This is a genomic window from Amycolatopsis sp. A1MSW2902 (assembly GCF_017312175.1).
Lineage (GTDB): Bacteria > Actinomycetota > Actinomycetes > Mycobacteriales > Pseudonocardiaceae > Amycolatopsis > Amycolatopsis nivea.
The window spans coordinates 685,386-798,517 of sequence record NZ_QJPO01000003.1 but is presented as its reverse complement, the minus strand read 5'-3'; the positions used below and the strand labels follow the sequence as shown (position 1 = coordinate 798,517).

Below are 113,132 nucleotides of genomic sequence, written 5' to 3'. Positions count from 1 at the left end.
ACGCGCCGGTGTGGATCGCGGAGATGGTCAAGCGGCAAGCTTGATGGCAACACCAGCTGAACTGCGCAAAGTCAGGCCTCGGCGAGCGCGATGAAGCTCGTCCAATCCGGATCGGACAACCCGAGCTGCGCACCGGCTTCGGCGAGGGCGGAGGCCGCGGAATCGAGGAACCACGACGCGGTCAGCACCATCTTCGCCGCAGCGGCGGGGTCGCGGCGGACGCCCTCGGGAGTGAGGTCCTGCGCCTTGAGCGCGTGGACGGCGGAGTCGAGCAGCCGGGCGACGAGGCTGTACGCGTTGGCCGCTTCGGTGGTGCGAGTCAGCGCCCGGAACCGCGGGCGAGCGGCTTCGACGAGATCAGGGACAAGCAGGGAGCGCAGCCGCGGCCATTCCGCCGCCATGTGCTCGCCCAGCCAGCCGGAAAGCCGTTGATAGCGCACGGCGGCCTGCTCGAAGCGGGACCGTAGGGAGGTGAGTTCCGCCGGTTCGGACTCGCCTTCCATGAAGAGGATTCCGGTCGTCGCGACCACCGCCGGGTCGTTGAGATCGACGCAGCCGACGGCGCCGTGCGCGGGATCGAGCCGGTCGGGAGCCGGACTGTCCGACCACCGGGCGGCCAGCAGTTTCAAGGCGTTGGAATCGCGCCGCCAGGCCGCCGACTCCTCGAGCTTGAGCACCGAGTGGTACCGCTCGTGCTCGCGGTGGTCGCGCGCCACCCGCACGTATCCGGCCAGTTCCGCCGGCGACGGTCCGTCGCTCATGGTCGATGCCCCTTCGCCTGGTCCACCCGAGAGTAAATGTTACACACTCTCTAGATTTAGAGTGAACCTAATTTTTACGGCGAGAGGGTCAGCGGCGACGGCTCCGCAGGCGGGCCGGTTCGGTCCGGTCGTCCGGCGAGACGGCGGGTTGGCGGAACAGGCCGCCGTACCGGTCCTCCTGCGGGCGGACGAGGGCGCCGGGGCGCGGGCTTTCGGCCACGGGATGGCTGAAGAGCGGAGAGCTGACTGGTGCGGTGATGGGTTTACCTTTCGGGGCAAGACGGACCGCGACGGGCCAAGAGGAACCGGGCGGATGGGCCACGTCGCACCACCGCCGTCCGGGAAGGGCGCCACTGGCTGATGCCGCGGGTGCGACCGAAGCGAGGGCAGCTCGGCGGCTGACAGGCCGCGAGGGTGACGGTGGTGTGCCGTGGGCCCGACGACATGACGTGCGTTCGCCCTGGCCGCGATCGGTCGGGACTGTCGGCGCACAAGATGTTCTCGGACACTGCTGACGGTACACCCTCGGCGGCCCGGTGCGCGCCGCCGCGTGCCCGGAACGGGGGATCCGGCAGTGGGCGGAGTCTCGCCGGCACGGCAGAATCCCTTGGTGGGCAAGGGATTACGCGTCTTGGAATGGTCTTGCCATCCGGATAAGGGATTTCTCCGGGTGTAGGCTCGACGGCAGGACCCCGGTCGCGGGCCTCCACTTCTGTCGAACCACTGCGGTCGTCCGGCACGCCACCCGATGCGGAGCGGAAAATGGACAGACCGGCAGACGGCCCGGGACACGGCAGCGAGTACGCGGAGCTCTCGGCGCTGGTGAAAGAGGCGGGCTTGTTCCGCCGCCGCCCGGTGCACTACCTCGTCCGCGCCGCGGCGGCGTTGCTGGCGTTCGGCGGGGCGTGGACGCTGCTCGCGCTCGGCGCGGCGAGCTGGTGGCAGCTCGGCACGGCGGCGCTGCTGGCGGTCGCCTACACCCAGCTCTCGTTCCTCGGCCACGACGCCGGGCACAAGCAGATCTTCCGGACCCGCCGCGCGAACGACGCCGCCGGAACGGCACTGGCCGCGCTGGTCGGGCTGAGCTACGGCTGGTGGGTCGCCAAGCACACCCGGCACCACGCGAACCCGAACGTTGAGGACTCCGATCCGGACATCGACATTCCTGCCCTGGCGTTCACCCGCCGGCAGGGCCGCGCGAAGGCGGGTTTCCTGCGCTGGATGGCGAAATACCAGGCTTTCCTCTTCTTTCCGTTGCTGCTGCTGGAAGGCATCGACCTGCACTGGTCCGGGATCAAGGCGGTGCGCCACGGCGGAACGCGGTCCCCTCGCCTCGACGCGACGCTGCTCGCCGTCCACCTCGCCGCATACCTCGCGGCCGTGTTTCTCTTGCTGCCACCGGGAATCGCCGCGGTCTTCGTCGTCGTGCACCACGCCGCGTGGGGTGTCTACATGGGATGCTCGTTCGCGCCGAACCACAAGGCGATGCCGCACCTGGAACCCGGGCACCGGCTGGATTTCCTCCGCCGCCAGGTGCTGACGTCGCACAACGTCCGCGGCGGCCGCTGGGCGACCTACGCGCTGGGCGGGCTGAACTACCAGATCGAGCACCATCTCTTCCCGAGCATCCCGATGGCGACCCTGCACCGGGCTCAGCCGCTGGTGCGGGACTTCTGCGCCGCCCGGGGGATCAGCTACAGCCAGGGCGGGCTGTTCCGCACCTACGCGGACGTCCTGGCCCATCTGCACCAGGTCGGGGGGCCCCGCTGCGAACCGCGGCGGAACCGGGTCGCTAGGAGCACGGTCTCGAACGCCGGGCCGATTCCGGCGGATTTCCGCGCGAACAATCCCTGAAGGCTGCCCGGCGCGGCTGCCGGATCCGACACATTTTCGCGTCGCGGTTCCGGCGCGAATCCGGACCGGAATGGCAACACCCCCTCAGGGCGTCGCGGATAGCGCGCGGAATCGGAGGCTAGCCGGGGCTTTTTCACGTTCGCACCCCTGCTGACCTGCCCGGGTTCCCCCTATGTGGTGATTCTGGGCCCGCTGCCTCCCCGTCGCGGGGGAGAGCGCGGTACGAATTCTCCTGCCAGGTGTCGATGAACGCGGGTAAGCAGCTCGACAATTCCGTCCTTTGCCGTGGGAGCTTTCGTGATGGCCCGTCGTTCCGGATTCATGCGCTCCCGCGGGAAGCGCGCCGCCGCGGCTCTCGCCGTGGTCTTCGCCCTGAGCCTCGCGAGCGCCGCGCCCGCGATGGGCGCGACTCTGCCGCCCAGCACCAGCCCGGCGAGTCCGTCCGCGGCTCCGGCTTCGGCGCAGGAGAGCCCGGCCGCTCCCGCGCCGACCAGCACCACCCCGGCCACTCCGGCCACCTCGGCACCGCCCGCCGCACCGCAGCCGAGGGCGGTCGAGCCGAGAGGCCTGGGCACGCCGCGCAAAATCGGCCCCGACCCGGCGTTCTCGACGGTCGCCCACGGCGCGATCACGATGGCCTCGAACTCGGTCGTGAGCTGCGGCACCGTGCCCACGTCCTGCGGGGAGACCGCGAACAACTCCACCTACGGCTACTGGGTCAAAAGCGACCCGGCCGCCCCGGGCAACACCGCCTCGAGCGCGAACCTGACCGTCCCGCCCGGCGCGACCGTCCTCTCCGCCCGGCTGTACTGGCAGGTCAACCCGATCTCCTCGAACGCCGACTCCGGCGACGCCTCCCGCGCGAACCAGGTCGCGTTCAAAGCCCCGGGTTCCGCGACCTACCAGCGGCTGACCGCCGACACCTACGACTGGTTCGACGCGCTCGGCAGCGGATCCCCGCAGATCACCGCGCACGCGGGCGTCAAGGACGTCACCGGGCTGGTCAAACAGGCAGGCGGCGGCTCCTATACCGTCGCCGACCTCCAAGCCTGCCGCGGCAACTCGGCCAACTCCGCGAGCAACCTCGGCTGCTGGGGCGGCTGGTCGCTGGTCGTGGCGTACGAACTGGACACCGATCCGCTGCGCTACCTGTAGATCTGGGACGGCTTCGACGTGGTCCGGGGCGGTGCCAGCCCCACCTCCACCACCATCGACCTGAACGGGATCCGGAGCCCGGGCGACCACGCCCCGTCGGCCACCATGGGCGTGGTCGTCGGCGACGGCGACGCCAACATCTCCGGCGACTACCTCGAATTCGGCCGCGACGCCGCGTCGCTGCAGCGGCTGACGCTGCCCGCGCCCGGCGGCACCAGCACGAACAACGCGTTCAGCAGCCGGATCGACCGCGTCGCCGCGAACGGCACCGGCAGCAATGTCACCGATCGCACGCCGAATCCGGCCAACAACTTCGGCTACGACGCGCGCGCGGTCGACGTCACCGGCAAACTGCCCGCCGGCTCGGACCGGGCCCAGCTGAAGGTCGGGACCACCGGCGACGCGCTGTACCCGCAGACCGTCTGGCTGATGACCGAGGCCAACGAGCCCAACCTGCAGATCGTCAAGTCCAACGACCCCGAGGGCAACCTTCAGGAACGCCCGCCGGGCTGGGTCGGGCAGGGCGGCGAGATCTCTTACGGGCTCGACGTGGCCAACCGGAACCCCGACGGCAGCACCACGAACCTGGACACCGCGACCAGCGTGGTCGTCACCGACACCCTGCCCGCCGGAGTGTCCTATGTGGCCGGTTCGGACCCGCGATGCACGGCGTCCGGCCAGGTCGTCACCTGCCAGCTGCCGGACCTCGCTCCAGGACAGAGCACGCACCTCGGGTTCCGCGTCACCGTTTCGCCGACGGTCGCTCCCGGCACCCGCCTCGACAACACCGCGTCGGTGGCCTTCCAGGGCAAGCAGACCGGCCGCGAGCAGACGCGGACCAGCAACACCGTCCGCAACGTCGTCGCGGCGCCGGAGTACACGCTGGCGAAGGTCGTGGACAAGGCGACCGCGCTGCCCGGCGACCAGCTGACCTACACCGTCACGCTGGCCAACACCGGCCCCATCGCGGTGCCGCCCACCACCGTCACCGACACGCTCCCGCCCGGCACGACCTTCGTCAGCGCGGACACCACGAGCGGCACCGTCACGGGGACCGGCCCGGTGCAATGGCACGCCGCGGCGATCCCTCCGGGCGGCCAGGTCACGCTGACCGTGCACGTCCGGATCGACGACGCGACCATCGGCGCCACGCTGATCAACCGTGCGAAGGTGACCGAGGGCCCGCCGCCGACCGTCCCGCCGGAACGGCAGTGCAAGGACGACGCCACTGCTTCTTGTGCGGAGACGGTGGTGCCCGGCACGAAAATCGAGATCGCCAAGACCGCTGACAAGGCGTCGGCGAACCCCGGCGACACCGTGACCTACACCGTGGTCGTCCGCAACACCGGCCAGGTCGCCGCGCGCGGCGCGACGTTCACCGACGACCTGTCGAAGGTCCTCGACGACGCCGTCTACAACAACGACGCCGCTCCCGCCGCGCAAACCTCTTACACCGCACCGAAACTGACCTGGACCGGCGACCTCCCGGTAGGCGGTTCGGCGACGATCACCTACAGCGTCACCGTGAAGAGTCCCGTGACCGGCGACCACAAGCTGGTCAACACGGTCACGTCGACCACGCCAGGCAGCAACTGCGCGGCCGGGTCCACTGATCCTCGGTGCGGCACCACGACGCCGGTCTCCGGAATCCGGATCAGCAAGACCGCCGATCCCGCCAGCGCCAAGCCCGGCGACACCGTGAAGTACACCGTGACCGTCGCGAACACCGGCCAGACTCCATTGTCCAGCGCGACTTTCACCGACGATCTGTCCAAAGTGCTGGATGATGCTTCGTACGCCGGTGATGCGTCGGCTTCTTCCGGTTCGGTGAGTTATGCGGCCCCGCTGCTGACGTGGACCGGCGATCTGCCGGTCGGCGGGACCGTGACGGTGACGTACTCGGTGAAGGTCAACAACCCCGACACCGCCGATCGCAAGCTGGTCAACGTCGTCACGTCCACGACGCCGGGCAACAACTGCGTCGCGGGTTCGACCGATCCGGCGTGCTCGACGACGACTCCGGTGTCCGGAATGCGGATCGAGAAGAAGGCCGACAAGCAATCCGCGAACCCCGGCGACCAGGTGACCTACACCGTCGTCGTCGCGAACACCGGCCAGACTTCGTTGCCAGGCGCGGCTTTCACGGACGATCTGTCCAAAGTGCTCGATGACGCCTCTTACGACGGCGATGCCTCGGCTTCGGTGGGTTCGGTGTCTTACGCCGCGCCTAAGCTGACCTGGACAGGAGACCTCGCGGTCGGCGCTTCGGCGACGATCACCTACAGCGTCACCGTGAAGAATCCTGTTGCTGGCGACCACAAACTGGTCAACACGATCACCTCCACGACCCCCGGCAACAACTGTGCCGCGGGTTCGACCGATCCGGCGTGTTCGACCACGACGCCGGTGTCCGGGATCGAGTTCGCCAAGACCGTCGACAAGACCAGCGCGAACCCCGGCGACAAGGTCACGTACACGGTGACCGTCCGGAACACCGGCCAAACTCCGTTGTCCGGCGCGACTTTCACCGACGACTTGTCGCAGGTGCTGGACGACGCCGACTACAACAACGACGCCGCCCCAGCCGCGCAAACCTCCTACGCCGCGCCCAGGCTGACCTGGACCGGCGACCTCCCGCTAGGTGGTTCGGCGACGGTGACCTACAGCGTTACCGTGAAGAATCCTGTTAGCGGTGACCATAAACTGATAAACACGATCACCTCCGCCACCCCGGGCAGCAACTGCGCCGCCGGTTCCGCCGATCCCCGGTGCGGCACCACGACACCGGTGTCCGGAATGCGGATCGCCAAGTCCGCCGACCGCGACCAGGTCGTGCCCGGCGACAAGGTGACCTACACGATCACTGTCACCAATACCGGCCAAACCCCGTTGCCCGGCGCGACTTTCACCGACGACCTTTCCCAGGTGCTGGACGACGCCGACTACAACAACGATGCCGCTCCGGCCGCGCAAGTCTCTTACACCGCACCGAAACTGACGTGGACCGGCGACCTGCCCATCGGCGGTTCCGCGACGGTGAAGTACAGCGTCACGGTCAAGAACCCGGATCCGGGGGACAAGAAGCTGCACAACGTCGTCACGTCCTCGACCCCCGGCACCAACTGCCCACCGGGTTCCACCGACCCGTCGTGCTCGACGACGACGCCGGGCAAGGAGCTGACGGTCGCCAAGACTGTCGACAAGCAGACCGCGAACCCGGGCGACAAGGTCACCTATACCGTGAAGGTGACCAACACCGGCCAGGTCCCGATGCCGGACGCGAGCTTCACCGACGACCTGTCGCAGGTGCTGGACGACGCCTCCTACAACGAGGATGCATCTTCGTCGGTGGGCTCGACCGCCTACACCGCACCGCGGCTGACGTGGACGGGCAACCTGCCGGTCGGTGCCTCCGCGACAGTGACCTACAGCGTCACCGTGAAGAATCCTGTTACCGGCGACCACCAGCTGCGCAACACGGTCAGCACGCCCGTGCCAGGCAACTGCGAGCCCGGCTCGACGGACCCGAAGTGCTCGACCCTGACGCCGCTGCCGGGGATGACGATCGAGAAGAAGGTCGACAAGCAGTCCGCGAACCCCGGGGACAAGGTCACGTACACGGTCACCGTGACGAACACCGGCAAGACTCCGTTGCCCGGTGCGACTTTCACCGACGACCTGTCGAAGGTCCTCGACGACGCCGCCTACAACGGTGACGCCGCTTCGTCCGCCGGTTCCGTGTCGTATGCCGCGCCGCGCTTGACCTGGACCGGCGACCTGCCGATCGGCGCCTCGGCGACGGTCACCTATAGCGTCACCGTGAACAACCCCGTCAAGGGTGATTTCAAGCTGGCCAACGTGGTCACGTCGGACACTCCGGGCGGGAACTGCCCGCCGGGGTCGACGGACCCGCGCTGCGGCACCGAGACGCCGGTGTCCGGCATCGCGATCAGCAAGGTCGCGGACAAGCCGTCGGCGAATCCCGGGGACAAGGTCACCTACACCGTGACTGTCACGAACACCGGCCAGACACCCTTGTCCGGCGCGACCTTCACGGACGACCTGTCGAAGGTCCTCGACGACGCTGCCTATGACGGCGACGCGGCCGCTTCTGTCGGTGTGGTCACCTATGCTGCTCCTCGATTGACGTGGACTGGCGATCTTCCGGTGGGCGCTTCGGCGACGGTGACCTACAGCGTCACTGTGGCGAAGCCGGTCAAGGGCGACCACCGGCTGACGAACGTGGTCACGTCCGACACGCCGGGGTCGAACTGCCTGCCGGGATCCACGGATCCGCGCTGTGGGACGACGACGCCGGTGTCTGGGTTGGACATTTCGAAGGTCGTGGACAAGAAGGAGGTGAAGCCAGGGGACAAGGTCACTTACACGGTCACGGTGAAGAACACCGGCCAGACGCCCTTGCCTGGCGCGACTTTCACGGACGACTTGTCGAAGGTGCTGGACGATGCCACCTACGGGAATGATGCTGCGGCTTCGATCGGCTCGGTGAGTTATGCAGCACCGCGGCTGACGTGGACCGGCGACCTCCCGGTGGGCGGTTCGGCGACGGTCACCTACAGCGTCACCGTGAACAACCCGGTCAAGGGTGATCATCGGTTGGCGAACGTGGTCACGTCGGACACCCCGGGCACGAACTGCCCGCCGGAGTCGAAGGACCCGCGCTGCGGGACCACGACGTCGGTCGCGGGACTGATCCTGGAGAAGAAGGCGAGCGTCACCGAGGCGAAGGCGGGAGATCAGGTCACCTACACCGTCACCGCGCGGAACACCGGCCAGACCGACCTGAAGGACGCCACCTTCACCGACGACCTGACCAATGTCCTCACCAACGCGACGTACAACAACGACGCGACCGCCTCGACCGGCTCGACGACCTACACCGCACCCCGCCTGACCTGGACCGGAGACCTGCCGCTGGGTGCGATCGCGACGGTGACCTACAGCGTGAAGGTCAAGGCCCCCGTCGGTGACGGGCAGAGCCTGCGCAACGTCATTACGTCGACCACGCCAGGCACCAACTGCCCCGACCCCTCGACCGACGAGCGATGCAAGACGACCACGCCGCTCACGAAGACGCCGCCCACGCCACCGACCCCGCCGACAGTCCCGCCGACGCCGCCGGTCCAGCCCTCACCGCCGACGCCACCGCTGGCGTCCACCGGCGTGGTGCTGATCCCAGTGGGCATCGCAGCGCTCGCCCTGCTCGCCGGAGGCGGAGCACTGTTGCTGCTCTCGCGCCGCCGCCGCTCCCGGCCCTGACCGGGTGACGGACGGCTGGGCCTGTCGCGGTGGGCAGGCCCAACCACCGTCGGTGCACGCTGCTCCGGGGCACGGTGCCACCGTGCGCCCCGTCGCGAGCGAGGCTGGGTCGACCCCGGGATGGGGCCCGCCGCGTCGCTGCGCGCCCTTCCTGGCGGCGGTTGGGTTCTCCGGCGGGTTGGCAACAGGGCCGTCTGATCGTTCCTGCGCACTGACTGCCTCGGCCGCAAACCTCACGGGTGAACGTCGGGGCGGCGGCACTGGACCGCGCCCCCGCCTGGACTTCACCCCGGCAACGTGAACGTCCGTGAAGGGCTCCTTGAGGGAATCAGATTCCCTCAGGGAGCCCTTCACGGCCTTCTGCCCGGTGCTTGGTATCTCAACGGCCTCGGCCTGCTGTGCGCGGATCGTCCACAGAGGAACGCCGCGAAACAGAGGCACCGGAGCCGCCCAACGACCCCGGTGCCCCGGGCCTCAGCCCTTCAACAACCCCTGCATCTCGGCGATCTCCGCCTGCTGCGCATCGATAATCCGCTGCGCCAGCGCCTTCGCCCCGGCATCCGAGCCCTGCGCGAGTTCCGTCTTCGCCATCTCGACCGCCCCCTGATGGTGCTTGATCATCATGTCCAGCCACGACCGGTCGAAGGCCGGGCCCTTGGCGGCGTCCAGGCTTTTCATGTCGGCGTCGGACATCATGCCGGTCATCGCGTGGTCGCCGGACATCTCGTGGCCGCCCGGCATCGAGTGGCTCGTCGCGGCGACGCCCCAGGTCTTCAGCCAGCCCTGCATCTGCCGGATTTCCGGGTCCTGCGCCCGGTCGATCCGGCCCGCCAGGTCGACGACCTTCGGGTCGCTGCTGCGCGACGGCACCATTTTCGCCATTTCCAGCGCCTGCTGGTGATGCGGGATCATCTGCTGAGCGAACGTGACGTCAGCGGCGTTGTGTCCCGCCTGCGAGCTGGGTGCCGGAGCGGGCGATTCCGGGCCGCTGCAGGCGCCGAGCAGGAGTGACGCGGTCAGCACGGCACCGCTGAAAAAGATTTTGCGCACGAAAAAACCTTCTCTCAAAAGGAAAATTGCGAGGAAAGACCGGAAAGGGAATACCGATCAGGTTCGCAACACACAGAGAGAAGTCAGGACAGTCCGGCCCCGTCTGTCGGGTGGGCGGTCGGCGGCGGGGGAGCCGCGAGTGCCGTCGAAAATGGCCTTCACGACGGGGTAGCGGCGGAAGGCCAGCAGGCCCAGGACGAGCGCGCCCGCCGCGTACAGGACTGCCAGGCAGAGGTGCAGCATCGAGTGTTCGCCGGCGGGCATGCCGGAGTCGGCGGCCGGGGCAGGCAAGGCCGAGTGCGCCTCGACGGAGATCTGGCTGGCCATGGCATGCCCGGCACCGGGGGAAGGCACGTGGTGCATCACGGCGACGCCCACTGCCAGCGCGAACAGCAGCAGCACCCGCTGCACGCTGCCGAGCCGGGACGTCGCCATGGGAGCAACCGTACCTGGCACCGGGGGAACCAGGGCGGGGCGGACGAAACGGTCACGCTCAGTGGTCGGCGAACCGCCCCGTACTGGAAGTTGAACATTCACTCAACCAGGTTCCAGCCCGTGGCGCCGAGGCCGCCCCCGCTCGCCCGGGGTGCGGGTGTGCTACTAGGTTCGAGGGGGCAAGACTTGATGTCGAAGACAGAAGGAGGGCCCCATGGCCCGGTACGAGCTGCCCGAACTCGATTACGACTACGGTGCCCTCGCGCCCTACATTTCGGGCGAGATCAACGAGCTGCACCACAGCAAGCACCACGCGACCTACGTGAAGGGCGCGAACGACACGCTGGACAAGCTCGCCGCCGCGCGGGAGGCGGGCGACTTCGGCTCGATCGTGGGCTTGGAGACGACGCTGGCGTTCAACCTGGCCGGGCACGCCAACCATGTGGTGTGGTGGAAGATCCTCTCGCCCGAGGGCGGGGACAAGCCGACCGGCGAGCTGGCCGCGGCGATCGACGAGGCGTTCGGCTCGTTCGACAAGTTCAAGGCCCAGTTCACCGCGGTGTCGACCACGATCCAGGGCAACGGGTGGGGCGCGCTGTCGTGGGACCCGATCGGCAAGACGCTGATCACCCAGCAGCTGCGCGACCACCACAACAACCTGATCCTGCCGACCGTGCCGATCCTGCTGGTCGACGTGTGGGAGCACGCGTTCTACCTGGACTACAAGAACGTGAAGCCGGACTACGTCAACGCCCTGTGGAACATCTTCAACTGGGCCGAGATCAGCAAGCGCTTCGACAACGCCGTCGCCGGCGGCAACGGCCTCCTGCTCGGCTGAGCCCGACGCACTGAAGGCACCGGAAACGGGGTCCGGCCCACGCGGCCGGGCCCCGTTTCGCGGGTTTCGGCGCAATTAGTCGCCCGGCTGGGGGAAATCGCTGCGACGAATGTCGGGAACCGCTGGTAGTCCGCGCATCCCGGCAGCCGCCTGCACGGCCTGGATCCGGGTGCATCCGGACGTGCACGCTGCACGCCCGCCGAATGCGGATGCCGATTCGCGCGCACCGGTCGTCTGTGCGAGGACCACCTGATTCAGCGAGATTCGCTCGCATTCGGTGGGTTCTTTCCCCTGATCGAACAAGTGCCTGGACAGCGGCGGACCGGCGCGGCACCCTGGAAGCGCAACCATGTCGGGGGGCAGGGGGAGCACATGGCGTTGCGCATTCATTTCACCGACGACGATTTCGGCCGGACGAGGCGGCGCACCGGCCCCGATCCGCTGTGGGAACTGGTGCTGAGCCTCACCGCGCTGCAGAGCCGCCGCCCGGCGGGCGGGCTGCGGGTCTGGTCGGCGCGTGCCCGCAAGCAGCTTCGGCGGGAGGGGCTGCTTCCGCAACCCCGTCCGGCGCCGGCGTTGGAGTTCCGCAACCGTGCGGTGAAGGCGCTGCCCTCAGGTGGCGACGCGACGGTCCGCCGCACGGGAGTGCTGAGACCGGCGGAGCGGCGGCGGGAGATCGGTCCGGTCGCGGGGGACGGCGTCGTGCGCGTGGAGAAAACGAGGCTGCGGGCCGACCTTCAGACGTTCTTCGTGCACGGTGTCGCGCCGTCGTGGGTCGGGGACGTGGCCGACGGGGCGCGCACGCTGCTCACGTCGTACAGCCTCGCGCGGCAGACTCCGGCCGTCCACCCGGAACGGTCCGGTGCCGCGATCCCCTGGGAGGGCCCGGAATTCTTCGGCGAACCTCCTACTGATCGCAGTGTCTACTTCGGAGGCTTGCTCGTGATCCCGGCTTATTTCCGGGTCGTGGAACCGGATCCGGCGACCGGACCAGAACCGCCGGTGGTATTGGCCCGGCCCGCGATCACCGCGGGCGACGCCGTCCAGGACCCGCTGCCGGACCTGCTCGGCCCGACCCGCGCCCGCGCGCTGCACGCGCTGACGATCCCGAGATCCACCGCCGAACTGGCCGGGGAGATCGGCGTGACACCGGTCGCGGCGAGCAAGCACGCGGGCGTCCTGCGCCGCGCGGGATTGGTGGAAAGCCAGCAGGACGGGAAGACCGTCCGGCACGCGGCGACGGCCACCGGACTCGCGTTGCTGAGCGCTTCCGGCGGGGAATGATGGGGCGCGCGGGGGAGAATTCCACGTACTAACGGAAGACCGCGGCAATAAACGACGTGTCAGCACGACCGGCGGCCAGCGCGGAATGGAACGCGTCTCGCCGATCCGGCTGCGGCGGTTGAGTTGCCTCAGTGTGGTGTTACCCACGAATGAGTGAAAAGAACGGGTGAAATCGGACATCGATCCCGGCTCGGATTGCCCGCGGCGGGCCTTTTTTCCTGCGACTTGGGCACATTTGTCCGCGAACCCTGCCGCGTTCCCGGTTTTCGCGGCATTCTCGGATCATGGCTTCTGGTTTCCGCGCGTCCGCGGCGCGCGGGCGCGTGTTCCTCCTTCCGGTCCTGGCCGCGGCGGTCGCGGTCTCGGCGCTGGCCGGGATCTGCCTGGGGCTGTGGATCCACCGGCAGGGCTCGGCGGCGATCGACCGCGCACCGGGCCGGTCCGTCGTCGCCGCCGTGGAGCCCGGATCCGGCGCGCTGCGCGGGAGCGAGGGCGCCGCGATGCCCGACACCCGGCGCGTCACATGGACCGCCCCGGACGGCGGCGCCGAGGAAGCGAACATCCCGCTGCGCTCCGACCCGGCGGCCCGCGGCCTGACCCGCATCCGCATGGACGCGCGCGGCCAGCTCCGGGCCTCGTCGCCGGACCGCCTCGACGTCCTGTCGGTTTCGGTGATCACGACGGTCGCCTGGGAACTGGTCACTGCGATCGCGGGATTCGCGCTGTACCGCCGATTCGCCCGGGGGCGGGTCGCTGGCTGAGGTGTGAGCGCGGGTCGGGTTGCTGCCGGGTTCGGCTGCCAGCATGCGCAGAGCCGGTTCGGCCGTCGCCGAGGCGGGGTTCGCCTTGCCCGCCGGTCCGCCCGGGGCGTGTCGCTGCATGGGGCGTGAGCGAGGGCGCGGCTGGCGTCGTGGATACGGGATTCGCGTCGCACCACAAGCTTCGTACGAGGCCTCAACGCCAATGGCAACGATAAAACCAGATGATCGCGAGCGGAATCGCCGTCGTGAGCACCGCGCCTACCGCGATCGGGGCGGCCGAGCCCATTCCGAAGCCGACCACCAGGGTGACCAGGCCGGTCAGGAACACGCTGAGCACGCCGAGCGCGGCCGCCGCGAAGGTGACCGCGGGCATGGGGCGGAACTTCTCGAACCGGCGGGCAAGGCGCGGATTTTCCTGGGCGAGGCATCGCTCGATCTCGTCCAGCTGGTGTTGTTCGTGGTCGCGCAGCGCCATCGTCCGCTCCGCCCGTCGACCTGGCCGGGACTTCTCCGCTGATTCTGCCACGAAATCCGGCCGGAATCCGGGGTCGAGTTCGATTCGACGCCCCGTGCGGGTGCGTCCGGGAAGCCGCGGAGCGGGGGCGGCCCGCCGCGTCCGGCAGCGGGCCGCCCGTGCGGGTCAGTCGCGGCGGCGGTCGCCCACGATGAGCCGGTAGCCGGTCAGGATGACCAGCGCGCCGAGCACCGCGAGACCCCACGTGCGCAGGTCGAAGAACGTCCCGAGCTGGGTGTGGAACAGCGTTTTGCCGATCCAGCCGCCCACGAACGCGCCTCCGATCCCGAGCAGGATGGTGATGATGCAGCCGCCCGGGTCCTTGCCCGGCATGAGGGCCTTCGCGATCACTCCGGCGATCAGGCCCAGCACGATCCAGCTGACAACGCCCACGTCGGTCCTCTCCTCGGTACGGCGGCGGCCCCTCGGGCCGCCCCTGGCCGGACCAGGATGGCATGGTCCGACCGGGTGGCGCGCGCCAGCGTCGGGGCTACTTTCCGTAGTACCGGCGAGGAGTCAGCGGCGGAGGGCGGTTTCCGTGTCCATGTGCGACAGCTTCGCCGGATTCCGCACCGCGTACAGGCCGGTGATCTTGCCGTCGTCGATGCGCAGCGTGAGCACCGTGTCGACCTCGCCGTCGAGCTTCAGCACCAGCGCCGGATGCCCGTTGACCTGCATCGGGCGCAGCGGCGCGGGGATCTGGGCGCTCCCGGCGGCCAGCAGCCGCGCGACCTTGTCCGCGCCGACGATCGGCCGCGGCACCGCTTGCTTGACGCCGCCGCCGTCGCCGAGGAAGACGACGTCCGGGGCGAGCAGGTCGAGCAAGCCTTGCAGGTCGCCGGTCTCGACGGCCTTCTTGAACGCGTCGAGCGCGCCGCGGGTTTCGGCGGGCGTGACGTCGCCGCGCGGACGGCGGGCCGAGACGTGCGACCGCGCCCGGTGCCCGATCTGCCGTACCGCGGCCGGGGTTTTGCCGACGGCTTCGGCGATTTCGTCATAGGGCACGTCGAAGACCTCGCGCAGCACGAACACCGCGCGCTCGGTCGGCCGCAGCGTTTCGAGCACCAGCAGCATCGCCGTCGAGACGCTGTCGGCCAGTTCGACGTCCTCGGCGACGTCCGGCGCGGTGAGCAGCGGTTCGGGCAGCCAGGTGCCGACGTAGGACTCCTTGCGCCTGCCGAGCGTGCGCAGCCGGGTCAGCGCCTGGCGGGTGGTGATCCGGACCAGGTAGGCGCGGTGCTCGCGGATCTCCTCGAGGTCGACCCCCGCCCACTTCAGCCAGGTTTCCTGCAGCACGTCCTCGGCGTCGGCGGCCGAGCCGAGCATCTCGTAGGCCACGGTGAACAGCAGGTTCCGGTGGGCGAGGAAGGTCTCGGTGGCGAGGTCCGGGCTCGCTTCGCCGGGCGCTGTCATGGATGGCTCCTTCGCGTTCTGGGGTCGATCGCCCATAGGACGCCGGCCGCCGGGAGTTTGTGACACCAGCCCGGCGCGCGGTTCGGCGTCGTAGTCGAAGCGCCCCACGGGATGCGAGGGTAGCCGGGGCAGCGCTCGACCGAGAGGAGTTCGCGACGATGGCGGAACGGGGACCGGACTGGCTGCGGCGGACGTGGGACGAGGCCGCGCCGCGCTACGACCGCGACATCGCGTGGTTCGAGCGGGCGCTGCTCGCCGACGGCCGCGAATGGGTGTGCGGGCAGGCTTCGGGGGAGGTGCTGGAGGTCGCCGTCGGGACCGGCCGGAACCTGCCGTTGTACCCGCCGGACGTGCGGCTGACCGGGATCGACCTCAGCCCGTCGATGCTGGACCTCGCCCGTCGGCGCGCCGCCGAGACCGGCCGCGAGGCGACGCTCACCGAGGCGGACGCGCAGTCCCTTCCGTTCCCGGACAGCACGTTCGACACGGTCGTCTGCACGCTGGGCCTGTGCGGCGTCCCGGACGAACGCGGCGCGATCGCGGAGATGCACCGGGTGCTGCGGCCGGGCGGGCGGTTGCTGCTGCTGGACCACGTCGGCAGTCATCGCCGGTTCGTTCTCGCTGGTCAGCGGCTGCTGGAGAAGCTGACCGTGTCCCGGCTGGGGGATTACCTGACCCGCCGGCCGCTGCCGTTGCTCGCCGCGGCCGGGTTCGCGGTGGAGCGGGCGGAGCGGAGCAAAGCCGGGATCGTCGAGCGGGTGGCGGCGCGGAAAACCGGCTAGTCCTGTACGGTCGTATTGTACGTTCGTATAGGAGGGGTGCGATGAACGGCAAACTGGGGCAGATCGCGGTCGGCGTGCTGATGGTGGTCGTCGGCGCGGTGCTGTACTTCGTGTTCCACGACGTCGAGACGCCGGTGGTCGGGCTGCGGCAGGTCGGGGTGGTCGTGGGAGTGATCGGGGTGCTTGAACTGGTAGCGGTCGCGTGGCGGGCATCCCGGCAGTGAAGCGTGCGACCCATGTGCTCGACGCGGTGCTGAATGTGTTGGCGGAGCAAGGAATCGGCGCATTAAGTGTGCGGACGGTCGCCGCCGCGGCGGGCGTTTCCCCGGCTCAGGTGCAGTACTACTACCGGACGAAGAGCGACCTTGTGCGCGCCGGTTTCGCGTACGCGGGCGAACAGTTCCTGGCCGAAATCGAAGCGACGCAACCGAAATCGGTCGCCGACTTCGTCGAGCTGTGGCTGCCGCTGGACGAACCGCGCGCCCGGCGGGCCCGGGTGTGGCTCGCGTACGCGGCGGCGGCCGTCGTGGATCCGTTGCTGCAGAAGGAAAACGCGAACCTCGATCGCGAGCTGCGGCAGTGGTATGTCAACGCCGGGTTGTCCGAGGACGTCGCGGCGCAGGTGTTCGCCATGATCGACGGCGTGACGCTGCAGTGTCTCTCGCTGCCGATGGCGGACCGTCGGGCGCTGACGGACCGGACAGTCGGCGCGTTCCTCGCGGCGCTACCTGGATGAATGTAACACGTGATACATTCATCGCTGTGGCAGAGGGCAAGTGGCTGGTGCTGGTGGTTCGGGTGCCGTCTGGACCGTCGCGGCATCGGGTCGCCGTGTGGCGTGAGCTGCGGCGGGTAGGCGCGTTGTCGCTCGGGCAGGGCGCCTGGGCGGTGCCGGACGTGCCCGGGTTCGCCGGCGGCGTCGAGCGGGCCGTCGAGCTGGCCGAACGCGGCGACGGCGAGGTGATCACGCTCGACGCCGCGGAACGGGACGGTTCGCGCCTGGTGGAGCTGTTCACTGCCGAGCGGGAAGAGGAGTGGACGGAGTTCCTGGCCGACTGCGGGAAGTTCGACGCCGAGATCGACAAGGAAATCCGGATCGGCAAGTTCACGATGGCCGAACTGGAAGAGGAAGAGCAGAGCCTCGAGCGGTTGCGGCGCTGGCATCGGGACCTGAAGGCGCGGGACGTGTTCGGCGCGCCCTCGGCGAGGGAGTCCGAGCAGCGGCTGAAGCAATGCGCCGAGCGGCTCGCGGACTACACCGAGCAGGTTTTCCAAGCCCTGCACCAGATGTGAGGGTTTCCGATGCGTTCTGTTGAGCTGCGTCCGCTGTACGCCGCCGGGTTCGTCACCGCGTTCGGCGCGCACAGCATCGCCGCCAGCCTCGGCGCGTACACGCACGGCGATTCCTTGCTGACCCTCGGATTGCTGCTCGCGGTCTACGACGGGGCCGAGGTCGTGCTGAAGCCGGTGTTCGGCTCGCTGGCCGACCGGATCGGGCCGCGGCCGGTCCTGCTCGGCGGGTTGCTGGCGTTCGCGCTCGCGTCGGCGGCCTTTGTCGTCGCGGGAAACCCGGCGGCGGTCGGGCTGGCGCGATTCGGTCAAGGCGCGGCCGCGGCGGCCTTCTCGCCCGCGGCCGGGGCGCTCGTCGCACGGTTGTCGCCGGCGAAACGGCAGGGGCGGGCGTTCGGCGGTTACGGCGCGTGGAAGAGCGTCGGGTACACGCTGGGCCCGTTGCTTGGCGGCGTGCTGATCACGCTGGGCGGATTCTCCTTGCTGTTCGGCACCCTGGCGGTGCTGGCTTTCGTTGTCGCCGGATGGGCCGCGCTGGTGGTGCCCGCGCCGGAACCGTTGCCGCGGCAGCGACAGACCGTTGTCGACCTTGCCCGCCGGCTCGCTGAACCTGGCTTCCTGCGGCCGACCGCGGTGCTCGCCGGAACGACCGGGGCGCTCGCGGTGGGGATCGGATTCCTGCCGGTCACCGGGGCGGCGAGCGGACTCGGCACGGTGGCGACCGGCGCGGTGGTGTCGGTGCTGGCGTTGTGCTCCGCGCTGGTGCAGCCGTGGGCGGGCCGGCTCCGGGACGCTGGGCGGATCCCGGACGGATGGGGGATGGCGGGCGGGTTGCTGCTGACCGCTGCCGGGCTGGCGTTGGGCGCGTTCGTGCCGGGTGTCGTGGGAGTGGTGGTCGCGGCGGTGGCGATCGGCGTCGGGGTCGGGGTGGCGACGCCGATCGGGTTCGCGCATCTGGCCGGTTCCGCGCCGAAGGAACGGCTCGGGCAGACGATGGGGGCAGCCGAGGTCGGCCGGGAACTGGGCGACGCGGGCGGTCCGCTGCTGGTCGGCGCGATCGCGTCGGCGGCGACGCTGGGGGCGGGGTTCGGCGGGCTGGCTGTGGTGCTGGCGGTGATCGGGCTGGTGGTGGCTGGCTGCCGTAAGTCGTGAGGGGAACCCTGCGGGAATCAGGGTGGATTCGAGGGGTTGTTGCAACGCGGGTGGTTCAACTGGTTTCGGCGAGGAGTGTAGCGAGGCGTTCGGCTGGGGTGTCCCAGTTGAGTGTTTTGCGGGGTCGGCGGTTGAGTTGTGCGGCGACGGCGGCGAGGTGTTCGGGGGTGTGGACTGAGAGGTCGGTGCTTTTGGGGAAGTACTGGCGCAGCAGGCCGTTGGTGTTTTCGTTGCTGCCGCGTTGCCAGGGGCTGTGGGGGTCGCAGAAGTAGACGGGGATGCCGGTGGCGACGGTGAATTCGTGGTGGCGGCCCATTTCGCTGCCCTGGTCCCAGGTCAGGGATCGTCGCAGGTGTGCGGGCAGGGTCGCGGCGACGGCGGCGAGGGCGTCGCGGACGGCGTCGGCGCCGCGGCCGTCGGGCAGCGCGACGAGCAGGGTGTAGCGGGTGGAGCGGTCGACGAGGGTGGCGATGGCGGAAGCGTTGTCCTTGCCGATGATCAGGTCGCCTTCCCAATGGCCGGGGACGGCGCGGTCGGCGGCTTCGGCGGGCCGGTCGCTGATCATGACCATGGGTTCGGCGAAGCGGGGCCGGCGTTGTTCGCTGCTGGCGCGGGGTTTGCGCATGGTGCGGCCGGTGCGCAGGGCGCGGGCCAGCTCGCGGCGCAGTTCGCCGCGGCCTTGGACGTAGAGGGCCTGGTAGATCGTTTCGTGGGTCACGTGCAGCTCCGGCCGGTCGGGGTGGTCGCGGCGCAGCCGGGCGGCGATCTGCTCCGGGCTGAATTTGTCGGTCAGCATCGCCTGCACCCGGTCCCGCAGTTCGGGGCAGGCCGCGATCTTGCCTGTTTTCGGTCGCGGACGCCGTGCCCGGGCGAGGTCGTGGGCGGCGTGGGGCCGGTATTCGCCGCAGGGGCGGGCGTTGCGGGCGATCTCCCGGCTGATCGTGGACGGGCTGCGGCCCAGCTCGGCCGCGATCGCCCGCCGCGAGCGGCCCGCCGCCAGCCCGTCCGCGATCGCGATCCGCTCGCCCGCGCTCAGGAACCGGCCCGAGTCCGGCCCGGGCCGCGCGGCCGGGCGCGCGGTCGCGCCCGCCCGGCTCGGTCGCCCGTGCCGCCAATAGTGCCCGGTCCTGCGGTCGACCCCGACCCTGCGGCACGCCTCGACCGTGCCCACGCCCTCCGCCACAAGATCAAAATAGCGGCGGCGTTCCGCCGCCAGCCTCACCCGGCCCCGCGGAGCCCGACCACGCCCGACCACGACCACTGCAACCCCTGCCCAACTCAGGCGTTGCAACCACCACTAGAACCCAAGCTGATTCCCTCAGGGTTCCCCTCACGGACGATTAGCTGGTCGCGATAGCCGGGTCGCTTGTGGACGCCTGGCCGGTCTCCGCGTGGCCAGCGAAACGCCGGACGTACTTTCCGTCGTGATCCGCCTTGACCGTGATGTCGTACCAGCCATTGGCGACGCCCCACTTCGGCACCGCGCGCGAGGTGCCCGGGGCGAGCGTGTACCGGTAAGCCTCCGAAGGCGCGTATGCGTCCACGCCGGTGAAGGTGACCGTCCGGCTAGTCGGGTTCTTGAACGTCACCGTCACATAGCCCGCGTCGTGCCGTGCGGTGACTTCCGGGCCCAAGCCGCCGATCGTCCCGGCTTGTTCGCGGAGCCAGCCGTTGGGGCCGAAAACCGAGTACTGGTACCAATCTCCCGCGCCGCTCGGCAGATGCCAGCTGTCGGTGACCGACTTGCGGCCTTCCACGGTGTACGGCCACGGCCCGTCCGAACGCATCCGGGACGTCACGTGGAATCCGGCTCCGGCGTCGCCGAGGTTGGCGAAGGTGAAGTACATCCGGCCGTCGCGGGCTTCGGTGTCCGCAGCCAGGTCGTACGGCAGCGCGCGGGCTTTGCGAGTGCCGGGTTCCTGCTTCGGCAGCGAACCGTTCGACGGCGGCACCGGGTGGTAGGTCGGCGGGGTGCTGTGGTCGGCGGGCGGCTGGTAGTCGCCGGTGCCGGGCAGGGACGGGACGCCGCTGTTGGCTCCGGTGAAATCGAACGCCGACGTGAGGTCCCCGCACACCGCGCGGCGCCACGGCGAAATGTTCGGATTGTGCACGCCGAAACGCTTTTCCACGAACTGGATCAGCGACGTGTGGTCGAAAGTCTGCGAACAGACCCAGCCGCCGGTGCTCCACGGCGAAACGGCCAGCAGCGGCACGCGCGGCCCGAGTCCGTAAGGCATTGCTTTGGTGTACGACGCGGCCGCGCCGCCTTCGTACCATTCCCCGGCGACGCTCGCCGTCGATTTGCCCCAGTTCGCGTCGCGCGGCGGGTACGGCGGGACGACGTGGTCGAAGAATCCGTCGTTCTCGTCGTACGTGATGAGCAGGACGGTTTTGCTCCACACGTCCGGATTCGACGTGAGCGCGTCGAGCACGCCGGAGACATACCAGGCGCCGTAGTTGGCGGGCCACGCCGGATGTTCGCAGTACGCTTCGGGGGCCACGACCCAGGAAACCTGCGGCAGGCGGTTCGCCTTGACGTCCGCGGCGAGGTGGTCGAAGAAACCGTCGCCCGCGCTGGCCTTCGTGCCGGTGCGCGCCTTGTCGTAGAGCGGCGTGCCCTGCGTGGATTTCTGGTACTGGGTCAGGTAAAGCAGCGAATTGTCGCCGTAATTGCCGATGTACGCGTCATCGGTCCAGCCCCACTTGTGCTCCTTGTCGAGACCGTTGCCGACGTCCTGGTAGATCTTCCACGAAACCCCGGCCTTTTCCAGGATTTCCGGGAAACTGGTCCAGCCGTACCCGGATTCTTCATTGCCCAGCACCGGCCCGTTTCCGGAACCGTCGTTCCCGGTCCAGCCGGTGTACATGTAATACCGGTTGGGGTCGGTCGAGGACAGCATCGAGCAGTGGTAGGCGTCGCACACGGTGAACGCGTCGGCGAGCGCGTAGTGGAACGGGATGTCCTTGCGCGTCAGATACGCCATCGTGGTGCGGGTTTTCGCGGGGATCCACTTGTCCCACCGGCCGGTGCTCCACGCGGTGTGCGTGCCGTTCCAGTCGTGGTTGAGGTCCTCGATGAACGTGAGCCCCAGGTTGTCCTCGGCGGGCCGGAACGGCAGCGTCTCGGCACCGGCGGAGTCGGCCTGGTGCCACACCGGTTTCCCGCTCGGCAGCGAGACCGGGCGCGGGTCGCCGAAGCCGCGGACGCCGTTGAGGGTGCCGAAATAGTGGTCGAACGACCGGTTTTCCTGCATCAGCACGACAACGTGCTCGACGTCAGCGAGGGTGCCGGTGCGCACGGCGGCCGGCACCGAAGCCGCCCGCGCGATGCTCGCGGGCAAAGCCGTGCCGGCCGCGGTGGCCGCGGCGAGGTGCATGAATCTGCGACGGCTGACCGATGACATCGATGTCTCCTCGAAAAGTCGGGGACAGTTTCGCGGACGCGTTCGGGAATTTCCCACCGGGAAAGGCCGAACGCATCATCGACGGGTGATCCGCGCGCTGTCAACCGCCGACCGGGATGGCGCCCGTTCGTACTGCGTCACCGCCGGTTCGCTGCCTGTTTCACCGTCTTGATCACCGGTGCCGTTTCCACGTGGGTGACCGCGGGGAGCGCGGCGACGCTGGTGGTGAGGTAGCGGTACAGCTCTTGGTGGCTCGCGCACACCACCGTCGCGTACAGGTTGGTCGGGCCGGTGGTCGCGGCGGCGTACGCGACTTCCGGGTGCGCGGCGAGCGCGATGCCGGTTTCCTCCAGGGCCGCCGGGGCGACCGAAAGCCACAGCAGTGTCCGGATTCCCTTGCCGTACAACCGCCAGTCGAGGTCAAGGTCGAAGTACAGCACGTCCCGTTCGCGCAGTTCCGCCATGCGGCGGCGGACGGTGGTCGGGGACCAGCCGGTCGCGGCGGCGAGCTGTTCGAATCCGACGCGGCCGTCGTCGGAGAGGGCGGCGAGGAGCTTGCGGTCGCCGTCGTCGAGTGTCGCCGGGCCAGGCCGGCGGGGGAGCGGCGGAGGACGCAACCGGGCGACGGCGGCGTCGTCCAGCGTGCCGATTTTGGCGACTACGCTGTCGGAGCCGCCGTAGAACGCGTGCAGTACCGAATGCGCGGTGACGCCTTCGACGCGTGGCGTGCGGGGCAGTTTGGCCAGCAGCAACGCTTCGCTGTCGGCTGCGTTTTCGAGGCGGACCGTGCAGGTGATTTCGGTTCCGCCGGACGTCAGGCTCACCCACGCGGTGTCCGGCCGCCGCGCGAGGGCCTCGGCTACCGCGCCCGCCGCGGTGGGCGCGCACCGGATGCGCAGGAACCATTGCACCGCACCGGAAGCCGCTTCGTTGACGCCGCCGATGACCCGGACCGCTCCGGTCGACCGGAGCCGGGCGTAGCGGCGAGCGACGGTGCGATCCGACACGCCGAGTGCCTCGGCGATCGCGCTGAACGGAGCCCTGGGGTCGATCTGCAGGGCGTGCACGAGCTGCCGGTCGAGATCGTCGTAGTCGGAATCCACCTTGTTAAGGGTACTCGTGTCGGAATCCGCCGCTATCCGGTCGCTTTGTGGCTTGCGGGCTCCTGGCGGGCCGAGAGTCGGTTCCGAACACCGACCCACGAGGGAGAGATCATGACTGCCGAGGTGCTTGTCGTCGGCGCCGGTCCGACCGGGATGACGATGGCGAACGAACTCCAGCTCGCCGGCGTGTCCTGTGTGCTGGCGGACCGGCTGCCGCGGGCCAGCGAACTGTCCAAGGCCGGCGGGCTGCAGTCCCGCACGCAGGAGGCGTTCGACCAGCGCGGCCTGCTCGAACCGCTGCTCGCCACCGGCGACTATCCGGTCACTACCGCGCATTTCGCGGGCAATTTGCTGCCGCTGGTCCGCGAGCGGCACCGGTTCCCGTGGCGGTCGGTCCCGCAGGTGGCGATCGAGGGATTCCTGGAGAAACACCTTGCGGCGCAAGGAATCCTGATCCGGAGAAACCACGAGCTGGTCGGTCTGGCCCAGGACGCGGACGGCGTCACCGCGACCTTCGCCGACGGTGCGGTGATCCGGGCCCAGTACCTGGTCGCCGCCGACGGCGGGCGCAGCACGGTCCGGAAGCTGCTGGGCGCGGAGTTCTCCGGCCGTCCGGGGACGGCGACCACGGTGGCCGCCGACGTGCGGCTGAGCGCCGAGGTCCCGATGCACACGATCACCCCGGAGGGCTACCGCGCACAGGTGTTCCCGCTCGGCGTCGACGCCGAGGGACGGCCGCTGCGCCGGCTCACGCTCGGCGGACCCGGCTGGTCGCTGGAACGGGACGTCCCGGTCACCGAGGACGAACTCCGCACCGGGCTCAAGACAGTCTTCGGCGACCGGGTGGAGCTGGTCGAACTCCGTTACGCGCGCCGGATCACGAACGCCGCGCTGCAAGCCGCGCAGTACTGCCACGGCCGCGTTTTCCTCGCCGGCGACGCCGCGCATGTGCATCTTCCCCTTGGCGCGCAAGGGATGAACACCGGGATCCAGGATGCGATGAACCTCGGCTGGAAGCTCGCCGCGGCGGTGCGTGGCACGGCCCCGGAGGGGCTGCTCGACAGCTACCACGCGGAACGGCATCCGGTCGGCGCGGCGGTGCTGCGCAACGTCCAAGCGCAGTCGCTGCTCCTGGACGACGGCCCCGACTCGGCCGCGGCCCGGTCGTTGTTCACGGACCTGGTGGGGCTGCCTGAGGTTCAGTATCTGCTGGACGACCTGTTGTCCGGCATGGGAATCCGCTACGCCGTCCCGGGCAGCGAGGAGCATCCGCTGGTGGGGCTGCCCGCGCCCGGCCTCGGCCCGGAACTGCGAACCGGACGCGGCGTTCTCGCCGACCCGGACGGACAATTCGGCGATCTCGCGACGCGGTGGGCGGACCGGGTGAACCGCGTTGCGACGGGTGCCGAAGCGATGCTGGTCCGTCCGGACGGATACGTGGCGTGGGCCGGTGATCCGGACGGCCTGGAGCCCGCGATTCGCCAGTGGTTCGGCGCGCCGGTGGGCTAGCGTGGCCGTCGTGCAGACCTGGCTGACCGACACCCGGACCTCGTACGACACCGTCGCCGCCAGCTACGCCGACCGGTTGCGCGACTCGATCGCCCGGAGCCCGTCGCTGCGCATGACGTTGGGATTGTTCGCCTCGCTGGTGCGGGAAACCGGTCCGGTGGCGGATGTCGGCTGCGGCACCGGGCACGTCACCGCGCACCTGAACGGTCTTGGGCTGGACGCGTTCGGCCTCGACCTGTCGCCCGGCATGATCGAGGTGGCGCGGCGGGACCACCCCGGGCTGCGGTTCGCGGTAGGTTCGATGACCGCGCTTCCGCTGCCCGACACTTCGATGGCCGGGCTGTTGTCGTGGTGGTCGCTGATCCACGTCCCGGACGACGAGGTGCCCACGGCCCTCGCGCAGTTCCACCGCGTGCTGCGGCCCGGAGCGCCGGTCGCGATCGGCTTTCACGTCGGCGACGTGGCGCGGCTGAAGACGCAGGGGTACGGCGGGCATCCGATGCAGGTGCACGTCTATCGCCGCCGTCCCGCGCAGGTGTCGGAGTGGTTGCGCGAGGCCGGGTTCACCGTCGAGGCGGAGTGGGTGGAGGAGCTGGACAGCGAAGTGCCGCAAGCGGTTGTCTACGCTCGCCGCTGAGTTCAGCCGAGGTCCAGTTTCGCCAGCCGCGGCAGCACGCCGTCGCGCCAGCCCTGGCCCATCCGCTCGCACGCGTCCGCCTGGCGTTTGTCGTCGAGGTCGAAGCCGGAGTGGTTCAGCAGGAGCCGGGTGCCCTGGCCCTCGGCGACGAGCGTCCACGTGAGGGTCCAGTCGCCGTTGAAGGTGTAGACGAACCTCGACAGCGGCTCGGATTGGAGGACCCGGCAAGGGATCGAGCCGAATCCGGGCATGTCCAGGTGGAACTCGTGTCCGACGTCCGGGCCGATGTCGCCCGGTGCCCACCACTTGGCGTGCAGTTCGGGATCGGTGAGCGCGCGCCAGACCTTTTCCGGCGCGGCGGCGATGAACTGGTCGACCGAGATGCTGCCGATCCGGGCGTACGTCACGGGGTTTCCTCCTCGTCTTCCAGCAGGTCGGCCATGCTGCGCAGGCGGCCGCGCCAGAACCGTTCGAACGGGTGCAGCCATTCGCCGACCTGCTCGAGCGGGTCGCTTTCCAGGTGGTAGAAACGTTGCCGCCCAACGGGTTCGTCGCGGACCAGCGAGGCGTCCCGCAACACCTTGAGATGCTCGGCGACCGCGGGACGGCTCAGCTCGAACCGCGCCGCGAGGTCGCCGGCCGTGCACGGGCCGTCCGCGAGGATCTCCAGCAGCCGCCGCCGGACGGGACTGGCGAGAGCGAGGAAGACGTCGTCGGGCATGACGCTACGTTATGTCGGGAGTTTCCGACATGTCAACCAACGGGAGCGCAAACCTCGGGCGATCAGGTCCGCGACCCCGGGGAACTCGTCGAGAAAGCCCAAGTCCCAGTTCGGTCCGGGGCCGACTGCCCGGGCGAGCTCCTCGAACCGGCGGAACTCCTCGTCGGCGGACGTCATGGGCGGGTCACCTTCGCGGCCGAGAGTCTGATGAGCGACCAACGTAGGAGAATCCGCGCGCCCGCTGCAAAGGTTTTCCGGTTCCGACCCGATCGGGTAACCGGGCAACCCCTCGCCAGCCGACGCGTCTTGCTGGTGTCACCGCAAAGCTGCCGAAAGGACGTCCTCCCCATGCACCTCCGCCGATGGGCCGTTCTGGCCTCCGCCGCCGCCCTGATCGCCGTCGCGGCAGCGGCTCCGGCAGCGGCGGTGATCGGCGGTTCGGTCAGCCATTACGGACCATGGGCGGTGCGGATGCTGGTCGACGGCAAGCCCGAATGCACCGGTACCGCGATCAGCCGGGAGTGGATCATCAGCGCCGACCACTGCTTCGCCGAGGCCGCGCAGCCCATCGCCGATTCGCGCATCGAGTTTCGCGTCGGCAATCTCGACCAGCGGCTCGGCACCGTGGTCAAGCCGGTCCCGGGGAGCCGCAACAACCACACGCTCGCCGACCTCTTGCTGATCAAGGTCACCCCGATGGACGTCACCCCGGCGAAGCTGCCGGCAGGCGGACCGGTGCGGCCGGGCGAGACGGTTCGGCAGCTCGGCTGGGGCGCGACCTGCACGGGCGACGAGAACAGCTGCCAATCCAACGTGCTCAAGCAGGTGGACGCGAAGGTCATCGACCCCGACGACCCGCGCTGCGAGGGCATGACCGTCTCCGGCGGCACTGATTTCTGCGCGCTGACCACCACCGGCGTCACGGCGGGCGGCGACTCCGGCGGTCCGGTCATGTCCACCGCCGATCGCGACACGCTGGTGGGGGTCACCAGCAAATCCGACCGCAGCAGCCTCGCGGCCGACGGCGACGTCTTCGGTCAGCTGGACTGGATCAAGAAGACCATCAAGGGCTGACCGTCAAAACGGCGCTCCGCAGGGCGCGCACCGCCTCGTCGCGCGCGCCGGTCAGCGCGGGGGAGTCCGTGGCGCGCGGGGCGCGGAGCGGGACATGGCGCGGCAGTTGTGCGAAGCGGTCTGACACCGCGTCGAGCACGTCGGGGCCCCATGGACCGCCCAGCACGATGAGTTCCGGGTCGGACACCGTCACCAGAGCGAGCAGCACGCCGCAGATCGCCTCGGCGAGGGTGTCGAGGACGTCGTCGGATTTGATCGCGGTTCGCAGGGCGGCGACGTCGATCGTGGTCGAATCCGGTTGGCGGACACCGAGATCCGCGAAGACGTCGATGAACGTCGTCGCCTGGCCGTCGGCGCCGCGCGTGAGGACATGCGCGATCTCTCCGGCGAGACCGGCGTGCCCCCGCCGCACTTCGCCATCGGCGACGACCGCGCAGCCGAGACCTTCGCCGAGGAAGAGGTAGGCGAAATCGCCGGCGGCCTGTTCGGTGCGGGCGGCCCAGTTGACGTCGTTGTCCACGGTGACCGGGCCCGCCACCGCCGGCGCGAGGACGTCGGCGGGGGAGAGTTCCCCGAGCAGGAACGGGGAATCGGGCAAATGGACGAGTTTTCCGGTGGCCCGGTCGACCGGATCGGCGGCGCTGACGACCGCGAGCCGGAGCTGTCCCGCGTCGGCGGCGACCCGGGCGGCGGCCTTGCGCAGCGCCTGGGCGACCTTCCGCGGACGCACTGGGCGGCCGAGGTCTTCGACGTGCCGGGCGAGCACCTCGCCGAAAACGTCCACGGCTTCGGCGACCGCGCCGTCGTGGCCGATGCTCACGACCAGGGCCGTGCCGAGGTCGTCGGCCAGTGCGTAGTAGGTGCCCACGCGGCCGCGGCCGGTGGTGCGTTCGCCGGTGTCGCGCAGCAGGCCGGCCTCGGCGAGCCGGGCGACGCTGTCGCCGACCGCGGGCTTGGAAATGCCGGTGCGGGCGGCGATTTGCGCGCGCGTCAGCTGCCGTTCGGCGAGCAGCGCCCGCAGGACGTGCTCGTCGGTCAGCGACCGGAGCAGGTCGAGGGTGGGCTTGGCCGGGGTCATCGGCGCGAGTCTAGCCGATTTAGTCAGGACTGTTGCCTGAATCCGCGCGGGCGCCTTACCGTCGAATCAGTAAGGAGCCCTTCCTGAATGGAGCGAGCGTTATGCAGCTTCCCCCGTTGCCGCACTGGGAGACCGCGCCGGACGACCTCCCGGCCGCGATTCGCGAGACCAAAACCGCGCTGCGGGCGCGGATCGAGGCGTCCGGGCGCACCGTGGAAGAGGTGTTCGCGGTGATCGAGGCTCGCGTCGCCGCCGCGGTCGAGGAGATCGAGGCGGCGAAAGCATGCGGCGAAGAGATCTGGCCGGTGCTGGAGTACGCCGACATCGAAACGGGCCGGGTCTCCGAAGACGACCTGCACCGGATCCGGAAGCGCGGCTGCCTGATCGTGCGCGGGCACTTCCCGCGCGAGCAGGCGCTGGCGTGGGACAAGGGGATCGTCGACTACGTCGAGGGCAACCGGTTCTTCGAGAACTACCGCGGTCCCGGCGACAACTTCTTCGGCAGCCTCGTCTCCCGGGCCGGGATCTACCCGATCTACTGGTCGCCGGCGCAGATGGAGGCGCGGCAAAGCGACCGGATGGCACGCGTGCAGGCGTTCCTCAACGCGCGGTGGAAGTCGGAATCCGACGGCGTCCGGTGGTTCGACCCCGGCCGGGATTCGCTGTACCCGGACCGCATCCGCCGCCGTCCGCCGGGCGCGGATTCCGGCGGTCTCGGCTCGCATCTCGACCCGGGCACGCTCGACCTGTGGATGACCGAGGCGTACCAGCGGGCGTTCCGGCATCTGTTCGACGGCACCGTCGAGTCCTACGATCCGTGGGACGCCGCGCACCGCACGGCCGGGCCGCAGTTCGAGGGTTCGACGATGTGCTCGGTTTTCCGCACTTTCCAGGGCTGGACCGCGCTGTCGGACATGAAACACGACCAGGGCGTGCTGCACGCGGTGCCGATTCCGAAGGCGATGGGCTATCTGATGCTGCGCCCGCTGCTGGCCGACGTGCCCGAGGACGACATGTGCGGCGTCCTGGTGAACCACGTGTTCGCGGCCAGCGAGGAATGGCATTCCTTGCTGCTGCGGGCTTCCAGCGGAATTCCGGACGTGCAGGCCGGGGATTCCGTGTGGTGGCACTGCGATCTGATCCACAGTGTCGCGCCGGTGAAGAACCAGCAGGGCTGGGGCAACGTCATGTACATCCCGGCCGCGCCGTGGTGCCCGCGGAACGAGGCGTACGCCGGGGCGGTGCGGGAGGCGTTCGAGACCGGTTCCAGCCCGTCGGACTTTCCTCCCGAGCACTACGAGCGCTCCTGGCCGGACCGGTTCGCCCCGGAACAGCTGAACGCGACCGGACGGCGCGGCCTCGGGATCGGGTGAAAGCGGTCTAGTCCATTCGGAGGCATCAGGGACGTTCAGGGCAAGACGCGCCGATGCTGGCGGTCCCGCCTGTGGCGATGTCCAGAAACGCTTGCGTCGCCGCGGTAATCGGCCCGGACCGGTAGATCAGCCACTGCGGGAGCGTCTCCGGCGGCGAGAACCGGAGCACCTCCGCGCCAGCCCGCCGCGCCAGCTCCGCCCAGCCGTCCGGCATCAGGCTCGCGCCGATCCCGCGCAGCACCATTGGCAGCACCACGCTCCGGTCGCCCACCTCGGCCGCGATCGACAGGTCCGGCACGGTCGCCGCCAGCCGGTCGAAGAAGCCGCGCACCGCGGTCGGCGACGTGGTGACCACGAACTGCATCCCGCTGAGCTCAGCCCGCTCCACGGTCCCGTCCGAGCCAATTTCCGTACCGGGCGGGGCGACCAGCAGCAGTTCCTCGTCCCGCAGGTGGTGCGCGATCAGACCCGGCCCGACCGGGCGTTCCGCGCTCCCGCACACCCCGGCCTCGCACCGGCCCTGCACCACCATCGCGACCACCTCGGCCGCCGACAACGCCGCCGACGTGCTCACCAGCACGCCCGGATACCGCGTGCGCATCTCGGCGACGATGCTGATCACCGGCTCCAGCGCGGATGACGACGTGGCCGCGACGTCGATCCGCCCGGCCGGTCCGTCGCCCGCCATCCGCGCGGCAGCGCGCAGGGCGTCCAGGTCGCGCAGCACCAGCCGGGCGCGTTCGGCGAGGAGTTCGCCGGCGTTCGACAGCACCGCGTTGCGGCCGACCCGGTGGAACAGCTCGACGCCCAGGTCCTGTTCCAGCTTCGCGATCGCCCGCGACAACGACGGCTGCGCCACCCGCAACGCCCTCGCCGCGTGCGTGAACCCGCCGTGCTCGGCGATCGCGACGAAGTACTCCAGCTGGCGGCGTTCCATAGCGATACGCTATCGGACTGGTGTCTCAGATGTCTTTGACGTACCGGCAGCCCGCGCGCGACGATAGGGCCCATGGTCCAGACGCGCCCGACGTTGCAGGGCACCTTCGGCATGGTGTCGTCCACCCACTGGCTCGCCTCGGCGGCCGCGATGGCGGTTCTCGAGGACGGCGGCAACGCCTACGACGCGGCGGTCGCGGGCGCGTTCGTGCTGCACGTCGTCGAACCGCACCTCAACGGGCCGGGCGGCGAGGTGCCGATGATCCTCGCCCCGGCAGGCGGCGCGCCGAAGGTGCTGTGCGGGCAGGGTCCCGCGCCGGCCGGAGCGACGATCGAGCACTACACCTCGCTCGGCCTGGACCTCGTCCCCGGCACCGGCCCGCTCGCCGCCGCGGTGCCCGGCGCGGTCGAGGCGTGGCTGCTCCTGCTGCACGACCACGGCACGAAGTCGTTGCGCGAGGTCCTCAAGTACGCCATTCACTACGCGGCGGACGGCCATCCGGCAGTCGAGCGCGTCGGCGCGACGGTGGAGACCGTTCGCGAACTGTTCGAGAACGAATGGACGACGTCGGCCGAGCTGTACTTGCCCGGCGGGGTCGCGCCGAAACCCGGTGGGCTGCTGAAGAATCCCGCGCTCGCCGAGACCTGGCGACGGCTGATCGCCGAAGCGGAGGCGGCCGGGAGCGACCGGGAAGCGCAGATCGAGGCGGCGCGGAAGGCGTGGCGCGAGGGGTTTGTCGCGGAAGCGCTCGCCGCCTTCGCCGCGAAACCGGCGATGGACTCGTCCGGCGAACGGCACGCGGGCACCCTCACCGCCGACGACATCGCCGCGTTCCGGCCGACGTACGAGGACCCGGTCACCTGCACCTGGAACGGCTGGACCGTCGCGAAAGCCGGGCTGTGGAGCCAAGGTCCGTCCTTCCTGCAGCAGCTCGCGCTCCTGCCGGACGAGCTGGACTACGCGACGCCGGAGTACTACCACCGGCTCATCGAGGGCACGAAGCTCGCGATGGCCGACCGCGAGGCCTGGTACGGCGACAGCGCGGAAGTGTCCGTGGAGGCGCTGCTTTCCCCGGAGTACACCGAGGCCCGGCGCAAGCTGATCGGCGAGCGCGCGTCCTTCGACCTGCGGCCGGGAAGCCCGGAAGGCCGCACGCCCCGGCTGAGCCGGCACGTGCACTACGTCGCGGGCGGCGGGGTCACCGCGTCGGCGATCGGGGCGGGGGAGCCGACCGTCGCGAAGGACGGCCTGACCCGCGGCGACACCTGCCACCTCGACGTCGTCGACCGCTGGGGCAACATGATCGCCGCGACCCCGAGCGGCGGCTGGCTGCAGTCCAACCCGGTGGTGCCGGAGCTGGGTTTCCCGCTCGGCACCCGGTTGCAGATGGCGTGGCTCGACCCGGGCCTGCCGAACTCGCTCGCCCCGGGCAAACGGCCGCGCACCACGCTTTCGCCGTCGCTCGCCCTGCGCGACGGCGTCCCGGTGATGGCGTTCGGCACTCCCGGCGGCGACCAGCAGGACCAGTGGAACTTCCACTTCTTCCTCGGCGCCGCGCTGCGCGACAAGGTCCGCGGCGGGCTCGACCTGCAAGGCGCGATCGACGCGCCGAACTGGCACACCGACAGCTTCCCGAGCTCGTTCTACCCGCGCGGCATGGCGGCGGGCAGCGTGACGGTGGAGTCGCGGATCGGCGCGGAGGTGATCGCCGCGCTGGAAAGCCGGGGGCACGACGTGACGGTCGGCGAGCCTTGGTCGGAGGGCCGGCTGTGCGCGGTGGCGAAGGACCCGGAAACCGGGGTCCTGTCGGCGGCCGCGAACTCGCGCGGGGCGCAGGGGTACGCCGCGGGGCGGTAGCGGGAATTGACAAGCGCTGTCCCGAAAAGGACAGCGTTTGTCAGTGCTTTCGGCAGATTTACAACGTTGTATCGCGGTGCCACACTGAGGTCGCTCGGTTTCTTCTTTCCCGTGTCCGGTAGCCGACCGAAAGAAGCTGTCGATGTCCTCCTCCGCATCTCCCCGCGAAGTCAGCCGCCGCGCCGCCCTGCGCTGGGCGGGCACCGGCGCGGCCGCCGCGGTCGCGCTCCGGTGCCTTCCGGAACTGGTCCAGTCCACCGCCGCCGCGGCTCCGGCGGGCACGCTGCGCCCGCCCGCGACGCCGCTCGTGGTGCGCTCGCCGTATCTCTCGACCTGGCAGGCCGCGGACACCCTGCCCGGCACCTGGTCGACGTTCTGGAACGGGCACATCACCGCGCTGTGCGGCATCGCCCGGATCGACGGCACCGCGTACGTGTTCGCCGGTGCGCCGCAGCTGCCGTCCGGTCCGAGCCTGACCCCGATGACGCAGAACTCCTTGCAGGTCACCGCGACCCGCTCGATCTACGAACTCACCGGCGGCGGCGTGACCCTCACCGTCACCTTCTTCTCGCCGGTCGACCCCGGCAACCTCCAACGGCAATGCGTGCCGTTCGGCTACGTCACCGTCGCCGCCGCGAGCGCCGACGGCCGGGCCCATAGCGTTTCGCTGCATTTCGACTCGTCGGCCGAGTGGCTGCAGTGGGATTCAGCCACGCCGGTCGGCTGGCAGCACCAGGAATCCGGCGGCATCACCTCGCTCAGCGTCCAGGCCGCTTCGCCGACTGCGCTCGCCGAGGACGGGCACGACCAGCCGCGCTGGGGTTCGCTCGTGGTCGCGGCGCCCTCGGCGAGGGTGACCTGGCAGATCGGGCAGGACACGGTCGTGCGCGCGGCGTCGGCGAACGGGGGAGCGCTGCCCGGGACGAGCGATCCGGACCAGCCAAGAGCGATCAACGACCGCTGGCCGGTTCTTGCGTTCGCCAAAGACCTGGGCACGATCCAGCCGGGTGCGGCAGCCGATCCGCTGGTGGTGGCGATCGGGCACGTCCGGACGCCCGCGGTCAGCTACCTCGGTGCGCAGCTGGCGCCGTGGTGGACGCATTACTGGTCCTCCTGGCAGGACATGGTCGCGTGGTTCCACGCCGACTACCCGGCCGCGCTCGCCGCCGGGATCGCGCTGGACCAGCGGATCGACAGCGAAGCGTCCGCCGCGGCCGGCGACCATTACGCGGCGATCTGCGCGCTCGCCCTGCGCCAGGCGTTCGGCGGCACCGAACTGGTCGACCGGAACGGCTCGCCGTGGGCGTTCCTGAAGGAGATCTCGTCCAGCGGCAACGTGTCCACAGTGGACGTGATTTATCCGGCGCTGCCCGGCTACCTCCATCTCTCGCCGGACTTCGTCCGGTTGCTGCTGGAACCGGTGCTGGATTACGCGGAGCACGGCGGCTGGCCGATGACGTTCTCGGAACACGACATCGGCGCGTCCTATCCGAACGCGGCCGGGCACAACGACGGCAACGAGGAAAGCATGCCGGTCGAGGAATCGGCGAACATGCTCATCATGTCCGCCGCGGTGGTGCAGCGACTGGATTCCGCGGCGGCGAAGGCGTTCGTCAGCGCTCACTACGGAATTCTGCGGCAGTGGGCCGAATACCTGGTCGGCAACACTCTCGATCCGGGCAACCAGAACCAGACCGACGACTTCACCGGCTGGATCGCGCACAGCGCCAACCTCGCGTTGAAAGGCATCATCGGCGTCGGCGCGATGGCCGTTCTCGCCGATGTCACCGGAAATTCCGCCGATGCCCTGCGGTACCGCTCGATCTCGCGGTCGTACATCAGCCAATGGACAACCTTGGCCGACGACGGCTCGCACCTGCGGATGGCGTACGACCAGCCGGGCACTTGGAGCCTGAAGTACAACGGTTTCGCGGACCGGCTGCTGGGCCTCGACCTGGTGCCGCTCGGCACTGCCGCCCGGGAAGCCGCCTGGTATCAGTCGAAACGCGGCGCGTACGGCGTCCCGCTGGACCTCCGCCATGACTACACCAAAGCCGACTGGGAACTGTGGACGGCCGCTTGGCTGACTGACCACACCGACATCCGCACGACGCTTGTCGAAGGCGTCTACAGTTTCGCCAACACCACTGGTTCGCGGGTTCCGTTCTCAGACTGGTACTTCGTCGCCGACGCCCGGCAATCCGGCTTCCAAGCACGCCCGGTCGCCGCTGGATACTTGACCTTGCTGCCGCGCCCAGCCGCCTCGACGACGTCGTGGCGGCGAATCCAGAACCAGCGTTCCGGGAAACTGCTGGCGGTGCAGGACATGTCGCTTTCGGACACTGCCGACGTGACGCAATGGCAGGACAACGGCACGGTCGATCACGTGTGGACAGTCGTGGACAGCGGCGACGGAACGGTGCGGATCATGAACCGCAACAGCGGCAAGGTGCTCGCGGTGCACGACCAGAGCCTGGACAACGGTGCGCACGTGCAGCAGTTCCAGGACAACGGAACGCCGGATCACCTGTGGCGCATCGTGGACGCGGGCGGCGGCTGGTGGAAGCTCGTGAACGTCCACAGTGGAAAGGTGATGGCGGTCGATCAGCAGTTCACTGTGGACGGTGCACAAGTGACTCAGTGGGACGACAACGGGACGCCGGATCACCTGTGGCGGTTCATCTGAGCCGGGTTACCGGGAGACGGAAGCGGCGGAATCCGTGTATCGCGCGCGAAGTTCTCGCTTGAGCAGCTTCCCGGTGGCATTGCGCGGAAGCTCTTCCACCACCTCGACCCGGCGGGGACACTTGAAAGCGGCGATCCTTTCGCGGCAATAAGCGATCACCGCGTCCCCGTCGAGGGAGTCTCCGGCGGGAACCACCACCGCGATCACGGTTTCGCCCCACTGCGGATCCGGCGCGCCGATCACCGCGACGTCGGCGATGTCCGGATGCCGGTGCAGCACCTGCTCGACCTCGATCGGGTAAACGTTCTCGCCGCCGGAAATGATCATGTCCTTTTTGCGGTCCACCAGCGTCACGAAACCGTCGGCGTCGCTGCGGGCCAGGTCGCCGGAGTGGAACCAGCCGCCGCGCAGGGTTTCGGCGCTCGCTTCGGGCAGGCCCCAGTAGCCGGCGAAGACGTTCGGGCCGCGCAGCACCAGTTCGCCGACCGTCCCGATGGGAACGTCGTCGTCGCGTTCGTCCACGATGCGCGCCTCGACGTGCAGGAAGGGCCGTCCGACGGACCCGGCGTGCGAGCGCACGAACGCCGATTCCAGCACCAGTGCGGCGGGGGAGAGCTCGGTCATCCCGAAACCCTCCACAAAGGTCAGTCCTTTGCCCTCGTAGAACTCGATCACCGGCAGCGGACACGGCGCGCCGCCGCACAGCAGATACCGCAGCCGCGACAGGTCGTAGGAATCGAAATCCGGGACCTGCGTCATCGCCGCCCACATCGCGGGCACCATGAAGTGGACGGTGACCTTCTCCCGCTCGATCAGCGCGAGTGTCTCTTGTGGATCGAACTTGCCCGCGACCACCACGGTGCCGCCCGCGTACAGCAACGGCAGGGTGAACAGCGCCAGCCCGCCGATGTGGAAAAGCGGGGCGACCGTCAGCGTGATGTCCGAGGGGAGGATGCCTTCCCCGGAGGTGAGCACGTTGATCGCGTTCGCCTCGAGGTTGCCGTGCGTGAGCATGGCACCCTTGGGCCGCCCGGTGGTGCCGGAGGTGTACATCAGCACCGCGACGTCGTCCGGCCCGGTCGGTTCGGGCGCGACACGCCCCTCCTGGGCGAGTTCGCTGTTGTTGACCAGCGTCCGAGCGCCGGAGGCCTCCTTCGCGAGCGCGGCGAAGGTGTCGTCGTGCACCACGACCACCGGCCGGGCGTCGTCGAGCAGATACTCGACTTCGGCCGCCGCGAGCCGGAAGTTGATCGGCAGCGTGATCGCGCCGAGCCATGCCACCGCGAAAAGCGTTTCGAGGTAGCCGGTGGAATTCAATCCGAGCAAGGCCACCCGGTCGCCCTTGCGCACGCCCAGTTCGCGCAGCGCCGCCGCTCGCCCCGCGACCCGGCGTTCGAGATCGGCGTACGTGATCCGCTCGCCGGTCTCGGCGGCCACGAGCGCGACCGACTCGGGGGTGACGGTGCTGCGCCGGGCAATCCACTGCGCCAAGCTCGATGCCATGCCGAGACTCCTTCGTCGCCGGGGACCACGACGAAGGTAACCGTACGGACGGTCAGTGGTCAAACCTTCGGTTACAGTGGGCCGATGCCACCCAAAGGCCGCGCCGGGGACATCCTGGCGACGTTCACCCGCTACGTCGCCGAGCGCGGGTACGACGCCACGAACTTCTCCGACATCGCCGGCGAACTGGGGCTGTCGAAGGGCACGATCGTGCACCACTTCGGCACGAAGGACCGGCTGCTCGCCGCGCTGCACGAGTCGTACATGTGCCGCAGGCTCGCCGAGGCCGCGCTGATCCGCGACCGCCTCCCGACCCCGACCCGGCAACTGGCCGGGCTGCTGTACGCGTTCGTGCTGTACCAAGTGGTGGACCGGGAGGCGACCGTCGCGTTCCAGCGCGAGGTCGTCCGGCTGGCCGACCACGAAGCGATGGCCGAGGGCCGCCGGATGCGCGCGGAATACCTGGACCTGGTGCGGGCGGTGCTGTCCGCGGGCGTCGAGTCGGGGGAGTTCCGCGCGTGCGACGTCGAGGTGCAGAGCCTGCTGATCTTCGGCTCGGCGCAATGGGCATGGACGTGGTTCGACCCGACCGGCCCGGTATCGGCGGAGCAGGTGGGCGCGCAGCTGGTCGAGCTGGTCCTGGGCGGACTGTTGATGCGCCGCGCCCGGCTGAACGGGCTGACCGAGGCGGACGGCAAGGTGGTTCAGGTGGTGCGTCAGTCCATTGCGGCGGCGAAGGCTTGACCGGTGTCGGCGATCGAACTTGCCGAGTCCGTTCCGTTGAATTCGTAGTAATGCCGGATTCCTGCCCCTGAAATCGCAATTGACAAGCGAATCATTGCGGTTCGGCGAGTTGGAATATTCCACGGAATAGCCGCCGGAAAAGCAGATGATCGTCGCGGGTACAGTCGCGTCCGGGCGAGGGAACGAGGGGGTCTTGGTGGGCGACGGCGCTCGCGCGGCGGAAATCGTGCGATTCTGGCGGATGGTCGAAATGTTCACTCCGCAGGACGTGCCGAAGAAACCGAACACCCGGCCGGGCGCCGACAGCGATCAGGTGGTGTTCGACCTTTCTCCGCGCGGCCTGGTGCCCTGGGAAGAAGGCCACCCGGTGTGGCGCCTTCCGGTGCGACCCCGGACGACCTGGCAGTTCACCGTGTACGGCGGGTTGTACGAACTGTCGGCGGTCCGGGACGAGCTCGTGCGGGCTCTGGGCCGCGACGCCAAGGAACCGGACGGGCGGCTCGACGGGAACACCGCGCTGCTGGCGTTCACCGTGGACGACAAGGGCTGCCTGGTGGAGAACTCCGCGACCTTGTCCGCCTGCGCATGGGCCGTCGGCCGCACGCGCTCGCCGGGGCCGGGCGCCCGGAACTGGCTGGACGGATTCGAGGCGGAGGAACGCGAGTTCGCCAGGCAGCTGGACCGGTTGGTCCCGCCGTCGGCGAAGACCGCTCCGCCGGAGGACGACGACCGCGCCGAACCGGGCGGATCGATGATGGGCAAGGTCGCGCGGGCCGCCGGGGACCACGTCAAGAACGCCGCGGCCGAAGCGTGGAAGACGGGAGCGAAATCGACCGGGACCGCGGTGACGACGGTGGCTGCCGCAGCGGTGAGTTCGGTCGCCGGCCCCGTCATCGGCGGGATCGCCGGCAGCGTCGCGGGCGCGTTCGCGGAGAAGCTGCTGACCCCGCGCACGCGAGAGAAGGCAGCGGAGAAGCAGCCGTCCGGCTCCGCGGCGGAGGAGCCGGCCCCGGAAGAGGAAGAGGGCTGGCCGCGGCTCACCGCGGCCGATGTGCACCGGCTGGTGTCTTCGCTGGCAGGAGAGCTCGGTCTCGCCGCGTTACGGCCGTCCGGCGTCCGCGTGAAGTGCGTCCGGGTGCCGGTCCGGGAGTCGGCCGAGGCGGGCGAGCAGAACTTCCTCAACAGCTTCATCGCGAAGGACCTGGGCAGGATCGAGCAAGAGCTGCGGAGCGGGAACGCGGGCCCAGGTCTCCTGCGGTACCTGACCGCGCCGCACGCCCTTCCCGTCGCCGACCGGGTCGACGTGCGGGCAAGCCCGGACGCGGTCGTAGCGGGCGTGACCCCCGGCAGCATTCCGCCCGGCCGGTGGCCGACCGACGTCGGAAAGCCCCTAGTGCTGAGCCAGCAGTTCGCGGTCGACCGGATTTTCGCCGAACTCGCCGACAGCAGCGGGCTGTTCGCGGTGAACGGCCCGCCGGGGACCGGGAAGACGACGATGCTGCGCGACGTGCTCGCGGGCATCGTCGTCCGCAGGGCCGAACGGCTCGCCGCGCTGCACCACCCGGTCGACGCCTTCGCCGGGCAGGTCGGCAGCGTCGCCCTGAATGCGAAGCACACTGCTTACGTGTACCGCCCGCGGCCCGAACTGACCGGGTTCGAGGTGGTGCTCGCCACCGCGAACAACGGCGCGGCGGAGAACGTCACTGCCGAAATTCCCGGGGTCAAGGCTGTGGGCGGAGCCGCGGCCGAAGCACTGGACGCGGACTACTTCACCGACCTCGCGTCGCACGTCCTCGACGCCCCGGCGTGGGGACTGATGGCCGCGACGCTCGGCAGCATGAAGAACCGGAACCGGTTCGCCAGCCGGTTCTGGTGGGGAGACGGCCAGAGCCGGCCGGAACCTGCCGGGCAGAACGGCTCGCCGGAGCAGGCGAAGAAGAAGCTCTCCGGAATGCTGCACATCCTCCAGCAGGCGCAACGGAAACCCGAAACGGCCGCGGACTGGGCCCGCGCGGTCAAGCGGTTCAAGGACGCTCTGGCCGACGTTCGGCGGCTCGCTGCGGAACGACAGGCAGTCGCCGACGCCGTGGCCGCGCATCCCGGATGCCGGGCCGCCCGCGACGCGGCGGCGGACCAGGTCGTCGCGGCGGCTCGCCGGGGCGAGCACGCGCGAGGTCAGGTCACCGCGGCGGAACGGGCGCTGGAGCAGGCCCGGAAGGTGTTCGCGGACGAGGACGAGGAGTCCAAGCACCACGCGCTCAGCCGGCCCGGCTTCTGGATCCAGCTGTCCACCTGGTTCAGAGCGGGCCGCGAGTGGGCGAGCCTCGCCGACGAGCTTCGGCGCCGTCGCGCGGCAGCGAAACAGGGGTGCGAACAGGCGTACCGGATCGCGGCCGGCTGGCAAGCGGAGGTGGCTGCCGCCACCGCGGCCTGGCAGCAGGCGGTGCAGGTGAGGGACGCGGCCGAGCGGACGTTCGCCGATGTGTGCGCGCGCATCGAGCAAGGCCGCCGGCGCTGGCCGGGGAACGTGCCGTTCCCGCTGGATTTCGACAGCGACGACGAGTTCCAGGGCTGCGCGCCCTGGGCCGACGCCGAGTTCACCGCGGCGCGCAGCCGCCTGTTTCTCGAAGCGTTGCGGCTGCACAAAAGGTTCGTGCTCGGAGCCGAACCGCGACTGCGCGACAACCTGGCCGCGATCGAGGCGTACCTGAAGGGGCGGGTCAAGCCCGAGCCGGCCGTTCTGCTCGCGGCGTGGCAGGCGTTGTTCATGGTCGTGCCGGTAGTGTCGACCACCTTCTCGTCCCTGCCGCGGCTGTTCGCGGGACTCGGCCGGGAATCGCTGGGCTGGCTGTTCATCGACGAGGCGGGACAGGCGACGCAGCAGGAAGTCGTCGGCGGGATCTGGCGGGCCCGGCGGTCGGTGATCGTGGGCGATCCGCGGCAGCTCGAGCCGATCGTGTCGCTGCCGTCGTCAGCGCAGGAGGTCCTTCGCCGGCATTGCCAGGTGGACGAGCAGTGGTTGCCGGACGCCGCGTCGGCGCAGCAGATCGCCGACCGGATGGCACGGTACGGCACCGCGCTCGCGGACTCGGACGGCAGCGGCGCCGCCTGGGTGGGCGCGCCGCTGCGAGTGCATCGCCGGTGCGACCGGCCGATGTTCGAGATTTCCAACGACATCGCCTACGGCGGGACCCTCATGGTGTACGGGACACGTCACGAAGGAGAGTTCCCAGGGCGGAACGGGTGGATCCACGTGCAGTCCGGCGCGTCGGAAGAGCACTGGCTGCCCGCCGAAGGCGCGGCGCTCGCCGACCTGCTCCGGCGGCTCCGGCGGGAGGGCGTCCAGGCTCAGGACATCCGGGTGGCCAGCCCGTTCCGAGCGGTCGTGCGCGGTTCGCGCGGAATCGGCCGCGACGTGCTGGGCGAGGAGTTCGCCAAGACGAACGTCGGCACCGTGCACACCATGCAGGGCAAGGAATCCGACGTGGTGATTCTCGTGCTCGGCACCCCGGACCACCGGGAGCGAGCGCGAGCATGGGCCGCGGAGAGACCGAACCTGCTCAACGTCGCCGTTTCGCGGGCGAAGCGCCGGCTGTATGTGATCGGCAACCGTGAGAACTGGCGGAGCCAGCCGTACTTCAGCGTGCTCGCCGACCGGATACCGGTTCTCGAAGAATGACCGGCTACCGGATCCTGAGCCGCCGCATCATCTTCAGTCCGGACAGCATTCCTTCCACGTACTTCTCGTATTTCTGTCCCGGCCGAGGGCTCATCACCGGCTTCTTCAACACCGCCAGGTTCTGCACGTCGGTGTACTTCAACAGCCCCTGGTCCCCGTGCCGGGCGCCGACTCCGGACGTCTTCACGCCGCCGGACGGAGTCCCCTTGGCGGCGTACGCCGTCGCCAGGCTGTCGTTCACGTTGACGTTGCCCGTCTCCAACCGGGCCGCCACCGCGGAAGCTGCGCGAAGGTCCTTGCCCCACACCGAAGCATTCAGCCCGTAATCGGTGTCGTTGGCCAATTCGACGGCCTCGTCCACCGTCCGGTACCGATGCAAGGCCACCACCGGGCCGAATGTTTCGGTGACGCCGCACAGCATGTCCTTCGTGACGCCTTCCAGGATGGTCGGCTCGAAGAACGCGGGGCCGAGATCCGGCCGGGGACGGCCGCCGCACAGGACGGTGGCTCCCTTTTCGACCGCATCGTCCACATGGGACTTGACCCGGTTCATGTGGTCCACCGAAACCAGCGAACCCATTTCCGGGCCGAAGTCGTACGCGGCCCGTACGTCGAGCGAAGAAGCCTTGGCCACAAAGGCTTCCTTGAATTCCTCGTAACGCGACTCCGGCAGGTAGATCCGCTCGATGTGCATGCAGATCTGCCCGGTGTTCCCGAACGCGCCGAACACCGCACCCGGAACCGCGTCCGCGAAATCGGCGTCCGGGAGCACGATCATCGGGTTCTTGCCGCCGAGTTCGAGACAGCAGCCGATGAGGTTCCGGCCTGCCTGCTCGCCGATCACCTTCCCGGTGGCGGTGGAGCCGGTGAACATGACGTAGTTCGCCTGGCCGATGAGCGTCGGACCGACGTCCGGGCCCTCGCCGCACACGACCTGGAACAGGCCCCGCGGCAGCCCGGCTTCTTCGAGCAGTTGCACGCCGTACAGCGGCGAAAGCGCGGTCTTGTTGTCCGGCTTCAAGACCACCGCGTTGCCCGCCATCAGCGCTGGGATGGCGTCGGAAATGCCGGTAGCGAAAGGGAAATTCCACGGCGCGATGATCCCGACCACGCCCTTGGGCGCCCGGATCTCGGTCGAGGACGACACGAGCGGCACCGGTCCGCCGCGCCGTGTCGGGGCGAGAAGTTTGGGCGCGCGCCGCAGATAATGGCTCATGATCATCGGCGGATCGCACGTTTCCTCGATCGCCATCCGCCGGTTCTTGCCGCTTTCGACCTGGATCAAGTCGGCGATCGTGCGTGCGCGGTCGATGAACAGCGCATGCGCGCGCCGGAACACCGCGAGCCGTTGTTTGAGCGGCGTCGCGGCCCATTTCTTCTGCGCCGTCCGCGCGGCGGCGAACGCCTGCTCGATGTCCGAGGGCGTCGATTGCGGCAGGTCCACCAGGACGTCGCCGGTGTAGACCTCGGTGAGCGGCCACACCGCGCCGCCCGAACCCGGCACGCGCGCGACGAGCCCGCGGAGGAATTCGTCAGTCGCCGAAGCCGGGCGGGTGGGCCGGGCCGGGGTGAGGGTCATGGGTCTCGCGCTCCCGTCAGTTGCCGGAAAGGACCAGCTGCGCGCCCATTTCGCCGATCATGATGCAGGGCGCGTTGGTGTTGCCGCCGGTGATCGACGGCATGATCGAGGCGTCGCAGACCCGCAGCCCGTCGACCCCGCGCACCTTGAGGTCGGGCCCGACGACGGCCAGGTCGTCCACGCCCATCCGGCAGGTGCCGACGCCGTGGTAGACCGACGTCGCGCGGTTGAGGATCGCGTCGCGCAGTTCCTGGCCGCGCAGCTGCTTGCCGGGGTGGATCTCCTCGTTGACCGAGCCCTTGAACGCCTTCGACGCGAAGATCTCGCGCACCATCTCGGATCCCTCGCCGAGCACCTCGAGGTCGGCCGGGTCGGAGAGGTACTGCGGGTCGATCAGCGGCGCTGCGGCCGGATCCGCCGAGGCGAGCCGGATCGTGCCGCGGCTCTTCGGGTAGATCAGCGTGGTGAGCACGGTCAGCGCCGGCCGCTTGTCGACCGGATGCCGGACCGGCGCGTCCTGGTTCGGCGACACGTACGCCCACGGCAGCAGGTGCAGCTGCAGGTCCGGGACGTCCGCGGCCTGCGACGTCTTGAGGAACGCGAGCGCCTCGAACACCGAGTTCGCCAGGAACGTCGAACCCGGCTTGAGCAGCTCGCGGGCCATCCCGCGGGCGAAATACGGTGCGGTGCCCTTGTTCTTGCACGAGGACACCTGGAACGTCAGCGCGTGGAACATGTGGTCGTGCAGGTTGTCGCCGACCGGCAGATCGGCGAGCACGTCGATGCCGTGCTCCTTGAGGTGCTCGGCGTGCCCGATCCCGGACAGCATCAGCAGCTGCGGCGACCCGACGAACCCGGCGGCGAGGATGACCTCCTTGCCCGCCCGGACCGTGCGGCGGGTGCCGTTGGCGTCGGTCACCTCGACGCCGGTCGCGCGGCCGTTCTCGATCACCACTTTCCGCACGAACACCCGGGACTGGATCTCGAGCGTCCGGGGCGCGAGATGGTGCAGGTAGCCGCGCGAGGCACTGTAGCGCAGGCCGTCGGCAGCGTTCTGCTGCATCCGGCTGACGCCCTCCTGGGATTCGCCGTTGTAGTCGTCGATGATGTCGCAGCCGATCGCGTCGGCCGTCGCGTCGAGGAACTGCAGCGTGCCTTCCTGCGGGATCTTGTTGCGGGTGATCTTGATCGGCCCGCCCGCGCCGCGGAAGGCGTTCTCGCCGTCCTCGAAGTCCTCCATGCGCTTGTACGCGGCGTTGACGCTGTCGGCGTCCCAGCCGGTGTTGCCCTCGGCCGCCCAGGAGTCGAAATTCGCCCGGTTGCCGCGGACGTAGACCATCCCGTTGACCGAACTGGAGCCGCCGAGCACCTTCCCGCGCGGCACCGGCATGCGCCGATCGAGAACATGTTTCTGCGGCACCGAGTAGAAGCCCCAGTCGCTCATTTTCTTCAGCTGGGGCACCGCGTGCAACGGGGCGACCAACCCCGGCTTGCGCAACAGCAGCTGCTCGTCGCTCTTGCCCGCTTCGAGCACGATCACGCTGGCCCCGGACTCCGCGAGCCGCCCGGCGACGGCAGCCCCCGAGCTGCCCGACCCGACGACCACGTAGTCGGCTTCGCTCTTCCGGGCCACCCTGGCTGCCATGTCCGCTCCTCGTCCCGCGCCCCGCCGAAACTATAACCTGTTCTAGTTCAGGCACGGTATAGCTTTCCCGCCGACCGCGCAACGCCTCGCACGCGGACCTGATTGACTTGCCCCCATGGGGACCGAGGAAGCGAACCGCCGCATCGACGCCGCGCTCGCCGCCGGGGAGACGACGCTGGATTGCCGCTGACGGAAGTTCCCGCGGCGGGTGGCGGACATCGGCGGTCTCGAGAAGCCGGAGGCCGACCGGGACCGGCTCGTCGAGCTGCCGTGCTCGCTGGCCGGTCTCGGGCTCGCCGAATTGTTCGCCGACGGCAGCCGGCTGGCGGGGCTGCCTGCCTCGCCGGCGCGATGCCCGGACCCCGCGTGAGCGGCCTTGCTCCGTTCGGTGCGACCCTGCGCACACTGGCTGCGCAAACCAGGCGATAGCGGACACCCCGGACGCTCGGGCGATTGACGACCGGCCGGACACCGCCGTACGGTGCTGCTCGCGCGACGGCTTCCCGAAGCCGGTGAGATTCCGGCACGGTCGCGCCACTGTGTGCCCATCCCGGGCGAGTCAGGTCGAGGAGCCGTCGTCAGGTCCACCCGCAAGGGACGCGTCATCCCGAAGGAGAGCCATGGCCACCATTCCGGCCGACCGGTCCACCCCGGTCGTTCTGCCCGTGTCGAAAGCCGCGCTGCTGCTCGGCGCCACCATCGTCGGCGCGCTGCTGCTGTACTACTTCGTCGGCGTCGACCAGGGCGCGGTCTCGATCTTCGGCAGCGACACGCACGTGCACGAGTTCGTCCACGACGCGCGGCACTTCCTCGGCTTCCCCTGCCACTGACGCGCCCGGAACGGACAACCGAACAATGCAGAACAAGCTGATTCTGCGCGGCCTCCTCGCCGGAGCGCTGGGCGGATTGCTGGCGTTCGTCTTCGCCCGGATCTTCGCCGAACCGCTGACCCAGGCGGCCATCGACTACGAATCCGGCCGCGACGAGGCGCAGATGGCGCTCGACAAGGCCGCCGGGATGCCGACCGAGCACGAGGGGCACGAGATTTTCAGCCGTGCCGTGCAGGGCAACCTCGGCATCGGGCTCGGCATGGTGCTCTTCGGGGTCGCGATGGGCCTGCTGTTCGCGGTGACGTACACCGTGCTGCTGGGCCGTGTCGGCCGGATCCGCGCGCGGGTGCTGGCGGTGCTCGTCGCCGGGGCCGGATTCCTGTCGCTGTACCTCGTGCCGTTCCTGAAATACCCGGCCAACCCGCCGGCGATCGGGCACGAAGCGACCATCGGCGCGCGCACCGGGCTGTACCTGACGATGGTCGTGGCGTCGGTGATCTTCCTGGTCGTGGCCGTCGTCGCGGGCAAGCGGCTCGCGCCGAAGCTGGGCAACTGGAACGCGACGCTCGTCGCGGGCGCCGGGTTCGTGGCGCTGTGCGCGCTGCTGATGGCACTGCTGCCCTCGCTGGGTTCGCTGGCGAGCAACGTCGCCGAGTACGGCCCGCAGACCAGCGAAACCCCGCTGCCGCTCAAGGGGCCCGACGGCCAGATCGTGTATCCCGGATTCCCCGCCGACACGCTCGTCGGGTTCCGGCTCTACTCGGTGCTGGCGCAGGTCATCCTGTGGGGCACCATCGCGCTCGTGTTCGGCCCGCTCGCCGAACGCGTGCTCGACCGCGGGCGCGCGGTTACCGTCGAGGCGTGAACCCGCTGACCGGACTGGGCCCGTTCTTCGCCGTCGACACGCATTCGGCCGAGGAACCGGCGGAGCCGTGGCGTCCGTTGTCCGAGGTCCTGGACGACGGCCCGGTGCTGCGCGAACGCGTCGCGCAGAACCGGGCCGTGCTTGGCGGCGATTTCGTGGAACTGCGGGTCGCGGCGTCGATCGCGCATCTCGGGCTGGCGGCTCGGATCATCTCGCCCGCGCTGGGTCTCGCGGTCGGGGCGGGAGCGGTGCCGGATTACTCGACGGCGTGGTGGCAGCCGAAGCTCGGTGGTGCCTTTCCGTTGTCGTTGAAGGAAAACCCGCCGGTTGAGTCCGATGTGGTCAGTGCCTTCGCGTCGCGGGTCTTGCGCGGTCCGTTGGCACGGTTGGACGAGGTGATGGCGCAGTTCTCGCTGGCGCGGAACGTCCGGCGGGGGAACGTGGCGTCGGCGCTGAACGGGGCGGTGACGGTGCTGCGGTCCGAGCGTCCGGAGTGGACTGACCGGGTTGCCGGAATTGTCGCCGCGCTGGAGGAATTGCCGGAACTTTCCGGTACCGCGACCCGGGAGAACGGCCGATTCCGTCGCCGCAGCTGCTGTCTTTTCTATCGGGCGGCCCCGGACCGCGACGGCCCGAAATGCGGGGATTGCGTGCTGGTCTGAACTGCGCCGAATGCCGAAAACCTCCCGGTGACCCTGCAATCGAGACCTGCGCGAGGAACACTCGGGGAGGAGAGCATCGGGAGGCAGCCATGCGCAGGTATCGCAACTACTGGACCTACAGCGTCGGGCTGCTCGTCGCGTGGGGGCTCGTCTTCCTGCTCACCGGCCTGCTCCGCGGCGGACACGAGGTGCAGCTCGTGCTGCCGGTGTTCGGCGGCTTCTGCATCGGCTGGGTCAGCACGACCATCGCGCGGTACGTCTACCCGCCGCCGAAGCAGTGGCTGAGCTGACCTGTCTCCCGGTCTCCGGGACGAGTGCCGCCGCTGTGCCGTCGTGGTCCATAAGCTCGGCCCGGTGTTCTTCTCCTTCATCGCACTGACCGGCCGTTCGAGGAAACGCGGATGATCCCCGTGGCGGAGTGGATCGCGCTGCACGATCTCGTGCACCGTTACGCCGCGCGCGTCGACGAGCGGGATTTCGCGGGCGTCGCCCAACTGTTCGGCGACGACGGAGTGCTCGTGCTGCCGAATCCGCCGCGCGACTTCGGTCCGGTCCGGGAACATCGCGGTCCCGAAGGCGTGGTTGCCGCCCTGTCCGTCCTTGAGGAGGTGTCCCTGACCGCGCACAGCATCACCGGCGTCGTCTTCGACCCCGGCGACCACCCCGCCGCCGCGCGCGGACGGGTCACCTGCGTCGCCCATCACGTCAGCCCGCGCGACGGCCGATTCTCCGACGCGGTGTGGCACCTCCACTACCTCGACCGCTACGCGAAAACCGGCGGCGAATGGCGGTTCGCCCGCCGCGAGGTGCACCTCGATCTGATCGGAACCCGGGAGGTCCGCGCGACCCGCCTCGGCCGGTGAGCTGCGCCGAGTCACCCGAACGGGCGGACCCGCCAGGGGCGGCGACGTGACGGTTTTGCCCGGAAACTGCGTAAGGTCGAAGCCATGCCAGGGGACGACGGCCTGCTCACGCAGGACAGCACGCGCGGGCTCACCGCGGCCGAGGTGGCCGAGCGGGTCGCCGAGGGACGGACCAACGACGTGCCCTCGCGCACGAGCCGCAGCGCGTGGGAGATCGTCCGGTCGAATGTCTTCACCCGGATCAACGCGATCTTCGCGGTGCTCGCGGTCATCATCTTCTCCACCGGCTACCTGCTGGACGGGCTGTTCGCCGGGGTGATCGTGGCGAACAGCGTCGTCGGCATCGTGCAGGAGCTGCGCGCCAAGCGGACGCTGGACCGGCTCGCGATCGTCGGCCAGGTGCGCCCGCGCGTGCGCCGCGACGGGGTCAGCGGCGAGCTGGCCCCGGAGGAGGTCGTGGCCGACGACGTGATCGAGGTCGGCGCGGGCGACCAGGTCGTGGTCGACGGCGAGGTGCTGTCCGCGGACGCGCTCGAGGTCGACGAATCGCTGCTCACCGGCGAGTCGGACCCGGTGGTGAAGCGCGCGGGCGACCCGGTCATGTCCGGCAGTTTCGTGGTGGCCGGGAACGGCGCGTACCGGGCGACGAAGGTCGGCTCGGAGGCGTACGCGGCGAAGCTCGCCGAGGAGGCGGGCCGGTTCACCCTGGTCGATTCGGAGCTGCGGAACGGGATCAACAAGATCCTGAAGGTCATCACGTACCTGCTGGTCCCGGCGGGCGCCCTGTCGATCTACAACCAGCTCTCCGGTTCGCAGCAGCTGCCCGACGCGCTGCGCGGGATGGTCGCGGCGCTCGTCCCGATGGTGCCCGAGGGGCTGATCCTGCTGACGTCGGTCGCGTTCGCGGTCGGCGTGATCCGGCTGGGGCGGCGGCAGTGCCTGGTCAACGAGCTGCCCGCGATCGAGGGCCTGGCCCGCGTGGACGTCGTCTGCGCGGACAAGACCGGCACGCTCACCGAGAACACGATGCGGCTGTCCGAACTGCGGAGGCTGCAGGAAGCGGGCGAAGCTCCGGAGACGGTGCTGGCCGCGCTCGCCGCCGCCGACCCGCGGCCGAACGCCAGCCTGCTCGCGATCGCCGAGGGCTGCCCGTCCGCGCCGGACTGGACGCCGACCGCCGTGGTGCCGTTCTCGTCGGCGCGGAAATGGAGCGGCGCGGCGTTCGGCGAGCACGGCGACTGGGTGCTCGGCGCGCCGGACGTGCTGCTGCCGGCCGAGTCGGAGGAACGCGCGGAAGCGGAACGGATCGGCGCGCAGGGCCTGCGGGTGCTGCTGCTCGGCAGGGCCGCGAACGCCGTCGACGCGCCGGACGGGCCGGGCAAGGTCACGCCGGTGGCGCTGGCCGTGCTGGAACAGAAGATCCGCGGCGACGCTCGCGAGACGCTGGACTACTTCGCCGCCCAAGGCGTTGCGGTGAAACTGATTTCGGGCGACAACGCGGTGTCGGTCGGCGGCGTGGCCCGCGCGCTGGCCCTGCCTGGCGGCGAGGCTCCCGTCGACGCGCGGACGCTGTCCGAAGACCCCGGGAAGTTGGCTTCGCAGCTCGAAGAGACCGCGGTGTTCGGCCGCGCGACCCCGGCACAGAAGCGGTCGATGGTCGCCGCGTTGCAGGCTCGCGGGCATACCGTCGCGATGACCGGCGACGGGGTCAACGACGTGCTCGCTTTGAAGGACGCCGACGTCGGCGTCGCGATGGGCGCGGGCAGCCCGGCGACGCGGTCCGTTGCGCAGATTGTCTTGCTGGACAACGCTTTCGCGACCTTGCCGCATGTCGTCGGCGAGGGTCGCCGGGTGATCGGGAACATCGAACGCGTCGCGAATCTGTTCCTCACCAAGACGGTGTACTCGGTGCTGCTGGCGTTGATCGTCGGCGTGCCCGGGCTGATCGGGCAGGACGCGATGCCGTATCCGTTCCTGCCCCGGCATGTCACGATCGTCGGCTGGTTCACGATCGGGCTGCCCGCGTTCGTGTTGTCGCTGGCTCCCAACAACGACCGCGCGCGCCCCGGCTTCGTCGGCCGCGTGCTGCGAATGGCGATTCCAGCCGGGGTGGTGATCGGGGCGGCGTCGTTCGTGTCGTACATCCTGGTTCATCCGGGGCATGCGACCACTAACGCCGCGCAGGTGCAGGCGAGCACTACGGCGTTGATGACGCTGATGGCGCTGGCATTGTGGGTGCTGGCAGTGGTCGCGCGGCCGTACACGTGGTGGAAGGCGGCGCTGGTCGCGACCATGGCGGTGGTTTCGGCGTTGATGTTCCTGTTGCCGTGGACCCGGGAGATTTTCCAGCTGGATCCGAGCAACACCAGGTACACGCTGACAGCAGTGGGCTGCGCGGCAGTGGGGCTGGTGTTGATCGAGGTCGGGCGGTGGATCGGGAACCGGGTGGGGAAATAGCATCAGCGCGGGGGAGAGTCGGTCTTCGGGAGCCGGAGGTCGATCTGAAATCCGCGGTCGCCGCTGGTGATGAACGCTTCGCACCGCGGGACGCCAGTGACGAGGTGCCGATAGCGAGCGCTCATCGCCGCGGTCAGTTCGCCGACGCGCTGACCGTCGAGCCGCACCTCGATCGCGTAGGAACCCTCGTGCTTGCCACTGGACACAGTGGACGGTGCGAGCTCGGCGGCGACGATCGTGCGCAGCACGCCGGAATGGTAGTGCCGCAAGGTTTTCTGATGGTTTTCCTCCTTGGTGACGGTGACCGTCCGCTCCGGCGCGAGAAGATCGGCCTCGGCGAGCAGATTGGTGATCTCCAGCGCGTCCGGGCCCGCGAGGTGCAGGTACATCCCGTAGCGGCGGCCGTTTCCGCCGCCGGTGATCCGCGCCGGGCAGGTGCCGGCATAGCCGCTTTTGCCGAGCGCACGGAGAGCGGGCTGGTAACTGCGGGCGTCCGAACGGGACAGATAGCCGACGGTTTCCGTTCCTCCGGGGTGGATCGCGTCGACGCGGACGGCGTGGAGATCGTGCGGGTTCTGCGGTTCCGGCACGAGAAGCGCGACGACCGGGAGGTGCTGGTCGAAGCCTTCACCGGCAGCGATCCCCCTCGCCGCCCGCTGCAGCGCGGGCTGGTAATGCGCTTCGCCGATGATCGCGATTCGTCCGTCCGCCGACAGCCGCCGCCGGATCAGCGGGGCGGCCGGCGCGTCCTGGATCCGGTCCGGTTTGGGCCGTGCCGCAGGCGGTGCGACCACCACCGGCGGTGCGACGGGCGCGGTCATCGCCCGCAACGATCGCGCCAGCGCCGAGCTGGCTCGCGGCGTCGAGAAGTCGAAGGTCGCGCGATAGCCGTTCGGCCCGGAAAGCCGCACCGATCCGTATTCGAGGACGGGGAGCCGCCGGTTGTTCTTGTAGCGCCGGTCCGGCCCGCCCTTGACGTTGACGTACTGCCAGGTGTGCCCGACGACGCGGGCATCGCCGGGCACCGAACCGCTCTCGATGAACCGCTGGACGTCCGCCTCGATCCGCAGCTCTCCGTACTGGACGTCGGCGTACTGCTTGCCTTCGCGCAGCAGAACCCGGTCGGGCAGGAAATAGACCGCCCGATGGCTCGTGGCGAGCGAGGGGACGGCGATGTTAGCGGACAGCTGCGGCGGGCCGCCGATGCCGCGGTCCAGCGAGTGCCGCTTGACCAGCGCGGACGCTCCGGCGTTGACCTTGTGCTGACGCGTTGTCGACAACGCCCCCGACGCGACGACGTGCCAAGCCCGCCGCGCCTCCCGCACCGGTCCGAAGGCGTCGACCAGTCCCTGGAACCGCTGCGCTTCCTCGGCGTCCTGCACGTCGTAGAACACCACAACGGTCCGCCGGATCCGGTCCTTGAAGAAAACCCACACCGTGAGCGGCACCCCGGCCAGCAGCGTCCACGGCGACGCGCCCGCCAGCGCGAGTGCGAGCACCAGGACCCACGGCCACCATCGCATCGACCGTGCCGCGGCATTGAGCTGGCCGACGAACTCGCTCGAATCGGCGGCCGCCATTTCGAGGGTGGTCGCGCCGGTGATGTCGGCCATGACGACGTCGCTCGCGGGCAGCAGCGGCGGTGCGCTCGGAGCCGTTGACCGGGTCGTCGTCCGATAACTGACCAGCCCGCCGCCGAGCGTGACGTAAGCACCGCGCGGACCGGTGCCGACGCGGAACCCGGGCACGCCGACGGACGCGCCGAGCCCGGCCCGCGACATGCTTACCCGCAGCGGACCGACCTTGACCCTCGTACGCAGATAGAACGACATAGGCGACCTTCGACGGACGGCATTTGCCCGCTCTGGATCGCCGTGCGTGCGCCGGTTGTTACGCGCCGCTCGGGAGATGGTGCTGCAAGGCGCCCAGCCCCTCGACCCGCTCCCGGGCCTGTTCGTCCTGGGCAGCCATCTCCGCGTCGGTCAGCACGATCGCGTCCGGTCCCGGGAAGACCGTCGATTCGTGGTCCGCGCCCTGCCAGCGGACGGTGAACGGCGGCCCTCCGTCCGGCGAGCCCACCGCTACGATGCGGCCCCGGTGCTCCGGCACGTCCACGTGGATTCCCTTCACGACCAGCCAGTCTCCGCGCTGTGCGTGCATGGTTCCTCCTCAGAACGACGTCGTCGTCCGCAGCGATACCTCGTCGCGCCGGGCGTGAAACCTCGAAGTAGTCCGATCAGGGGTAAGCAAGTGACTCGCGGGGGCCGGTTCGGCTCAGGCGCTTGAGGAATTCCGGCGTCACGCTCGCCGCTGCACGTCCTTGGTCTGCATCAACTTCGTCAGCAGCCCGACCAGTTGACCCCGCTCCTCAGCCGTCAGCGTTGCCGCCCAATGCTGCTCTCCCGCGTTGTAGGCCGCGAAGCAGCGGGCGAACGTTTTCTGCCCCTCCGGGGTCAGGTGCAACAGCACCGTCCGCCGGTCTTCCCGCGACGGTTCCTTCCCGACCAGGCCGTTCGAGGCGAGGTTCTCCACCGCGGCTGACACGGCCGCGCGGCTCATGCCCGACAGGGCCGCCACCCGGCGCAGTTCAAGCGGGCCGGACGCCGACAGAACCAGCAGCAGCCGCAGACCGGTGCTGCTCAGCTGCGCCGATTCGTTCAGCTTGATCTCGCCGAGCCGGGCGTGCAGGTCGTAAGACAGCAGGTCGGTGGCCCGGTGCAGGGTCATCACCAGGCGCATCGCGTCCGGGTCGACGTCGGGCAGGGTTTCGCTCACCGAGCGGACCGCGTGGTCGACGAAGGTCCAGTAATCCGGTTCGGCGGCTTCGGGCTCCCTCACGCCTCTCGATCATGCCAGGTTCCCCGAGATTGTCAAAGGTTGAACGTCAAAGCCTTGACAATGTTCCGGAGCGGCTTCTAGCGTTCCCGGCGTCCGAGAGAGCAATGGAGGTCTCGATGCGACACCGAACCCGAGGGCGCGTCGCCGCCGCCGCGTGCGCGGCACTCGTGGCGTTGAGCGGGTGTGCCGCTCCGCAGGAGCCCGCACCGGAAGGCGCGCAGAAGAAAGGGGCCGGCGCGGAGGCCGCGGTCCAGGTCGACGCCGGTCTCAGCGCGCTGGTGCCGCAGCGGTACCGGGACAAGAAGACGATCACCGTCGCGACCAGCGCGAGCGTTCCGCCGCTCGCTTTCGTCGACAGCAAGAACAACAACGAGATCACCGGCGTGGTGGTCGACCTGACGAAGGCGTGGACGAAGCTGCTCGGACTGGACGTGCAGGTCGTGCGGACCGAGGGCGGCAACGTGATGCCGGGAGTCCTTTCCGGACGGTTCGACGCCGTGATGTCGGTGGGGGACTTCAAATCCCGGCAGGGCACGATGGATTTCGTCGACTTCCTGCGCGGCGGCACCGCGCTCATGGTCCGTTCCGGAAACCCGCACGGCGTCAAGGGAATCGACGATCTGTGCGGCCGGTCGCTGGCCATCGGGCGCGGGTCGATCGAGGAGACCGACGCGCAGCGGGTCAGCAAGGAGTGCGTCGGCAAGGGCAAGCCCGCGGTGAACATCAACGCCTTCGCCGACGGGCAGGCGATGGTGCTGGCCCTGCAGAGCGACCGCGTCGAAACGGCGTGGAACGACATCGCGCCGGCGAACTACCTGATCAAACAGAATCCCGGCCAGTTCGAGCTGACCGGCGACGGCGTGCACTGGCTCGCGCCGTACGCGGCCGGGTTCCGCAAGGACGACCAGCAGTTGCGCGACGCAGCGCAGCGTGCGCTGCAGAAGCTCGTCGAGGACGGCACCTACCGCAAGATCCTCGACGAATGGGGGCAGGGCTCGATCGCCGTCGACCGGATCGCGGTCAACGGTTCCCAGTTCTGAGCCGCCCGGTCCACCGAAGAAGGAGAAACGCATGGATTACCGCCGCATCGGCCGCGAGGGACCCGAGGTTTCCGCGCTGTCGCTCGGGTCGTGGAACACCTACAGCCGGATGACGTTCGAGGCGGGCGTCGCGCTCGTCCGGCGCGCGTTCGACCTCGGCATCGATTTCCTCGACGTCGCCTATTACCGCGACAAACCGCATACCGAGGTGCTGCTCGGCCGGATCCTCGACGTCGTCGGGAAACCGCGCGAGGACTACGCGATCGCCGAAAAGGTGTGGTACTTCGACTATCCGCGCCAGCCGCTGGCCGAACAGCTCGACGAGTCCCTGGTCCGGCTCGGCACCGAGTACGTCGACGTCATCATCACCGAGCACCCCCGGCCGGGGATGGACGTCCCGGCGATCGCCGAGGAACTCGCCGGGCTGGTCACCAGCGGCCGGGCCCGCAGCTGGGGCGCGCTGAACTGGTCGGCCGCCGATCTTCGCACCGCCTACGACCACGCCGCGGCGAAGGGGATTCCGACGCCTCAGCTGGTCCAGCTCAAGTACAGCGTCGCCCGGCGGTCCGTCGTGGACAGCGCGGAGTACCAGAAGCTGTTCGCCGACACCGGGATCTCGCTGCACGCCTCCGACACGATGGAGGGCGGGATCCTCGCCGGGAACCTCGACCCCGGCCGCAAGATCGGCATCGACACCGGCGGCATCCGCGAGCGGATCAAGGAACTCGTGCCGCGGCTGCGGGAGATCGCGGCCTCGTTCGACGCGAGCCCGTCGCAGCTCGCGCTCGCGTTCTGCCTGGCGCAGCCGGCGACGGCGTCGGTGCTGTTCGGGTCCACCCGGATCGCGCAGATCGAGGACAACGTCCGCGCGGTCGAGCTGGCGGGCGAACGCGGCGCGGAGATCGTGGCCGCGCTGGCCGGGCTCGGCGTCGCGGGGCACGAGAACGACGCGCCCTATCCGCACACCGAACGGACGCTCGGCGAGTTCGTCACTGTCTGACCCCTCGGCGGCCGTCCCCGCGACGGCCGCCGCCCGGGCTGTCCCGAAGGAGTCCTCATGTCGATCCCCACCTCCACCCGCGCGCCGGTCGAGGCCCCGGCGGGCGTCCGGTTCGCCCGGCGGCGGCAGCCCGCGCGCTGGCTCACCGCGGGCGTCGCGCTCGTGCTGGCCGCGATGTTCGCGCATTTCCTGATCACCAACCCGCGCTGGGACTGGCGGCTCGTCGGGGGCTACCTGTTCTCGGCCGACATCCTGCGCGGCCTGCTGAACACGGTGCTGCTGACCCTGATCAGCAGCGCGGCCGGGCTGGTCGTGGGCGTCGTCGTCGCGCTGATGCGGCTGTCCGGAGACCCGGTCCTGCGCTGGGTCGCGACCGCCTACATCTGGTTCATCCGCGCCATCCCGGCGCTGGTGCTGCTCCTGCTGATCTTCTTCCTCGGCGCGCTGCTGCCGAAACTGTCGCTGGGCATCCCGTTCGGCCCGGAGTTCCTCAGCGTGCCGACGAACCGGCTGATCTCGCAGTTCTCCGCGGCGGTCGTCGGGCTCGCGCTGGTGCTCGGGGCGTACAGCGCGGAGATCTTCCGCGCCGGGATCCTGTCCGTGCCGGCGGGACAACTGGAAGCCGCGACCGCACTCGCGATGACCGGGCGGCAGCGACTGCGGAGAGTCGTTCTGCCGCAAGCGATCCGCGTGATCATCCCGCCGCTGAGCAACGAACTCGTCACCATGTTCAAGAACACCTCGCTGGTGTCGGTGGTCGGCTACACCGAACTGCTCACCACCGTGCAGCTCATCTACGGCCGCACCTACCAGACGATTCCGCTGCTGCTGGTCGCCTGCCTGTGGTACCTCGTGCTGACCAGCCTCGCGATGATCGGCCAGCGCTACCTCGAACGCCGTTTCGGCCGCGGGTTCACCGCGGGCCGCCCGGGCAAGGAGAACTCGCGATGACGTTCCTGCGGCTGTCCGGCGTGCGCAAGAGCTTCGGTCCGCTCGAGGTGCTGCGCGGCGTGGACCTCGATGTCGGCCAGGGCGAGGTGGTGTGCCTGATCGGCCCGTCCGGCTCGGGCAAGAGCACGCTGCTGCGCTGCGTCAACCACCTGGAGACGGTGGACGGCGGCGAGATCCGGCTCGAAGACGAGCTGATCGGCTACACGCGCAAAGGCGACACGTACTACCCGCTCAGCGACCGTGCCGCCGCTCGCCAGCGCCGTCGGTTCGGGATGGTGTTCCAGGGCTTTCACCTGTTCCCGCACCTGACCGTGCTGGAGAACATCCTGGAAGCGCCCACCCGGGTCCTGCGCCGGCCGCGCAGTGCGTGCACCGAGCAGGCGCACGAGCTGCTGGCGTCGGTCGGATTGGCGGAGAAGCACGCGGCGTATCCGCGCGAGTTGTCCGGCGGGCAGCAGCAGCGCGTCGCGATCGCGCGGGCGCTGGCGATGGAGCCGGACGTGATGCTGTTCGACGAGCCGACGTCCGCGCTCGATCCGGAGCTGGTCGGCGAAGTCCTCGGCGTCATGCGGCGGCTCGCGGAACGGACGATGACGATGATCGTGGTGACCCACGAGATCGGCTTCGCCCGGCAGGTGTCGGACCGCGTGGCGGTGATGGACGGCGGGACGATAGTCGAACTCGGCACACCGGAGGAGGTTTTGGGAGCGCCGAAACACCGGACGACGCAGGCGTTCGTGCGGTCGCTGGGGGAGCGGGCCTGAGGGAGGGCCGGGCCGGCCCTCCCTCGTCTCAACGGCTCAGGTGAGCCAGGAACTCGTCGTTGAACCGTTGCCCGATCCGCTGCACCGCGTGCGGGCTGCCGGGGAACAGCACCCGCTTCGCGGGCAATGCTTCCGCCAGGGCGTCGGCGACTGCCTCGAATCCCGGAGTGCCGCCGCCGGTCACCACCAGTTTCGGGAACGACGCGCGGGCCAGCGCCTCCGCGGGGACACCCGTTTCCCAAGGCCGTTCCGTCATCAGATTGCGGGCGGCCTCCAGCAACGGGGGCGGAAGCGGCGACGGCAACGGCAGATCGACGTTCAACACCCGCAGGAACCGGGCCACGAACGTCGCCGGCTCGCTGTCTTCGGCAGCCGCCCAGCAGTTTCGAAGGGCGTCGGCGAGCAGGTCGGCGGCGGGGCGGCCGGCACCGTTCGGCAGGGCGGGCGGTTCGACCACGGTCAGCGACCAGACTTTGCCCGGCGCGAGCGCGGCGGCCCGCATGGCCACCACTCCGCCCATCGACGTGCCGAGCAGATGCGCTCCGTCGCCCAAGAGTTCGGCGACGTCGGCGGCGTCGCGGTCCGGGTCGATCCGGTCGGTCGGCGGGCTGGGCCGGTATCCCCGGCGGTACGGCGCGATGATCCGGAACCGGTCGGCAAGCACCTTTTGCTCGCTGAACGCGGCGGCGGCCGAATTCAGGCTGCCGTGCACCATCACGATCGGCGGGCCGGATTCTCCCCACCGTTCGACAGCCAAGCCGGTCATCGCGCGGCCGCCTCGGCCCGGGCGAAGACGCCGCGGTCGATGTCGAGGCGGCGGGATTCGAAACGCCAGCCGTCGGCGGTGCGGACCACGACATCCTGGTAGACGCCGGTGGCGATGACGAACGGCGGTGCTTCGACCTGCAGTTTGGTGACCAGGCAGGTGACGGTCGCGCGGTCGGCTTCGCCGGTCACGACGTAGTTCGTCAGCAGGTGGCGGGCACCGTCCTCCTTGCCCGCCGCGATGTGGCCCTCGATGAACTCGACCCGCTCGGCGCGGCCGGTGAAGGTGCCGTAGGTGGAAACGAACTGCCCGTCCGGGATCCAGGCATCGACCCACCCGTCGACGTCGTGGTTGTCGAGGGCGCGCATCTGGGCGTTCGAGAGCTCGACGATCGCGAGCTTGTCCTCAGTGGATAGTGGCATGACGGCGTTCTCCTTTGGCAGCGCGGACTTGCGTTGCGCAGAGTCTGCGCGGCCCGCCGTGCCAGGACTATCGCCTGCGCGAACTGCCGTCGTCGGTTTCGCGCAATACGGCGGACGGCGATTCGCCGAACCGGCGTTTGAACTGGGCGGCGAAATCACCGAGATGCACGAAGCCGCAAGCGAGCGCGGTCGCGGTCACCGTGGCGCCGGCGGGATCCGCCGCGGCCAGCAGCGCGCGGGCGCGGTCGAGACGCTGTTCGCGGAGCCATTCGCTGAGGGTCCGGCCGGTTTCGCGGCGGAAGCCGATCTGCAGGCTGCGTAGGGACACTCCGCAATGCCGGGCCACTTCGGCCATCGAAAACGACTCCGGCAGGTGCGCCAGCAGGTAGTCCATCGCGCGCCGGACCCGCGCCGACGAGGGAGCTTTCGTCTCGGCGGCAAGGGTTTCGCTGAGGGTGTTCGGGTGGCCGAGCAACAGGGCCTCGGCCAGCAGCGCCTCGAGATGCCCGGGCCGCGCGCCCTCGGCGGAAAGGTGGATCGCCGCTTCGACCAGCGCCAGCACGCCGGGGGAGACAGTGTCCGCCCGGAGGTCGAACTGCACCGCGACCGTGCCGGGCGTCCCGGCGAGCAGGGCGGCGGTCCGCTCGACCAGCGGCCGGTCGAGGCGCAGCACGACCTGGTCGAACGCGTCGTCGAAGTCGAGCTGGAACGAGCGGTACGGATTCACCACCGACGCCGCCCCCGGCCGCAGCACCGCGCTCGTGGTGCCGTAAGCGAACCGCGCCCGGCCGCTCACCGGCAGCGAAAGCAGGAATTCGTCCTGTTCGGGAGCCAGTTCCGAGATGCGCACAGCCGCGCCGTACCGCAGCCGGTTCACCGAAACCGAGCCGGCGGCGAGGTGATCGAGCCGCGCGGACAGCCTGCGATCGCGCACCAGCAACGCGTGCGGACGCAGGGCGATGCTGCACGCGCCGACGACCTCGTCCACGTCGTCGGCGGCGCTCACCATCGGTCGCCCGCGCATCCGCACGAGTCCGGCGATCCCGGCCACCCGGCTCATCCGCGGGATCGTACGCCGTCAGACGAGCTTGGCGGTAACCACCGGACGCTCCGTAGGTCCACTGTTCACATTGGTCCGACGGTGCCACCGCAACTGACCGTCACCGAACTCGATGGTGATCGTGTCGTGGAACGGTGATTCCACGAAGTACCACTCCAGCGCCAGTACCCCCGGGGAACTCCACTGCGCGGCAGCGAGGACACGCGTCGATTCGGCCTGATACGAGTGGTGCAGTTGCCAGGTGGTAACTCCGGTATCTGACTCGACCCACGTGGACAGTCCACAACGGACGGAGTGGCGACCGCGATCGTCGTCCAAAGTCACCACAAGGACATCACCGTCCACAGTGAACGTGATAGCGGATAGTCCGTCATCATTGGACTCGCATTCGTACCGCTGGCCGTCCAATTCGACGGTGGTCGGCGAAAGCGCGGGAGCAGCAACAGCGAGTTCGGCAGCCAACGAAGCATCAGCCGCCGGGGAAGGAGTGCCGGTAAAGGCGGGCACCAGCAGGTCATGCACCAGACCGGACAACAGGCGGTGCTTGCCGTGCGTGATGCTGCCTGTCGTGGCGACAACGGCGTCGTATTGGGGGAGTACGAAGACGTCCTGGCCGAACATTCCGGAGGCCCGGTATCCGCCGTCGGCGTCGAGCCACAGTTGGTATCCGTAACCCTCCGGGCGTTCGTCTCCGGCGGAGGCGGACGGGACGAATTCGGTGCCGTTCCAGCTTCCGGCGTCGGCGTTCTGCACGTGCCACGCGGTGGCCTCGCGCACCCATCCGGCGGGCAGGATCCGGTCGCCTTGCCAGAGGCCGTCGTGCAGGTGCAGGACGCCCCATTTCAGGAAGTCGATGCTGCGCAGGCTCAAGCCGTTTCCGCCGGAGCAGATGCCTTCCGGGTCGGTGTCCCAGGTGTGTCCGGTGAAACCGAGCGGCTCGAACAGTCGTGGCTGCAGGTAGTCGTAGACGGACAATCCTGATGCCCGTTGCACGATGGCGGACAGCATGTGCGACGTCGCGCTGGAGTAGGTGAACGTCTTGCCCGGCGGCAGATCCACGGGGGTGCGCAGGTATTCCCGCACCCAGCTGGTTTTCAGCAGCCGCCAGGTTTTGCCGGACAGGCCGACGCGGTGGCCGGTTCGCATGGTCAGCAGGTCTTCGACGGTGATGGCGCGCAGGTGCTCCGACGCGTCGGGCGGGACGAGTTCCGGGAAGAACGTAGCCAGACGGTCGTCCAGGCGCAGCAAGCCTTCGTCCAGGGCTAGGCCGATTGCGGTGCCGACAAAGGACTTCGTCGCCGAGTGTGTCGTGTGTGGACGGTCGCTGCGGTAGGGCCACCAGTAGTGTTCGAAGGCCAGCTTGCCCGAGCGGTAGACGAGCAGGCTGTCGAGCGAGATCCCGTCGGCGGTCAGCCGGTGCAGGAAGCCGCGCACGCGCTGGGCGTCGAGGCCCGCGTCGGACGGGGCGGCGGAGGGGAAGGTCACGAAGGCTCCTGGACGAGTGTTTTCTTGCGGTTCGCGAGCCGTTCGGCGACGCGCGAGAGGGCGATGTTGACGACGATGTAGAGCAGCCCGGCCCCGACGTAGGCCTGGATGAAGTCGCCGCTGAACTCGCCGAGCACCTTGCCGTTGTTGAGCAGTTCGGCGATGCCGACGACGTAGCCGAGGCTGGATTCCTTGATCACCCGCACGGTCTGGCTGATCAGCGCGGGCGCGAGCGCGCGGGCCGCCTGCGGGAGCACGACGAACGTCATGACCTCCCAGTGCCGCAGGCCGATCGCGTGCCCGGCCTCGCTCTGGCCGCGGCCCACGGCGAGGATCCCGGCCCGCACGATCTCGGCGAAGATCGCCCCGGCGTGCGCGACGATCGCCAGCACCAGCTGCCAGAAGATCGGCACCCGGACGCCGAGGATCGGCAGCCCGAACATGAAGAAGAACAGGATCAGCAGCAGCGGCATCGCGCGGAAGAACTCGATGACCGCGGCGGACGGCCAGCTCAGCCACCGCTTCCGGCTCAGCCTGCCGAGCGCGAGCAGCACGCCGACCGCGACCGACAGCACCGTGGACACCAGGCCGACCAGCAGCGTCATCGCCAAGCCCTGCACCAGGAACCGCAGCATCGCGCCGTCGACGAGGATCGCCCAGCGGGCCGGGTCGAGCTGGCCGGAGGCACCGAGTTTGACGAGGACGAGGGCCAGCAGTCCGAGCAGCACGAGTCCACAAAGGATGGACACGGTTCGCAACCGGGCCTTGGCTTTCGGGCCGAGTGCGTCGAAGAGGATGTCGTCGTTCACCGGAGCACCCGGACCTTTCGCTCGACGAGCCGCACGACCCCGCTGACCGCCAGGTTGATCACGAGATAACCGCAGGCCGCGACGGCGAAGGCCAGGATCGGTTCGGCGGTCTCGAGGTTGAAGGAGCGGGTTTCGAGGGTCAGTTCGTCCACGCCGACGGCCGCGCCGAGCGCCGACCCGAGCGCGACGTTGATCAGGATCGTGCCCAGCGGCTGCACCATCGCGCGGAACGCTTGCGGCAGCAGGACATCGAGCACGACCCGGCGGAACGGCAGCCCGATCGCCCTGGCCGCCTCGACCTGCCCGCGATCCACCGCGCGGATGCCCGAACGGACGGTTTCGCAGACGTACGCGCCGAAGTAGACGCCCAGCGCGAGCACGAGGCACCAGAACAACGGAATCAGCACACCGGCGTCGGGCAGCCCGAAGATGAGCAGCACGGCGATCAGCAGCAGCGGCGAATTGCGGACGAGGTCGACATACAGCCGGCCGGCGGCGCGCAGCGGCCGGACCGGGCTGATCCGGCAGATCGCGACAACGCAGCCGAGGACGAGCGCGAGCGGGAAGGCGCACGCGGTGAGCAGCAAAGTGGTGGTGAAACCGCCGAGGATTTCCCCGGCGTGACCGGAAAGCACGGGTGATCTCCCTTCAGGAGCCGGGGACGGAGCCGGGCACGGGCGGCTCGGGGGCGGGACCGGACACGAGCGGGCCGACGGTCTGCTCCCACAGCCGCCGCCAGCTCCCGTCGGCGGCGATGCGCCGCAGGAACCCGACGACGATCTCCTTGAACGCCGGATCGTCCTTCGGCAGCCCGATGCCGAACGGGCTGCTGCCGTACGTCGCGGGCGTCATCCGCAGCCGCGCGTCGACCGCCGCTTTGCCCAGCAGGATCGCGGTGTTCGCCGACCACGCTTGGACCCGGCCCTGCCGGACCGCGGCGGCGCACTGGCTCGACTCCTCGAACACCACCGCACGCGCCTGCGGACACGCCTTTCGCAGCGCTTCCTGCGCCGCGCCGGGCTGTACCGCGACGTCTTTCCCAGCCAGCTCGCGCACGGCCGTGACCTGCGGACCGTCCGCGGCGGTGACGATGCCGGAGCGCGCGAGGTAGTACGGCCCGGCGAACGAGACGAGCCGCGCCCGGCTTTTGCTGATCGTGTAAGTACAGACGGCGACGTCGACGGATCGGTTCTGCAGGATCGCTTCGCGTGTGTCGGCGCCGCCGGTGATGCTGTCCACCTCGGGCGTGCCGAGCAGGTATTTGGCCAGCAGCTGGGCGATTCCGATGTCGAAGCCGGTGATCTTGCCGGTCGCCGGGTTCATCATGCCGAACCCGGGGGTGGTCACCGAAGCGGACTGCCGCAGGACGCCTTGGTCGCGGATCCGGCGCAGCGTCGGCGTTTCCGGCAGGTCGACGCCGACCGGACCGCGCGCGACGGCGTCGGCCTGGTCGAGCGTGGCGTACGCAGGATTGCCTGCTGTGCGGGTGGTTCCGCCGCTGCACGAGGCGAGCAACGGGACGGTGCCGGCGGCGAGCAGCGCGGCCCGGCGGGTGAGGGGAGCGGACACGGGGGCCTCCAGGCTCAGTGGCTGAGCACGCGGGCGAGGAAATCGCGGGCGCGTTCGGTCTGCGGCGAGCCGAAGAAGACGTCCGGCGCGGCGGATTCGGCGATCCGGCCGTCGGCCATGAAGACGACGCGGTCGGCGGCCTTGCGGGCGAAACCCATCTCGTGGGTGACCACGATCATCGTCATGCCGTCGGCGGCGAGCGCGGTCATCACGTCGAGCACCTCGTGGATCATCTCCGGGTCGAGCGCGCTGGTCGGTTCGTCGAACAGCAGCACGCGCGGCTCCATCGCCAGCGCGCGGGCGATCGCGACCCGCTGCTGCTGACCGCCGGACAACTGCGCCGGGTACTTGTCGCCGTGCGCGCCGACGCCCACCCGCTCCAGCAGCTCGTCGGCCCGTTTCCGCGCGTCGTCGCGGCTGAGCCCGCGCACGCGGACCGGGCCGAGCATCACGTTGTCCCGCACGGTTTTGTGCGCGAAGAGATTGAAGGACTGGAACACCATGCCGACGTCGGCGCGCAGGCGGGCGAGGTCCGCGCCCTCGGCGGGCAGCGGGCGGCCGTCGATCTCGATCGAGCCCTCGTCCGCGGTCTCCAGCCGGTTGACGCAGCGGCACAGCGTCGATTTCCCGGACCCGGACGGGCCGATGACCACGACGACCTCGCCGCGCCGGACGTCGAGGTCGATCCCGGTCAGCACCCGGGCCGATCCGAACGACTTGCCGACGCCGCGCAGCCGTACCAGGGGCTGATCTGTGCTCATGAGTGCTCCTCGTCGAGCCGGCGGGTAGGGTTCACTACACAACGGAGAACCCTCCGGCATCTTGTAGTAGCCACTACGTCCAGTCAAGGGTGTCATGTCCACTACCTATCTCGGCGGCGACCACTTCGACGACCACGTCCGCGCCCGGCTCGACGACCTCAAGCCGGCGGAACGCCAGGTCGCCCGGTTCATGCTGGCCAATCCGAACGAGGTGCTGTTCTCGTCGGCGGGCGACCTCGGCGCGGCGGCCGGGACCAGCGACGCGACCGTGGTCCGCACCGCGAAGGCGCTCGGCTATTCGGGGCTGCCGGAGCTGAAACGCCACCTCGGCCAGACGTTCACCGCGCGCACCGAGCCGACCGTCCGGCTGAGCGCGGCGATGGAGAACCTCGGGTCGACCGGTTCGCGCCAGATCGACCGGGTGATGGCCGACAGCGCCGAGCGGCTGCAGGAAATGCAGCGCCAGCTCGCGCCGGAAGCGGTCGAGGAGGCGGCGCGGCTGCTGCTCGCCGCCAGGATGGTGTTCACCTGGGGGCTCGGGCTCTCGTCGGTCTGCGCCGAGTACGCCGCGTTCCGGCTCGCCCGCCGCGGGCTGGTCACGCGGCACTGCGACGACACCGGCTTCCGGCTCGCGGACGCGATGCTCCCGCTGAGCGCCGACGACGCGGTGCTGGTGTACGTCCCGGCCCGGCAGAACCGCGACGTCGAGCTGATCCTGCGCTACGCGGAGGAGGTCGGCGCGCCGGTAGTGCTCGTGACGAGCCAGCTGTCCGCGGACCTCGAATCCCGGGTCCGCGTCGTGCTGCCGGCGCCGGATTCCCCGACGAAGTTCACCGGCGAGACCCTGACTGCCTCGATCGTGACCGACATCCTCGCGCACACCATCGCGGGCCGGGAGCCGGACCGCGCGAAGACGGCCGCGGACCTGCTGACCCGGCTCCGCGCGGACCTCGGCGAGCGGAAGTAGCGCTCGCCGGGCGGCGATCGCGGTTCTCTCCGCGATCGCCCCTCACGAGGTCGGCCGACCGGCCGTTGCCCGCCCGCCTCACGAGGTCGTGGTGCTCTGGGGCTTCGGGTTGTGCGGTCTTGCGCCCCAATGTGGCATTGGGTGCGTCAGATGCACCCAATGCCGCATTGGGGCGCTCGCCACCGTAGCCAGCCAGCCCGGTGTCCGCTCTAACCGGCATAACCCTCACGACCCCTGGCCAGCCGCGGCAAGCTCCGCCCCGCCGCCCGCCGCCCGCTGCCCGCCGCCCGCCGCCCGCCGCCCGCCGTGTCGCCCGGCGGCAGCGAGTCCTGACCTGCTAAAACGCACTATTCTGCGGTGGTATACACGGTGCGTATACCGGTGTTGTATAGTGATCTTCACCCCCGGGATTCCGGGGTCAAGGGAGGAACAGGGGAATGTCGGTTTCACATACCTTGCTCGGGTTGCTCGAGTCGGGGCCGAGACACGGGTACGACCTGAAACGGGCGTACGACGAGCAGTTCGGGCAGGACCGCCCGCTCGCGTACGGCCAGGTCTACTCGACGCTGTCGCGCTTGCTGCGCAACGGCATGGTCGAGGTCGCGGGGGTCGAGAGCGGCGACGGGCCGGAACGGAAGCGCTACACGATCACCGACGCCGGGATCACCGACGTCGAGCAGTGGCTGAGCACTCCGGAGAGCCCGGAGCCGTACCTGCAGAACACGCTGTACACGAAAGTGGTCCTGGCGCTGCTGTCCGGGCGCGACGCCACCGACGTGCTCGACGTCCAGCGCAGCGAGCACCTCAAGGTGATGCGCTCGCTCACGAAACGCAAGTACGAGGGCGACCTCGCCGATCAGCTGATCTGCGACCACGCGCTCTTCCACCTCGAGGCGGATCTGCGGTGGCTCGAGCTCACCGCGGCCCGGCTCGGCGAACTCGAGAAAGCGGTGCGCTGATGACCAGGCCGGGAACCGCGCTGCTCGCGGGCAGCGGGCTGCACAAATCGTTCGGCCAGACGCGGGCGCTCGACGGGGCGGCGCTGGCCGTCGCGGCGGGGGAAGTGCTCGCGATCATGGGCGCGTCGGGGTCGGGGAAATCGACGCTGCTGCACTGTCTCGCCGGGATCGTCCGGCCGGATGCGGGGACCATCCACTACGGCGGCCAGGACCTCGTCGCGATGGACGACAAGGGCCGGAGCGCGTTGCGGCGCACCGAATTCGGCTTCGTGTTCCAGTTCGGCCAGCTTGTTCCCGAGCTGACCTGCCTGGAGAACGTCGCGCTTCCGCTGCGGCTGACCGGGGCGAAGCGGGGGCCCGCCGAGGCGAAGGCGAAGGAATGGCTGGCCCGGCTCGAGGTCGACAACCTGGCGAAGCGGCGTCCGGGCGACGTGTCCGGCGGGCAGGCGCAGCGGGTCGCGGTGGCGCGGGCGCTGGTGACCGGGCCGAAGGTCGTCTTCGCCGACGAGCCGACCGGTGCGCTCGACTCGCTCAACGGCGAGAAGGTCATGCAGATGCTCACCCAGGCGGCGCGGGAAACGCACGCCGCGGTGGTGCTGGTGACGCACGAACCGCGGGTCGCGGCGTACTCCGACCGCGAGATCGTGGTCCGGGACGGGCGCACGGTCGACCGGGAGCTGGTCGCATGATGCGGGATCTGCTGCTGGGACTCCGGCTGGCCGTCGGGGGCGGCCGGATGTCCGGCTCGGCGCTCCTGCGGCTCGCGATGACCGCGTTCGGGATTGCGCTCGCGGTCGCCGTGCTCCTGCCCGCCGCCTCGGTGAGCCACCTGGTGAACGCGCGGGCGGACCGGGCGGCGGCGATCAAGCAGGACACGACGCCGCGCGAGGGGATCGCGCCGCTGGCGACCTACCGCTGGTACCCGTCGGTCGGCGAGGACTTCCTCCAGCTGACCGCGGTCGCGGCGACCGGGGAGAATTCGCCGGTGCCGCCGGGGCTTTCCCGGCTGCCCGCGCCGGGCGAGGTGATCGTGTCGCCCGCGCTGGCGGAGAAGCTGAACTCGGCTGAAGGCGCGTCGATCAAGGCGCGGCTGCCGGGGAACGTGGCCGGCCAGATCGGGGAACCGGGCGTCAGCGACGCGGCCGACCTGACGGCGTACTACGGGTCGACCGCCGCGGAGATCAAGGCGGAAGGGGAAAACGCCACCAGCGTCTACTCCTACGGCAAGCCTCCGGAAGGGTTCACCCTGCCGTTGGTGATGTGGATGGTCATCGCGCCGATCGCCGCGGTGCTGCTGCTGCCGTTGCTGATCTTCGTGACCACCGCGTCGCGGATGGGCGCGGCGCAACGGGAACGGCGGCTCGCCGCGCTGCGGCTGATCGGGGTGGACGCCCGGCAGATCAAACGGGTCGCGGCGGCGGAATCGCTGGTCGGCGCGGTGATCGGGCTCGTGGCGGGCGGTGCGCTGTTCTACGCGCTGCGGCCGTTCATCGGGGACTGGCTCCCGTTCGGCCTCCGCGTCTTCGCGGACGATTTCACGCCGTCGTGGGTGGCGCTGCTGGTGATCGTGCTGCTGGTGCCCGGTCTCGCGGTCGGCTCGGCGCTGTTCGGGCTGCGCCGGACGATCGTCGAACCGCTCGGCGTGGTCCGGCAGGGCAAACCGGTGCGACGCCGGATGTGGTGGCGCTGGACGATCACCGGGATCGGCGTGGTGTTCCTGCTCGGGACGCTCGTCGTCTCGCCGGGGTCGGGTGACCAGGCCGCGGCGATGGCGCTCGCGGTGGGCAGCGTGTTCCTGCTCGTCGGCGTCGCGGCGCTGCTGCCGTGGCTGGTGGAGCGGATCGTGGAACGGCTGCAGGGCGGCCCGCCGTCGTGGCAGCTCGCGGTGCGCAGGCTGCAGCTCGACAGCGGCACCGCGAGCCGGGTGGTGTCCGGGCTCGTCGTCGTGCTCGCCGGGACGATCCTGATCCAGGGCGTGCTCACGTCGATGACCAGCCGCAACTCGCGGTCGTACGAGACGCCGGCCGGCGTCGCGGCCGCGCCGGTGCGGGTGGACACGACGAGTGCGCACGAGGCGGAGGTCCGGCAGCGGCTGTCCGGGGCGCCCGGGGTGACCGGCGTGCACAGCGCCCGCTCCCTGCAGCTGCAGGGATCCGGCGAGAACCAGGTCTACGGCACTGTCGGGGACTGCGTCGCGCTGAAAACGCAGGCGAACATCGGAGACTGCGCCGACGGGGACGCTTTCTATGTGACCGGTTCGTCGGCCCAGCCCGTGCCCAAGGGGGAGTACCGGCTGACCGGCTACCGCAACGGCAACAAGGTCGAGGGTCCGATGTGGACAGTCCCGGGCAACGTCCGGGTGGTGCCCGCGAGCAACACCGCGAAGGCGTCGGCCAGCGAGCTGCTGGTCACGCCCGGCGCGTTCGGCGACGTCCAGCTGCCGGTCGAGCGGACGGAACTGTTCGTGTCGGGCGCCGGCGGCGTCGACGCCCTGATCGACCAGGTCGCGACCGCGGTGCGCCCGCTGGCGTGGAAGGCCGAGGTCGGCAAGACGGACTTCATGTCCGACTACGCCGGCCGCGACGAGCGGATGGTCGCGAGTTTCCGCGCGGTGCTGCTGACCGCGTCGCTGTTCGTGCTGGCGGTGGCGGCGATGAGCCTGCTGATGCTGTCGATCGAGCAGATCAGCGAACGCCGCCGCCCGCTCGCGGCGCTGTCCGCGGCGGGCGTGCCGATCGGGGTGCTGGCCAGGGGGTCCCTGTGGCAGACCGCGGTTCCGGTGGTCGTCGGGGTGGTGCTGGCCGTCGGAGCCGGGCTCGGCCTGACCGCGCCGATCCTGCGGCTGGCGAAAATGCCGATGATGGTGGACGGCGGGGTCCTGGCCGGACTGGCCGGAGCCGCGGTCGCCGCGGTGCTGCTGGTGACGGCGTTGACGCTGCCGCTGCTGCGCCAGGTGACGAGGCTGGACACGCTCCGCTCGGAATAACCCCGGGGGTGTGGGGTGGTCCGTGAAGGGCTCCTTGAGGGAATCCGATTCCGTCAAGGAGCCCTTCACGGCTATTGCCGCACCAGCCCCAGTTCCGCGCATCCGTCCCGGAGCGGTTCCAGCCCGAACGCGTCCACCGGGCCCACCACACCGGGCGTCGCCGGGCCGTCGGTGCTCAACCGGATCGCCGCCCAGGCCAGCAGATCCCCGGTGAGCGTGTACGCATTCGGTCCTTCAAGCCGCACCTCGACCTGGGAATCGGCGACTGCGACCACTTCCGCGCCGGTTTTCGCGCGTGCGGTCGCGTCCGGTCCTCCGGGCGGGCCCACCATCGGCCCGCTCATCGCCCGCAGCAGCGGACCGGCCACCGAGGCCAGTGCGGACACCACGGGCATCGCCCGGCTCAACGCGGGGAACCATCCATTGTAGACAGTCACCTCGTCGAGCGACGGGAAATTCCCCGGCAGGAACAGCACTTCGGTCCCGGAAACCAGGAAAGCCGACTTGGACCGGCCGCGGACCGGGAACGCGCGCACCCGGCTGCCGGTGCGTTCCTCGACCAGTCGGCGGCCCCGCCAGCGCAGCGAGGGCAGGGTCATCCCGTCCCGCATGGTCGTCCGGGTGCCTTGGCTCAAGCCTCGATAAAGCGGCCCGGTCGCGAAGTAGCCGATCTCCAGCGAACGCACGTCATCGCCCGCCTCTTGCGCGGCAAGGGCGCCGGCGAGGATGCCGGGGACGTAGTCGTAACCGAAGGCCGGGACCATCGCCGCACCGGTTTCGACTGCTCGCTCATGGTGTCGGGCACGCACATCACGGACGAAACCGACCTCGCCGGTCGAGTCCAGGTAGTGCGCTCCGGCATCGGCGGCGGCTTGCGCGGCCGCGTGTCCGATCCGGTCGAACGGGCCGACGGTCGCGATCAGCACGTCGCCGGGCCCGGCCAGCGAGCGGAGGCTCGCCGGGTCGCTGACGTCCGCGACCGCGATCTCCAAGTCGCCGTGGTCCGCGGCCAGTGCATCCAACGCAGCACGATTCCGTCCGGCCAGGACGGGCCGCACTCCGCGCCGTACCAGTGACTCCAGGACCAGGCCGCCGGTGTAGCCGGTCGCCCCGAACACCACGATCCGCCCGGTCATGCCGTCACCGGGACGTGCCGACGGAGGAAATCGACCTGGTCCGCGACCACCCGCTCGAACGGATCGCCTTGGTAGACGGCGAAATGCCCGTCCGGATAAGTCCGTACCTCACCGCGCGGCGCACGGGCGGCGTACCGCAGCGTCGGCCCGGACGGGGCGACGGAATCCTTCTCGCACACCGCGAACAACGTGGGCACCTCGATCCGGCCGACGCCGCGGCCCGGCCGGTACCGCAGGATGTCGAACACCGCCCGCGCCGCGACCTCGTTGCGGAAATCGCTGCCCGGCGGCACCAGCGCAAGATACCCCGGCTCGGCGTCCGGCGCAGTCATCAGCGCGGTGCCTCGTTCCGGACCGGCGGTGGCGATCAGCCGCGGCGGCCGTCCGAGCCAGTGCCCGGCCGCGTCCCGGGCCGCGACGACGGTCGCCTTGACCGAACTGGCCGGATGCATGGCGAGCGCGGACGCGATGCCGTCGGTGAACGGGCATTGCGCGATCGCGGCGACGAGCCCGGCCGGGCGGTTCGCGGCGGTGCTGAGCACGTGACCGCCGCCGAACGAGGTGCCCCAGGCGATGACCCGGTCGCCGTCGACCTGGGGGAGCGTGCGCGCGTAGGCGATCGCGGCGGTCCAGTCGGCGAGTTGCTTCCGCAGGGACAGCAGGTGGCGCGGAGTGCCTTCGCTGTCGCCGAAATGCCGGTAGTCGAACACCAGACACGCGTATCCGGCGGCGGTGAAGCGTTCGGCGTAGGCGGCGAGACCCATTTCGCGGACTGCGCCGAGACCGTGCGCCATCACGATGATCGGCGGGTTTTCGTTTGCTGGCAGGTAAAGCGTGGCTGCGCACTGGTCGCTGCCGACCGGGAAGGACACGTTCACGCTGGGATCTCCTCTCGAGCGCTGGCGACCGGCCGGTCAACGGGGGTGCGGCCGGCCGGACGGCGTGCCCCGCGCCGGCGTTCGAGCCGAAGGTCGCGCATGTAGTCGTCGTAGTCAACCTGGATGGTGTGCCGTTTGGACGCGACGTAACGCCGCGCGATCCGTCGCCGGTGCGTGTCGATTTCGCGCGCCATCTCGGCCGCGCCGGGCAGGCGGTAGCGGCCTTGCAGGTGGTCGGCGATCAGCAGTGCCTGCCGTTCCGCGATCGGCATGATCGCGCCGAGCGGCTGCACCAGCCCGACGAAATACAATCCGGGCACGCCAGGGTGGAAAACCCGCCGGTACAACCGGATCTCGTTGTCGCCGGAGGGATCAAGGAAATCCCGGTCGAAGAACGGGAAACTGATCTTGTACCCGGTGCAGAACACCACCAGGTCGGCGGCGACCCGGCGCCCGTCGGCGAACACGACGTCGCCGCCGTCGAATCGTTCGATGTTCGGCACCGGCGTGATCGCCCCGTGGGCGAGCCGGTCGAGGACGCGGCTGGACATCGTCGGATGCGCCTGCGCGAACTTGTGGTCCGGCTCCGGCAGGCCGTACCGCGTCATCGGCCCGGTCGCGGCGGCCATCAACCGGCGCGCGAGCGGCCAGCGCAGTGCCGAGGGCAGCCATTCCTTCCCGGCGATCTGGTCGTACGGCCTGCCCCACACGTATTTCGGGATCACGTGCACCCCGCGCCGCGCGGACAGGTGCGTTTCCGCGGCGTGGTACGAGGCGTCGACGGCGATGTCCATCGCGGAATTGCCCATGCCGACCACCACGACGCGCCGTCCGGCCAGTTGCGCTTCCTCGGTGTAGGAATGCGAATGCATGATCTCGCCGCGGAATCCTTCGGCGCCGGGAAACATCGGCTCCGGCAGGCGCGGATCCCAATGGTGGCCGTTGGCGACGAGCACGGCGTCGTACCGCTCGGTGTCTCCTGTGGACAGTGTGACCGCGAAGCTGCCGTCCGGCCGAGGCTCGACGTGGGTCACCCCGGTGCCGAACCGGATGCGGTCGCCGAAGCCGAAATGCGCCACATACGCCGCGAAGTAGCCGGCGATCTGGTCGTGCCGGGCGAAGTCGGGCAGGTGCCGGGGCATCGGGAAGTCGCTGTACTCCATCCGCTGCCGCGAGGTGTTGATGTGCAGGGACCGGTAGGCGGCGGAGACCCCGTTGCGGTTGCCCCACACCCAGTTGCCGCCGACCCGGTCGGACAGTTCGTAGCAGTCCACGTCGATGCCGCGTTCGGCGAGCACCTTGACCGCGGCGATCCCGGACGAGCCCGCGCCGACGACGCAGACCCGGAAGCTGTTCGCGGACATGCGTTCTCCTCCTTGTGACCAGTGGTCATATGACCAGCGGTCATAGAGTACGATCGCAGCACGGGGAGAGTCAAGAAGAGGAGGTCGGCGGTGCCGACGGGAACGTGGGAGCGGCTGCCGGAGAAGCGGCGGGCGGCGGTGCTGGCGGCGGCCGAGGCGGAGTTCGCGGCGCGCGGGTTCAGCGGCGGCAGCCTCAACACGATCTGCCGCGAGGCCGGGGTGTCGAAGGGCAGCCTGTTCCAGTACTTCACCGACAAGGCCGACATGTACGTCCACCTCGCCGAGCTGGCGAGCGTGCGGATCCGCGCGGCCATGGAGGCCGAGATCGAGAAGCTCCCGTGGGACAAGGATTTCGCCGGCGCGCTCGACCGGCTGCTCGAGGCGTGGGTGCGGTATTTCTACGACCATCCGCTCGAGCGCGCGATGACCGCGGCGGCCAACCTCGAGCCCGATCCGGTCGCCCGCACGCCGGTGCGCGAGGCGGTCAACCGCCACTATCTGGCGGTGCTGCGGCCGCTGGTCGAGCGGGCGGTGGCGGCGGGGCAGCTCCGGGCGGACACCGACGTCGAGATCGTGTTGTCGTTGCTGCTGCTGGTCTTGCCGCATCTGGCGCTGGCCCCGCACGTCGAGGGGCTGGACCCGCTGCTCGGCCTCGTCGAAGGCGATTCCGCGCACGCGGCGGCGACCGCGCGCAGGCTGACCGGGGCGATGCTGAAGCCGTATCTCCGCTGAGCGATACCGGAAATGCGGTGTCCCCGCCGGAAATCCGGAGTGGTATAGACTGGCGCGGCCCACGTGATTACCGATCCGCCGCCCGCGCACCGACAGGGGTCGACCGATGACCAGCAAGCAGAACGCCACGCCGGCCGGGGAAAAAGGCGGCAATCGGCGGCTGGCGGAAAAGGTGTCCGAGCAGATCGAAAAAGACATCATCGACGGCGGCTGGCGCGTCGGATCGGTGCTGGGCTCGGAAACGGAGCTGATCGAGCGGTACGGGGTCAGCCGGGCCGTCTTCCGCGAGGCGGTGCGGCTGGTCGAGCACCAGCAGATGGCGGCGATGCGGCGCGGTCCCGGCGGCGGACTCGTGGTGACGGAACCGGATCCGGGCGTCGTGCGCAACGCGGCGCGGGTGTACCTGCGCCACGCCGAGGTGAGCAGGCAGCAGCTGATGGAGGCGCGGACCGCGCTCGAGGTCGCGGGCATCGCGCTGGCCGCGGAAAACCTCACGGAATCGGGAATCGTGCGGCTGAAAGAAGCGCTCGAATCCGAACGCGAACTCATCGAACAGGGATTCACCCGGGGACACGCGCGCAATCTGCACCGCGTTATCGCCGAACTCGCCGGAAATCCGGCGATCACATTGTTCGTGGAAGTCCTCGCGCAACTCGACCAGGACATCGTGCAGCGGGAATGGGACGCGGAATCCTCCGGCGGCGAACACCGCGACGCCGCCCGCGAATCGCACGAGGCGCACGAAGCGATCGTGGCGGCCCTCGTCGCCGGGGACGCGCCGCTGGGCCAGCACCGGATGCGCAGGCACCTGCAGGCCATCGCCGCGTTGCTGCGCCCCGAAGCCTGACCTGTCGCGCAGAGTACACTCTTTTCAGCTTGTCGGCGCGGTACCGAGCGACGCCGGACTCATTGATAACGCAAGTTCTGGTATCAGGTGCGGTAAAAGAGTATACTGTATTGATGCTGACCACGATGGGTTTTGAAACCGGAAGCTGTGTCCTGGTCACCGGCGCGGGCAGCGGGATCGGCCGCGCGGTCGCGCTCGGGGCAGCCGAGCTGGGGGTGGCCGTGGCCGCGTGGGATCTCGACCCGGCGGCGGTGTCCCGTCTCGCCGAGGAATCCGGCGGAGAAGTGCTGCCCGTCGAAGCCGACGCCGCCGACCCAGCCTCGGTGCAGGCAGCGCTCGACCGCACGCTGGCCTGGCGCACGCCGGGCATGCTGGTGAACAACGCCGGTCCGTCGAGCCAGCGGCCGAGGCCGTTCGCGGACGGGGTGGTCGGCGTGCTCGGGCTCGTCGAGCTGGTCACGACATCGTGGCTGGACCGGGTGCGGGAGCGGGCGGAAGCCGTCGTGAACGTCGCGTCCATCGCGGGCACGGTGATCGGCGGCGGCGTGAGCTGGTATTCCGCGGCGAAAGCGGGCGTGCTCGGCTACACCCGGTACCTCGCCGCCGAAGCGCCGTTCGGCGTGCGGGTGAACGCGATCGCGCCCGGCCTGGTGGAAACGCCGCGGATGAAGGAGTTCTTGCCCTCGGAGACGGGCAGGCGCATGGTGGGCCGCACGCCGCGCGGACGGGCCGTGCAGCCCGCCGAGGTCGCCGCGGCGGTGCTGTTCCTGGCTTCCCCGCTGGCCGCGGGGATCACCGGCGCGGTCGTCCCGGTGGACGCCGGGCTGTCCGTCACCGTTTGACCCTGTTCCCACCGAACCCGAGGAAGTGTTCATGAGCTCCCGCAGCACCCCGCCCGACGCCGACCTCGTGCGCAGCCTCGGCCTGCCCGCGACCGGCTCCGTGTACGACCTGTCGACCGGCTGGTGGCGGCACATGCCGACGTTCGCGGGCAACCCGCAGCTGGAAGTCGTCACGTACAACTCCCCGCAGGGCCAGCGCGCTGAAGGCCGGTTCCCGTTCGACTCGCCCGGCACGAACGACGTCGAATTCGGCTACGTGTCCGAACTGGTCTCCGGCAGTCTCCACACCGGAACACACATCGACGCGCTGTGCCACGTCACGTGCGGCAGCGAGGACGAATGGCACGGCGGCACCTCGGCGAACAGCGCGCTCGGCGACTACGGCGCGCTGCGCGGCGACGCGTCCGAATTCGGGCCGATCATCGGCCGCGGCGTGCTGCTGGACATCCCGAAGGTGCTCGGACTCGACGTCCTGCCACCGCATTTCGCCGTCGGCGAGGACCATCTCCGGCAGGCGGCCGAAGCGGGCGGCGTCACGATCACCGGGTCGGACATCGTGCTCGTGCGGACCGGGCAGATGAAGTTCTGGCCGGACACCGCACGGATCGCCGAGCGCAGCGGCGGCAGCGGCGTGGGCGTGGACGGGGTGGAGTGGCTGGTGTCGAAGGGCGTGCGGTACGTCGGCGCGGACACCATGTCGTTTGAGGTCCGGCCGTCGACGGTGCCGGGGAATCCGCTGCCGGTACACGTGCTTTTGCTGCAGCGGCACGGAGTGCACATCATGGAGTGGGTGAACTGCGAGGACCTGGCGGCGGACGGCGTCGTCACGTTCCTCTTCGTCGCGCTGCCGCTGACGCTGCGGGGCGGGACCGGTTCGCCGCTGCGCCCGATCGCTGTCGTGTGAAGGGAACCGGGATGGAATTCGCGAACGACGTGCCGCTCAGCCCGCTGAGTTTCCTGCGGCGCACCGCCGACCTCGACGGCGACGGGATCGGCGTGGTCACCGACGCCGGGGAACGGCTGTCGTGGGCGCGGCTCGCGGACCGGGCGGAGCGGCTGGCCGGACGTCTCCGCGAACTGGGGCTCGGCGAAGGCGACCGGGTCGCGGTGCTGGCGCCCAACGGCGTGCCGCTGCTGGAGGCGCATTACGGCGTTCCTGGAGCCGGATGTGCTTTGGTCGCCCTGAATACGCGTCTCTCCAAGGACGAATACGCGCAGCTGCTGCGGCTTTCCGGCGCGAAGGTGCTCATCGTCGACCAGTCGCTGGTCGCCCAGGTTCCCGAGCGAACGCCGGAGCTGCGGGAAGTCCTGGTGATCGGCGACGGTTACGAGGATTGGCTGCGGACCGCGGATCCGGTGCCCTTGCGCTTGCCCGGCGACGAGCGGCAGCCGCTGGCGATCAACTTCACCTCCGGCACCACGGCTGGCCCGAAAGGCGTGGTCTACACGCATCGCGGCGCGTACCTCAACGCGCTCGGCCAGGTCGTTTCCACTGGCCTGCAAGCAAGTTCGCGCTATCTGTGGACGCTGCCGATGTTCCACTGCAACGGCTGGTGCTTCACCTGGGCGGTCACTGCGGCGGGCGCGCGGCACGTCACGCTGCGGAAGGTGGACGCGGTGCGGGCGTTCGGGCTCATCGAGCAGGAAGGGGTGACGCATCTCAGCGGTGCTCCGGTCGTGCTCGACATGCTGGTGCAGGCGAGCGGCGGCGCGCGGTTCGCGCAACGGGTGCAGTTCGCGGTCGGGGGAGCACCGCCGTCGCCTGCCGCGATCGCGGCGCTGGCGGGCATCGGGATCGAGGTGACGCATCTGTACGGGATGACCGAGACGTACGGGCCTTCGCTGATGTGCGTCCCGCGGCCGGAATGGCAGGACCTCGCACCGGCGGAGCGGGCGAAAATGATGGCACGGCAAGGGGTTCGGACGCTCAATGTCGAGTCGGCGCGCGTGGTGACTCCGGAGTTCGACGACGTTCCCGCGGACGGGGAGACCCTGGGCGAGTTGGTGATCCGCTCGAACACAGTCATGGCGGAGTACCTCGACAATCCGGAGGCGACCGAAGCGGCGTTCGCCGGCGGCTGGCTGCATACCGGGGACGTGGCGGTGCGGCATCCGGACGGGTATGTCGAGGTCCGGGACCGGCTCAAGGACGTGATCATCAGCGGCGGGGAGAACATCGCGTCGATCGAGGTCGAGAACGCGCTGCTGGACCATGAGGCGGTCGCTGAGGCGGCGGTGGTCGCGAAGGCGGATCCGAAATGGGGCGAGGTGCCGGTCGCGTTCGTGCGGTTGCGTGAGGGGGCTGAGGTGTCCGATGTGGACTTGATTGGCTGGTTGCGGGAGCGGTTGGCGGGTTTCAAGGTGCCGAGGGATATCCGGTTCGCGGAGTTGCCGAAGACGTCGACTGGGAAGATCCGCAAGGCGGAGTTGCGCAAGCTGGCGGAGTAAGTCAGCGCTGTCCGGGAGCCTTGCGGGTGCGGCATCCGGACGGGGGAGAACGTCGCGTCCATTGAGGTCGAGAACGCGCTGCTGGACCACGAGGCGGTCGCTGAGGCGGCGGTGGTCGCGAAGGCGGATCCGAGGTGGGGTGAGGTGCCGGTCGCGTTCATGCGGCTTCGCGACGGGGCTGAGGTGCCCGATGTGGACTTGGTCGGCGGAGTAGCTCAGCGCTGTCCGAGAGCGTCGGCACGAGCCTGGCGGCGGTCCGGTTTGTTGTTCGCGGTCAGCGGCACCGCGGCGATCAACCGGACCGTCTTCGGGATCTTGTAGCCCGCCAGTTCCGCGCGGCAATACTCCCGCAGCGCGGCCGGTTCCACCGTCCGTCCCGCCACCGCGACGACGCTCGCTTCCACCCGTTCTCCCCAGTGCTCGTCCGGCATCCCGTACACGATCGCGTCGGCGACGTCCGGATGCCGGAGCACGACCTCCTCCACCTCGCGCGGATAGACGTTCTCCCCGCCGCTGATGATCATTTCCTTGCGGCGGCCCGCGATCGTCACCCAGCCGTCCTCGCTCCGCGATGCGAGGTCTCCGATGTGGACACCGTCCGCCTGGTATGTCAGGGCTGTCTCGGCATCGAGGCCGTAGTAGCCGTGGGTCTGCCAGGGACACGACACGACCAGGTCGCCGACGACCCCCGGGGCGGCCTCGCGACCGTCGGTGTCGAGGATGCGCACCGTTGCGCCCGGCAGCGGCCTGCCGACCCCGGCGAACCGGCCTGCCAGCAGGTCGTCGTGGTCGAATCCCATCACCGACCCGAATTCGGTCGCGCCGAAACCGGCGCGGATGCGGGCGTTCGGGAAGTCGCGCAGCAGGTCCTGCACGAAATCGCCGGTGGACGGCGCGGAGCCGAACCGGATCGCGGTGACGTTCTCGCGCCGCGTCGTCGCGTACTCGGGGCGGGCGCGCAGGGCGGCGAACATCGTCGGCGCGCCCATGAGCCTGCTCGCGCCCTGGTCGATCGCGGCGAGCGCGGCCGCGGGGTCGAACCGCCGGTGGATCCAGACCTCGCCGCCGGCGAACAGCGGCGTCAGCAGGTTCGTGCCGAGCGTGATGTGGAAGAACGGCGAGAAGAACAACTCGACATCCGACGGGACCCGCGGATTGCCGTGTGCGCAGGTGTTCAGCCACAACCACAGGCTGCGATGGGTGTGCACCGCGCCCTTCGGACTGCCGGTGGTGCCGCCAGTGCCGAAGATGATCGCGAACTCGTCCTCGTCCGGTGCGGTGAGGTCGCCGCCGGGGCGATACAGCGGGGCCAGGCGTTCGGCGATCGGCGCGGGCTGGTTCGCCGCGGGGAACTCGATGACCCGGTAGCCGGTCTCCCGGGCGAGCGGCGCGTACGTGGGGTCGGCCAGCAACATCGCGGGTTCGAGCGCGCTCAGGTACGCGCGAGCTTCCGGCGCGGTCAACCGGATGTTCAGCGGCGCGGCCACCATCCCGGCCGCCAGCGCGCCGAGGATCGCGATGGTGTGCGGGACCGATGGTTCCATCGCGGTGACGATCCGGTCGCCCGGCACGGCCCCGGACTCGAGCAGCGCGGTCGCGGTCGCGTCCATGGCGGCGACCAGTTCGGCGAAGGTCAGCTCGCCGTGCTCGTCGGCCAGCGCTCGCCGGTGCGCGCCGTGCGGTTGTTCGCCGATCGTCCGCAGCCAGTTCGGCAGCGTCAGGTCGTTGCCCACGGTCGTTCCTCCTTCACGGCTCCGCCCGGAAGACCGGGGCGGGCTCCTCGTATCGTGCCTCGTCCAGTGCGCGCAACTCCGCCGCCCACCCCGGGTAGTCGGCCTCCAGCCGCGCGATCTCCTCCGGTGCCGGGGCGAGTCCGGCCGCGGCGAGCAGGGCCTCGACGACGGTCATCGGACCTTCTCCCACGGCGTCCGGAGGTGCCAGCTCGTCCGTTGCTGGTACGCGTGGCCGGCGGCGAGCACCGTGGCCTCGGCGAACGGCCGCCCGGCGATCTGCAGGCCGAGCGGCAGCCCGTCGCCGGTGAACCCCATCGGGACGGACAGCGCGGGATTGCCCGCCGCGTTCCAGTAGGACGTGAGCGCGGTGTCGGCCATCCCGGACGTGCTGAGCCGTTCGATCTCGGGCGCGCCGCAGGTGGCGGTCGGCGTCACCACGAGATCGACCTCGGCGAACAGCCGGGCGAGCTGCCGCTGCCCGGCCCGCCGGACGCGCTGCAACCGCACGTAATCACCGGCGGAAACCAGCGCGCCTCTCGCGAGCGCCATCCGGGTGGCAGCGCCGTAATCCGGCCACCGGCGCTGGAGATTCGTTCGGTGCCAAGCGAAAGCCTCCGCCGCGAGACCGAACTTGGTCACTGTTTTCAGTTGCTGGTAGTAAGGCAGCTCGACCGGTCTCGTGCGCGCGCCCGCCTCGCGCAGAACAGCCACTGCCTGCTCGAAAACCCGGTCCTCGGCATGCGGCATCACCCCGATCCGCAACCCGGACAGGGACTCGGTCAACCCGCTGCGGTAGTCCTCAACCGGGTGGTCCACAGAGGACGGATCGCCGGGATCGGGTCCGGCGAGCACGGTCAGCAGGAGCGCGCAGTCCTCGGCGCTGCGGGCGAGCGGGCCGACGTGGTCGAAACCGGGCGCGAGCGGGACGCAGCCGTTCTTCGGCACCCGGCCGTACGTCGGTTTCAGCCCGGTGACCCCGCACAACGCGGCGGGATACCGGATGCTGCCCGCGGTGTCGGTGCCGAGGCTGCCGAGGACCAGACCCGCGGCGACCGCGCTCGCGCTGCCGGAGCTGGAGCCGCCGGTGTAATGCGTGGGACGCCACGGGTTGCGCGGCAGCGGGAACGGTTTCGTCCGGTCCGGCGCGCCGATTCCGAACTCCATCGTGGTCGTCTTCCCGGTGAGCACGGCACCCGCCGCGCGCAGCCGGGCGACCGCCGGACCGTCGCCGCGGAAATCCCAAACGCGATCGAGGACCTGGCTCTGCGCGGTGGTCCCGCCCTCGTCGGTGGCGAGGAGATCCTTGACCGCCAAGGGAATCCCGTGCAGCGGCCCGCGATCGACACCGGCCGCCAGCTCGGCGTCCGCCCGTTCGGCCGCGGCCAGCGCGGGTCCGTCGAACCGCGAGAGGTAGACGCCCAGCGCGGCGTCGTGCTCGTCGGCGGCGGCGAACGCGGACTCGGCCAACGCCACCGCGGTGGTCCTCCCGGTGCGGAGGGCCACCGCGGCTTCGCTGATGCTCAGGACCATCGAGCGGCCGGTTCGGGGGAGACGGCCTCGGGCGAGCCGGTCAGATCGCTGCCGCGGGTCTCCGAGATCCGCCAGATCGCCACGATGGTGATCACCGCCCCGACGCCCGCGATGGCGCTCAGCGGCAGGCTCGACCCGCCGAACCCGGCGACCAGGCTGCTCGCGAGCAGCGGCGTGAACCCGGCGCCGAGCAGGCTCGCCAGCTGGTATCCCAGCGAAACCCCGGTGTAGCGCACGCCGGTGCCGAACATCTCCGACAGCATCGGCGCGAGCGGCGCGTACATCAGGTTCTGCAGCACCTGCGCGCCCATCAGCCCGAGCGTCAGCAGCAGCACCGAGCCGCTGTTGACCAAGGCGTACAAGGGAATCGCGTAGAGAATCGTGCCGACGGCGCCGATCAGGCTGACCACCCGCCGCCCGACGCGGTCCGACCACGCGGAGAAGGTCGGGATGCAGATGATGCCGACGCCCGCGACGAACAGGAGCGCGCGAGCCACATCGGACACGTCGTAGCCGAGGGTTTTGGCGTAGGCGATGCTGTGCGAGCTGACCAGCGCGGTGAGCGCGAACGGCCCGATGCCGGCCGCGCAGGCGAGGATCAGCGCACGCGGGCGGCGCAGCACCTGGAGGACCGGGACGGCGGGCTTCCGGTCGGCCGACTTGGCCGCCTGTTCGCGGAAGACCGGGCTTTCCGACACCCGCAGCCGCACGTACAGGCCGATGATCAGCAGCAGCGCGCTCATCAGGAACGGCAGCCGCCAGCCCCACGAGAACAGCGCGTCCTTCGGCAGCAGGCTGACCAGCGCGAACACGAGCGTGGCCAGGAACGAGCCCAGCGGCGGCCCGAGTTGCATGATGCCCGCCCACAGGCCGCGCCGGCGCGCGCTCGCGTGCTCGACGACCATCAGCGCGGCCCCGCCCCATTCGCCGCCGACCGCGATGCCCTGCACTACGCGGAGGAAGACGAGCAGCAGCGGCGCGGCGATGCCGATCGTGCTGTAGGTCGGCAGCACGCCGATCAGGAAACTGGCCGCGCCCATCAGCGTCATGGTCACCATCAGCATCGACTTGCGGCCGAGCCGGTCGCCGAAGTGGCCGAAGACGAGCCCGCCGAGCGGACGCGCGACGTACCCGGCGGCGAGCGTGCCGAACGCGGCGATGGTGGACGTCGAGGAGTTCAGCGACGGGAAGAACAGCGGCCCGAACACGAGCGCGGCGATCGAGCTGTAGATGAGGAAGTCGTAGTACTCGATCACGGTGCCCAGCAGGCTGGACATCGTCACCTTGCGCAGTTCGGGGGACCCGGCGCTGCCGGGGGCGGGCGGCCGGGGTTCGGGCGAGACCATCGGGACCTCCGGGAATGGGGGCGGTGGGCGACCGAGTTGAGGATACTGATCAGAAGCCGGAGTGCAAGAGGTGCGCGGTCCGGATGCGATTCCGTTACCGGTGCTGTTACCGGCAGTTTTGCGGAGCATCGAGAGTGCGCGGCCAAGCGGATGCTTGCGTAGCGAGGCTAATTGAGTATCCTTTATTCATCGAATGAGAGGAGTCGGCGACGTGCACCGACTGGACGAGTGCCGGCGCGGGCCGGAGGGACGCTGATGGAGTTCGCGTGGGATCAGGCCGACGTCGCGTTCCGGCGCGAGCTGGGGGACTTCCTCGACCGCGAGCTGGCCGGATGGGACCGGTCCGAGACCGGCCTCGGCAGCGCGGTCTACAGCGATTTTTCGCGCGGGTTCGTCGGCAAGCTCGCCGACAAGGGCTGGCTCACGCCGCACTGGCCGCGCGAGTACGGCGGCGGCGGGCAGGGCGCGTGGCAGCATTTCGTGCTCGGCGAGGAGATGTGGCGGCGCGGGGAGCCGCGCGGGCCGCAGTACATGAACGTCAACTGGGTCGGGCCGGCGATCATCAAGTACGGCACCGAGGACCAGCGGCGCAAGCTGCTGCCGCCGATCGCGCGCGGCGAGGTCTTCTGGTGCCAGGGCTTCTCCGAACCCGAGGCGGGGACGGACCTGGCCGCGCTGCGGACGAAGGCGGTCCGCGACGGCGACAGCTACGTCCTCAACGGACAGAAGATCTGGACGTCCTACGCCAACGTCGCCGACTACTGCTTCCTGCTCGCGCGCACCGGCTCGGCCGCCGACGGCCGCGACGGCATCTCGGTCTTCCTGCTGCCGCTGAACACCCCGGGGGTGCAGGTCCGGCGCATCCCGGGGTTCGTGGGCGATCATTCCTTCAACGAGCTCTTCCTGACCGACGCCCGGATTCCGGCGGACTGCCTGCTGGGGGAGGAGAACAAGGGATGGGAGATCGTCCGGCGCACGCTCGCCTACGAACGCGTCGGCGCGCCCCGGTACGCGCGGGCGGCGCTGGTGCTGGACCGGCTGGCCGCCGAGGTCGGCGCGTCCGGGAGACTCGCCGACCCGGGGATCCAGGAGCAGTTCGGCCGCGCGCGGGCAGCGTGCGAGGCGGCGCGCGTGCTGGTGTACCGGGTGATCGACGAGCGGGCGAAAGCGAAGGAACCCTCGCCGATGGCGTACCAGGCCCGGGCCGCGATGGTGCAGGCCGAACGCGCGGTGGGCGACCTCGCGCTGGACGTGCTGGGCAGCGAAGCGCTCGTCGAGGGAGCATTGGGCGACGCGCAGTTCCGCAACTCGCTCGGCGCGGGCATCGCGGCGGGCAGCTACGAGGTGCAGCTCAACCTGATCAGCCGTCTCATCCTCGAACTGCCGAAGGACTAGCCGTGGATTTCGAACCGACCTCGACCCAGCGTGCGGTGCTCGACGCGCTGGGCACCCTGCTGGCCCGGCACGCCGGACCGGAACGCAGCCGGGAGCTGGCCGCTCGCGGCGCGTACGACGGGAACCTCGAAGAAGCGTTGCGGCGCGACGGTTTCCTCGACCTGTTCGCCGCGGAGGACGCCGGTCCGCTCGACGCGGCCTTGGCGGTGGAGGCGATCGCCGCCGAACTCGGCGCGGTCAGCGCGGTGCCGCACCTGCTGGTGCTGCCCGCGCTCGGGCTCGACCGGCCAGCCGGACCGGTAGTGCTCGCGACAGGCGATCCGGGCCCGGTGCGCTACGGCGGCGAAGCGACGCGGATGCTTCGCGTCGACGGCGACCGCTGTTTCGCCGCTGACCTTGATTCCGGTGCGGCTGAACGGGTTCCGTCGGCTTATGGGTATCCGCTCGCTCGCGTAGTCGTTGCGGGCCAGGAGGAATTGGCGCCCGGAAGCGCCGCGACGATGGTGAACTGGTGGCGGGTCGGCGCGTCCGCCGAGGCGGTGGGCATGATGCGGCGGGCCGTCGACATCGCGGTCGGCTACGCCAAGGACCGCAAGGTGTTCCGCCGCTCGCTGGGCTCGTTCCAGGCGCTGCAGCACCGGCTGGCCGAGGTGAACGTGGCCGTGGAGGGCGCGCGCTGGCTCGTCTACGAGGCCGCGTTCGCCGGTGCGCCCGCCGAAGCCGCCGCGGTCGCCGCGACGCACACGATGTCCGCGCTCGGCCGCGTGACCAGGGAAACCCACCAGATCATGGGCGCGATCGGGCTGACCGAGGAACACGACCTGCACCTGTGGACACTGCGGCTGCAAACCGTGCGCGCGGAACTGGGCAGCTGGCGGACGCCGAGCCGGGCCGTCGCCGAGGCACGCTGGGCGGCGGTATGAGCGTCGCATTGATGCCCACCGAGGAGCAGCGGGCGCTGGCCGAGGTGGTCCGGAGTTTCTGCCGGACGCACTGTCCGGACGAGGTGTGGCGCTCCGGTGCGTTCCCGGCGGAGTTCTGGCGGGGGCTGGCCTCGCTCGGGGTGCTCTCGCTGGCGGTGCCGGGCGAAGGCGGGGGAGCGGGCGACATCGCGGCTGCCTGCACGGAGCTGGGCCGGGCTGCCGCGCCTGGACCGTTGGCCGCGTCAGTGTTCGCGGCTCAGGTGCTTCCGCCTCCGCTGGCTGCCCAGGTCGCGGACGGAACTTGCGTGGCCTCGGTCGGCGCGCCGCCCTTGCTGCCGTGGGCGCCGGTGGCGGACGTTTTCGTGGAAACGGACGGCTCTCGCGGGTGGCTGGCTGAGGCTGATTCCGTTGAGCCGGTGGAGGTGCTCGGCGGAGAGCAATGGGGCCGGGTCGCGTTGACCCGGGTTGAGCCGGTGGAACGCGTCGAGGCGGCGACGGCTCTTTCGGACATCGCTTCGGCCGCATATCTGAGTGGCGCCGGACGGCGGTTGCTCGACCTCGCTGTCGAGCACGCCCGGAGCCGAGTCCAATTCGGACGTCCAATCGGGACATTCCAGGCGGTCGCGCATCCTCTCGTCAATGCGGGACTTTCGCTTACCTCGACGGAAAAGCTCACCACTATGGCCGCGCTCGCGCTCGACGACGGGCATCCCGACGGGACCGCGCTGGCTTCCGCCGCACGATCATCGGGAGGACGGGCTGCGGTCGAGGCGGCGGAAGTCGCGCACCAGACGTTCGGCGCGATTGGGTACTCCGTGGAGGGACCGATCGGGCCGCTTTCGCAGCGGATCAGGCACCAGGCCGCGCGGCTGGGGTGCGCGGACAACGTAGCGGCGATGTATCGCCGGAAAGGCCAGGAACGATGAGCGACGCGCCCGAGGTGCTGTTCGAAAAGCGCGACCACGTCGCGTGTCTCACGCTCAACCGCCCGCACCGGGGCAACTCGCTGACCGGGACGATGATGCCGGTGATCCGCGAGATGTGGGCCGAGGTCCGCGACGACCCGTGGATCCGCGCGGCGATCGTGATCGGGGCGGGCGAACGGCATTTCTGCACCGGGGCCGACGTGCACGCGGTCGCCGGGCGCGGCGGGATGAGCACCGGGAACGGGCCGCTGAGCGACGAGGTGTTCTGGTCGCCGCGGCAGAACCGGGTGTGGAAACCGGTGATCAGCGCGGTGAACGGGCTGGTCGCCGGAGCCGGGCTGCACTTCGTGGTCGACGCGGACATCGTGCTCGCCGCGGATCACGCGGCGTTCATGGACACGCACGTGAACGTTGGCCTCGTCGGCGCGATGGAGAACATCGGCCTGGCGAAACGGCTTCCGCTCGGGTCGGCGCTGCGGATGACGCTGATGGGCAAGGACTACCGGATGCCCGCCCAGCGCGCGTACCAGCTCGGGCTCGTCGACGAACTGTCCACTTCGGACGATCTGATGGCCGACGCGGAGAAGATGGCGCAGCAGATCGCGCGGCATTCGCCGGCGGCGGTGCAATTGTCGAAGCAGGCGGTCTGGAACTCGCTGGAGATGGGGTACGGGCAGGCGTGCGAGTACGGCTGGTCGCTGCTGCGCATGCACTGGGCGCACCCCGACGCGAAGGAGGGCCCGCGCGCGTTCGCCGAAGGCCGCGAGCCGCGATGGACGACCGGTGCCGACGGGGAGCAGTGAGATGGATTTCGGCTTCACCCCGGAGGAAGAGGCGTTCCGCGCGGAGGTCCTCGAATTCCTGTGGGAATACCGCGACACCAACGGCTACTTCCACCGCGGCAAGGACACCGCCGACGGCGTCCGCCAGGTTTACCGCGCGCTGGGCGACCGGGGCTGGCTGTCGCTGTCCTGGCCGACCGAGTTCGGCGGCGGCGGCCGTTCGCCTGCCTATGAGTTCATCCTCTGGGACGAGATGGCCTACGCGCGGGTGGCGCGCCCGCCGATGGGGCCGGGTTTGGTGGCCAAAGCCTTGATGACGCACGGCACCGACGCGCAACGCGAACGCTACCTCGCCGACCTGCGACGCGGCCGTCTCAACTTCTGCCTCGGCTACTCGGAACCCGACGCTGGCTCTGACCTCGCCGCGGTGCGCACCAAAGCCCGCCGCTCGGGTGACCATTACGTGGTTGACGGCGCGAAATGCTGGACGTCGAACGCCCACTGGTCGGACTGCATCTGGCTGCTGTGCCGGACCGGTGCGGCGGACAGCCGGTCGCGGGGGCTGAGCGTGCTGATCGTGCCGTTGGACAGCCCCGGGATCACCGTGTCGCCGATCCCGACCCTCGACGGCGGACGCCTGAACGAGGTCCGCTTCGACGGCGTCCGGGTCCCGGCCTGCGATCGGGTCGGGGCGGAGAACGAAGGCTGGCAGGTCGTGGCTTCGGCGCTCGCGGTGGAGCGGCATGTGCAATTCCCGCCCAAGCGCTTGCGCCGGGACCTGCACGACCTGATGGCCGCACTGGACTCAGCCGGTGTCTCCGACGACCCGGTAGTGCGACGGCGGGTAGGGGAGTTGTCGGTCCGCCTGGCTGAGGTCGACGCACTCGCACTGGCCCTGCTGGGCGAGGTGATCCGAGGCGAACCAGCCGCGGTCCCGGCGGCGTACCACAAACTGGCGGGCACGGTGCTGGCCCAGGAGATCGCCCGCGCAGGAATCGAACTAGGCGGGGTGGAAGCGGCGGTCGCGGGGACGGATACGGAGTTCCTGTGGCGGCAGTCTGTTTTGGAGACCATCGGCGGCGGGACGACCGAGGTGATGCGGGGGTTGATCGGGAGGCAGGAGTTCGGGTTGCCCGCGTGAGAGAGACGGCGGCCCGGCGCGGGCTGGGCGCGGGGTTGCGAGCCGTGAGGGCCACCCCGAGGGAATCTGATTCCCTCAGGGTTCCCCTCACGGACCTCAAGACATGGCCAGACAGGATGAATCGGGCGTTTCGGTGACGGTGGAGTCTCTTGTGGACGGTCAGCGAGACCGAGGCACGCGGCTTAAGTTCCTGGCATGGCGATGCATGGTTGAGCGGACGTGGGCCGGGCTGGGTTCATGCGTGGGTCGGGGCGAGGTTTGTGCGCGGAGCGGGCGATTACGGGCGGGCCGGGGTTATGCACGAGTCAGCCGACTGCCGGCGGCCGAGGCCTGTCTCTGGGCCCGTCGACCGCAGCCCGGGGGGCGAGGATTATGCATGAATCAAACACCCCGAGAACACCACGCCGCCTCAGCGGCGAAGCACGGCTCAGCCAGGAACCCGCACCCCGCGCAGGTAAGCCGTCACCCGGATCCGCAAGCCCCGCAGATCCCGCAGTGCCAGTGGCAGGTGATAAGCCGGTCGGTACCCCGCCGAAACCCCCGGCTCCCCGCAAGGTCCGGCGAAGTACACGAAACCGTCGTCGTGGTCGCGGCGGGCGGGGGACCACGGCTGGTCTTGCCAGGCGCGCGCTGCGGCGTGGCTGGCGGTCCAGTAGTTCGGGGCCTTCATCGTCTCGGCGATCGCGGCGGCGAAACCGGCGGCGTCGGCGTCGCTGACTCCCAGTCCGCGGCCTGGCCACAGGCGCGGCAGCACCCGGTCGGCGGTGTGGTCTTCGAGCCACGGCGCGCAGGCGAAGATCGCGTGGGCGCCGTCGACCGAGACCGACCAGCGTTGCATGGCCGCCGTGGGCGGGATTTCGTACATGCGACCACCTGCCGGGAAGAGACGCTTTGGCGCAGCATAAATGACCGTCATCCCGGCGCGCCGAGCACGGCGGAGATCCGGTCGGCGACGCTGCGGGCGAACCGGCCGGCCGCGGGCAGGCGTCCGCCGAGGCGCGATTTCGGGGCGGACACGTTGACTGCCGCGACGATGTCGCCCCGGAAGCCGTACACCGGAGCGGACACGCCGACCAACCCCGGTTCGAACTCCTCGTCCACGGTTTCGTAGCCGCGTTCCCGGATCCCCGCGAGCTTCCCGGCCAGCTGGTCGAGCGTGAGCGGCGGCGGTTCCTCGGCGGTGCCGGGCAGGTCGGGGAGCGGGTGCGTGGCGGCGCCGCCGAAGGTCCGCCACCAGTGTCCGAGGGTTTCCTCGTCCCATTCGCTCAATAACACCCGTCCGGGTGAGGTCGTGAACGGGTCGACGCCGACGCCCTCCCAGCCGAGTCCGCGAAAAGCGTGGGACGCGAGTTCGCTCCGGAGAGTGAACACCTGCCCGGCGCGCAGGACGCACAGATGCGTCGTTTCGTTGAGCCGCGCCACGATCGTGCGCAGAAAGGGTGCGGCGAGGTGCGCGAGATGCGTTTCGGTGGCGTGCGTGGCCAAGGCGAACAGCCGCCATCCCGGCCGGTACGCGCGGGTGTGCTCGTCGCGCGACACGAGGCCTGCGTCGGCGAGCGTCGCGAGGGCGCGCGAGACCTGGGCTTTGTCCCGCCCGGACAGTTCGGCGACGCGGGACACCCCGAGCCCGTCGCGCGCTTCGGGCAGTGCGAGGACTTCGAGCAGGTCGACGTCGCGGACCAGGCCCGAACCGTAGGTGCGCTGGTTCGCCATGTTGAGGACTGTGCAACAACGATTGGGCGAGCGTCAATCCGCGGTTACCGTCCGATGCGTGAAGATCGCCGACATCCAGCTGCTGCCCGGGACGCTGCCGCTCGATCCGCCGTTCGACGCCGCGTGGGATCCGGTGCCGCGCACGCGCTTCGACGCGACGGTGGTCAAGGTCGTGACCGACGAGGGCGTGGTCGGCTACGGCTCCGGCGACACGATGGCGGGCTTCGAGCCGTACGCGGAGCTGTTCCTCGGCCAGGATCCGATGGCGATCAGCCGCCACGTGCGGGCGCTCGAGACCATCGCCTTCCACGCCGGGCGCTACTGGCCGCTGGAGATCGCGCTGTGGGACGTCATCGGGAAGGTGCTCGGCGTTCCGGTCGCGACGTTGTTCGGCGGCGCGGCGGACGCGATCCCGGCGTACGCGTCGACCGGCCGGATCCTGCCTGCCGACGAGCGGGCCGAGATGATGACTGGGGTGCGCGACCGCGGGTTCCCGGCGGCGAAGATCCGGCTGGCCGCGGACGATTTCGCGGGCGGGATCCGCACCATGCGGGCGGTCCGGGACGCGGTCGGACCGGAGATGACGCTGATGGCCGACCTGAACCAGGCGTGGCGGATGCCCGGCGACGTGCGGCCTTCGCTCGACCCGGCGGCGGTCCGGCGATTCGCCGCGGCGCTGCGCGAAGTGGACGTCTTCTGGCTCGAGGAACCGCTGCCGCTGGACGACCGGCCCGGCCTGCGCGCGGTGCGGGACACCGGGGTCCGCGTCGCCGGGGGAGAAATGGTCCGGACCTTCAGCGAGCTGCTGGACCTGGTCGAATCCGACACCCTCGACGTCTACCAGCCGGACGTCGCGCTCGCCGCCGGAATGCTGCGCGCCCGCACCCTCGCCGAGCTCGTGCTGGCGCGCAACCGGCTCTTCACGCCGCACACCTGGTCCAACGGCCTCGGCCTGGCCGCGAACCTGCACGTGACCGCGGGCGTCGGCGGGGGACCGTACCTCGAATTCCCTTACGACCCGCCGGTGTGGACGCCGGAACGGCGCGACTTCCTGCTGTCCGCCCCGCTGGACATCAACGCGGACGGACTGCTGCACGTGCCGTCCGCGCCCGGGCTGGGTGTCACGATCGACGAAGACCGGTTCGGGAGGTAGGCATGCCTGAGATCTCAGCCATCGAAATCGGTCCGTATCCGGCTGCCACGTTCGCCGCTGGGGCCGTTGGACAGCTGCCGCGATTGATCCGGGCGATCGGCGCGCGGAAGATCGTGCTGGTCAGTGATCGCGGGCTCGTCGCGACTCCGTTGCCCGAGCAGGCAGCCAAGTTGGTATGTCAAGACGGGCTCGCGGTCGAGGTTTTCTCCGAGGTGCACCCGAATCCCACCACCGACGACGTCGACGCGGGCGGTGCTTTCGTGCGCGCCGCCGAGGCGGAAGCGGTGGTCTCACTGGGCGGCGGGTCTGCTTTGGACGCGGCGAAGGCGATCGCGCTGGCCGCCGTCAACGACCGTCCGGCCGCCGAACTCGCTTGGAGCACCGAAGTTTCGGCGGACCTGGCGCCCGCGTTGCCGATCGTGGCGATCCCGACCACCTCCGGCACCGGTTCGGAGTGCAACGACCTCGGCGTCATCACCGATCCCCGGCAGCAGCGCAAGTGCTACCTCGGCGGCCCGGCTTGCCTTGCCCGGTACGCACTTCTCGACCCGGCGCTCACCCTCAGCCTGCCGCCGCGTGCGACCGCGGCCGCCGGGATCGACTGCCTGACCCATGCCGTGGAGTCCTTTCTCTCCGCCCGGCCCAATCCATGGGCGGATGGTCTGGACCTGCAGGCCGTCCGCTTGGTCGCGGAGAACCTGCGCCGCGCGGTCGCAGTCGGCGGAGACCTTGCCGCGCGGGCGAACCTGATGCTCGCGGCGCATACGGCGGGCCAGGCGATGCGGACGACCGGACTCGGCGTGGTGCACGGCATCGGGCACTCGCTTGGCGGCCGGTTCGATCTGCCGCACGGCCAGGCGCTGGCCTTGGTGCTCGCCGAATGCCTGCGGTTCAACCGCGCGGTGCGGGAAGACCGGCTGGCGCGTTTGGCGGAACCGCTGGGCGTCGCCGATGCCCGGAAATCGGTCGCGCAGAACGCGGACGCGGCGATCGCGGCGGTCGAACGCTTGGTCGCCGAGGTCGAACTGGCCGGCCGGCTGCGCGAATTCGGCATCGGCGAAGGAGATCTGCCGGACCTGGTGGCCGACACCCTGGCGGACGGGGTGCTGGCGAACACCCCGCGGGAGGCCTCGGCGGCGGACGTGACCGGGATTCTGCGCGCGACCTGGTAGTCCGCCGCGGGAAACCGGTGATGTCGGACATAACTCGCGAATACCGTTGTGCGGCAACGGCGAACCGAGCAAGATCCCGGCCTGGCACCGAATGGTGCACAAGGTAACAATTTTATGTCCGCTTATTCTGCGCGCACGGCCGCGGGAGGAGAGTGGAAGCGGACCGCCGACCCGGCAGGAGGCCGCGCCATGGACACAGCCGGAACGACTGAACAGCCGTCCCCAGCGGTCGTCGCGGGCGACGACAAGCGGCTGAAGAAGCACTTCGGCCCGATCGGGCTGCTGTTCACCGCGGTGGGGTCGATCATCGGGTCCGGATGGCTCTTCGGCGCGCTCAACGCCGCGCAGCTCGCCGGGCCCGCGGCGATCGTGTCGTGGGGGATCGGCGCGGTCATGTTCGTGCTGATCGGGATGACGTACGCCGAATTGGGCACGATGTTCCCGCATTCGGGCGGCGTCGCGCGGTTCCCGCACTATTCGTTCGGTTCCTTCGCGAGTTTTTCCATGGGCTGGGTGACGTGGATCGCGGCGGCCGCGGTGTCGCCGATCGAGGTGCTCGCGGTCGTCCAGTACGCCACGAATTACCTGCCCTGGCTGGAAACGCTCGACGCCGACCGCAACGCTGTGCTCACCCCGGCGGGCACCGGGATCTCGATCCTGCTGCTGGCGTTCTTCGTGCTGGTGAATTTCTTCGGCGTGCGCTGGTTCGCCCGGATCAACAATGTGCTCGTGTGGTGGAAACTCGCGGTCATCGCGCTGGTGATCGTCGTTTTCCTCGTGACCGCGTTCCATCCCGGGCATTTCACGGACTACGGCGGATTCGCCCCGTACGGGACGCACGGAATCTTCTCCGCGGTCGCGAGCGCGGGCATCGCGTTCTCGTTTTTCGGCTTCCGGCAAGGCGTCGAACTGGCGGGGGAGACGGCGAACCCGAAACGCAACGTGCCGCTCACGCTCATCGGTTCGGTCGTGCTCACCGGAATCCTGTACGTGCTGCTGCAGATCGCGTTCATCGGCGCGGCCCCGTCCGACGCGATCGGCAAACAGGGCTGGGAACACGTCGGCTCGAACTTCACCGCGGGCAGCGACGTCCTGGCCACGTTCGGCCCGCTCGCCGCGATCTCGAGCGTGCTCGGCATCGGCTGGCTGGCCACGCTGCTGTACGCCGACGCGATCATCTCGCCCGGCGACACCGGCCTGATCTACACCGGCGTCACCGCGCGCATCTCGTATGCCATGGGGCGCAACGGAAACGCGCCGTCGGGGCTCGCGAAGGTGAACTCCGCCGGCGTGCCGTGGGTCAGCCTGATCCTGGCGTTCGTCATCGGCTGCTTCTTCTTCCTGCCCTTCCCCGGGTGGAACAAACTGGTTTCGTTCGTCACGAACAGCACTGTCCTGTCGTTCGGGTCGGCCCGCTGGTGCTGCTGGCGATGCGCAGCCAGCTGCCGAGCCGCGAGCGCCCGTTCCGCCTCGGCCGCGGCTTCACCTGGGCGGTCGCGTTCCTGGCGCTGTTCTCCACCAACCTGATCATCTACTGGACCGGGTGGGACACGAACTGGAAACTGTTCGTGGTGATCGCGTTCGGTTATCTTCTGCTCGCGCTGAACCAGGCGTTCGCGAAGAAGTCGCCGAAACTGGACTTCCGCCACGGCTGGTGGGTGCTGGTGTGGTTCGCCGGGCTCGCGGTGATCAGCTACCTCGGCACGTATCCGGAGGCTTCGAAGCATGCCGGGAACCTGGGTGTCCTGGACTTTTCGCTGGGTGCGGTGGCGTCGCTGGTGCTGACCGCGGTGGTGATGGCGTTGGCGCTGCGGAGCGCGCTGCCCGGGGAGCGGGTGACGGAGATTCTGGCTGAACGCCGGGAGGCGGACGAAAGCCCTGCGTGAGGTGCCGCCGCGCTCGTTGACTGACCATGGCCCTGGTTTCGACCGCGGCGCGGCCAAACCCCGATGCTCGCCTGTGCGTGCGGGGACTCGGGCTGCTGGCCGCATGACTGTGGCCGGTGACGAGATCGCCTGGGATGCGTTCGAGTAGCCGTACCGGGATCACCGCCTGCTCGCCCGCGCCCCAGTGCGACGCGGCCGTACTTCGCCTGACCGTCGTGTCCGGCCGGTCTTGCCAGATAGTCTTCGCGCAGATAGTCTCTGCGCATACTAACTGGGAGGGCTTATGTGGACCACTGACTACAGCGCGGAGACGTCGGCGAGCCCGGAGGCGGTGTGGGCCGCGTTGCGGGCGTTGCACAGCGGGACGTCGTTGAGCGAGCGCAGTGACCGGTTCGAGTTGCACGGGCCGTTCGAGAAGGGGACCGAGCTGTCGGTCACGCCGCAGGGGCAGGACACGTTCCGTTCGCGCATCACGGAATTGACCGAAAACGAGGTCTACGAAGACGAAACCCGCTTCGGTGACGTGGTGCTGCGGTTCCGGCACACGCTCGCCCCGCTCTCCGGCGGCGGGACGCGCGTGACGCATCGGCTGGAGATCGAAGGCTCGGCGGGGCCGGAGCTGGGACCGCAGATCAGCGAGGACTTTCCGGTCGCCATGAGCGATCTCCTCGGCTACGCGGAGCGGTCCGCGCGATGACGCGGTTCGCGGGGCCGGGGGACAGTCCGGGTTTTCTGCTGTGGCACGTGACTTTGGCGTGGCAGCGGCGGATCCGGCAGACGCTCGAACCGCTGGGCCTCACGCACGTGCAGTTCGTGCTGCTCGCGTGCTGCTGGTGGCTGGAAACGCACGGAACGCCGCCGCGGCAACAGGAACTGGCCGCGCAGGCGGGGACCGATGTGAAGATGACGTCCCAGGTGATCGCCCGGTTGGAGTCAGCCGGGCTGGTGACCCGGACGGTCGACTCCGGTGACACCCGCGCGAAACTGGTGCGGCTGACCGGAAAGGGCCGCGATCTGGCCGGTCGCGCGGTGACCGCGGTGGAGCAGGTGGACACGGAGATGTTCGGGACGGACGCCGGGCCGTTGCTGCGGACGCTGCGGTCGGTGCTCGACTCGGAGTGATCGCGGGGGCCGGGGTCGCCGCGTCCGGGAGTGGTCTGCGCTGCGGGTGGTCGTGGGGGCGGGTTTGCGCGGCCGCGGGGTGGATTGATGGTGCGGCGGAGGTCCTTGGGCGGGTCCGCGCGGACGCGGGGTGGTGCGGCGGAGGTCTTCGGGCGGACCTGCGCGGCCGCGGGCGGATTGGTGGTGCGGCGGAGGTCCTGGGCGGACCTGCGCGGAGGCGGGCTGGTGCGGCGGGGACCTTTGAGCGGACCTGCGTGGCCGCGGGGTGGATTGGCGGTGGGGCGGAGGTCTCTGGGCGGATCCGCGCGGACGCGGTGCGGCGGAGGTCTTCGGGCCGGGGTTCGTCGCCGCGGGATCCGTTGCGCTGTTGCGCCGAGGCACCGGTTTCGCCGGACGGCCCACGCGGCGGCTGGTCGGTTCGGGCGCGGCGGCGGTTGGTTCGGCGGAGTTTTGGTGGCGGGGAGCCGTTGGTGGCCCGGAGGGGCTGGCGGTGGTCGGTGAGGCCGCAGTGGGCGCTGGTTCGGTGGGCTGCTTTCGCGGCCAGTGCCCGGGTCCCGGGTGATCCGGTGGCTGACGAGATGCAGCGGCGGTCCGGGGCGCGGGTCAGTCGCGGCAACCGGTTTCGGCGGTGGTTTCAGGTCGCTCAGCCAGGTTTCGAGGCCCATGTCGGACGTCGGGTCGGCTTGGGGGCCCGAGTGGCTTTCTTCGGTGCGGACGAGGACGCCGTCGCGGGTGGGGCGGAAAGTCCAGACGTGGACGCCGTCGATGTGGTAGCCGGTGGCGTCTGCCGGGCCGGTCCAGCGGAGGCACTGGCCGCGCTGGAGTTGGCGGACGGTGGAGTTGATGACCACTGTGCTCGGCGGCACCGAGGGCACCTGGACGGTCGCTTGGAATCGTGAGTGTTTGCGCAGCGGGCCGGGATCGAGGCGGCGCACGGTCATCGGGGCGGCGGGTTTCTGCCAGGACGTCCAGGCTTCCACGTCGGTGTTTAGGTCCCAGATCCGGTGCAGCGGGGCGTGGATGAGGATTTCCGCCCGGTGACGGGCTTTCGCGGCGGGGTCGACACCGTGGCCTTGGCAGGTCAGCGCGGTCGGGCCGGGAATGGTGGCCTGGGCGGGGGCTGGGGCGAGAACGGCGGCCAGCGGGACGGCGAGCAAGGCTGTGCGGCGAAGGGGGCGCGAGGTTTTCGGGTCGATGCTGCGCATGGGGCTGCTCCGTGAAGTTAATGGGATTAACGACAGTGAAAGCCTATAGCGCAGCGTTGGTGAAGGTCAATAGGAAAGGTGAAGGGGTTTAACTGCGGCGTGGAGGGCAGTTCGGCGTCAGGTGCGGAGGAAGACGTCCTCCAGGGCGAAGGTTGGCTGGAGCTGCACGCGCATCCGGCCGATGCAGTCTTGGGCGCGGTACTCGACGGCGATGACGGGGCCGGGTTGGTGGATCGTCAGCACGGTCGCTTGTTCTCGGAAGACGTCTACGACGACGTCCGGCCCCTGGCGGTACCGGAGGCCGACGCTCCGCTCGACTGGGTCCCAGCTGAGGTGGAGTTCCCCGGTCTCGGATACGGGGATCTTGAGTTCCCGCACGTAGCTGTCGCCCGACGCGTCTTCCCATTGCGGGAGGGTGTCGAAAACGGAGAGCCATACCTCGTCGTCGGCGACTGCGAACTCCACGCGGGGCAACTTACCGCCAAAACAACACGACCCTCACGGGATCGCGCAAAGCGTCCGCCGCACCGCGGCCCGGAGCCAGCGGTGTGCTCCGTCGGCGGACTGTCGCGGATGCCAAGCCATGCCGATCTCCAACGGCGGCAACGGGACCGGGATGTCGAGAAGCCGCAGGCCGAGCGCGGTCGCGTCGGCGGTGAGCGGCGAGGGCGGTTCGCCGGGGAGCGACGCGGGGATCAGGCACACCACATCGCTCCGGGCGGCAACCGCCATCGCGGCCAGGTGGCTCGGCAGGACGATCGCGACCCGGCGGCGGAGGTTGTGTTCGGCCAGCGCCGCGTCGAGGGGGCCGGCGAACCGGCCGCGGCGGCTGACGGCGACGTGGTCGGCCGCGGCGAGCCGGGCCGGGGTCAACGGTTCCGAAGTCAGGGGGTGATCGGGGCGGACGGCGGCGACCATGCGCAAAGTGAGCAGCTTTTCGACCTGCGTCTCGGGATCGACGTGGTCGATGGAGCCGACCTCCAGGTCGAGGCGGCCGTCGCGGAGGGCTGAACCGGCTTCCAGTTCTTCGGCCCGGACGCGGAGCGAGATGCCGGGGGCTTCCTCGCGGGTGAGCCGCAGGAGGCCGACGGCGAGGGCGGCGCCGACCAGGTCCGCGGTTTGGATCGTGAAGGTGGACCGCAGCGTCGCGGGATCCACGACGGCACCGGGGCTCAGCAGCGCGTTCAGGCTTTGCACCACCGCGGCGGCTTCGTCGCGCAGGGACTGGGCGCGCGGCGTGGGGACCATGGCTTGCCCGGCCCGGACCAGCAACGGGTCTTGCAGGATGCGCCGCAACCGGGCGAGCGTGCGGCTCATCGCGGCCGGCGAGGTGTGCAGGCGCGCGGCGGCGCGGGTGACGCTCTGCTCGGTCAGCAGGGCGTCCAAAGCGACCGCGAGGTTGGCGTCGATCGCCGGATTCAGGCTGTTCACCAGGGTAATTCCATTTCAGGCAAGGATTGCGTGCCGAAGTTCCCATTGTGGCATCGCGGCGGCGCTCAGCAGGATCGAGGGCGTACCCCACGGAGGTTTTCATGATCGTCATCACTGCCCCTACCGGAAACATCGGCAGCCGCGTGCTGAGCGAACTGCTCGACGCGGGCGAGGAGTTGCGGGTGATCGTCCGCGACCCCGCGCGACTGCCGGACTCGGTGCGCGAGCGCGTCGAGGTCGTCGTCGGTTCGCACGGCGACCCCGAGGTGGTCGACCGGGCTTTCGCGGGCGCGGACGCCGTTTTCTGGATCGTGCCACCGGATTCCACCCGGGCTCCGGCAGACGGCTGGAGCGGTTTTACCGGCCCGGCGGCGAAAGCGCTTGTCGCGCACGGCGTCGGGCATGTCGTCGGAGTTTCGGCGCTTGGCCGCGGCACCGCGGTCGCCGACCGGGCGGGGCTCGTGACCGCGTCGCTCGCGATGGACGAGCTCATCGCGGGCACCGGCGTCGCGTATCGGGCGCTGGCCAACCCGTCCTTCTTCGAGAATCTGCTGGAGGAAGTCGATTCGATCCGGGAGAAGGGCGTGTACACAGACGTCCTGGACCCGGACCGCAAGGCTCCGCTCGTCGCCGTCGCGGACATCGCCGCGGTCGCCGTCCGGCTGTTGCGAGACCGGTCTTGGACCGCCTTCGCCGACGTCCCGGTTCTGGGGCCGGAAGACTTGTCTCCCAACGACTTGGCCCGCATCATGACCGAGCAGCTCGGCCGTCCGGTCCGCTACGAGCGCGAGTCGCTGGACGACCTGCGGTCCACGCTCATCGGCTACGGGCTCGACGAAACTTTCGTCCACGGCATCGCGGACATGAAGCACGCCAAGGACAACGGCCTCGACGCCGGTGCCGCGCGCACTGCCGAAACCGCGTCTCCGACCACGTTCGAACAGTGGTGCGCGGAAAACCTCAAACCCGCTTTCGACGCCTAAGGATCCCCAATGTCCCACGAAAATCCGCCGGTGACCGCGTTCCTGCTGGTCAAAACCACGCCGGAATGGCTCGCCCTGACCCCGAAGGAACGGGCGGCCGCGTTCGCCGCCCAGGTCGTCCCGGCGATCGAAACGAAAACCACCGGCGTCCGGTCCCGGTTCTACGACACCGAGTTCTACTCCGCGCGCGTCACCGACGTCTGGGTCTGGGAGGCCGACGACCACCACGCCTACCAGCTCCTGATCGACGCCCTGCGCGAAACTCCGTTCTGGGACCGCTATTTCGAGATCGTCGACCTGCTCGTCGGCACCGAGAACGGCTACGCCCGCACGTACGGCTTCGACCCGCTCGCCACCATCGCCACCTGAACACGCGAACGGGCCCCGCTTCGCAATAAGCGGGGCCCGTTCCGGCGTGGCTCAGTGCGCCGCGGCCAGTGCCGCCGTGGCGGGCGGCATCAGCTTCGGGTATTCCTTCTGGAACTTCTCGATCATCTTCGCGGACGGGATGATCCGGTTCGGGTTGTTCTGGCTCACGGCCTGCTTCTCGCCCCACGCGCCGGCGGCCTTGCGCTGGTCGGGGGTGCCGTGGCTGTGGTAGCAGTCGCCGATGGAGGCGTCGAGGTACGTGACCTCCTGCTGCGTGCGGGCGTTCCAGGCCTCTCCCTTGGCGTGCGCTCCGAAGTAGCCGCCGTAGGCGTCCGGCCCCATCTCGCCGGATTCGTTGCGCGGGTAGTTCTCGTGCGCGAAGTCGACCTGGTGGCCGTACTCGTGGCCGACGACCGCTTCCACCGACACGTCGTCGAAGCCGAGGTGGTTGACCACGTCGAGCAGGCCGTCGCCGAGCATGATGCGCTTGCCGCCGAGGCTGTCGGCCGGGGCGGAGAACGCGTTCAGGGTCAGCAGCGGGTGGCGGCCGCCCTGCAGCGCCGGGACCTCGTAGAGCACCTTGGTCGCGAGCGCGCCCGCTTCCGCGGCCCGCTTCGGGTCGAGGCCGAGCTTGAACGTCTGCGTCGTGCGGTCCTGGCTGCCGAGGTCGGTGCCCTTCCAGGCGACCAGCTGGATGTTCCAGCTCTCGATGTCCCAGAACCCGCGCAGCTTGTCGATCGTCGCGCCGGCGCGCGGCGTGTACTGCCCGTCGGTGCCGAAGACCTGCGGGGTCTTGTCGCTGGCGACGGCCTGGGTGTAGAGCTGGCCGATCGCGCTCAGCGCGCTGAGCGCCTTGTTCTCGGTCGGGGACAGCGAGGACGCGAGCTTGTTCGCGTACGTCAGCAGCGATCCCTCGGTGCAGCCCGGGATCGGGCCCTGCGCGGCGTGCGCCTGCTGGCCCGGCCGCTTGACCGGAGAGTCGAACAGCGGGTCGACGCCGCGCAGCGCGTTCGCGGGCAGCCCGTTGTAGAGGTCTTCGACGTCCTGGTACAGCTGCGCGATGTCCTGGTCGACCGACGTCGGCTCGGCCGCCTGCGGCGCCGCGGTCGCCGGGACGGCCGTGGCCATCGTCAGCGCCGCGAGGGTGCCCGCCGCGGCGAGCGTTCTGCCGAGAATCCTGGTCCGTTTTCGCATGGGCCCCTCATTCCGGTTTCAAGATCACCAAGTACGCCCAACCCTAAGACGATCTTGGACGCGGAAACCGGGACGAGGGAAAGAACCCCGGGATGGCCCACGCCTTTCGGCGGGTTTTCGCCCTGCGGACATCGGCCGAAAGTACTATCGGGCACCGGCGGCCGCGGTTCCGGCGAACCGGGTATTCGGGAAAACGGGACAAAATGGGCTTCGCTGCGCAACGGAACCAGAATGCTGTGCGAGGAAAAGCAGCGAAGGCGGGGAAACCGACGCTGTAGCGGTACAACTGACGGTCCGCTAACAACGAAGCCGGTGTCGCTCACCAGGCCGTCGTCGTGCTCAGCGAACGCGGGTCAACGGGAGGATCCGGCGTTCCAGTGCCGCACCGCGAACGGCCCGCCCAGGAGCGCGGCGAGCGCGACCACCCCGGCCACGATCATGCCCGGCCGCGAGTCGAACGCCCCGGTCGCGATCATCACGACGCTGGTGACGATCGCCAGGATCTCGAGCGCGGAACGGCGCCGACGCCCGGATCCGCGGGCCAGCTCGGCGCTGAGCCGCGGATCCGTGGCGGACAAACCGCGTTCTATTTCGTTCAATGCACGCTGTTCCCGGTCGGTCAGCATGCGTCGCCTTGCTTCCGGTGCGCGTGCCGGCGGCGGATCAGGAACCGAAGCACGAACACGCTGCCGAAAACCGCCGCGAACAGCGGGAGCGGGTTGTTCCGGACCGCTTGCGCGCCGGCGCGGACCTTCTCCGCGGCTGGTGCCGAGACGGTCTTTTCGACCTGTTCGGCGGCCCGGTCTATGGTCGCGTCGACCTTCTCGGTGGCTCGCGTCCGAACGTCCAGTTTGTGGCTCAGTGCGTCCAGCGTCTCGGCCAGTTCCTCGCGGGTGACGTCCCGGTCCGCCCGGGCCTGCTCAACTTTGCGTTCGGTCATGACCGCCCCCCTTCATCGTCTCGACGTCTTCGCGGACCCGTTCGACGGATTCCTCCGGCACCACCGGCCCGGCGCTGCGTGCTTCCTTGCCGCCGACCAGCGCGGCGACTACCGCGATCAGCAGCAACGCGCCTCCGACGATCAGCGCGGACAGCCAGCCGGGCACCACGAGCGCCAAGGCGAGCACGGCCGCGGCGATCAGCGTCGCGCCGCCGAGGAGCGCCAGCACGCCAGCGAACCCGAAGAGGCCGGCCCCCAGGCCGAGGCGTTTGCCCTTCGTCTGGAGTTCCGCCATGGCCAAGCGGAATTCGTCTTGGACCAGGTGCTTGATCTCCCCGGTCAGGTCCGCCACGAGGTCCGCGGTGGACTTCTCGTGCGCGGGCGTCCGGTTCATTTCCTCCAGCACGGCTTCCTCCCTTCCCTTTTTCGAGGCGTACCCGGCAGGCGGACGGCGAAACCGATCAGCGGGATCCCAGCTGGGCGAGGGTTTCGCGGAGCGCGTCGACGACCCAGTCGTGGCCCAGCGGCAGCGGGCTCGGCACCTGGTCGCCCGGGTCGTCGCGGCTGTGCGCCAGCACCTCGACTTCGACGCCGGACTCGCGCAACGCGGCGATCTCGGCGTCGTGCTGGACCAGCCAGGCTTCGTCGGCGACGGCGGCGTCGCCGGGGCTCACCACGCCTTCGGCAGCCGGGTCGACGAGCAGGACGGACCGCAGCGAGCCCGAATGTTCGGCCGCCAGCTGCAGCGCCTCGGCCGCGAGGGGACCGCTCGTGACGAGGTCGCTGTGCCCGGGAGCGGCAAGGGTTTCCGCGGTTTCGCGCCACGCGCCCTCGACCGGGATCCGGTACCAGAGGATCTCGTGGTCCTCGGCGAGCGGACGCCAGGTGGCGGGCAGGCCGTCGTGTTTGGCCGCGCCCGCCGGATCGAGCACGATCAGCCGGGGCGCGCCGGACCGGCCTGCCGCGACCAGCGGCGGGCCTTCCGCGCGGACCGGGTCGGACGGGAACGGTTCTGGCATGTCGGCTCCTTCCACGCGCTCCGGTTACCCGGGCGGGCGGAGGAGAAACTGCCCGGGAGGCGTAACCGCCGGGAACGCGGGTAGCCGGGGAGTGACCGGGAGGAAGGAGACGAACCCATGACCACCGCCCGCGATTTGATGACACCGAACGCCGTGTGCGTGCGCGAGTCGGACACCGTGAACGACGCCGCGCAGACGATGGCGCGCGAACAGCTGGGCGCGCTGCCGGTGTGCGGCGAGGACAACCGGCTCAAGGGAATGCTGACCGACCGCGACATCGTGGTGAAGGTGATCGCCGAGGGCAAGGACCCGCGCGCGGTGCACGCGGGCGAGCTGGCGCAAGGAGAAGCGGTGACGATCGGCGCGGACGACGACGTCACCGAAATCCTGCAGACCATGTCGCAGCACCGGGTGCGCCGGCTGCCGGTGATCGACGGCCACGACCTGATCGGCGTCGTCGCCCAGGCGGACGTCGCCCGCGCTATGCCCAATCCGGACACCGGCGTGCTGGTCGAGGCGCTGTCGCACGATTACTGATCGCCCCCGCGTTTTGCCTGTAGCGGACCGGGGTAACCGCCGCGCATCCGCAGAGCGGGGCAGGGGGGCGAAGGGCCGCGCAACCGTCGCAGGGGGACGGTTGCGCGGCCTTTCCCGCGTCGGAGCGGGCCCGCGATTGAACGGCGGCACAGCGGGTAGCCGGAAAGGAACAGAACCGACTTTCCGGGGAGGACTCCCGTGGCCGACCGCATCCGACCTCCGCAGCAGCAGGACCCGCCGGGCACCACCGCGGAAATGGACCCGCAGCCGCGCGATTCGATGACCGACTACGAGGGCCGCGGCCTGCTGTCCGGACAACGCGCGCTGATCACCGGCGGCGATTCCGGAATCGGCCGCGCGGTGGCGATCGCCTTCGCGAAAGAAGGCGCGGACATCGCGATCTCGTATCTCAACGAGCACGAGGACGCCGAGTACACCGCGGACCGGGTGCGCGCGGAGGGCCGGGAATGCTTGCTGCTGCCCGGCGACCTCGCCGAGGCGAAGCAGTGCCGGGACATCGTCGAGCGCACACTGTCCGAACTGGACGGACTGGACATCCTGGTCAACAACGCGGCGACGCAATGGCCGGTGGACCGTCCGGAGGACCTGACCGAAGAGCAGTGGATGCACACGTTCGACGTGAATCTGCACAGCTATTTCCGGGTGACTGCCGCCGCGTTGCCGCATCTGGGCGATGGCGACGTCATCATCAACACCGGTTCGGTGAACGGCTTGCGCGGCAATAAGAGCCTGATCGATTACTCGGCGACCAAGGGCGCGATTCACGCGTGGACGTACGCGATGGCGCAGGCATTGGCCGACCGGGGGATCCGGGTGAACTGTGTCGCGCCGGGTCCGGTGTGGACACCGCTGATCCCGTCGACCTTCCCGCCGGACAAGGTGGAGAAGTTCGGCTTGCAAGCGCCGATGCAGCGGGCGGCGCATCCGGACGATCTCGCGCCGTCGTATGTGTTCCTCGCGTCGAATCGGCTGTCCTCGTATTACAGCGGTGAGGTGCTGGCCGCTTTGGGCGGGGAAACCGTGCCCGGCGGCTGACCGCGGCTCGGTCCGTGAAGGGCTCCTTGCCGGAATCTAGTTCCCTCAAGGAGCCCTTCACGGACGTTCAGCGGTCTTTCGAGTCGAGGCCGGCGGCCAGCAGTTCGGCGAGATGGATGCCTTCGCGTCCGCCGCTGTCCAGTTCGTGCAGCTGGGTCCGGCAGCTGAATCCGTCCGCCAGCACCGCCGTCCGACGGTCCGCCTGGCGTACTCGCGGCAGCAGCACCCGTTCCGCGCAGGCCTTGCTGACTTCCAGATGCCCCCGCTCGAACCCGAAGTTTCCGGCGAGGCCGCAGCAGCCGGAATCCAGCCGTTCGACGTCCACTCCGGCCGCCTGCAGCAGTTTCTTGTCCGCGTCCCAGCCCAGCACCGCGTGCTGGTGACAGTGCGCTTGGGCGAGTGCGTGCCCCGGGATCTGCGGCGGCCGGTACCCGGGGGAGTGCTGGGTCAGCAGCTCCGCGAGGGTCACGGTCTGGTCCCGCAGCCGCCGGACGTCCTGGTCGCCGGGGAACAGTTCGGCCACGTCGGAGCGGAACACCGCGGTGCAGCTGGGTTCCAGGCCGAGCACCAACCCGCCGTTCCGGAGATGCGGGGCCAGCGTGCGCACGGTGCGCGTGAGAACCCGTTTCGCGACGCCGAGCTGGCCGGTGGAAATCCAGGTCAGGCCGCAGCACACGGACGGCTCCGGCAGTTCCACCCGCCACCCCGCGTCCTCCAGCACTCGCACGGCGGCCTCGGCGACGTGCGGATGGAAATAGGACGTGAAGGTGTCCGGCCACAACAGCACGGTGCCGCGCACGCCGGTCCCGGCGGGTTGATGCCGGGCGAACCACCGCGGCAGCGTTTTCGGGGCGAAGCGGGGGATTTCGCGGTCCTCGACCCCGGCGGCCCGCGTCGCGAGGCGGGTTTTGCCCAGCAGGTTCACCAGCCGCGCCGTGCGGGTCTTCCCGACCAGCCGGGCGACCAGCGGCAGCCAGCCCATGCTGAAGTCCGACCGCGGCCGTTTCCACGGACGGCCTTCGTAATGGTGGGCAAGGAATTCCGCCTTGTAGGTGGCCATGTCCACATCGGCCGGGCAGTCCGATTTGCAGCCCTTGCAGGATAGGCACAGGTCGAGCGCGTCGCGGACCTCGGTGGAGCGCCAGCCGTCGGAGATCGGGCCGTCGTGGTGGCCGTTGAGCATCTCGAACAGCAGCCGCGCCCGGCCGCGGGTGGAGTGTTCCTCCTCGCCGGTGACCTGGTACGACGGGCACATCACGTCGCCGCTTTCCGAAGTGGACTGCCGGCAGCGGCCGACGCCGACGCACCGGTTGGCGGCCTGGGAGAACGAGCCGCCGTCGTGCGGGAAGCGGAAGTAGAGGTCCCGCGGCTCGGCGGGGGACCACGAGCCGCCGAGCCGCAGGTTTTCGTCCAGCGAGTACGGCGCGACGACCTTGCCCGGGTTCATCCGGTCGGTCGGGTCGAAGATCGCCTTCAGCTGGCCGAAAGCGGTGACGAGGTCGTTGCCGAACATACGCGGCAGCAGTTCGCCGCGGCTCTGCCCGTCGCCGTGCTCGCCGGAGAACGAGCCGCCGAATTCCGCGACGAGGTCGGCGGCGCGTTCCATGAACTTCCGGTAGGTCGCGACGCCGGACGCGGTGTAGAGATCGAACGGGATCCGTGTGTGCACGCAGCCCTGTCCGAAGTGGCCGTACAGACTCGGGCCGGTTTCGTCGGCGTAGCCGAATTCCGCGTACAGCGCGTCCAGCCGACGGAGGTAGTCGCCGAGTTTCTCCGGCGCTACCGCGGAATCTTCCCAGCCCTCGAAGGTGTCTCGCTCGCCGGGGACGTGCGCGGTCGCGCCTAGCCCGGCTTCGCGGACCTGCCAGAGTTCGGCTTCCTTCGCCGGGTCATCGAGGAAAGCGACCTCGGCGCCCTCGATGGAGTCGAGCAGCCCGCGCGCTTGCTTGTCGGCTTCTTCGAGCGTCTGCCCGCCGAACTGGACCATCAGGAACGCCCGGCCCCGCGGCAGTTCTTCGCGGGCTTTTTCGTTGAGGTTCTTCAATCGTTCGTCGTAGAGGAGCCGGTGGTCGACGCCTTCGAGCGCGATCGGTTCGTGCGGCAGGATGTCCGGTACCGCGTCGGCGGCGGTCGCGACGTCCGGGTAGCCGAGCACGACCATCGCGCGCTCCGGCAGCACCGGCACCAGCTTCAGTTCCGCGCGCAGGACCGTGACCAGCGTCGATTCGCTGCCCACGAGCAGCCCGGCGATGTCGAAGCCGTGCTCGGGCAGCAGCGAGTCGAGGTTGTAGCCCGACACCCGGCGCGGGATGTCCGGGAAGCGGCGGCGGATCTCGTCGGCGTATTCGTCGCGCAGCCGGCGCAGCTGCCGGTAGATCGCGGCGCGCCGGTCGCCGTGGTGCTCGATCTCGGCGTACTCGGCGTCGCTGGTTTTGCCGCACCAGAACCGGGTTCCGTCCGCCAGCAGCACTTCCAGGCGCACGATGTTGTCCACGACCTTGCCGGTGCGCTGGGCGGTCGCGCCGCAGGAGTTGTTGCCGATCATGCCGCCGAGGGTGCAGTTCATGTGCGTGGCGGGCTCGGGCCCGTACCGGAGTCCGGTGTCGGCGAGCTGCCGGTTGAGGTCGTCCAGCACGATTCCGGGCTGCACCACGCAGGTGCGGCTGTCCGCGTCGACGGATTCCAGCTCGGAGCAGTACTTCGACCAGTCGAGCACGACGGCGGTGTTCGTGCACTGGCCCGCGAGGCTCGTGCCGCCGCCCCGCGAAAGCACCGGCGCGCCGAACTCCCTCGCGACGGCCAGCGCTTCGACGCCGTCGTCGGGGGAGCGCGGCACGACGACGCCGAGGGGTACCTGGCGGAAATTGGACGCGTCGGTGGAGTAGGCGGCGCGGCTGCCGTCGTCGAAGCGGACCTCGCCCTCGACCCGCTCGCGCAACGCGGCAGCGAGGGCTTCGATGTCGATTTCGGCCGGTTCCGGCACACGGACGACGGGATTGGGGAGTTCGGCGGTGCTCATCGGCCCTCCTTGACCGCATACTCGGCCGCGGCGTCGGCGTGCAGGCGCAGCCCGTGCCCGGCGGTGGACATCGACGGGGCGACCCGGCCGCCGCTCGGGTCGAGGCCGCCGTAGAACAGTTCCCGTTCGATCCGGTCGTGGTCGGCGAACCATTCGATGTGCCGGAAGTTCGGGGTCGCGGCGGCCGCGTGCGCGGACAGATTCGGCGCGCAGTGCGCGGAAACCTCGCGATTCGCGGCGGCGGCGAGAGCGGCGACGCGCCGCCATTCCGTGTAGCCGCCGCAGCGCGTCACATCGACCTGGAGACAGTCGACCGACGGCAGCATCCGGGCGAAGTACGGCAGGTCGTAGCCGTATTCGCCGGCGGCGATGTCCGGTCCGTCGGGCGTGCGCAGCTGCGCCAGCCCGGGCAGGTCGTCGCTGGACACCGGCTCCTCGAACCAGGTCACGCCGAACTCCCGCAAGGTATCCGCGATCCGGCGGGCCCGGCCGACCGAATAGCCGCCGTTCGCGTCGACGTACAGCGCGGCGTCGTCCCCGATCGTCTCCCGCGCCAGCCGGACCCGGCCGATGTCGCGGGCGACCGCGGATCCCCAGGACTCGCCGATCTTGATCTTCACGCGCGGGATGCGCTGCTCGCGCACCCAGTGGTCCAGCTGCGCGACCAGCTCGTCGTCGTCCTGCGAGGTGAAGCCGCCGCTGCCGTACACGTCGACCTCGTCGTGCACCCGGCCGAGCAGGCGGCTCAGCGGAACGTCGAGCAGCCGCGCGGCCGCGTCCCAGATCGCGATGTCCACAGCGGACAGTGCACAAGAGACCAATCCGGGGCGGCCGAGGTTCCGGATCGCGTGCTGCATCGCGGTCCAGCACGCGGGCGGGTCCAAGACCGGTTTTCCCGCGACGGCGGAGGCCAGTTTGCCTTCGATCAGCGGGACGCACGAGAAATCGGCGTACGTCCAGCCGAGACCGTCGGTGCCGCCGGCCCGCACCCTGGCCACGACGAGCGTGGTGGAATCCCAGGAGAGCGTGCCGTCGGCTTCCGGCGAAGGAGTGGGCACCTGGTAGGCGCGCGCGTCGATGCGTTCGATGTGCGGGGCGGCGACGGTCACCGCGACCGTCCGGGCAGGAACTCCTGCAGCTTCGTCTTCGCACCCTGGAACATCAGGTGGAACGCTTCGGGATCGCCCTTGAGCACGGACTCGGTCACCGATTTCATCTGCTCGAACGTCGCGTGCGGCGGAATCGGCGGGACCTCGGCGTCGCAGCGCACGTCCAGCACCGTCGGCCGGTCCGCGGCGAACGCGGTCCGCCAGGCCGACGCGAGATCGCCCGGGTCGTCGACGTTCACGCCTTCGAGGCCGACACTGCGCGCGAACCCGGCGTAGTCGACGTCCGGCAGCGACTGCGACTCCTCGAACTTCGGCGCGCCGCCCATCGCGCGCAGCTCCCACGTGACCTGGTTGAGGTCGTTGTTGTGGAACACGCAGACGATGCACCGCGGATCGGTCCACAACCCGTGGTAGCGGGCGATGGTGATCAGCTCGGCCATCCCGTTCATCTGCATCGCGCCGTCGCCGACGAGCGCGATCGCCGGCCGGTCGGGATGCGCGAACTTCGCGCCGATCGCGTACGGCACGCCGGGGCCCATCGTCGCGAGCGTGCCGGACAGCGTGCTGCGGATGCCTTCGCGGATCCGGAGATTGCGCGCGTACCAGTTGGTCGACGAGCCGGAATCGGCGGTGACCATCGCGTCGCCCGGGATCTGCTTCGACAGCTCGTGCACGATCCGCATCGGGTTGACCGGTTTCGCGTCGACCTCGGCCTGCTGGTCCATGGTGGTCCACCAGTCGCCGACGTTCTTCTCGATTTTCTCGCGCCACGAACGGTTTTCGGTCCGGTTCAGCTTCGGCAGCAGCGCGCGCAGGGTCGCCGCGGCGTCGCCCACGAGGTTGACCTCGGTGGGGTAGCGCATGCCGATGAACCGGCCGTCGATGTCGATCTGCACCGCGCGGGCCTGGCCGTACTCCGGCAGGAACTGGCTGTACGGGAAATTGGACCCGACGATCAGCAGGGTGTCGCAGTCGCGCATCATCTCGTAGCTCGGCCGGGTGCCGAGCAGGCCGATCGCGCCGGTCACGTACGGCAGGTCGTCGGGGAGAACGTCCTTGCCCAGCAACGCTTTCGCCACGCCGGCCCCGGTGAGGTCGGCGACCTGGCGCACCTCGTCGGCCGCGCTGCGAGCGCCTTGCCCGACGAGGATCGCGACCTTCTCCCCGGCGTTGAGCACGTCGGCCGCCTCGCTGATGGCGGGTTCGGGCGGCACCGGATTCGGCCACGCGGTCCCGGGCGGGCTCGACGGCATCTGCTTGAACGCGTGCTGCGGCGGCTCGTACGGCTCTTCCTGCAAATCCGCCGGGATGATCAGCGCGGTCGGCGTGCGCGACGCCTGCGCCACCCGGAACGCGCGGTCGAGCGCGTTGGGCAGCTGCTCGGCGACGTTCACCTCGATGCAGTATTCGTTCGCGACATCCCGGTACAGCGCCTGGAGTTCGACCTCCTGCTGGTAGCTGCCGCCCATCGCGGTGCGCGCGGTCTGCCCGACGATCGCGACGACCGGGACGTGGTCGAGTTTCGCGTCGTAGAGCCCGTTCAGCAGGTGGATCGCGCCGGGCCCGGACGTCGCCATGCACACGCCGACGGCCCCGCTGAACTTCGCGTAGCCGACCGCGGAGAAGGCGGCCATCTCCTCGTGCCGGGCCTGGACGAAGCGCGGCTGGTTGTCCGCCTTGCCGAAGGACGCGACGAGACCGTTGATCCCGTCGCCGGGGTACGCGAACACCTGTTCCACGCCCCAGTCACGCAGCCGCGAAAGCAGGTAGTCGCCGACGGTCTCGGTCATGACAAGTCCTCCCGTGCGTTGAGTCCTCCCCGGCTACCCGGAGGTCGGGGGCGTTACACGTCGTGTCGCAGCCCCTGTTCGTGGCCTGTCGCGTTTGTGGTGGTTTCCGCTCCGTCGAGGTGGCGCGCGGTGTTGACGAGCCCGACCATGCTGAACGCCTGCGGCATGTTCCCGAGCTGCCGTCCGGCGCTCATGTCGTATTCCTCGCTCAACAGGCCGACATCGTTGCGGACGGCCAGCATCTGCTCGAAAACCTCGACGGCTTCCTCAGTTCGGCCGGTTCCGTGCAACGCGTCGGCGAGCCAGAAACTGCACGGCAGGAAAGCGCCCTCGCCGCCGCTCAAATCGCCGGGGCCGGAATCGGCATTCGGGTCGAAACGGTGGACGAAACCGTCTCGCGACAGTTCTTTCCGGACCGCGTCGACGGTTCCGCGCACCCTGGGGTCGCTTCCGGGGAGGAAGCCGACGCGAGGGATGAGCAGCAACGCGGCGTCCAGGCCGTGCGAGCCGTAGAACTGGGTGAAAGTGTTGCGGCCGGTGTCGAAACCCTTCCGGCAGACTTCCTCGTGAATGCGGTCGCGCAGCGCGCGCCAGCGGTCGACCGGTCCGTCGAGGTCGTGGCATTCCACCGTCCGGACGGCCCGGTCGACGCCCGCCCACGCCATCACCTTGGAATGCACGAAATGCTGCGGTTCGCCGCGGACCTCCCACAGGCTCCGGTCGGGCTGGTCCCAATGGCCTTCGAGGAAATCGAGCAATCCGCGTTGCAGATCCCATGCCGGATGTATCACCGGAAGTCCGGCTTCGCGGACGAGATGCAGGCCGTCGAGCGCTTCTCCCCACACGTCGAGCTGGACCTGGCCCGCGGCGGCGTTGCCGATCCGTACCGGGGCGGAACCGGCGTATCCGTCGAGCCAGTCCAATGTGGACTCCGGAACGCGGCGGGAACCGTCGAGTCCGTAAAGGACTTGGAGGTCGGCCGGATCGCCGGCGGCGGCGCGGACGAGCCATTCGCGCCAGGCTTTCGCTTCGTCCGGATAGCCGGTGCCGACGAGCGCTTGCAGGGTGAAGGTGGCGTCGCGCAGCCAGCAGTAGCGGTAATCCCAGTTGCGTTCGCCGCCGAGCTGTTCCGGCAGCGAGGTCGTCGGCGCGGCGAGAATGCCGCCGGTCGGTTCGTAGGTGAGCGCCTTCAAGGTGATCAGCGCACGGCGCACCGCGGAAGGCCATCGGCCGTCATACCGGCAGCGGCTGATCCAGTCCGCCCAGAAGCGTTCGGTGTGCGCCAGCGCTTTCTCGGCGTCAGCCGGATCGGGGCGTTCCTGGTAGGAGGCGTGGTAGGTCAGCACGAACGGCACGCGGTCGCCCTCGGCGACGGTGAATTCGGCGAAACCCTCGGTGGACACTTCGACCGGAGTGGTCAGCCGGACCGCGTCGGGGCCTGCGACCGCGTCGAATCGTCCGTCGACGTGCCGGACCCACGGCCGCACCGACCCGTAGTCGAACCGCGGCCGCAGGCAGGTCCGCATCGGGACCCGGCCGCGCACGCCTTCGACAATGCGGACGAGATCGGCCGCTCCGTCGCGCGGCGGCATGAAGTCGACCACGCGCACGGTGCCGTCGGCGGTGTCCCATTCGCTGGCGAGGACCAGGGAGTCGCCGACGTAACCTCGACGGGTGGCCGGCCCGCCGTCCGCGGGCCCGAGCTGCCACACGCCCGCGCTTTCGTCGTGCAGCAGCGCGGCGAAGCACGCGGGGGAGTCGAACCGCGGCAGGCACAGCCACTCGATCGCACCTTCCCGCGACACCAACGCCGCGGTGTGCAGGTCGCCGAGCAGGGCATAGTCTTCGATCGGGCGCTGGTTCATCGCAGCGGATTCAGTCCCGGCCGAGCGCCTTCGCCAGTTCCTTCTTGGTCATCGTCGACCGGCCGTGGATATTGCGCTTCTTGGCCTCGTTGTACAGCTGGTCGCGCGTCGGACCGCCCGGTCCGAGCCGCTTGCCGGAACGATGCCCGCCGCGCTTCTGCGGCGATTTGTCGCGCACCGAGGACTTGCTCGCGCGGTCCGATTCGCCCGACTGCGCCCGGTTCTTGTTCACCGTGCGGGCGGCGATCTCCTTCGCGCGCTTCTTGCTGGTGCCGCGGTCCTCCTGCGACTCCTCGATGTGCTGGTACTGCCGTTCCCGTTTCGAGCTCCAAGCCTGCTGCGGCATCCCAGTCTCCTTCCGCCGTTCTTGATCCCCGGATTGCCCGCGCGGACGGGACGGAAACATCGCGGTTCGCCGCGGCGGAAACGGGTACCCGCTCGCGAGTGGGACGCGAACAGACTCTCGCCGGGCGGCTGCTGGCCGAGCACCTGGTCGCCGGCCGGCTCGAACCAGGGACCGAAATCGGCCTGCGGGTCGATCAGACACTGACCCAGGACGCCACGGGCACGCTCGTGATGCAGGAGCTCGAGGCGCTCGGGCTCGACCGCGCGCGAACCGAGCTGAGCGTCCAGTACGTCGACCACAACCTGCTGCAGGCCGACGAGAAGAACGCCGAGGACCACGCTTACCTGCGTTCCGCCTGCCGCCGGTTCGGGCTGTGGTTCTCCAAACCGGGCAACGGCGTTTCGCACCCGACGCACATGGAGCGGTTCGGCGTGCCCGGCAAGAGCCTCGCCGGGTCCGATTCGCACACCTGCGCGGCGGGCGCGCTGGGCATGCTCGCCGTCGGCGTCGGCGGCCTCGAAGTGGCGCTGGCCATCGCGGGGGAGCCGCTCTACCTGCGGATGCCGGAGATCTGGGGTGTCCGGCTGGAGAACGAGCTGCCGCCGTGGGTGTCGGCGAAGGACGTCGTGCTGGAGATGCTGCGGCGGCACGGCGTGAGCGGCGGACGGCACCGGATCATCGAGTACCACGGCCCGGGACTGGCCTGCCTGAGCGCGATGGACCGGCACGTGATCGCCAACATGGGCGCCGAGCTGGGCGCGACCGCGACAGTGTTTCCGGCCGACGAAGCGATCCGCGCGTTCCTTCGGGCGGAGGGGCGCGAACACGATTTCCGCGACCTGCGCGCCGGACGCGACGCCTCTTACGACATCGAAGACGTGATCGATCTGTCCACAGTGGAGCCATTGGTGGCGAAGCCGTCGTCGCCGGGCAACGTGGTGCCGGTGCGCGAGGTGTCGGGGACGCCGGTGGGGCAGGTCGTGATCGGTTCCTCCGCCAACCCCGGATTCCGGGACTTCGCGGTCGCCGCGGCCACCGTCCGGGGCAGGCAGACGGCCGATTCGGTGAGCTTCGACGTCAACCCGACCTCGCGGCAGATCCTTGTCGAACTGGCCCGCAGCGGACACCTCACCGACCTCGTCGCGGCCGGGGCCCGCGTGCACCAGGCGGGCTGCCTCGGCTGCATCGGAATGGGCCAGGCGCCCGCGCCCGGCACGCACTCGCTGCGCACCTTCCCGCGGAACTTCCCCGGCCGGTCCGGAACCGCCGACGACTCGGTCTGGCTCTGCTCGCCGGAGACCGCGGCGGTGTCGGCGCTGACCGGCGTGCTGACCGATCCGCGCGACTACGCCACCGCCCACCACCTCGCGTACCCGCGCGTCGCCGGACCAGCCCGTTCGGCAGCCGACCCGCGCGTCTTCGCCGCACCGCTGCCGGAGGAGGAGGCGCTGCGGGAGGAACTGGTGAAGGGCCCGAACGTCGCCGGGCTGCCGGACTTCGACCCGCTGCCGGACGAGCTCGAGGGCCCGGTCCTGCTGAAGGCCGGGGACGACGTGTCGACCGACGAAATCTCGCCCGCCGGAGCCCGCGCGCTGCCCTACCGCTCGAATATCCCGAAGCTGGCCGAGTTCACCTTCACCCGGATCGACGAGGACTACCCGAAGCGTGCGGCCGACAGTCCGGCGCACTTCGTGGTCGCGGGGGAGAACTACGGCCAGGGCTCGTCGCGCGAGCACGCCGCGATCACCGCCCGGTACCTGGGTTTGCGCGTGGTGCTGGCCCGGTCGTTCGCCCGGATCCACTGGCAGAACCTGGTCAACTTCGGGGTGCTGCCGCTGGAATTCGCCGAGTCGGAGGACAGCGAGAAGATCGAGCGCGACGACGTGCTGTCGGTGTCCGGGCTGCACCGGCTGGCCGAGACGGGGGAGTTCACGGTGCGGAACCAGACCCGGGACGAGGAGTACCGGGCACGGCACCAGCTGTCGCCGCGGCAGGTGGACGTGCTGCTGGCCGGCGGGCGGATTCCGCAGCTGGCTCGGGCGCTGCACTGAGACGTCGGCCCTGGGGCACGCGGTTTGAGTGTCGTGAGGGGAACCCCGAGGGAATCAGATTCCCATGCCAGGGACTTAAGCCGGGCGGTCTCGGCCCGCGGACTGTCCACACAGGACACCATCCCCGCCGAAATGCCCGATTAATGTCCGTCTGACCGGTTCTATGGGTCTGTGAGGTCCCTCGCAGACCGCACACCGCGCTTCCGCCCGACGGGCCCGTCTGCTGGCAGCCGGCCCGGTCTTCTCGGCTCGGGCGGACGCGCTCCCCATGCACCCGCAGGGTCGCCTTAAGTCCCTGGCATGGGGCATTTCGGCGAGTCGCGGGTCTCTTGTGGACAGTGAGCCGGGCTCGATCGACGCGGCTTAAGCCTCCGGCTTGGGGACTCCGCGACCAGGGACGCCCTCACGGACCTCTCACTGGTCAGGAGGCCTTCAGCGCAGCCTCCAAGTCGGCCCGCGACATCTTCGAACGCCCCTTGACGTCGCGTTCCTTCGCGAGCTTCTGCAGCTCCGTTTTGGACAGCTGGGACAGATCCGGCGTGCGCTGCTTGCGGCTGCCGCGCACGCTCTTCGCCAGGGCCTCCATGAGGTCGACCACCTTCGTCGGCTGCTCCGGCTCGGCGGCGGGCGTGACGGTGTTCCCGGCCCGTTTGGCCTCGATCAGCTCCTCCACCCGCTCGCGGTAGGTGTCGCGGAACTCGTCGGGCTTCCACGGCTCGGTCATCGCGTCGATCAGCTTGACCGCGAGGTCCAGTTCCTTCTGGTTCGTCTTGGCCTTGGCGGGCAGCTGCGGCACGTCGTCCGCGTTGCGCACCTCGGCGGCGTAATGCAGCGTGTTGAGCACGATCACCCCGTCGCCGGCGCGGGCGAGCGCGAGATGCTCGCGGCCGTGGAAGACGAACTTCGCGACGGCCGCCTTGTCCCGGCTGGACAGTGCGTCGAGCAGCAGCACGTACGGGCGCTGCGCTTCCTCCTTGGCGGGCGCGAGCCAGTACGC

105 protein-coding genes and 2 pseudogenes (2 of these 107 cut by a window edge) are annotated in these 113,132 nt (G+C 69.9%); 57 read left to right on the top strand and 50 right to left on the bottom strand.

Annotated features, from left to right (window positions below; all coding sequences use genetic code 11):
• Positions 1-44, top strand: partial view of a DNA alkylation repair protein gene (locus tag DMP23_RS46635; protein WP_337825101.1) — the 3' end only. It extends 622 nt beyond the left edge of the window; the window shows 44 of its 666 coding nt (coding positions 623-666); the start codon falls outside the window, past its left edge; it ends in the stop codon at positions 42-44.
• Positions 45-71: 27 nt separating this feature from the next.
• Here DMP23_RS46635 and DMP23_RS46630 read toward each other — a convergent pair whose 3' ends face one another.
• Positions 72-761, bottom strand: a complete 690-nt coding sequence (locus DMP23_RS46630; protein ID WP_337825100.1) for a hypothetical protein — start codon at positions 759-761, stop codon at positions 72-74.
• 762 nt (positions 762-1,523) lie between these two features.
• On the opposite strand from DMP23_RS46630, the gene DMP23_RS46625 reads away from it, so the two are divergent.
• The 3 genes from DMP23_RS46625 (at position 1,524) to DMP23_RS46615 (ending at position 9,050) form a co-directional block, all read left to right on the top strand.
• Positions 1,524-2,615, top strand: a complete 1,092-nt coding sequence (locus DMP23_RS46625; RefSeq protein WP_337825099.1) for a fatty acid desaturase family protein — start codon at positions 1,524-1,526, stop codon at positions 2,613-2,615.
• Between the two features lie 300 nt (positions 2,616-2,915).
• Positions 2,916-3,770, top strand: a complete 855-nt coding sequence (locus DMP23_RS46620; protein ID WP_337825098.1) for a hypothetical protein — start codon at positions 2,916-2,918, stop codon at positions 3,768-3,770.
• A gap of 18 nt (positions 3,771-3,788) precedes the next feature.
• On the top strand, positions 3,789-9,050 hold the full coding sequence (locus DMP23_RS46615) for a COG1361 S-layer family protein (protein ID WP_337825097.1): 5,262 nt from the start codon (positions 3,789-3,791) through the stop codon (positions 9,048-9,050).
• Positions 9,051-9,524: 474 nt separating this feature from the next.
• On the opposite strand, the gene DMP23_RS46610 is transcribed toward DMP23_RS46615, so the two are convergent.
• Entirely contained in the window at positions 9,525-10,100 is a 576-nt protein-coding gene (locus tag DMP23_RS46610) for a DUF305 domain-containing protein (protein ID WP_337825096.1), read from the bottom strand.
• Between the two features lie 57 nt (positions 10,101-10,157).
• On the bottom strand, positions 10,158-10,535 hold the full coding sequence (locus DMP23_RS46605; RefSeq protein ID WP_337825095.1) for a hypothetical protein: 378 nt from the start codon (positions 10,533-10,535) through the stop codon (positions 10,158-10,160).
• 214 nt (positions 10,536-10,749) lie between these two features.
• Here DMP23_RS46605 and DMP23_RS46600 point away from each other — a divergent pair, with 214 nt between their 5' ends.
• From DMP23_RS46600 to DMP23_RS46590, 3 genes are all read left to right on the top strand, one after another.
• On the top strand, positions 10,750-11,373 hold the full coding sequence (locus DMP23_RS46600; protein WP_337823916.1) for a superoxide dismutase: 624 nt from the start codon (positions 10,750-10,752) through the stop codon (positions 11,371-11,373).
• Positions 11,374-11,745: 372 nt separating this feature from the next.
• Positions 11,746-12,657, top strand: coding sequence for an ArsR/SmtB family transcription factor (locus DMP23_RS46595; RefSeq protein WP_337825094.1), 912 nt, complete (start codon positions 11,746-11,748; stop codon positions 12,655-12,657).
• Positions 12,658-12,941: 284 nt separating this feature from the next.
• On the top strand, positions 12,942-13,418 hold the full coding sequence (locus DMP23_RS46590) for a hypothetical protein (protein WP_205673463.1): 477 nt from the start codon (positions 12,942-12,944) through the stop codon (positions 13,416-13,418).
• A gap of 193 nt (positions 13,419-13,611) precedes the next feature.
• Here DMP23_RS46590 and DMP23_RS46585 read toward each other — a convergent pair whose 3' ends face one another.
• From DMP23_RS46585 to DMP23_RS46575, 3 genes are all read right to left on the bottom strand, one after another.
• The gene (locus tag DMP23_RS46585) at positions 13,612-13,893 is read right to left on the bottom strand and encodes a DUF3040 domain-containing protein (protein ID WP_037820086.1); all 282 of its coding nucleotides are present in this window, start codon (positions 13,891-13,893) and stop codon (positions 13,612-13,614) included.
• A 165-nt stretch (positions 13,894-14,058) separates the two neighbouring features.
• On the bottom strand, positions 14,059-14,325 hold the full coding sequence (locus tag DMP23_RS46580) for a GlsB/YeaQ/YmgE family stress response membrane protein (protein WP_337825093.1): 267 nt from the start codon (positions 14,323-14,325) through the stop codon (positions 14,059-14,061).
• A gap of 123 nt (positions 14,326-14,448) precedes the next feature.
• Entirely contained in the window at positions 14,449-15,345 is an 897-nt protein-coding gene (locus DMP23_RS46575) for an RNA polymerase sigma-70 factor (RefSeq protein ID WP_134670410.1), read from the bottom strand.
• 158 nt (positions 15,346-15,503) lie between these two features.
• On the opposite strand from DMP23_RS46575, the gene DMP23_RS46570 reads away from it, so the two are divergent.
• From DMP23_RS46570 to DMP23_RS46550, 5 genes are read left to right on the top strand one after another with little or no spacing between them, the layout of a single operon-like run.
• Entirely contained in the window at positions 15,504-16,127 is a 624-nt protein-coding gene (locus DMP23_RS46570; RefSeq protein WP_037820090.1) for a class I SAM-dependent methyltransferase, read from the top strand.
• Positions 16,128-16,168: 41 nt separating this feature from the next.
• Positions 16,169-16,351 carry a hypothetical protein gene (locus tag DMP23_RS46565; protein WP_134734188.1) on the top strand — a complete coding sequence of 61 codons (183 nt, stop codon included), beginning with the start codon at positions 16,169-16,171 and terminating at the stop codon, positions 16,349-16,351.
• Positions 16,348-16,863: a TetR/AcrR family transcriptional regulator gene (locus DMP23_RS46560; protein ID WP_337825092.1), complete on the top strand. Its 516-nt coding sequence runs from the start codon at positions 16,348-16,350 to the stop codon at positions 16,861-16,863. Before DMP23_RS46565 ends, DMP23_RS46560 begins: the two co-directional genes overlap by 4 nt.
• Before the next feature lie 26 nt (positions 16,864-16,889).
• Positions 16,890-17,420 carry a Chromate resistance protein ChrB gene (locus DMP23_RS46555; RefSeq protein WP_337825091.1) on the top strand — a complete coding sequence of 177 codons (531 nt, stop codon included), beginning with the start codon at positions 16,890-16,892 and terminating at the stop codon, positions 17,418-17,420.
• Positions 17,421-17,429: 9 nt separating this feature from the next.
• Complete coding sequence (locus DMP23_RS46550) at positions 17,430-18,569, top strand: MFS transporter (protein ID WP_337825090.1); 1,140 nt, start codon at positions 17,430-17,432, stop codon at positions 18,567-18,569.
• A gap of 55 nt (positions 18,570-18,624) precedes the next feature.
• Here the strand turns inward: DMP23_RS46550 and DMP23_RS46545 are convergent, their stop codons facing one another.
• The 3 genes from DMP23_RS46545 to DMP23_RS46535 form a co-directional block, all read right to left on the bottom strand.
• Complete coding sequence (locus DMP23_RS46545; RefSeq protein WP_443111384.1) at positions 18,625-19,785, bottom strand: IS30 family transposase; 1,161 nt, start codon at positions 19,783-19,785, stop codon at positions 18,625-18,627.
• Between the two features lie 124 nt (positions 19,786-19,909).
• Positions 19,910-21,973 carry a phosphocholine-specific phospholipase C gene (locus DMP23_RS46540; protein ID WP_337825089.1) on the bottom strand — a complete coding sequence of 688 codons (2,064 nt, stop codon included), beginning with the start codon at positions 21,971-21,973 and terminating at the stop codon, positions 19,910-19,912.
• Positions 21,974-22,110: 137 nt separating this feature from the next.
• Complete coding sequence (locus DMP23_RS46535) at positions 22,111-23,076, bottom strand: Lrp/AsnC family transcriptional regulator (RefSeq protein WP_337825088.1); 966 nt, start codon at positions 23,074-23,076, stop codon at positions 22,111-22,113.
• Positions 23,077-23,187: 111 nt separating this feature from the next.
• Here DMP23_RS46535 and DMP23_RS46530 point away from each other — a divergent pair, with 111 nt between their 5' ends.
• Both DMP23_RS46530 and DMP23_RS46525 read left to right on the top strand, forming a co-directional pair.
• A complete protein-coding gene (locus DMP23_RS46530; protein ID WP_337825087.1) occupies positions 23,188-24,585 on the top strand; it encodes an FAD-dependent monooxygenase in 1,398 nt (465 codons plus the stop codon).
• A gap of 1 nt (position 24,586) precedes the next feature.
• On the top strand, positions 24,587-25,222 hold the full coding sequence (locus DMP23_RS46525) for a class I SAM-dependent methyltransferase (RefSeq protein ID WP_337825086.1): 636 nt from the start codon (positions 24,587-24,589) through the stop codon (positions 25,220-25,222).
• A 2-nt stretch (positions 25,223-25,224) separates the two neighbouring features.
• Here the strand turns inward: DMP23_RS46525 and DMP23_RS46520 are convergent, their stop codons facing one another.
• Both DMP23_RS46520 and DMP23_RS46515 read right to left on the bottom strand, forming a co-directional pair.
• Positions 25,225-25,629, bottom strand: a complete 405-nt coding sequence (locus DMP23_RS46520; RefSeq protein ID WP_337825085.1) for an SRPBCC family protein — start codon at positions 25,627-25,629, stop codon at positions 25,225-25,227.
• Positions 25,626-25,943 (bottom strand): ArsR/SmtB family transcription factor, encoded by a 318-nt coding sequence (locus tag DMP23_RS46515; protein ID WP_337825084.1) that lies wholly within the window; start codon positions 25,941-25,943, stop codon positions 25,626-25,628. Before DMP23_RS46515 ends, DMP23_RS46520 begins: the two co-directional genes overlap by 4 nt.
• Positions 25,944-26,291: 348 nt before the next feature.
• Between DMP23_RS46515 and DMP23_RS46510 the strand changes: the two genes are divergently transcribed.
• Positions 26,292-27,017 (top strand): S1 family peptidase, encoded by a 726-nt coding sequence (locus DMP23_RS46510; RefSeq protein ID WP_337825083.1) that lies wholly within the window; start codon positions 26,292-26,294, stop codon positions 27,015-27,017.
• Here the strand turns inward: DMP23_RS46510 and DMP23_RS46505 are convergent.
• Positions 27,007-28,095 carry an ROK family transcriptional regulator gene (locus DMP23_RS46505; RefSeq protein WP_337825082.1) on the bottom strand — a complete coding sequence of 363 codons (1,089 nt, stop codon included), beginning with the start codon at positions 28,093-28,095 and terminating at the stop codon, positions 27,007-27,009. The genes DMP23_RS46510 and DMP23_RS46505 overlap by 11 nt on opposite strands.
• 101 nt (positions 28,096-28,196) lie before the next feature.
• Here DMP23_RS46505 and DMP23_RS46500 point away from each other — a divergent pair, with 101 nt between their 5' ends.
• Complete coding sequence (locus DMP23_RS46500; protein ID WP_337825081.1) at positions 28,197-29,468, top strand: YbiU family protein; 1,272 nt, start codon at positions 28,197-28,199, stop codon at positions 29,466-29,468.
• A gap of 25 nt (positions 29,469-29,493) precedes the next feature.
• Here DMP23_RS46500 and DMP23_RS46495 read toward each other — a convergent pair whose 3' ends face one another.
• Positions 29,494-30,405 carry a LysR family transcriptional regulator gene (locus DMP23_RS46495; RefSeq protein WP_337825080.1) on the bottom strand — a complete coding sequence of 304 codons (912 nt, stop codon included), beginning with the start codon at positions 30,403-30,405 and terminating at the stop codon, positions 29,494-29,496.
• Between the two features lie 72 nt (positions 30,406-30,477).
• On the opposite strand from DMP23_RS46495, the gene DMP23_RS46490 reads away from it, so the two are divergent.
• Together DMP23_RS46490 and DMP23_RS46485 are read left to right on the top strand one after the other, a co-directional pair.
• On the top strand, positions 30,478-32,262 hold the full coding sequence (locus DMP23_RS46490; RefSeq protein WP_337825079.1) for a gamma-glutamyltransferase family protein: 1,785 nt from the start codon (positions 30,478-30,480) through the stop codon (positions 32,260-32,262).
• Positions 32,263-32,404: 142 nt separating this feature from the next.
• Entirely contained in the window at positions 32,405-34,948 is a 2,544-nt protein-coding gene (locus tag DMP23_RS46485; protein ID WP_337825078.1) for a glutaminase domain-containing protein, read from the top strand.
• 6 nt (positions 34,949-34,954) lie between these two features.
• Here DMP23_RS46485 and DMP23_RS46480 read toward each other — a convergent pair whose 3' ends face one another.
• Positions 34,955-36,451, bottom strand: a complete 1,497-nt coding sequence (locus DMP23_RS46480) for an acyl-CoA synthetase (protein WP_337825077.1) — start codon at positions 36,449-36,451, stop codon at positions 34,955-34,957.
• A gap of 84 nt (positions 36,452-36,535) precedes the next feature.
• On the opposite strand from DMP23_RS46480, the gene DMP23_RS46475 reads away from it, so the two are divergent.
• Complete coding sequence (locus DMP23_RS46475) at positions 36,536-37,195, top strand: TetR/AcrR family transcriptional regulator (protein ID WP_337825076.1); 660 nt, start codon at positions 36,536-36,538, stop codon at positions 37,193-37,195.
• Positions 37,196-37,391: 196 nt separating this feature from the next.
• Complete coding sequence (locus tag DMP23_RS46470; protein WP_337825075.1) at positions 37,392-40,874, top strand: DEAD/DEAH box helicase; 3,483 nt, start codon at positions 37,392-37,394, stop codon at positions 40,872-40,874.
• 4 nt (positions 40,875-40,878) lie between these two features.
• Here the strand turns inward: DMP23_RS46470 and DMP23_RS46465 are convergent, their stop codons facing one another.
• Positions 40,879-42,453, bottom strand: a complete 1,575-nt coding sequence (locus DMP23_RS46465) for a succinic semialdehyde dehydrogenase (RefSeq protein ID WP_337825074.1) — start codon at positions 42,451-42,453, stop codon at positions 40,879-40,881.
• Positions 42,454-42,469: 16 nt separating this feature from the next.
• On the bottom strand, positions 42,470-44,098 hold the full coding sequence (locus tag DMP23_RS46460) for a GMC family oxidoreductase (protein WP_037820124.1): 1,629 nt from the start codon (positions 44,096-44,098) through the stop codon (positions 42,470-42,472).
• Between the two features lie 208 nt (positions 44,099-44,306).
• Here DMP23_RS46460 and DMP23_RS46455 point away from each other — a divergent pair, with 208 nt between their 5' ends.
• The 7 genes from DMP23_RS46455 (at position 44,307) to DMP23_RS46425 (ending at position 49,775) form a co-directional block, all read left to right on the top strand.
• Entirely contained in the window at positions 44,307-44,468 is a 162-nt protein-coding gene (locus DMP23_RS46455; RefSeq protein WP_337825073.1) for a hypothetical protein, read from the top strand.
• A gap of 250 nt (positions 44,469-44,718) precedes the next feature.
• Positions 44,719-44,928, top strand: a complete 210-nt coding sequence (locus DMP23_RS46450) for a CbtB domain-containing protein (protein WP_037820126.1) — start codon at positions 44,719-44,721, stop codon at positions 44,926-44,928.
• Positions 44,929-44,953: 25 nt separating this feature from the next.
• The gene (locus DMP23_RS46445) at positions 44,954-45,793 is read left to right on the top strand and encodes a CbtA family protein (RefSeq protein ID WP_337825072.1); all 840 of its coding nucleotides are present in this window, start codon (positions 44,954-44,956) and stop codon (positions 45,791-45,793) included.
• Positions 45,790-46,455, top strand: a complete 666-nt coding sequence (locus tag DMP23_RS46440) for a (2Fe-2S)-binding protein (RefSeq protein ID WP_337825071.1) — start codon at positions 45,790-45,792, stop codon at positions 46,453-46,455. The genes DMP23_RS46445 and DMP23_RS46440 overlap by 4 nt, the downstream gene beginning before the upstream one ends.
• Before the next feature lie 89 nt (positions 46,456-46,544).
• Positions 46,545-46,745, top strand: a complete 201-nt coding sequence (locus DMP23_RS46435; RefSeq protein ID WP_037820131.1) for a hypothetical protein — start codon at positions 46,545-46,547, stop codon at positions 46,743-46,745.
• Positions 46,746-46,856: 111 nt separating this feature from the next.
• On the top strand, positions 46,857-47,318 hold the full coding sequence (locus tag DMP23_RS46430; protein ID WP_337825070.1) for a nuclear transport factor 2 family protein: 462 nt from the start codon (positions 46,857-46,859) through the stop codon (positions 47,316-47,318).
• 84 nt (positions 47,319-47,402) lie between these two features.
• Positions 47,403-49,775, top strand: a complete 2,373-nt coding sequence (locus DMP23_RS46425) for an HAD-IC family P-type ATPase (RefSeq protein ID WP_337825069.1) — start codon at positions 47,403-47,405, stop codon at positions 49,773-49,775.
• Positions 49,776-49,777: 2 nt separating this feature from the next.
• On the opposite strand, the gene DMP23_RS46420 is transcribed toward DMP23_RS46425, so the two are convergent.
• The 3 genes from DMP23_RS46420 to DMP23_RS46410 all read right to left on the bottom strand — a co-directional run bounded on the left by DMP23_RS46420 (position 49,778) and on the right by DMP23_RS46410 (position 52,613).
• A complete protein-coding gene (locus DMP23_RS46420; protein ID WP_337825068.1) occupies positions 49,778-51,607 on the bottom strand; it encodes a DUF4236 domain-containing protein in 1,830 nt (609 codons plus the stop codon).
• 58 nt (positions 51,608-51,665) lie between these two features.
• Positions 51,666-51,935, bottom strand: coding sequence for a DUF1918 domain-containing protein (locus tag DMP23_RS46415; RefSeq protein WP_037820140.1), 270 nt, complete (start codon positions 51,933-51,935; stop codon positions 51,666-51,668).
• Positions 51,936-52,073: 138 nt separating this feature from the next.
• Positions 52,074-52,613, bottom strand: coding sequence for a MarR family transcriptional regulator (locus DMP23_RS46410; RefSeq protein ID WP_037820142.1), 540 nt, complete (start codon positions 52,611-52,613; stop codon positions 52,074-52,076).
• 116 nt (positions 52,614-52,729) lie between these two features.
• Here DMP23_RS46410 and DMP23_RS46405 point away from each other — a divergent pair, with 116 nt between their 5' ends.
• The 4 genes from DMP23_RS46405 to DMP23_RS46390 are packed head-to-tail and all read left to right on the top strand — an operon-like array spanning position 52,730 to position 56,368.
• Positions 52,730-53,653, top strand: coding sequence for an ABC transporter substrate-binding protein (locus DMP23_RS46405; RefSeq protein ID WP_337825067.1), 924 nt, complete (start codon positions 52,730-52,732; stop codon positions 53,651-53,653).
• Positions 53,654-53,684: 31 nt separating this feature from the next.
• Positions 53,685-54,653 (top strand): aldo/keto reductase, encoded by a 969-nt coding sequence (locus tag DMP23_RS46400; RefSeq protein ID WP_238607035.1) that lies wholly within the window; start codon positions 53,685-53,687, stop codon positions 54,651-54,653.
• 57 nt (positions 54,654-54,710) lie between these two features.
• Entirely contained in the window at positions 54,711-55,604 is an 894-nt protein-coding gene (locus DMP23_RS46395) for an amino acid ABC transporter permease (protein WP_037820147.1), read from the top strand.
• Complete coding sequence (locus DMP23_RS46390; RefSeq protein WP_037820149.1) at positions 55,601-56,368, top strand: amino acid ABC transporter ATP-binding protein; 768 nt, start codon at positions 55,601-55,603, stop codon at positions 56,366-56,368. The genes DMP23_RS46395 and DMP23_RS46390 overlap by 4 nt, the downstream gene beginning before the upstream one ends.
• 28 nt (positions 56,369-56,396) lie before the next feature.
• On the opposite strand, the gene DMP23_RS46385 is transcribed toward DMP23_RS46390, so the two are convergent.
• The 8 genes from DMP23_RS46385 to DMP23_RS46350 form a co-directional block, all read right to left on the bottom strand.
• Positions 56,397-57,134: an alpha/beta fold hydrolase gene (locus tag DMP23_RS46385; RefSeq protein ID WP_337825066.1), complete on the bottom strand. Its 738-nt coding sequence runs from the start codon at positions 57,132-57,134 to the stop codon at positions 56,397-56,399.
• A complete protein-coding gene (locus DMP23_RS46380) occupies positions 57,131-57,556 on the bottom strand; it encodes a nuclear transport factor 2 family protein (RefSeq protein ID WP_337825065.1) in 426 nt (141 codons plus the stop codon). Before DMP23_RS46380 ends, DMP23_RS46385 begins: the two co-directional genes overlap by 4 nt.
• A gap of 67 nt (positions 57,557-57,623) precedes the next feature.
• Positions 57,624-58,616 (bottom strand): AraC family transcriptional regulator, encoded by a 993-nt coding sequence (locus tag DMP23_RS46375; protein ID WP_337825064.1) that lies wholly within the window; start codon positions 58,614-58,616, stop codon positions 57,624-57,626.
• Between the two features lie 18 nt (positions 58,617-58,634).
• Positions 58,635-60,101, bottom strand: a complete 1,467-nt coding sequence (locus DMP23_RS46370) for a serine hydrolase domain-containing protein (RefSeq protein ID WP_337825063.1) — start codon at positions 60,099-60,101, stop codon at positions 58,635-58,637.
• A complete protein-coding gene (locus tag DMP23_RS46365) occupies positions 60,098-60,910 on the bottom strand; it encodes an amino acid ABC transporter permease (protein ID WP_337825062.1) in 813 nt (270 codons plus the stop codon). The genes DMP23_RS46370 and DMP23_RS46365 overlap by 4 nt, the downstream gene beginning before the upstream one ends.
• On the bottom strand, positions 60,907-61,545 hold the full coding sequence (locus tag DMP23_RS46360; RefSeq protein ID WP_051729800.1) for an amino acid ABC transporter permease: 639 nt from the start codon (positions 61,543-61,545) through the stop codon (positions 60,907-60,909). Before DMP23_RS46360 ends, DMP23_RS46365 begins: the two co-directional genes overlap by 4 nt.
• A 13-nt stretch (positions 61,546-61,558) precedes the next feature.
• Positions 61,559-62,479: a transporter substrate-binding domain-containing protein gene (locus DMP23_RS46355; protein ID WP_051172920.1), complete on the bottom strand. Its 921-nt coding sequence runs from the start codon at positions 62,477-62,479 to the stop codon at positions 61,559-61,561.
• Between the two features lie 14 nt (positions 62,480-62,493).
• Entirely contained in the window at positions 62,494-63,240 is a 747-nt protein-coding gene (locus tag DMP23_RS46350; RefSeq protein WP_337825061.1) for an amino acid ABC transporter ATP-binding protein, read from the bottom strand.
• A 94-nt stretch (positions 63,241-63,334) separates the two neighbouring features.
• Between DMP23_RS46350 and DMP23_RS46345 the strand changes: the two genes are divergently transcribed.
• The 4 genes from DMP23_RS46345 to DMP23_RS46330 all read left to right on the top strand — a co-directional run bounded on the left by DMP23_RS46345 (position 63,335) and on the right by DMP23_RS46330 (position 68,152).
• Positions 63,335-64,207: a MurR/RpiR family transcriptional regulator gene (locus DMP23_RS46345; protein ID WP_051172918.1), complete on the top strand. Its 873-nt coding sequence runs from the start codon at positions 63,335-63,337 to the stop codon at positions 64,205-64,207.
• A gap of 437 nt (positions 64,208-64,644) precedes the next feature.
• Positions 64,645-65,166: a PadR family transcriptional regulator gene (locus DMP23_RS46340; protein ID WP_037813352.1), complete on the top strand. Its 522-nt coding sequence runs from the start codon at positions 64,645-64,647 to the stop codon at positions 65,164-65,166.
• Positions 65,166-65,855: an ABC transporter ATP-binding protein gene (locus DMP23_RS46335; protein WP_134662416.1), complete on the top strand. Its 690-nt coding sequence runs from the start codon at positions 65,166-65,168 to the stop codon at positions 65,853-65,855. The genes DMP23_RS46340 and DMP23_RS46335 overlap by 1 nt, the downstream gene beginning before the upstream one ends.
• Positions 65,852-68,152, top strand: a complete 2,301-nt coding sequence (locus tag DMP23_RS46330; RefSeq protein WP_337825060.1) for an FtsX-like permease family protein — start codon at positions 65,852-65,854, stop codon at positions 68,150-68,152. The genes DMP23_RS46335 and DMP23_RS46330 overlap by 4 nt, the downstream gene beginning before the upstream one ends.
• A gap of 71 nt (positions 68,153-68,223) precedes the next feature.
• On the opposite strand, the gene DMP23_RS46325 is transcribed toward DMP23_RS46330, so the two are convergent.
• From DMP23_RS46325 to DMP23_RS46315, 3 genes are read right to left on the bottom strand one after another with little or no spacing between them, the layout of a single operon-like run.
• The gene (locus DMP23_RS46325; RefSeq protein ID WP_337825059.1) at positions 68,224-69,288 is read right to left on the bottom strand and encodes a saccharopine dehydrogenase family protein; all 1,065 of its coding nucleotides are present in this window, start codon (positions 69,286-69,288) and stop codon (positions 68,224-68,226) included.
• On the bottom strand, positions 69,285-70,166 hold the full coding sequence (locus DMP23_RS46320; RefSeq protein ID WP_337825058.1) for an alpha/beta hydrolase: 882 nt from the start codon (positions 70,164-70,166) through the stop codon (positions 69,285-69,287). Before DMP23_RS46320 ends, DMP23_RS46325 begins: the two co-directional genes overlap by 4 nt.
• A complete protein-coding gene (locus tag DMP23_RS46315; protein WP_337825057.1) occupies positions 70,163-71,530 on the bottom strand; it encodes a flavin-containing monooxygenase in 1,368 nt (455 codons plus the stop codon). Before DMP23_RS46315 ends, DMP23_RS46320 begins: the two co-directional genes overlap by 4 nt.
• Positions 71,531-71,620: 90 nt before the next feature.
• Here DMP23_RS46315 and DMP23_RS46310 point away from each other — a divergent pair, with 90 nt between their 5' ends.
• The 6 genes and pseudogenes from DMP23_RS46310 to DMP23_RS46285 all read left to right on the top strand — a co-directional run.
• The gene (locus DMP23_RS46310; RefSeq protein WP_037813337.1) at positions 71,621-72,262 is read left to right on the top strand and encodes a TetR family transcriptional regulator; all 642 of its coding nucleotides are present in this window, start codon (positions 71,621-71,623) and stop codon (positions 72,260-72,262) included.
• Between the two features lie 106 nt (positions 72,263-72,368).
• Positions 72,369-73,109 (top strand): FadR/GntR family transcriptional regulator, encoded by a 741-nt coding sequence (locus tag DMP23_RS46305; protein WP_037813335.1) that lies wholly within the window; start codon positions 72,369-72,371, stop codon positions 73,107-73,109.
• 113 nt (positions 73,110-73,222) lie between these two features.
• Entirely contained in the window at positions 73,223-73,951 is a 729-nt protein-coding gene (locus DMP23_RS46300; protein ID WP_051728977.1) for an SDR family NAD(P)-dependent oxidoreductase, read from the top strand.
• Between the two features lie 31 nt (positions 73,952-73,982).
• Positions 73,983-74,855: a cyclase family protein gene (locus DMP23_RS46295; RefSeq protein WP_337825056.1), complete on the top strand. Its 873-nt coding sequence runs from the start codon at positions 73,983-73,985 to the stop codon at positions 74,853-74,855.
• A gap of 11 nt (positions 74,856-74,866) precedes the next feature.
• Entirely contained in the window at positions 74,867-76,399 is a 1,533-nt protein-coding gene (locus DMP23_RS46290) for an AMP-binding protein (RefSeq protein WP_337825055.1), read from the top strand.
• A gap of 111 nt (positions 76,400-76,510) precedes the next feature.
• A pseudogene (locus DMP23_RS46285) lies at positions 76,511-76,564 on the top strand (hypothetical protein); the annotation flags it as partial.
• 50 nt (positions 76,565-76,614) lie between these two features.
• On the opposite strand, the gene DMP23_RS46280 reads toward DMP23_RS46285, so the two are convergent.
• The 4 genes from DMP23_RS46280 to DMP23_RS46265 are packed head-to-tail and all read right to left on the bottom strand — an operon-like array spanning position 76,615 to position 81,008.
• A complete protein-coding gene (locus tag DMP23_RS46280) occupies positions 76,615-78,132 on the bottom strand; it encodes a class I adenylate-forming enzyme family protein (protein WP_337825054.1) in 1,518 nt (505 codons plus the stop codon).
• 13 nt (positions 78,133-78,145) lie between these two features.
• Positions 78,146-78,307, bottom strand: coding sequence for a hypothetical protein (locus DMP23_RS46275; RefSeq protein ID WP_238607023.1), 162 nt, complete (start codon positions 78,305-78,307; stop codon positions 78,146-78,148).
• Positions 78,304-79,662 (bottom strand): amidase, encoded by a 1,359-nt coding sequence (locus DMP23_RS46270; RefSeq protein WP_337825053.1) that lies wholly within the window; start codon positions 79,660-79,662, stop codon positions 78,304-78,306. The genes DMP23_RS46275 and DMP23_RS46270 overlap by 4 nt, the downstream gene beginning before the upstream one ends.
• Positions 79,653-81,008 carry an MFS transporter gene (locus tag DMP23_RS46265; protein WP_337825052.1) on the bottom strand — a complete coding sequence of 452 codons (1,356 nt, stop codon included), beginning with the start codon at positions 81,006-81,008 and terminating at the stop codon, positions 79,653-79,655. The genes DMP23_RS46270 and DMP23_RS46265 overlap by 10 nt, the downstream gene beginning before the upstream one ends.
• A gap of 255 nt (positions 81,009-81,263) precedes the next feature.
• Between DMP23_RS46265 and DMP23_RS46260 the strand changes: the two genes are divergently transcribed.
• The 5 genes from DMP23_RS46260 to DMP23_RS46240 are packed head-to-tail and all read left to right on the top strand — an operon-like array spanning position 81,264 to position 86,175.
• Positions 81,264-82,403 carry an acyl-CoA dehydrogenase family protein gene (locus DMP23_RS46260; protein ID WP_337825051.1) on the top strand — a complete coding sequence of 380 codons (1,140 nt, stop codon included), beginning with the start codon at positions 81,264-81,266 and terminating at the stop codon, positions 82,401-82,403.
• 2 nt (positions 82,404-82,405) lie between these two features.
• Positions 82,406-83,326 carry an acyl-CoA dehydrogenase family protein gene (locus tag DMP23_RS46255; protein WP_337825050.1) on the top strand — a complete coding sequence of 307 codons (921 nt, stop codon included), beginning with the start codon at positions 82,406-82,408 and terminating at the stop codon, positions 83,324-83,326.
• Entirely contained in the window at positions 83,323-84,252 is a 930-nt protein-coding gene (locus DMP23_RS46250; protein ID WP_337825049.1) for an acyl-CoA dehydrogenase family protein, read from the top strand. The genes DMP23_RS46255 and DMP23_RS46250 overlap by 4 nt, the downstream gene beginning before the upstream one ends.
• On the top strand, positions 84,249-85,055 hold the full coding sequence (locus DMP23_RS46245; protein WP_134662400.1) for an enoyl-CoA hydratase/isomerase family protein: 807 nt from the start codon (positions 84,249-84,251) through the stop codon (positions 85,053-85,055). Before DMP23_RS46250 ends, DMP23_RS46245 begins: the two co-directional genes overlap by 4 nt.
• A 1-nt stretch (position 85,056) precedes the next feature.
• Positions 85,057-86,175 (top strand): acyl-CoA dehydrogenase family protein, encoded by a 1,119-nt coding sequence (locus tag DMP23_RS46240; RefSeq protein WP_337825048.1) that lies wholly within the window; start codon positions 85,057-85,059, stop codon positions 86,173-86,175.
• A gap of 427 nt (positions 86,176-86,602) precedes the next feature.
• Here the strand turns inward: DMP23_RS46240 and DMP23_RS46235 are convergent, their stop codons facing one another.
• Positions 86,603-87,040 carry a hypothetical protein gene (locus tag DMP23_RS46235; RefSeq protein ID WP_337825047.1) on the bottom strand — a complete coding sequence of 146 codons (438 nt, stop codon included), beginning with the start codon at positions 87,038-87,040 and terminating at the stop codon, positions 86,603-86,605.
• A 47-nt stretch (positions 87,041-87,087) separates the two neighbouring features.
• Positions 87,088-87,888: an IclR family transcriptional regulator gene (locus tag DMP23_RS46230; protein WP_337825046.1), complete on the bottom strand. Its 801-nt coding sequence runs from the start codon at positions 87,886-87,888 to the stop codon at positions 87,088-87,090.
• A gap of 58 nt (positions 87,889-87,946) precedes the next feature.
• Here DMP23_RS46230 and DMP23_RS46225 point away from each other — a divergent pair, with 58 nt between their 5' ends.
• From DMP23_RS46225 to DMP23_RS46200, 6 genes are all read left to right on the top strand, one after another.
• Positions 87,947-89,041: a mandelate racemase/muconate lactonizing enzyme family protein gene (locus tag DMP23_RS46225; protein WP_337825045.1), complete on the top strand. Its 1,095-nt coding sequence runs from the start codon at positions 87,947-87,949 to the stop codon at positions 89,039-89,041.
• 2 nt (positions 89,042-89,043) lie between these two features.
• The gene (locus DMP23_RS46220; protein WP_337825044.1) at positions 89,044-90,213 is read left to right on the top strand and encodes an iron-containing alcohol dehydrogenase family protein; all 1,170 of its coding nucleotides are present in this window, start codon (positions 89,044-89,046) and stop codon (positions 90,211-90,213) included.
• Positions 90,214-90,402: 189 nt separating this feature from the next.
• Positions 90,403-91,740, top strand: a complete 1,338-nt coding sequence (locus DMP23_RS46215) for an APC family permease (protein ID WP_337825043.1) — start codon at positions 90,403-90,405, stop codon at positions 91,738-91,740.
• Entirely contained in the window at positions 91,644-92,099 is a 456-nt protein-coding gene (locus DMP23_RS46210) for a hypothetical protein (RefSeq protein ID WP_337825042.1), read from the top strand. Before DMP23_RS46215 ends, DMP23_RS46210 begins: the two co-directional genes overlap by 97 nt.
• A gap of 283 nt (positions 92,100-92,382) precedes the next feature.
• On the top strand, positions 92,383-92,796 hold the full coding sequence (locus DMP23_RS46205; RefSeq protein WP_238607015.1) for an SRPBCC family protein: 414 nt from the start codon (positions 92,383-92,385) through the stop codon (positions 92,794-92,796).
• Positions 92,793-93,221 (top strand): MarR family winged helix-turn-helix transcriptional regulator, encoded by a 429-nt coding sequence (locus tag DMP23_RS46200; protein ID WP_337825041.1) that lies wholly within the window; start codon positions 92,793-92,795, stop codon positions 93,219-93,221. Before DMP23_RS46205 ends, DMP23_RS46200 begins: the two co-directional genes overlap by 4 nt.
• Positions 93,222-93,931: 710 nt before the next feature.
• Here the strand turns inward: DMP23_RS46200 and DMP23_RS46195 are convergent.
• The 3 genes and pseudogenes from DMP23_RS46195 to DMP23_RS46185 all read right to left on the bottom strand — a co-directional run.
• Positions 93,932-94,426 (bottom strand): annotated as a pseudogene (locus tag DMP23_RS46195) (SRPBCC family protein); the annotation flags it as partial.
• Between the two features lie 117 nt (positions 94,427-94,543).
• Entirely contained in the window at positions 94,544-94,891 is a 348-nt protein-coding gene (locus DMP23_RS46190; protein WP_337825040.1) for a hypothetical protein, read from the bottom strand.
• Positions 94,892-94,924: 33 nt separating this feature from the next.
• Positions 94,925-95,857 carry a LysR family transcriptional regulator gene (locus DMP23_RS46185; RefSeq protein WP_337825039.1) on the bottom strand — a complete coding sequence of 311 codons (933 nt, stop codon included), beginning with the start codon at positions 95,855-95,857 and terminating at the stop codon, positions 94,925-94,927.
• A 101-nt stretch (positions 95,858-95,958) separates the two neighbouring features.
• Here DMP23_RS46185 and DMP23_RS46180 point away from each other — a divergent pair, with 101 nt between their 5' ends.
• Positions 95,959-96,840, top strand: coding sequence for an NAD(P)H-binding protein (locus DMP23_RS46180; protein WP_337825038.1), 882 nt, complete (start codon positions 95,959-95,961; stop codon positions 96,838-96,840).
• A 9-nt stretch (positions 96,841-96,849) separates the two neighbouring features.
• Positions 96,850-97,209 (top strand): darcynin family protein, encoded by a 360-nt coding sequence (locus DMP23_RS46175; protein WP_134734357.1) that lies wholly within the window; start codon positions 96,850-96,852, stop codon positions 97,207-97,209.
• Positions 97,210-97,260: 51 nt separating this feature from the next.
• Here DMP23_RS46175 and DMP23_RS46170 read toward each other — a convergent pair whose 3' ends face one another.
• The 5 genes from DMP23_RS46170 to DMP23_RS46150 form a co-directional block, all read right to left on the bottom strand.
• A complete protein-coding gene (locus DMP23_RS46170; RefSeq protein ID WP_134662388.1) occupies positions 97,261-98,403 on the bottom strand; it encodes a M48 family metalloprotease in 1,143 nt (380 codons plus the stop codon).
• A gap of 353 nt (positions 98,404-98,756) precedes the next feature.
• Positions 98,757-99,029, bottom strand: coding sequence for a DUF3040 domain-containing protein (locus tag DMP23_RS46165; protein ID WP_275294460.1), 273 nt, complete (start codon positions 99,027-99,029; stop codon positions 98,757-98,759).
• Complete coding sequence (locus DMP23_RS46160) at positions 99,023-99,343, bottom strand: DUF3618 domain-containing protein (RefSeq protein WP_337825037.1); 321 nt, start codon at positions 99,341-99,343, stop codon at positions 99,023-99,025. Before DMP23_RS46160 ends, DMP23_RS46165 begins: the two co-directional genes overlap by 7 nt.
• Positions 99,324-99,749: a phage holin family protein gene (locus DMP23_RS46155; protein ID WP_337825036.1), complete on the bottom strand. Its 426-nt coding sequence runs from the start codon at positions 99,747-99,749 to the stop codon at positions 99,324-99,326. The genes DMP23_RS46160 and DMP23_RS46155 overlap by 20 nt, the downstream gene beginning before the upstream one ends.
• 55 nt (positions 99,750-99,804) lie before the next feature.
• Complete coding sequence (locus DMP23_RS46150) at positions 99,805-100,362, bottom strand: hypothetical protein (protein ID WP_337825035.1); 558 nt, start codon at positions 100,360-100,362, stop codon at positions 99,805-99,807.
• 117 nt (positions 100,363-100,479) lie between these two features.
• Here DMP23_RS46150 and DMP23_RS46145 point away from each other — a divergent pair, with 117 nt between their 5' ends.
• Both DMP23_RS46145 and DMP23_RS46140 read left to right on the top strand, forming a co-directional pair.
• Entirely contained in the window at positions 100,480-100,899 is a 420-nt protein-coding gene (locus DMP23_RS46145) for a CBS domain-containing protein (RefSeq protein WP_037813288.1), read from the top strand.
• A 198-nt stretch (positions 100,900-101,097) separates the two neighbouring features.
• On the top strand, positions 101,098-101,955 hold the full coding sequence (locus tag DMP23_RS46140; protein WP_238607006.1) for an SDR family oxidoreductase: 858 nt from the start codon (positions 101,098-101,100) through the stop codon (positions 101,953-101,955).
• Positions 101,956-102,022: 67 nt separating this feature from the next.
• On the opposite strand, the gene DMP23_RS46135 is transcribed toward DMP23_RS46140, so the two are convergent.
• Genes DMP23_RS46135 through DMP23_RS46115 form a run of 5 tightly spaced genes read right to left on the bottom strand, consistent with a single transcriptional unit; the run spans position 102,023 to position 110,084 of the window.
• Positions 102,023-104,974: an FAD-binding and (Fe-S)-binding domain-containing protein gene (locus DMP23_RS46135; RefSeq protein WP_337825034.1), complete on the bottom strand. Its 2,952-nt coding sequence runs from the start codon at positions 104,972-104,974 to the stop codon at positions 102,023-102,025.
• Positions 104,971-106,083: an enolase C-terminal domain-like protein gene (locus DMP23_RS46130; protein WP_337825033.1), complete on the bottom strand. Its 1,113-nt coding sequence runs from the start codon at positions 106,081-106,083 to the stop codon at positions 104,971-104,973. Before DMP23_RS46130 ends, DMP23_RS46135 begins: the two co-directional genes overlap by 4 nt.
• Positions 106,080-107,873: a thiamine pyrophosphate-requiring protein gene (locus tag DMP23_RS46125; RefSeq protein ID WP_275294464.1), complete on the bottom strand. Its 1,794-nt coding sequence runs from the start codon at positions 107,871-107,873 to the stop codon at positions 106,080-106,082. Before DMP23_RS46125 ends, DMP23_RS46130 begins: the two co-directional genes overlap by 4 nt.
• Before the next feature lie 53 nt (positions 107,874-107,926).
• A complete protein-coding gene (locus tag DMP23_RS46120) occupies positions 107,927-109,738 on the bottom strand; it encodes a glycoside hydrolase family 15 protein (protein WP_337825032.1) in 1,812 nt (603 codons plus the stop codon).
• A 10-nt stretch (positions 109,739-109,748) separates the two neighbouring features.
• A complete protein-coding gene (locus DMP23_RS46115) occupies positions 109,749-110,084 on the bottom strand; it encodes a plasmid stabilization protein (protein ID WP_337825031.1) in 336 nt (111 codons plus the stop codon).
• Positions 110,085-110,182: 98 nt separating this feature from the next.
• On the opposite strand from DMP23_RS46115, the gene DMP23_RS46110 reads away from it, so the two are divergent.
• Complete coding sequence (locus tag DMP23_RS46110) at positions 110,183-112,135, top strand: aconitate hydratase (RefSeq protein ID WP_337825030.1); 1,953 nt, start codon at positions 110,183-110,185, stop codon at positions 112,133-112,135.
• Positions 112,136-112,556: 421 nt separating this feature from the next.
• On the opposite strand, the gene ku is transcribed toward DMP23_RS46110, so the two are convergent.
• On the bottom strand, positions 112,557-113,132 hold the 3' portion of the coding sequence (ku, locus tag DMP23_RS46105) for a non-homologous end joining protein Ku (protein ID WP_337825029.1). 324 nt of this gene lie beyond the right edge of the window; only the last 576 of its 900 coding nucleotides appear in the window; its start codon lies off the right edge, out of view; it ends in the stop codon at positions 112,557-112,559.

Bases quoted from the DNA above. Each gene is read 5' to 3' on its own strand.
- DMP23_RS46630 (WP_337825100.1), bottom strand. From the start codon at position 761: ATGAGCGACGGACCGTCGCCGGCGGAACTGGCCGGATACGTGCGGGTG.
- DMP23_RS46625 (WP_337825099.1), top strand. From the start codon at position 1,524: ATGGACAGACCGGCAGACGGCCCGGGACACGGCAGCGAGTACGCGGAG.
- DMP23_RS46620 (WP_337825098.1), top strand. From the start codon at position 2,916: ATGGCCCGTCGTTCCGGATTCATGCGCTCCCGCGGGAAGCGCGCCGCC.
- DMP23_RS46605 (WP_337825095.1), bottom strand. From the start codon at position 10,535: ATGGCGACGTCCCGGCTCGGCAGCGTGCAGCGGGTGCTGCTGCTGTTC.
- DMP23_RS46600 (WP_337823916.1), top strand. From the start codon at position 10,750: ATGGCCCGGTACGAGCTGCCCGAACTCGATTACGACTACGGTGCCCTC.
- DMP23_RS46595 (WP_337825094.1), top strand. From the start codon at position 11,746: ATGGCGTTGCGCATTCATTTCACCGACGACGATTTCGGCCGGACGAGG.
- DMP23_RS46590 (WP_205673463.1), top strand. From the start codon at position 12,942: ATGGCTTCTGGTTTCCGCGCGTCCGCGGCGCGCGGGCGCGTGTTCCTC.
- DMP23_RS46585 (WP_037820086.1), bottom strand. From the start codon at position 13,893: ATGGCGCTGCGCGACCACGAACAACACCAGCTGGACGAGATCGAGCGA.
- DMP23_RS46575 (WP_134670410.1), bottom strand. From the start codon at position 15,345: ATGACAGCGCCCGGCGAAGCGAGCCCGGACCTCGCCACCGAGACCTTC.
- DMP23_RS46570 (WP_037820090.1), top strand. From the start codon at position 15,504: ATGGCGGAACGGGGACCGGACTGGCTGCGGCGGACGTGGGACGAGGCC.
- DMP23_RS46565 (WP_134734188.1), top strand. From the start codon at position 16,169: ATGAACGGCAAACTGGGGCAGATCGCGGTCGGCGTGCTGATGGTGGTC.
- DMP23_RS46550 (WP_337825090.1), top strand. From the start codon at position 17,430: ATGCGTTCTGTTGAGCTGCGTCCGCTGTACGCCGCCGGGTTCGTCACC.
- DMP23_RS46540 (WP_337825089.1), bottom strand. From the start codon at position 21,973: ATGTCATCGGTCAGCCGTCGCAGATTCATGCACCTCGCCGCGGCCACC.
- DMP23_RS46530 (WP_337825087.1), top strand. From the start codon at position 23,188: ATGACTGCCGAGGTGCTTGTCGTCGGCGCCGGTCCGACCGGGATGACG.
- DMP23_RS46515 (WP_337825084.1), bottom strand. From the start codon at position 25,943: ATGCCCGACGACGTCTTCCTCGCTCTCGCCAGTCCCGTCCGGCGGCGG.
- DMP23_RS46510 (WP_337825083.1), top strand. From the start codon at position 26,292: ATGCACCTCCGCCGATGGGCCGTTCTGGCCTCCGCCGCCGCCCTGATC.
- DMP23_RS46505 (WP_337825082.1), bottom strand. From the start codon at position 28,095: ATGACCCCGGCCAAGCCCACCCTCGACCTGCTCCGGTCGCTGACCGAC.
- DMP23_RS46500 (WP_337825081.1), top strand. From the start codon at position 28,197: ATGCAGCTTCCCCCGTTGCCGCACTGGGAGACCGCGCCGGACGACCTC.
- DMP23_RS46495 (WP_337825080.1), bottom strand. From the start codon at position 30,405: ATGGAACGCCGCCAGCTGGAGTACTTCGTCGCGATCGCCGAGCACGGC.
- DMP23_RS46490 (WP_337825079.1), top strand. From the start codon at position 30,478: ATGGTCCAGACGCGCCCGACGTTGCAGGGCACCTTCGGCATGGTGTCG.
- DMP23_RS46485 (WP_337825078.1), top strand. From the start codon at position 32,405: ATGTCCTCCTCCGCATCTCCCCGCGAAGTCAGCCGCCGCGCCGCCCTG.
- DMP23_RS46480 (WP_337825077.1), bottom strand. From the start codon at position 36,451: ATGGCATCGAGCTTGGCGCAGTGGATTGCCCGGCGCAGCACCGTCACC.
- DMP23_RS46475 (WP_337825076.1), top strand. From the start codon at position 36,536: ATGCCACCCAAAGGCCGCGCCGGGGACATCCTGGCGACGTTCACCCGC.
- DMP23_RS46465 (WP_337825074.1), bottom strand. From the start codon at position 42,453: ATGACCCTCACCCCGGCCCGGCCCACCCGCCCGGCTTCGGCGACTGAC.
- DMP23_RS46460 (WP_037820124.1), bottom strand. From the start codon at position 44,098: ATGGCAGCCAGGGTGGCCCGGAAGAGCGAAGCCGACTACGTGGTCGTC.
- DMP23_RS46450 (WP_037820126.1), top strand. From the start codon at position 44,719: ATGGCCACCATTCCGGCCGACCGGTCCACCCCGGTCGTTCTGCCCGTG.
- DMP23_RS46445 (WP_337825072.1), top strand. From the start codon at position 44,954: ATGCAGAACAAGCTGATTCTGCGCGGCCTCCTCGCCGGAGCGCTGGGC.
- DMP23_RS46435 (WP_037820131.1), top strand. From the start codon at position 46,545: ATGCGCAGGTATCGCAACTACTGGACCTACAGCGTCGGGCTGCTCGTC.
- DMP23_RS46430 (WP_337825070.1), top strand. From the start codon at position 46,857: ATGATCCCCGTGGCGGAGTGGATCGCGCTGCACGATCTCGTGCACCGT.
- DMP23_RS46425 (WP_337825069.1), top strand. From the start codon at position 47,403: ATGCCAGGGGACGACGGCCTGCTCACGCAGGACAGCACGCGCGGGCTC.
- DMP23_RS46420 (WP_337825068.1), bottom strand. From the start codon at position 51,607: ATGTCGTTCTATCTGCGTACGAGGGTCAAGGTCGGTCCGCTGCGGGTA.
- DMP23_RS46415 (WP_037820140.1), bottom strand. From the start codon at position 51,935: ATGCACGCACAGCGCGGAGACTGGCTGGTCGTGAAGGGAATCCACGTG.
- DMP23_RS46405 (WP_337825067.1), top strand. From the start codon at position 52,730: ATGCGACACCGAACCCGAGGGCGCGTCGCCGCCGCCGCGTGCGCGGCA.
- DMP23_RS46400 (WP_238607035.1), top strand. From the start codon at position 53,685: ATGGATTACCGCCGCATCGGCCGCGAGGGACCCGAGGTTTCCGCGCTG.
- DMP23_RS46395 (WP_037820147.1), top strand. From the start codon at position 54,711: ATGTCGATCCCCACCTCCACCCGCGCGCCGGTCGAGGCCCCGGCGGGC.
- DMP23_RS46390 (WP_037820149.1), top strand. From the start codon at position 55,601: ATGACGTTCCTGCGGCTGTCCGGCGTGCGCAAGAGCTTCGGTCCGCTC.
- DMP23_RS46385 (WP_337825066.1), bottom strand. From the start codon at position 57,134: ATGACCGGCTTGGCTGTCGAACGGTGGGGAGAATCCGGCCCGCCGATC.
- DMP23_RS46380 (WP_337825065.1), bottom strand. From the start codon at position 57,556: ATGCCACTATCCACTGAGGACAAGCTCGCGATCGTCGAGCTCTCGAAC.
- DMP23_RS46375 (WP_337825064.1), bottom strand. From the start codon at position 58,616: ATGAGCCGGGTGGCCGGGATCGCCGGACTCGTGCGGATGCGCGGGCGA.
- DMP23_RS46350 (WP_337825061.1), bottom strand. From the start codon at position 63,240: ATGAGCACAGATCAGCCCCTGGTACGGCTGCGCGGCGTCGGCAAGTCG.
- DMP23_RS46345 (WP_051172918.1), top strand. From the start codon at position 63,335: ATGTCCACTACCTATCTCGGCGGCGACCACTTCGACGACCACGTCCGC.
- DMP23_RS46340 (WP_037813352.1), top strand. From the start codon at position 64,645: ATGTCGGTTTCACATACCTTGCTCGGGTTGCTCGAGTCGGGGCCGAGA.
- DMP23_RS46335 (WP_134662416.1), top strand. From the start codon at position 65,166: ATGACCAGGCCGGGAACCGCGCTGCTCGCGGGCAGCGGGCTGCACAAA.
- DMP23_RS46330 (WP_337825060.1), top strand. From the start codon at position 65,852: ATGATGCGGGATCTGCTGCTGGGACTCCGGCTGGCCGTCGGGGGCGGC.
- DMP23_RS46325 (WP_337825059.1), bottom strand. From the start codon at position 69,288: ATGACCGGGCGGATCGTGGTGTTCGGGGCGACCGGCTACACCGGCGGC.
- DMP23_RS46315 (WP_337825057.1), bottom strand. From the start codon at position 71,530: ATGTCCGCGAACAGCTTCCGGGTCTGCGTCGTCGGCGCGGGCTCGTCC.
- DMP23_RS46305 (WP_037813335.1), top strand. From the start codon at position 72,369: ATGACCAGCAAGCAGAACGCCACGCCGGCCGGGGAAAAAGGCGGCAAT.
- DMP23_RS46300 (WP_051728977.1), top strand. From the start codon at position 73,223: ATGCTGACCACGATGGGTTTTGAAACCGGAAGCTGTGTCCTGGTCACC.
- DMP23_RS46295 (WP_337825056.1), top strand. From the start codon at position 73,983: ATGAGCTCCCGCAGCACCCCGCCCGACGCCGACCTCGTGCGCAGCCTC.
- DMP23_RS46290 (WP_337825055.1), top strand. From the start codon at position 74,867: ATGGAATTCGCGAACGACGTGCCGCTCAGCCCGCTGAGTTTCCTGCGG.
- DMP23_RS46275 (WP_238607023.1), bottom strand. From the start codon at position 78,307: ATGACCGTCGTCGAGGCCCTGCTCGCCGCGGCCGGACTCGCCCCGGCA.
- DMP23_RS46270 (WP_337825053.1), bottom strand. From the start codon at position 79,662: ATGGTCCTGAGCATCAGCGAAGCCGCGGTGGCCCTCCGCACCGGGAGG.
- DMP23_RS46265 (WP_337825052.1), bottom strand. From the start codon at position 81,008: ATGGTCTCGCCCGAACCCCGGCCGCCCGCCCCCGGCAGCGCCGGGTCC.
- DMP23_RS46260 (WP_337825051.1), top strand. From the start codon at position 81,264: ATGGAGTTCGCGTGGGATCAGGCCGACGTCGCGTTCCGGCGCGAGCTG.
- DMP23_RS46250 (WP_337825049.1), top strand. From the start codon at position 83,323: ATGAGCGTCGCATTGATGCCCACCGAGGAGCAGCGGGCGCTGGCCGAG.
- DMP23_RS46245 (WP_134662400.1), top strand. From the start codon at position 84,249: ATGAGCGACGCGCCCGAGGTGCTGTTCGAAAAGCGCGACCACGTCGCG.
- DMP23_RS46240 (WP_337825048.1), top strand. From the start codon at position 85,057: ATGGATTTCGGCTTCACCCCGGAGGAAGAGGCGTTCCGCGCGGAGGTC.
- DMP23_RS46235 (WP_337825047.1), bottom strand. From the start codon at position 87,040: ATGTACGAAATCCCGCCCACGGCGGCCATGCAACGCTGGTCGGTCTCG.
- DMP23_RS46230 (WP_337825046.1), bottom strand. From the start codon at position 87,888: ATGGCGAACCAGCGCACCTACGGTTCGGGCCTGGTCCGCGACGTCGAC.
- DMP23_RS46220 (WP_337825044.1), top strand. From the start codon at position 89,044: ATGCCTGAGATCTCAGCCATCGAAATCGGTCCGTATCCGGCTGCCACG.
- DMP23_RS46215 (WP_337825043.1), top strand. From the start codon at position 90,403: ATGGACACAGCCGGAACGACTGAACAGCCGTCCCCAGCGGTCGTCGCG.
- DMP23_RS46210 (WP_337825042.1), top strand. From the start codon at position 91,644: ATGCGCAGCCAGCTGCCGAGCCGCGAGCGCCCGTTCCGCCTCGGCCGC.
- DMP23_RS46205 (WP_238607015.1), top strand. From the start codon at position 92,383: ATGTGGACCACTGACTACAGCGCGGAGACGTCGGCGAGCCCGGAGGCG.
- DMP23_RS46200 (WP_337825041.1), top strand. From the start codon at position 92,793: ATGACGCGGTTCGCGGGGCCGGGGGACAGTCCGGGTTTTCTGCTGTGG.
- DMP23_RS46180 (WP_337825038.1), top strand. From the start codon at position 95,959: ATGATCGTCATCACTGCCCCTACCGGAAACATCGGCAGCCGCGTGCTG.
- DMP23_RS46175 (WP_134734357.1), top strand. From the start codon at position 96,850: ATGTCCCACGAAAATCCGCCGGTGACCGCGTTCCTGCTGGTCAAAACC.
- DMP23_RS46170 (WP_134662388.1), bottom strand. From the start codon at position 98,403: ATGCGAAAACGGACCAGGATTCTCGGCAGAACGCTCGCCGCGGCGGGC.
- DMP23_RS46165 (WP_275294460.1), bottom strand. From the start codon at position 99,029: ATGCTGACCGACCGGGAACAGCGTGCATTGAACGAAATAGAACGCGGT.
- DMP23_RS46160 (WP_337825037.1), bottom strand. From the start codon at position 99,343: ATGACCGAACGCAAAGTTGAGCAGGCCCGGGCGGACCGGGACGTCACC.
- DMP23_RS46150 (WP_337825035.1), bottom strand. From the start codon at position 100,362: ATGCCAGAACCGTTCCCGTCCGACCCGGTCCGCGCGGAAGGCCCGCCG.
- DMP23_RS46145 (WP_037813288.1), top strand. From the start codon at position 100,480: ATGACCACCGCCCGCGATTTGATGACACCGAACGCCGTGTGCGTGCGC.
- DMP23_RS46135 (WP_337825034.1), bottom strand. From the start codon at position 104,974: ATGAGCACCGCCGAACTCCCCAATCCCGTCGTCCGTGTGCCGGAACCG.
- DMP23_RS46125 (WP_275294464.1), bottom strand. From the start codon at position 107,873: ATGACCGAGACCGTCGGCGACTACCTGCTTTCGCGGCTGCGTGACTGG.
- DMP23_RS46120 (WP_337825032.1), bottom strand. From the start codon at position 109,738: ATGAACCAGCGCCCGATCGAAGACTATGCCCTGCTCGGCGACCTGCAC.
- DMP23_RS46115 (WP_337825031.1), bottom strand. From the start codon at position 110,084: ATGCCGCAGCAGGCTTGGAGCTCGAAACGGGAACGGCAGTACCAGCAC.